This is a genomic window from Nocardia sp. NPDC050710, assembly GCF_040654375.1.
GTDB lineage: Bacteria > Actinomycetota > Actinomycetes > Mycobacteriales > Mycobacteriaceae > Nocardia.
On the sequence record NZ_JBFAHV010000016.1, the window covers coordinates 1 to 115,343 of the forward strand.

60 protein-coding genes and 1 pseudogene (1 of these 61 running past the window's edge) are annotated in these 115,343 nt (G+C 67.4%); 24 read left to right on the top strand and 37 right to left on the bottom strand.

The features are described 5' to 3' along the window. The 5 genes from AB0H61_RS24425 to AB0H61_RS24445 form a co-directional block, all read right to left on the bottom strand. Positions 1–8,310 (bottom strand): amino acid adenylation domain-containing protein (locus AB0H61_RS24425; RefSeq protein WP_357308363.1); only part of this gene is annotated, 8,310 nt, incomplete at its 3' end. Between the two features lie 511 nt (positions 8,311–8,821). Continuing rightward, entirely contained in the window at positions 8,822–9,919 is a 1,098-nt protein-coding gene (locus AB0H61_RS24430) for a hypothetical protein (RefSeq protein ID WP_357308366.1), read from the bottom strand. A 105-nt stretch (positions 9,920–10,024) separates the two neighbouring features. Beyond that, the gene (locus AB0H61_RS24435; protein WP_357308369.1) at positions 10,025–10,213 is read right to left on the bottom strand and encodes a hypothetical protein; all 189 of its coding nucleotides are present in this window, start codon (positions 10,211–10,213) and stop codon (positions 10,025–10,027) included. A 1,079-nt stretch (positions 10,214–11,292) separates the two neighbouring features. Next, positions 11,293–11,427 carry a hypothetical protein gene (locus AB0H61_RS24440; RefSeq protein ID WP_357308372.1) on the bottom strand — a complete coding sequence of 45 codons (135 nt, stop codon included), beginning with the start codon at positions 11,425–11,427 and terminating at the stop codon, positions 11,293–11,295. Between the two features lie 291 nt (positions 11,428–11,718). Further along, positions 11,719–12,171, bottom strand: coding sequence for a hypothetical protein (locus tag AB0H61_RS24445; RefSeq protein ID WP_357308375.1), 453 nt, complete (start codon positions 12,169–12,171; stop codon positions 11,719–11,721). 400 nt (positions 12,172–12,571) lie between these two features. On the opposite strand from AB0H61_RS24445, the gene AB0H61_RS24450 reads away from it, so the two are divergent. The 4 genes from AB0H61_RS24450 to AB0H61_RS24465 all read left to right on the top strand — a co-directional run bounded on the left by AB0H61_RS24450 (position 12,572) and on the right by AB0H61_RS24465 (position 19,118). Further along, positions 12,572–16,801, top strand: a complete 4,230-nt coding sequence (locus AB0H61_RS24450; RefSeq protein WP_357308378.1) for a toxin glutamine deamidase domain-containing protein — start codon at positions 12,572–12,574, stop codon at positions 16,799–16,801. A 19-nt stretch (positions 16,802–16,820) separates the two neighbouring features. Beyond that, complete coding sequence (locus AB0H61_RS24455; protein WP_357308381.1) at positions 16,821–17,720, top strand: immunity 49 family protein; 900 nt, start codon at positions 16,821–16,823, stop codon at positions 17,718–17,720. A 480-nt stretch (positions 17,721–18,200) separates the two neighbouring features. After that, on the top strand, positions 18,201–18,521 hold the full coding sequence (locus tag AB0H61_RS24460; RefSeq protein WP_357308384.1) for a hypothetical protein: 321 nt from the start codon (positions 18,201–18,203) through the stop codon (positions 18,519–18,521). Positions 18,522–18,731: 210 nt separating this feature from the next. Continuing rightward, positions 18,732–19,118, top strand: coding sequence for a hypothetical protein (locus AB0H61_RS24465; RefSeq protein WP_357308387.1), 387 nt, complete (start codon positions 18,732–18,734; stop codon positions 19,116–19,118). A 56-nt stretch (positions 19,119–19,174) separates the two neighbouring features. Here AB0H61_RS24465 and cobM read toward each other — a convergent pair whose 3' ends face one another. The 4 genes from cobM to AB0H61_RS24485 form a co-directional block, all read right to left on the bottom strand. Next, entirely contained in the window at positions 19,175–19,930 is a 756-nt protein-coding gene (gene cobM / locus AB0H61_RS24470; RefSeq protein WP_357308390.1) for a precorrin-4 C(11)-methyltransferase, read from the bottom strand. 33 nt (positions 19,931–19,963) lie between these two features. After that, positions 19,964–20,389: a PPOX class F420-dependent oxidoreductase gene (locus tag AB0H61_RS24475; RefSeq protein ID WP_357308392.1), complete on the bottom strand. Its 426-nt coding sequence runs from the start codon at positions 20,387–20,389 to the stop codon at positions 19,964–19,966. A 133-nt stretch (positions 20,390–20,522) separates the two neighbouring features. Next, positions 20,523–21,140, bottom strand: a complete 618-nt coding sequence (locus AB0H61_RS24480; protein WP_357308395.1) for a response regulator transcription factor — start codon at positions 21,138–21,140, stop codon at positions 20,523–20,525. Then, positions 21,137–22,477 carry a sensor histidine kinase gene (locus AB0H61_RS24485; RefSeq protein ID WP_357308398.1) on the bottom strand — a complete coding sequence of 447 codons (1,341 nt, stop codon included), beginning with the start codon at positions 22,475–22,477 and terminating at the stop codon, positions 21,137–21,139. Before AB0H61_RS24485 ends, AB0H61_RS24480 begins: the two co-directional genes overlap by 4 nt. Positions 22,478–22,607: 130 nt before the next feature. Between AB0H61_RS24485 and AB0H61_RS24490 the strand changes: the two genes are divergently transcribed. From AB0H61_RS24490 to AB0H61_RS24500, 3 genes are all read left to right on the top strand, one after another. Next, positions 22,608–23,666: an ABC transporter permease gene (locus tag AB0H61_RS24490; RefSeq protein ID WP_357308401.1), complete on the top strand. Its 1,059-nt coding sequence runs from the start codon at positions 22,608–22,610 to the stop codon at positions 23,664–23,666. Between the two features lie 14 nt (positions 23,667–23,680). After that, entirely contained in the window at positions 23,681–24,409 is a 729-nt protein-coding gene (locus AB0H61_RS24495) for an ABC transporter ATP-binding protein (protein WP_357308404.1), read from the top strand. Positions 24,410–24,474: 65 nt separating this feature from the next. Continuing rightward, a complete protein-coding gene (locus tag AB0H61_RS24500) occupies positions 24,475–25,356 on the top strand; it encodes a hypothetical protein (protein WP_357308407.1) in 882 nt (293 codons plus the stop codon). Between the two features lie 43 nt (positions 25,357–25,399). Here the strand turns inward: AB0H61_RS24500 and AB0H61_RS24505 are convergent, their stop codons facing one another. Continuing rightward, positions 25,400–26,314: a LysR family transcriptional regulator gene (locus AB0H61_RS24505; protein ID WP_357308410.1), complete on the bottom strand. Its 915-nt coding sequence runs from the start codon at positions 26,312–26,314 to the stop codon at positions 25,400–25,402. A gap of 143 nt (positions 26,315–26,457) precedes the next feature. Here AB0H61_RS24505 and AB0H61_RS24510 point away from each other — a divergent pair, with 143 nt between their 5' ends. Both AB0H61_RS24510 and AB0H61_RS24515 read left to right on the top strand, forming a co-directional pair. After that, positions 26,458–27,888, top strand: a complete 1,431-nt coding sequence (locus tag AB0H61_RS24510) for an MFS transporter (RefSeq protein ID WP_357308413.1) — start codon at positions 26,458–26,460, stop codon at positions 27,886–27,888. Continuing rightward, the gene (locus tag AB0H61_RS24515) at positions 27,885–28,631 is read left to right on the top strand and encodes a 3-hydroxybutyrate dehydrogenase (RefSeq protein WP_357308416.1); all 747 of its coding nucleotides are present in this window, start codon (positions 27,885–27,887) and stop codon (positions 28,629–28,631) included. The genes AB0H61_RS24510 and AB0H61_RS24515 overlap by 4 nt, the downstream gene beginning before the upstream one ends. 2 nt (positions 28,632–28,633) lie before the next feature. Here AB0H61_RS24515 and AB0H61_RS24520 read toward each other — a convergent pair whose 3' ends face one another. Beyond that, a complete protein-coding gene (locus AB0H61_RS24520; protein ID WP_357308419.1) occupies positions 28,634–29,227 on the bottom strand; it encodes a TetR/AcrR family transcriptional regulator in 594 nt (197 codons plus the stop codon). Positions 29,228–29,320: 93 nt separating this feature from the next. Between AB0H61_RS24520 and AB0H61_RS24525 the strand changes: the two genes are divergently transcribed. The 6 genes from AB0H61_RS24525 to AB0H61_RS24550 are packed head-to-tail and all read left to right on the top strand — an operon-like array spanning position 29,321 to position 37,484. Next, entirely contained in the window at positions 29,321–30,982 is a 1,662-nt protein-coding gene (locus AB0H61_RS24525; RefSeq protein ID WP_357308422.1) for a carboxyl transferase domain-containing protein, read from the top strand. A 7-nt stretch (positions 30,983–30,989) separates the two neighbouring features. Beyond that, a complete protein-coding gene (locus AB0H61_RS24530; protein ID WP_357308425.1) occupies positions 30,990–33,065 on the top strand; it encodes a biotin carboxylase N-terminal domain-containing protein in 2,076 nt (691 codons plus the stop codon). Next, entirely contained in the window at positions 33,062–34,222 is a 1,161-nt protein-coding gene (locus AB0H61_RS24535; protein WP_357308428.1) for an acyl-CoA dehydrogenase family protein, read from the top strand. The genes AB0H61_RS24530 and AB0H61_RS24535 overlap by 4 nt, the downstream gene beginning before the upstream one ends. Continuing rightward, the gene (locus tag AB0H61_RS24540) at positions 34,219–34,695 is read left to right on the top strand and encodes a MaoC family dehydratase (RefSeq protein ID WP_357308431.1); all 477 of its coding nucleotides are present in this window, start codon (positions 34,219–34,221) and stop codon (positions 34,693–34,695) included. Before AB0H61_RS24535 ends, AB0H61_RS24540 begins: the two co-directional genes overlap by 4 nt. After that, entirely contained in the window at positions 34,692–35,507 is an 816-nt protein-coding gene (locus AB0H61_RS24545) for a CoA ester lyase (RefSeq protein WP_357308434.1), read from the top strand. Before AB0H61_RS24540 ends, AB0H61_RS24545 begins: the two co-directional genes overlap by 4 nt. A gap of 27 nt (positions 35,508–35,534) precedes the next feature. Further along, on the top strand, positions 35,535–37,484 hold the full coding sequence (locus tag AB0H61_RS24550) for an acetoacetate--CoA ligase (RefSeq protein WP_357308437.1): 1,950 nt from the start codon (positions 35,535–35,537) through the stop codon (positions 37,482–37,484). Positions 37,485–37,488: 4 nt separating this feature from the next. On the opposite strand, the gene AB0H61_RS24555 is transcribed toward AB0H61_RS24550, so the two are convergent. After that, a complete protein-coding gene (locus tag AB0H61_RS24555; RefSeq protein ID WP_357308440.1) occupies positions 37,489–39,069 on the bottom strand; it encodes a hypothetical protein in 1,581 nt (526 codons plus the stop codon). A gap of 105 nt (positions 39,070–39,174) precedes the next feature. Then, positions 39,175–39,909 (bottom strand): DJ-1/PfpI family protein, encoded by a 735-nt coding sequence (locus AB0H61_RS24560; protein WP_357308443.1) that lies wholly within the window; start codon positions 39,907–39,909, stop codon positions 39,175–39,177. A 331-nt stretch (positions 39,910–40,240) separates the two neighbouring features. On the opposite strand from AB0H61_RS24560, the gene AB0H61_RS24565 reads away from it, so the two are divergent. The 4 genes from AB0H61_RS24565 (at position 40,241) to AB0H61_RS24580 (ending at position 45,944) form a co-directional block, all read left to right on the top strand. Next, complete coding sequence (locus tag AB0H61_RS24565) at positions 40,241–41,488, top strand: TetR/AcrR family transcriptional regulator (protein WP_357308446.1); 1,248 nt, start codon at positions 40,241–40,243, stop codon at positions 41,486–41,488. Positions 41,489–41,675: 187 nt separating this feature from the next. Beyond that, positions 41,676–42,923, top strand: coding sequence for a TetR/AcrR family transcriptional regulator (locus tag AB0H61_RS24570; RefSeq protein ID WP_357308449.1), 1,248 nt, complete (start codon positions 41,676–41,678; stop codon positions 42,921–42,923). Between the two features lie 422 nt (positions 42,924–43,345). Continuing rightward, a complete protein-coding gene (locus tag AB0H61_RS24575) occupies positions 43,346–44,344 on the top strand; it encodes an oxygenase MpaB family protein (protein ID WP_357308452.1) in 999 nt (332 codons plus the stop codon). Between the two features lie 175 nt (positions 44,345–44,519). Next, entirely contained in the window at positions 44,520–45,944 is a 1,425-nt protein-coding gene (locus AB0H61_RS24580; RefSeq protein WP_357308455.1) for a carotenoid oxygenase family protein, read from the top strand. On the opposite strand, the gene AB0H61_RS24585 is transcribed toward AB0H61_RS24580, so the two are convergent. Together AB0H61_RS24585 and AB0H61_RS24590 are read right to left on the bottom strand one after the other, a co-directional pair. Beyond that, positions 45,945–47,111 (bottom strand): calcium-binding protein, encoded by a 1,167-nt coding sequence (locus AB0H61_RS24585; RefSeq protein WP_357308458.1) that lies wholly within the window; start codon positions 47,109–47,111, stop codon positions 45,945–45,947. After that, a complete protein-coding gene (locus AB0H61_RS24590) occupies positions 47,108–48,910 on the bottom strand; it encodes an FAD-dependent oxidoreductase (protein ID WP_357308461.1) in 1,803 nt (600 codons plus the stop codon). Before AB0H61_RS24590 ends, AB0H61_RS24585 begins: the two co-directional genes overlap by 4 nt. Before the next feature lie 481 nt (positions 48,911–49,391). Between AB0H61_RS24590 and AB0H61_RS24595 the strand changes: the two genes are divergently transcribed. Then, positions 49,392–49,754, top strand: coding sequence for a hypothetical protein (locus AB0H61_RS24595; RefSeq protein ID WP_357308464.1), 363 nt, complete (start codon positions 49,392–49,394; stop codon positions 49,752–49,754). A gap of 49 nt (positions 49,755–49,803) precedes the next feature. On the opposite strand, the gene AB0H61_RS24600 is transcribed toward AB0H61_RS24595, so the two are convergent. The 11 genes from AB0H61_RS24600 to AB0H61_RS24650 form a co-directional block, all read right to left on the bottom strand. Continuing rightward, positions 49,804–50,397 carry a hypothetical protein gene (locus tag AB0H61_RS24600; RefSeq protein WP_357308467.1) on the bottom strand — a complete coding sequence of 198 codons (594 nt, stop codon included), beginning with the start codon at positions 50,395–50,397 and terminating at the stop codon, positions 49,804–49,806. Between the two features lie 11 nt (positions 50,398–50,408). Further along, positions 50,409–51,587, bottom strand: coding sequence for an MlaD family protein (locus AB0H61_RS24605; protein ID WP_357308470.1), 1,179 nt, complete (start codon positions 51,585–51,587; stop codon positions 50,409–50,411). Beyond that, entirely contained in the window at positions 51,584–52,663 is a 1,080-nt protein-coding gene (locus AB0H61_RS24610; RefSeq protein ID WP_357308740.1) for an MCE family protein, read from the bottom strand. Before AB0H61_RS24610 ends, AB0H61_RS24605 begins: the two co-directional genes overlap by 4 nt. Positions 52,664–52,695: 32 nt before the next feature. Then, positions 52,696–53,796, bottom strand: a complete 1,101-nt coding sequence (locus AB0H61_RS24615) for an MCE family protein (RefSeq protein WP_357308473.1) — start codon at positions 53,794–53,796, stop codon at positions 52,696–52,698. After that, positions 53,796–54,806 carry an MlaD family protein gene (locus AB0H61_RS24620; protein ID WP_357308476.1) on the bottom strand — a complete coding sequence of 337 codons (1,011 nt, stop codon included), beginning with the start codon at positions 54,804–54,806 and terminating at the stop codon, positions 53,796–53,798. The genes AB0H61_RS24615 and AB0H61_RS24620 overlap by 1 nt, the downstream gene beginning before the upstream one ends. Then, positions 54,806–55,828: an MlaD family protein gene (locus AB0H61_RS24625; protein WP_357308479.1), complete on the bottom strand. Its 1,023-nt coding sequence runs from the start codon at positions 55,826–55,828 to the stop codon at positions 54,806–54,808. The genes AB0H61_RS24620 and AB0H61_RS24625 overlap by 1 nt, the downstream gene beginning before the upstream one ends. Before the next feature lie 2 nt (positions 55,829–55,830). Next, positions 55,831–57,276: an MCE family protein gene (locus AB0H61_RS24630; RefSeq protein WP_357308482.1), complete on the bottom strand. Its 1,446-nt coding sequence runs from the start codon at positions 57,274–57,276 to the stop codon at positions 55,831–55,833. Between the two features lie 8 nt (positions 57,277–57,284). Next, positions 57,285–58,148 carry an ABC transporter permease gene (locus tag AB0H61_RS24635; protein ID WP_357308485.1) on the bottom strand — a complete coding sequence of 288 codons (864 nt, stop codon included), beginning with the start codon at positions 58,146–58,148 and terminating at the stop codon, positions 57,285–57,287. A 1-nt stretch (position 58,149) separates the two neighbouring features. Continuing rightward, positions 58,150–59,004, bottom strand: a complete 855-nt coding sequence (locus AB0H61_RS24640) for an ABC transporter permease (protein ID WP_357308488.1) — start codon at positions 59,002–59,004, stop codon at positions 58,150–58,152. A 305-nt stretch (positions 59,005–59,309) separates the two neighbouring features. Beyond that, positions 59,310–59,498 carry a hypothetical protein gene (locus AB0H61_RS24645; RefSeq protein ID WP_357308491.1) on the bottom strand — a complete coding sequence of 63 codons (189 nt, stop codon included), beginning with the start codon at positions 59,496–59,498 and terminating at the stop codon, positions 59,310–59,312. Then, positions 59,498–59,722 carry a hypothetical protein gene (locus AB0H61_RS24650; protein ID WP_357308743.1) on the bottom strand — a complete coding sequence of 75 codons (225 nt, stop codon included), beginning with the start codon at positions 59,720–59,722 and terminating at the stop codon, positions 59,498–59,500. Before AB0H61_RS24650 ends, AB0H61_RS24645 begins: the two co-directional genes overlap by 1 nt. A gap of 344 nt (positions 59,723–60,066) precedes the next feature. On the opposite strand from AB0H61_RS24650, the gene AB0H61_RS24655 reads away from it, so the two are divergent. After that, positions 60,067–60,405: a hypothetical protein gene (locus AB0H61_RS24655; RefSeq protein ID WP_357308494.1), complete on the top strand. Its 339-nt coding sequence runs from the start codon at positions 60,067–60,069 to the stop codon at positions 60,403–60,405. A 37-nt stretch (positions 60,406–60,442) separates the two neighbouring features. Here the strand turns inward: AB0H61_RS24655 and AB0H61_RS24660 are convergent, their stop codons facing one another. After that, positions 60,443–60,712 carry a hypothetical protein gene (locus tag AB0H61_RS24660; RefSeq protein WP_357308497.1) on the bottom strand — a complete coding sequence of 90 codons (270 nt, stop codon included), beginning with the start codon at positions 60,710–60,712 and terminating at the stop codon, positions 60,443–60,445. A gap of 586 nt (positions 60,713–61,298) precedes the next feature. On the opposite strand from AB0H61_RS24660, the gene AB0H61_RS24665 reads away from it, so the two are divergent. Further along, positions 61,299–62,537 carry a hypothetical protein gene (locus tag AB0H61_RS24665; RefSeq protein WP_357308500.1) on the top strand — a complete coding sequence of 413 codons (1,239 nt, stop codon included), beginning with the start codon at positions 61,299–61,301 and terminating at the stop codon, positions 62,535–62,537. 74 nt (positions 62,538–62,611) lie between these two features. Here AB0H61_RS24665 and AB0H61_RS24670 read toward each other — a convergent pair whose 3' ends face one another. The 9 genes and pseudogenes from AB0H61_RS24670 to mftA form a co-directional block, all read right to left on the bottom strand. Further along, the gene (locus tag AB0H61_RS24670; RefSeq protein WP_357308503.1) at positions 62,612–62,830 is read right to left on the bottom strand and encodes an MbtH family protein; all 219 of its coding nucleotides are present in this window, start codon (positions 62,828–62,830) and stop codon (positions 62,612–62,614) included. 36 nt (positions 62,831–62,866) lie between these two features. Next, complete coding sequence (locus AB0H61_RS24675; protein ID WP_357308506.1) at positions 62,867–88,240, bottom strand: non-ribosomal peptide synthase/polyketide synthase; 25,374 nt, start codon at positions 88,238–88,240, stop codon at positions 62,867–62,869. Continuing rightward, positions 88,240–106,050, bottom strand: coding sequence for a non-ribosomal peptide synthase/polyketide synthase (locus tag AB0H61_RS24680; RefSeq protein ID WP_357308509.1), 17,811 nt, complete (start codon positions 106,048–106,050; stop codon positions 88,240–88,242). The genes AB0H61_RS24675 and AB0H61_RS24680 overlap by 1 nt, the downstream gene beginning before the upstream one ends. 496 nt (positions 106,051–106,546) lie before the next feature. Beyond that, on the bottom strand, positions 106,547–107,875 hold the full coding sequence (locus tag AB0H61_RS24685; protein ID WP_357308512.1) for a GAF domain-containing protein: 1,329 nt from the start codon (positions 107,873–107,875) through the stop codon (positions 106,547–106,549). A 179-nt stretch (positions 107,876–108,054) separates the two neighbouring features. Beyond that, positions 108,055–109,533, bottom strand: coding sequence for a mycofactocin system GMC family oxidoreductase MftG (mftG, locus tag AB0H61_RS24690; protein ID WP_357308515.1), 1,479 nt, complete (start codon positions 109,531–109,533; stop codon positions 108,055–108,057). A 30-nt stretch (positions 109,534–109,563) separates the two neighbouring features. After that, positions 109,564–110,967: a mycofactocin biosynthesis glycosyltransferase MftF gene (gene mftF / locus AB0H61_RS24695; protein WP_357308518.1), complete on the bottom strand. Its 1,404-nt coding sequence runs from the start codon at positions 110,965–110,967 to the stop codon at positions 109,564–109,566. Positions 110,968–111,199: 232 nt separating this feature from the next. After that, complete coding sequence (gene mftC / locus AB0H61_RS24700; protein ID WP_357308746.1) at positions 111,200–112,450, bottom strand: mycofactocin radical SAM maturase; 1,251 nt, start codon at positions 112,448–112,450, stop codon at positions 111,200–111,202. A gap of 237 nt (positions 112,451–112,687) precedes the next feature. Continuing rightward, a pseudogene (mftB, locus tag AB0H61_RS24705) lies at positions 112,688–112,930 on the bottom strand (mycofactocin biosynthesis chaperone MftB); the annotation flags it as partial. Positions 112,931–112,946: 16 nt separating this feature from the next. Then, positions 112,947–113,051: a mycofactocin precursor MftA gene (gene mftA / locus AB0H61_RS24710; RefSeq protein WP_357308521.1), complete on the bottom strand. Its 105-nt coding sequence runs from the start codon at positions 113,049–113,051 to the stop codon at positions 112,947–112,949. 424 nt (positions 113,052–113,475) lie between these two features. Between mftA and mftR2 the strand changes: the two genes are divergently transcribed. Then, positions 113,476–114,114 carry a mycofactocin system transcriptional regulator MftR2 gene (gene mftR2 / locus AB0H61_RS24715; protein ID WP_357308524.1) on the top strand — a complete coding sequence of 213 codons (639 nt, stop codon included), beginning with the start codon at positions 113,476–113,478 and terminating at the stop codon, positions 114,112–114,114. A 61-nt stretch (positions 114,115–114,175) separates the two neighbouring features. Next, on the top strand, positions 114,176–115,231 hold the full coding sequence (locus AB0H61_RS24720) for a ferredoxin--NADP reductase (protein ID WP_357308527.1): 1,056 nt from the start codon (positions 114,176–114,178) through the stop codon (positions 115,229–115,231). A gap of 12 nt (positions 115,232–115,243) precedes the next feature. Here AB0H61_RS24720 and AB0H61_RS24725 read toward each other — a convergent pair whose 3' ends face one another. Next, on the bottom strand, positions 115,244–115,343 hold the final stretch of the coding sequence (locus tag AB0H61_RS24725) for a DNA alkylation repair protein (protein WP_357308530.1). It continues 641 nt past the right edge of the window; the window shows 100 of its 741 coding nt (coding positions 642–741); its start codon lies beyond the right edge, outside the window — the gene reads right to left on this strand; the stop codon is at positions 115,244–115,246.

The following is a 115,343-nucleotide window of genomic DNA, read 5'->3' on the forward strand; positions in this document are numbered from 1 at the left end:
AACCTGATTCACCACGCCCGAATGCGGCACCGCCACACCCTTCGGACGACCCGTCGAACCCGACGTGAAGATCACATACGCCGGATGCTCCGAACACAACGGAACAATCCGCTCCGCATCGGTGAGCGGTGCGGTCGAATACCCCGATAGTTCCAATTCATCGATCGACAGGGTGGTCACACCCGCCGCGGTGAAACCATCACGCGCGGTGGTCAATACACAGACCGGTGCCGCCGACTCGAGCACATACCCCACACGCTCGGCAGGCTGATCCAGATCCAACGGCACATAACCGCCACCGGCCTCCTGCACCGCATAGGCAGCCACCACCAAATCGACCGAACGACGCATACCCAGCGCCACCAGCGATTCCGGACCCACACCCGCCTCGACCAGACGACGCGCCAAACGATGCACACGCGCACCGAACTCCGCATACGTCAGCGTGATCCCGGCAGCCGGATCGATCACCGCGACCGCATCCGGCGTCGCCAGCTCCTGGCGGGCGAATTCGGCCACCAGGGTGCCCGCCGAATCCAGCTCCCGCGCGGTGTCATTCCACCCGCGCAACGCCGAATCCATTTCCCGCTCGTCCAGCAGGACGATATCGCCGACGGGCACATCCGGGTCGGCGATAATCGCAGCCAGGATCAGATCCAGGCGGCGCGCGAAGGCGGCCACCGTGTCCTCGTCGAAAAGGTCCAGCGCGTAGGAGAATTCGGCCGACATGCCGGTCGATTCGCCCTGCTCGTCCTGGATCTCCTGCAACGTCAGCTGCAGATCGAATTTGGCCAGGCCCGCGTCGTAGTCGATACCGTTGATGGACAGGCCGGGCAGTTCCAGGTTGGCCTGCTTGGTGTTCTGGAACGCCAGCATCACCTGGAACAGCGGATGCCGCGCCTGCGAACGCGCCGGGTTGAGCACCTCGACCAGGCGTTCGAACGGCACATCGGCATTGGCGAACGCGTGCAGGTCCTTCTCGCGCGCGGTGGCCAGCAGATCCGCGAAGCTCGCGGTGTCGTCGATCTCGGTGCGCAACACCAGCGTGTTGACGAACATGCCGATCAGATCGTCCAGCGCCGCCTCACCACGACCCGCGACGGGCGTGCCGATGGCGATATCACTGCTGCCGGAGAGCCGGGCGAGCAGCACCGCGAGCGCGCTGTGCATGACCATGAACGGCGAGGCGTTGTAGCGGCGGCCCAACTCGACCAGGGCCTGCTGGGTCTCGGCCGAGATCACGAACGGGTAGGTGCCGCCTCGGTAGCTCGCCACCGCGGGGCGCGGCCGGTCCGAGGGCAGCACCAATTCGTCGGGCAGGTCGGCGAGTTCCCGGGTCCAGTAGGTGATCTGGTTGGAGATCAACGACTTCGGATCCTCTTCGGAACCCAGCACCTCGCGCTGCCACAGCGAGTAGTCCGCGTACTGCACGGGCAGCGCGGACCAGGCGGGCGGCTCCCACAGCGTGCGAGCCGCGTACGCCACCATGACATCGCGGGCCAGCGGACCCATGGACCAACCGTCGGCGGAGATGTGGTGCATCACCATGCCGAGTACGTACTCGGACTCGCTGATCTCGAAAAGCCGGGCGTGCAACGGCACTTCGCTGGTGACGTCGAAGGCCATGGAGGCCAGGTCGATCAGATGCTCGAACAGCGTCGCCTCGGTGACCCGGTACGGGGTCAGGTCCGGAACGATCTGCGCCGCGTCCAGAACCACCTGTACGGGGCCGGTCGCGGTCTCCGGGAAGACGGTGCGCAGCGACTCGTGCCGATCGATCACGTCGATCACGGCGACCTGCAACGCGGCGACGTCCAGCTCACCGGAGAGCCGGATGGCGACCGGGATATTGTTCACCGCCGATTCGGTATCGAATCGGTTCAGGAACCACATGCGCTGCTGGGCCAGCGACAGCGGCACGTCCTCCGGCCGCTCGCGCGCCACCAGCGCCTTGCGCGCACCGTCACCGGCGCGCGACTCGACTCGGGCGGCCAGCGCGGCCACGGTCGAGGCGTCGAACAGCATGCGCACCGGCACCCGGGTGTCGAGTGCGATGCCGAGGCGGGAGGCGACCTGGGTGGCGATGAGCGAGTTGCCGCCGAGGTCGAAGAAGTCGTCGTCGACACCGATGCGGGTGATGCCGAGGACCTCGCCGAAGATCTGCGCGACGATCTCCTCGATCGGGGTCGAGGGTGCGCGGAAGACCTTCACTTCGAAGACCGGGGCGGGCAGCGCCTTGCGATCCAGCTTGCCCGAGGCGTTCAACGGGAACTCGTCGAGCACGACGAATGCCGACGGCACCATATACGCGGGCAGTTCACCACCGAGCTCGGCACGGATACCGTCGACATCGATCGAATGACCAGCAGCCGCAATCACATACGCCACCAGCTGATCACCGAGACGATCATCCGAACGCACCAACACAACCGCCTGCGCGACCGACGCCAGACCCGTCAGCGCCGCCTCGATCTCACCGAGCTCGATACGCAGACCACGCAACTTCACCTGGAAATCGGTACGACCCAGGTACTCCAACTCACCATCGGCAGTCCAGGTCACGAGGTCACCGGTGCGGTACATGCGCGCACCGGCCGGATCGAACGGGTTCGCGACGAAACGATCACTGGTCAGGTCGGGACGCGCGACATAGCCGCGTGCCAACTGCACGCCCGCGAGATAGAGCTCACCCGCGACACCCACCGGAACCGGGTGCAGGCGTGAATCCAGCACGTACACCTGGGTGTTGAACACCGGCGCACCGATCGGAACCGACGTGACATCCGCATCGACCACCTCATGGAAGGTGACATCGACCGCGGCCTCCGTCGGACCGTACAGATTGTGCAACGCCGCACCGGTCAACTCACGCAACCGCTGCGCGGTCGCCGGAGGCAACGCCTCACCCGAGGCGAACACATTACGCAGACTGCGGCACTCGTCCGCGCCGCCCTCGGCGACGAAGACCGACATCATCGACGGCACGAAATGCGCCGTGGTGACCTGCTCCTCGGTGATGATCTCCACCAGGTAGCCGGGATCACGATGACCATCCGGCCGCGCGACGACCAGGCGGGCGCCGATCTGCAACGGCCAGAAGAACTCCCACACCGACACGTCGAAGGTGGCGGGGGTCTTCTGCAACACCACATCATCGGCACGCAGGCCGTACTCGGACTGCATCCAGACGAGGCGGTTCACGATCGCCTGATGCGAGACCGCGACACCCTTCGGGCGACCGGTGGAGCCGGAGGTGAAGATCACGTACGCGGTATTCGACGGCCGCAGCCGGGCATTGCGTTCCGCATCGCGCACCGGGGATTCCGGATACGCCGACAGATCCAGTTCGTCGATCTCGACGGCCGTGATGTCACCGGCGTCGAACCCGTCGCGCGCGGTCGTCAACACACAGACCGGTGCCGCGGTTTCGAGTACGTAGCGGGTGCGATCGGCCGGATGATCGGGATCCAGCGGCACATAGGCGCCGCCCGCGACGCTCACCGCGTACATGCCGACCACCAGCTCGATGGAGCGGCTCATACCGAGCGCGACCATCGACTCCGGCCCAACGCCGAGCGAAATCAGATGCCGCGCAAGACGATTCACCCGAACCGCGAAATCGGCGTAGGACAGACTCGTCCCCTCGAACGTCAACGCGGTCGCGTCGGGCGTACGCGCGACCTGCGCCTCGAACATCGAGACCAGCGTCGCCGCGGGCACCTGGTGCGCGGTCCGGTTCCATCCGGTGAGGACCTGTGCACGCTCGGCGTCATCGAGGATGTCGATGTCGTGCACCTTGGATTCCGGTGCGGTGACCGCGGATTCGAGCACGCGCAGGAAACGGCGTCCGAACTCGGCGACGGTCTCGGCATCGAACAGGTCGGTGGCGAAGGAGACCACGGCCCCCATACCCGCGGGTTCGCCGTGCGAGCCGCGCTCCTCGGTGATCGTCCACTGCAGATCGAACTTGGCGATGTCGACATCGAGTTCGTCGGCGGTCACCGACAGACCCGGCAACTCCAGCGTCGCGTGCGACATCTCCTGGAACGACAGCATCACCTGGAACAGCGGATGCCTGGCCTGCGAGCGAGTCGGGTTGATCACCTCGACCAGCCGCTCGAACGGCACATCGGCGTAGGCGAAGGCGGCCAGATCGGTTTCCCGGGTACGGGCGAGCAGCTCGGTGAACGGCTGGCTGCCATCCACATCCGAGCGCAGTACCAGGGTGTTGACGAACATACCGATGAGGTCGTCGAGCGCCTGCTCGCCGCGGCCGGCGACGGGCGTGCCGATGGCGATATCGCTGGTGCCGGAGAGCCTGCCGAGCAGCACCGCCAGCGACGCGTGCATCACCATGAACAGGCTGACACCCTGCGCGCGCGCCAGCGCGGCCAGCCGGGTGTGCAGATCGACATCGATATCGAAGGTGACGCGGCTGCCGTGGAAGCTCTGCATCGGCGGACGCGGCCGGTCGGTCGGCAGATCGAGCTGATCCGGCAGTCCGGCCAATTGCCTACGCCAGTAGGCGATCTCGCGTGCGGCCATGGAGCCCGGATCCGCTTCGGAGCCGAGCAGTTCGCGCTGCCAGATGCTGAAATCCTGGTACTGCACCGGCAGCGGCGACCAGGCGGGCGCCTCGCCCGCGGCCCGCGCCAGATACGCGGTGGCGACATCGCGCGAGAGCGGACCGAACGAGAAGCCGTCCGCCGCGATGTGATGCACCACGAACGCGACCGCGTGATCCGGCGTGCCATTGGTCGAGCCGCCGGTCACCTGGTAGATGCGGACCCGGATGGGCAGTTCGCGCGAGACATCGAAGCCGGTGGAGGCGAATTCGGTGAGTGTGGCGGACAGTTCGGATTCGTCGATCGAGGCGACCGAGATGGCCAGGTTGATCTCGTCGTCGGGCACCACCTGCTGGTAGCCGCCGTCACCGGATTCGGGGAAGACGGTGCGCAGCGACTCCTGGCGCGCCATCACGTCGTTGAGCGCCGCCTTCAGCGCCGGGATGTCGACGTGGCCGCGCAAGCGCACCACGAACGGCAGGTTGTAGGTAGGCGCGGCGGGATCGAACTGGTTGATGAACCACATGCGCTGCTGTGCCAGCGACAGCGGCACCCGCGCGGGCAGCTGCTGGGCGACCAGCGGCGGCCTGGAACCGTCTGCGGGGGTGGCGTTTTCGGCACGCGAGGCGATCCCGGCCACGGTCGGGGTCTCGAACAGTGTCCGTACCCCGATCTGGGTGCCGAACGCCGCGCCGATCCGCGAGACCACCTGGGTGGCGACCAGCGAGTTGCCGCCCAGGTCGAAGAAGTTGTCGTCGATGCCGATGCGTTCCTGACTGAGCACGTCGGCGAAGATGCCCGCCACGATCTGCTCGGCCTGGGTGCGCGGGGCGCGGAAACCGGCGACGTCGGCGCTGAACACCGGCTCCGGCAACGCCTTACGGTCCAGCTTGCCGCTGGTGTTGAGCGGGAACGCCGCCAGCACCATCACCGAGGCGGGCACCATGTAGCTGGGCAGTTGTTCGGAGGCGAACCGGGTCAGCTCGACCGGATCGATCGACTGTCCCGGCGCCGCGACGACATACGCGACCAGCTGCTGACCGGTGGCGGTGTCGACCACCAGCACCGCGGACTGGCTGACCGCGGGATGGGCCAGGGTGACCGTCTCGATTTCACCGAGTTCGATGCGCTGACCGCGGAACTTGACCTGGAAGTCGGTGCGGCCGATGTATTCCAGCGTGCCCACGGCGTTCCAGCGCACCAGGTCACCGGTGCGGTACATGCGCTGTCCGTGCGTGCCGAACGGGTTGGCGACGAAGCGATCCGAGGTCAGATCCGGGCGGCCGCGGTAGCCGCGCGCGAGCTGACGCCCACCCAGGTACAGCTCACCCGGCGCGCCGATCGCGGCCGGACGCAGCCGCGAATCCAGGACGTAGACCTCGACATTCCACTCCGGGATGCCGATCGGCACGGTCACCGTATCGGCGGCGGTGGCCTCCCAATAGGTGACCGACACCGCGGCCTCGGTCGGACCGTAGAGGTTGTGCAGCCCGGCGGAGGAGATCGCGCGGAAACCGGTCGCGGTCTCCGGCGGCAACGCCTCACCGATCACATATACCGCGCGCAGCGTCGCGCACTGGGCCTCGGTGGCATGGGTGACGAATACCGTCAACATCGACGGCACGAAGTCGGTCACGGTCACGCCGTGCCGTTCGATCATGTCCGCGACGTAGAGCGGGTCACGATGCCCGTCCGGCGCGGCGATGACCAGCTTCGCGCCCACCATCAGCGGCAGGAAATAACCCCACAGCGACACGTCGAAGGTGGTCGCGGTCTTCTGCAGATACACGTCGTCCGCGGTGAGCCGGTACTCGTCGAGCATCCACAGCTCTTGGTTGACGATCGCGTGATGGGTCACCGCGACACCCTTCGGGCGTCCGGTGGAACCCGAGGTGTAGATGACGTAGGCGGTGTTATCCGGGCGCAGCGGGCCGAGTCGCTCCGAATCCGCCACCGGCGCATCGGAATACGCGGAGACATCCAGGGTGTCGATCTCCACCCGGCGCACCGTGTCGGGCAGCTCCAATTCGTCGTGCGACAGTGTCAGCACGCAGACCGGATCCGCGCTCTCCAGGATGTAGGCGGTGCGATCGGCCGGATGATCCGGATCGATCGGCACATACGCGCCACCGGCCTTGAGTACCGCGTGCATGCCGATGACCAGTTCCAGCGAACGCCGCATACCAAGTGCGACAAGCGATTCCGGGCCGACACCGTCGGCGATCAGGAATCGGGCCAACCGGTTGACCCGCGCGCCGAATTCGGCGTAGGTCAATGTCTCGCCCTCGAAGTCGAGGGCGATATTGTCCGGGGTCAACGGAATCTGCGCGTCCAGCAGGGCGGGCAGCGTGGTGTCGGGGACGTCCTGCTCGGAGTCGTTCCACTCCAGCAGCGTCTGGACCCGCTCGGTCTCGGTGGTGACCGGCAGATCCCACACCGCCGCATCCGCGTCGGCGGCCAGGAACCGGTCGAAGAACTCCAGGAACCGCGAATGATGGGTCCGCGCTTCTTCCTCGGTGTAGAGGTTCGGGTTCGTCTCGAAGTCGATATGCGAGCGCGTACCCGACTGATAGAAGTTGACGCCGAGATCCTCGATGCTGCCCGTGGACAGCACATTGAGCTGGCCCACCATCGGACCCAGGGTCACCTCGCTGTGGAACAGCATGATGTTCACCCACGGGCCGAAGAACTCGGTGGTGACCACACCATCGCCCGCGGCATCACGGCGGATGTCCTCGTGACGGTAGCGCTGATGGCGCAGCGCGCCGGACACCTCGACGGTCACCGACTTCAACAGATCCGCGACCGTCGTATCGTGGCCGACCCGCAAACGCAGCGGCACGATATTGGAGACCACACCACCCGAACGACGCATGGCCGCGGTGGTACGCGCGGTCACCGGCAGACTCAGGATCACATCCTGCGCACCGGTCAGCTGCGCCAGGTACGCGGCGAAACCGGCGATCAGCAGACCGGCCGGAGAATTGTCGTACCGCGCCACCGCGGCATTCAGCAGCTCATCCTGCGCGGCGGTCAGCGCCGCACTCGCGACCCCGTTCACCGGAGCCGGCGGCGCCGAACGACCCGCCAGACTCGAGCCCTCCTCCAGACCCGCGACCCGCTCGGCCCAATGCTCCTTATCCGACTGGAACCGCGTGCTGTCGCGGTAGGCGATCTCCTGCTCGTAGAGCGTGCGCAGATCGGTGGCCTTCGCGGGCTTCGGTTCCTCGCCGTTCACCGCCGCGGAGTACAGCTCCGCGATCCGGGACATGAAGGTCATGGCGCCGAAACCGTCGAGCACGATGTGATGCGCCCGGGAATACCAGAACCAGCGCGAATCGGCCAAGCGCAGCGCGGCCGCCCGGATCAGGCGGTCGCCGACGATATTCAGCGGACGGCTGTACTCGGCGCGCATCCACTCCGCGGCCGCGGCCTCCGGGTCCTCGGCATCGCGCAGATCGACGTACTCCAGCGTGGAGTCCTGCGACATGTCGATCGTCTGCAGGGGCTCACCGTCGCGCTCGATGATCCTCAGCCAGCCCGAGCCCTGCTCGACGGCAGCCGCGCGGCTCGCCTGCGCCAGCGCGTCGATATCGAGATCGCCGTGGAGATCGACGTACTGTGCGATATTGATCGGCACCTGCGGATCGACGTGCTGGGCATACCAGATGCCCAGCTGCGCCGGCGACAGCGGGAAGTACTCGCCACCAGCTTCGCCGTTCCCGCCGAAATCCAGCCGGTCCAACCGTAACCTCGCTTCCGGAACACCACGCAAGCGCTCCCCGACGACACCCGGACAGGACGCTCACCTATCCCAAGCGTGGCGTCCGCGTCTCCAGGTTCAGTTCTCGTATCAATCAGGCAAAAATGTTCATTGGCACTATCTGTCCAGGGCCGATCTCGTTACATGGGCCCGACCGTGCCCCATACCCACCGACCGGCTCTGCCGGGATGTCCATCGCTGATCACCGGGACAATCTACCGTTGCCCCCCTCGCCCGACCAACCAAGCTCCATAGCAGTAGTGCATCACACCTGGCAGCGGAATCGATACAGGTTTGCTGGATTCGATGTCGGGGTTCTCACAGCGGGATTCGCAGCACGAGATTCGTCGGCGGGTGTAGTGATCCAGGTCTCGCTCCGCCACCGGCCATACGCCGCACAACTCCGTGCGCCCGATGGCACCCTCGCCGGATTCCTCGCCTCGAGGTGGAACCGCATTCGGGTTGGCTGCGTCTATCGGGATGTAGGTATGTTCTAGCCCGGCGCGTCGGGTGGATTTGCGGAGGGGATCAGCCGGTGGGCATCGAGATTCCGGAGCCGCTGCAGTGGGCCGCGAAATATGTTGTGGGCGCGGGCGATTGGCCCGAGGGCGATGAGACGGCGATGCGGCGGGTGGAGGCTGCGTGGACGGAGCTCGCCGACACCCTGAACGAGTTGGACGGGGAGGCCACCTATTCGATCAAGCAGGCGTTGAGCCAGCTCGATGGCGCGACGGGGGAGGCGTTTTCCCAGCACTGGGACAAATTGGGTGGGGGTAAGGGGGCTTTCGATGGGTTGATCAAACACATCGAAACCCTCGCCGATCAGATCGGTGACGGTGCGGCGGATATCGAGCACACCAAGCTCGTCATCATCGCGTCGCTGGTGATCTTCGCGGTCGAGATGGCCATCGCGTTGGCCGCGATGGCGACGGGTGTGGGCGCGCCGGCGGGTGCGGCCGAGGCGGCGGCGGCCCAAGCCGCGACCAGGATCACCTTGAAGATCTTGATGAAGAAGCTGCTGCAGAAGATCCTGTCGAAGGCGGCATTGAAGGCGGCGGGGCGGGCGGCGGTGCGTGGGGCGTGGGAGGCGGTGCTCGAGGAGGGGGTCCTCGATATCGGGATCAAGTTGGCGCAGGTCGCGGCAGATCGGCGGGATCCACTGTCGAAGCAGGAGTGGATTGATTCGGCGAAGGGTTTGGCCTCGACCGCCGTCGCCGGCGCCACCGAAGGGTTGCTGGGTGGTGGAGACAGTCCGGGTGGCCGGCGCGGCAATCCGCTGACGAATGCGGTCAAGGATGGGGCACAGGAGGCGGCGGCGAGTCTCGCCAGCGAGGTATCGGCGGCGGCGACACAGGCGGCGTTGACCGATCAGCCGTTCAACCTGGGTGACGTGTTGTCGACCGAATCGTTCACTTCGGCAGCGGCTGCCGGGGTGCAGCGGGGGTTGGAGGGTGGTTCGGGGGATCACGGTGGTCAGGACCAGGGCAACCAGAACAACCAAAACCAGAACAACGAGCAGCAGAACCAGCAGAACAACAACCAGCAGCAGTCGAACCAGCAGAACAGCCAGCAGTCGCAGCAAAACCAGCAACAGCCCGGCCAGCAGGCACCGACCCAGCCGCAGAGCCAGCAGTCACCGACCCAGCCCTCAGGCGACCAGTCGCCCTCCCAGCAGGGCCAGCAGCAGCCCACGCAGTCACAAAGCCAGCAGTCGCCTGATACCCAGTCCACGGGCCAGCAGTCCCAGCAATCCCAGCAGTCGCCGACCCAGCCCTCGGGTGATCAGTCGCCCTCCCAGCAGGCCAACCAGCAGCAGCCGAGCCAGCAGTCGCCTGGCCAGCAGTCGTCCGATCAGCAGTCTTCTGCCCAGCAGCAGTCTCAGCAATCTCCGAGCCAGTCGCAGGGGCAGCAGTCGCCGTCGCAGCCCTCGGGCGACCAGCCATCCTCACAGCAACAGAGCCAGCAGTCACAAAGCCAACCGTCAGGCCAGCAGTCGCCCGATGCCCAGCCCACTGGCCAGCAACCCCAGCAGTCGCCGACCCAGCAAACACCGGACACCCAAACCCCAAGCCAGCAATCCCCCGCGCAGCAATCGGGCGACCAAACCCCTGCTCAGCAGGGACAGCAGACACCCTCCCAGCCCTCGGGCGACCAGCCATCCTCACAGCAACAGAGCCAGCAGACACCCTCGCAGGCACCGGACCAGCAGTCGCCCGATGCCCAGCTCACAGGCCAGCAACCCCAGCAGTCGCCGACCCAGCAAACACCGGACACCCAAACCCCAAGCCAGCAATCGGGCGCACCGCAATCGGGCGACCAAACCCCCGCTCAGCAGAGCCAGCAGACACCGTCCCAGCAAAGGCCCGACACACAAACCTCGGGCCAGCAGTCGCCGACACAGCAGTCGGGGGATCGATCACCCTCCCCGCAGGGCCAACAATCGCCGAGCCAGCAGTCACCCAACCAACAATCAGGCGAGCAGTCGCCCTCCCAGCAAGGCCAGCAGACACCCTCCCAACAGGGCCAGCAGACGCCGTCGCAACAGACGTCGGATACGGAGCAGAGCGCGGGGCGGCCCAGCGGCCAACCCACCCAGCAGGCTGCCGCCCCCGGTTCCGACCAACCGACCCGCTCGAACACACCCTCGAGCGACCAGCCCACTTCCTCGGACCCGGCTACCACGCAAACGCCGCAGCCCGGCACCACACCGACGCAACCGAGCCCATCGCCCCAGGACGCGCCGGTCGGACAGAACCCCTCACAACCGCAGTCCTCGGCTACTCCATCCACACCCAGCAACCCGACCAACACCGACGCCGCGTCTTCGACCGCGGCTCCATCCACGGGAACCCCGGCATCGGGCACACCCACCGGAACCCCGACGGGAACCGGCACGCCCACCGGAACCGGCACCCCACCATCTACTGGTAGCCCATCACCTGCGTCACCGAGCTCGACCCCACCTCAGTCGACACCGCCCGCACCGACGACTCCGACCACGCCGACGTCGCCCAACCCCACCCCGACGAACACCGACACCAGCACCGCCTCCACGGCAACCGCGACCCCACCGGTCACCGCCTCCCCCTCCCCGGGCACCCCCGACACCACCCCGCGCACCAACCCGACCCCAACATCCAGCGATCCGGGAACCTCCGCAGGAACTGGCGCATCACAGCCCGCGACCCAACGCCCGAACCCCCAAAGCCCTGCCACCCCGGGACGCCCCGACTCGACATCCTCCCGTCCCGGGCAGAGTGACTCCAGTCAACAGTCACGCCCGCAGCCCAGCACCCAAAATCCCACCGCACCAACACGATCCGATTCGACTCCCGCGAAACCGGAAAACCGGCAACCCTCGCCCACACCCGGCCAGCCCGCCCGCGCCGATCAACCGGGAAACAACCCGACCACCCCCGGCTCCGAGAACCAGAGCACACGACCGTCCGCGGCCGATCCCAACGCCGAACGGCCTACGCCACCGGACAACTCCAGTGCCCCGACCAAGTCACGCCCGGATGGCACAGCCACACCCTCCCGCAACGACACCACGAACACCCCGAACCGGCCGGAAAACCCCACCGCCACCACCCCGGGCAATTCCTCTCCCGACCGCACCAACTCCACGGCCACACACCCGGAGAACCCGCCCACACAGCAACCTTCCGCACCCGACTCCGGCACGCCGACCAACCCAGGTACCGGACGGCCCACACAGTCGGACCACCCGACCACCCCGTCACAGTCGCGACCGGACACCACCCCCACGCCCCCACGCAGCGACACCACGAACAGTCCCCGCAGGCAGGACAGCCCGACCACTCCCGCCGAGCCGGGCCGCACACAGACACCACCGCCGGATACAGGCGTACCGAATTCGACTCCACCGCAACGAGACCGGCCCGCCGACCGCACCACCGCACAGAACACCAACCCGCGCGACACACCCAACCGCACCACCGACCGGCCGACACCGGACCCCGGCCGAACCGCGCAGCCGAACCCGAATACACCGAACACCCCGCGGCCGACCCCCGCGACCCACCCTCGATCCGCCGACGCACCGCGCGACCGGCAGCAGCGCCAAATCGATCAGGCCCGCTCGGCACGCGAGTTCTACCGCAACCAGAATCCGATCGGCGGCACCACACCGGTCCAAGCGCACGGCATCCGTTCCGGGCTCGGCAGACCCGCCTACGAGGTACGCCGATTTCGACTCCCCTCCGGCGAGTACGTATCGGTCGTGACCGTCCGCGTCAGCGTCTCACCCAACTCGAACATCTCCCCGAACGACATCCGCCGCCTGATGGCCAACACCGAGCATGCCGCCGACGCCGCATTCAACTCGGCCCCGCGCCTGCTCAGTGGCGACCGCGTCCTCGTCGACGTCGTCTTCACCAACGACCCCGCCAACGCCCACCTGGACATCAACGCCACCCCGCGCGGCGACGGCCGCAACAACTGGTCACCGGCCGACACCCCCGCCACCCTCGCCGACAACCTGCGCATGCATCTCGGCCTGATGCCCAGCCCCACCGGCGGCGATCCCGGCTTCACCCCCGACGATCTCCGCCAACTCAGCAACGACATCGCCGCCGCCAACACCGACACCCGCTTCGACAACCCGTCGGACACGCGAATCGAGGGCCGCCGCCGACTCGCACCGGTCGAAAACCCGGCCTACCAGCACGATGTCGAGGACTCACTGCGCAATGGCAACGAATTCGAAGTCGGCGCCGACCCGCGCACTCACCCTTACGGGCAACTCGTCAACGACGGCGGACCCGAGTTCCGCGGCCGCAGCAACAACTGCCTCGACTGCTCACTCTCGGCGCTGTCGTCGTTCTACGGCGACCCGCAGGTCTCCGCGCCACGGCATCCGGATCGACTCCCGGACGGGAGTCTCGACAAGCGTGGCGGCGAGGTCGGCGGACCTGAGCGCGGGGCCGCCTGGCTCGGTAACGATTGGCACAACTTCGACAGCGGGAACCGCTCGGTTCCCGAACAGTTCTCCGCACTGCACGACTACATCTCGCAGCTCGGCCCCGGATCGTCGGCACTGGTCGCCAATTACTGGCACGCGCGCGATCCGGCCGGCAACCCAATGTACGACGCGAACGGGAATCCGATCATGGACGGTGGACACGCCACGGTCATCGTCTATCCGCCCGGGGCGAGTGGACCCGTGTGGTGGGACCCGCAAGCGGGCACAACCTCGGACACGCCGCCGGCGCGACTAACCCACGACTCCTGCGCCATGATGTTCATCCCCATCGACCCCAATGGAGGAACCAATAATGCCGGAGCCACTGGAAACTCGGCAGCAAGTGCGGGACCACCTGGCCAGAGCACTTCGAACGAACCGGGATTACACGATTCTGGAGGCCCGGCACGGATGGGTGTGTCGGGAGATCCTGACCGAGGAGGAGATGGCGAGCGGAGCGGGGCTGGGCCTGGGGAACTACGTGGTCAACAAGCAGACCGGAAGGATAACGGCACATCGGAGCCTGAGTCCGTTGGCGATCGGGGAGGAGTTCGACGAGGCGATCGAGGCGGGCCGCCCGGTGCAGGGCTACCAGGTGTGGCCTCCGACGTGGAGAGTCCACCTCGACCTGATCTGGGAACGCCCGGCCGAGATCATGTACCGAGTCCGAGCGGAATCACTGACCCAACCACCCCAACCCCCGGTCAACCACGAACTGACCATCAACAAGAACAATCACCGCTACTACACGGAAGTTCCGGTGACCCATCTGACCTGTCGCGAGGCAGCGGCATGGGCGGAGGCCATCAGCCAGAACGGGGCGTGGCCCCAGACGGGGACCTTCGAGTTCTGAACTCCCCGTCGGCAACCGAGCCGACGGCTACTCCGTCCACCACAGACAGCCCACAGCAACCCACCGCCGAGACCGCCCAAACCCAATCCCCCACAAGGGCATCGCAATCCGAGCCATCGGCCGCCCCCGCAGCGCAGCAACCCGACACCCCGTCCTACGGCCCCGACAACCGGCAACAGAAACCCGACAATCAGACGGCACCGGACACACGCGCTTCCGCGCCGGTCGGCCAGGACAATCGCGCGAACACTCCCGGTCACCCCACGCATCCGAATAACACTGCGGCGCCTGCCAACCCGCAAACGCAACCGGGAACCACACCGACTAGTTGGGCAACACCGACCCATCCGGGGAATACCGCATATCCGGCACAGCCGACCGGCCCGGCTAACACCGGCAACCCGACCAATACGGGCGACCCGCACAACCCGACGAACCCGAACACGCCCCAAAAGCCGTCCACCCCCAGCACTCCCACACACCCGGGCACAAACGCCTACCCAACCCAGCCCAACCGACCAGGTCGCCCCGACAACCCCTTCGCAGGTCTCCCCGACACCCGCGCACCCATGTCGGACAACCCCGGCCGCCCGCACAACACCAACCCCACCCGCCCCGAGCACCCCTCCCCCTCGGACAACACCGATCGCCGCCAGCAGCCCGATTACCGCTCCCCCCACCAGAACCCGGCCAACCCCACAAACCCGGGCCCAAACCCGTACCAACGCAGCAGCCAGGACTTCCAGAACTGGTTCAACCAGAAGCAACGCGAGTACGACCCCAACAACAGCCCCTGGGCCACCCAACCCACCTCGCCTAGCCAGGCCCCCGGCGACCGGCCCACCACCCAGCAGCCACCCCGCTCAGACCAACCCCACACCCAGCAGCCGAAGCTCGACCAGCCGACCACCCCTGTTCAACAACCCTCCCGAACCGACCACCCCACCACACCGCAGCAACCACGCCCGGACCTCACTCAACCGGCCAACACCAACCAGCCCACCACACCGACTCAGGCACCACACACCAACACCACGCCCTCGCATACCCCCGACACCCCCAAATCCACCGAGCCGAACACCAATCGCCCTGACGCGACCAAGCCCGACAACAACCGCCCGGCCGATCCCAGCACCCCGAACAACACAAAACCCGACACCACCACCCCCGACAACACCACCAAACCCGACACCGACCCCACCAAACCCACACCCCCACCCAACACCCACCACACCCCCACCAGCACGTCGATCGGCGACGACCCCACCACCCACCGCGTCCGCGAGAACCTCCGCAACGAAGGCGATTTCGACGTCATCTTCCACGCCGACACCAACGGCGCCCCCCTCAACAACCTCACCCCCCAACAAATCGCCGACGCCATCCGCAACAACCCCAACTACACCCCCGGCACCCCCATCCGTCTCATCGCCTGCAACACCGCCCACAACCCAGACCTAGCCCAACAACTAGCCAACGAACTAGGCGTCCCCGTCCACGCCCCCACCGACGCCGTAGGCATCCCCACCAAACCCAACTCCCCCGCCCACGTCCGAGACAACGGCACTTGGACCACCCACCACCCCACCAACCAAGACGGCACCACCCCCAGCTCCACCACGCGAGACACCTCGACCCGCCCCGACACCACAAACATCGACTCCGACCAATCCATCGACTACATGGGCGAAACCCCGCCGCCCCAGGATCCTCAACCTCGCCGAACAATGGACGAGAAGCTCCAGGATCCCGATTATCGCCGGAAATACTATCGTGAATATCCCGACGGTTCCGTGCGTGTAAAGAATGGAAAGACCCGTGATCCGGACGGCGATCTTACTCCACCGGTTACGGTCGACGACAGCGGCCGCTGGGTTGTGAGCGAGGGTTTGATATCACGTGTCGACTATGACACCGAGAACCAAAGGGATCACCCCTCACCAAACTCGCCCAAGTTCAACCAAACGCCCACGAACCCAACACCCGAAGATGTCCGCAAACTATTCGAGGTCGCACAGGAATACGCCGCCGCCCGAACGGCGGCATTAAGTCGCCTAGATAAAGCACTGAACGGCGATGATTTTGTCACCGCACGCGACACCCTTCTCGACCGAATAGAGAATGCCGAACAGGCGAACGACACCGCCGCAATGCGAGCTGCCGAAGCCGAGCTTGTCGAGCTACGACAGGCAGCCGTCGGGGTCCGCGACGAGGGAGAAAACCTCGGCGAAGCCGCAGCTCGTCACGCAATAGCAGCGGAATTCCCACCCTCCCAAGGATGGCAGATCATGCCACTCCATGAGCAACCCGGGATAAACGAAGGACCGAAACAAGGGCGGTTCGACCATATATACAGAGTCACAGACAAAGATGGCAACGAGCGATATGTGGTCTACGAAGCAAAGGGGCCACGCGCACAACTCGGCGCCAGGGGTGGTCACGAACAAGGCACCAGCAAGTATTTCGACTCGATCATCGAACAGATGCGCGCCGGAACCCAGGAAGAGAAGGACCTGGCCGAGAAGCTTGCTGATGAAAAAAAGAAGGGTAAGCTTACGTACGCTGCGGTTCAGGCACAGGTCAACCCTGATAATTCATACAAGGGCGCTCGAGTAAAACCATTCAAGCTGAGATAAACCAGAAAAGGACTGAGATATGCCGAAGACTCACGTCGCGCGAGTAATCCCGCCAAAAGCCAGTAGTCGAGAATATATTCTCGACCAAGTGGCGTCCGTGAACCGGCTGACGGAAACAGGACTGTCTGGCAACCTTCTTGCCGAGCGCCCCAACGAGATATTGAGCACTACTGCCTCGGAACAATTCCGCGCGGCAGGGTATCTGAGCCTACTCGACCCCGAGGGTCGGACGCCAGAATTCCAGCGTGCCGTAATCCTCGCTCTCCAGGCTCAGACCGGGTTGACTCGAATCGCAGATATTCCCGCTGAAGCAACCGTCGGACTCCGGCTGGGCGCAGGCGCCGTGGATCGCTGGGTGCCAGGACTTGGCGGAGACGCCCCCTCGAACACCATCGATTCTTATCTCGACGGATTGTGGGCAACGATCGTCGCCCGCAATTGGCAGATCATGGAGGAGGTGGCATGGTTCCCTATCGAACTTACCAGACAGCCCGGAACGCGATTCAATAAGTATATGTACATGTGGGCCGAGTGCTGGCAATCCATATTCCGCGAAGAAGCTATTGAGGTCAGCCGAATCGCCCAAACCCTCGAAGCCACCCTGCCTCGAAATCTTGAATTCCCAGACGAAGACTACAGCGTCCTGGTAGCATATCCCGCTATAAATCTCTTGCTGCATGTGATCACAAACAACTCGAATGAATTCAACACTGCACTCGAGCAAGCTCTCCGGGACCACTCCGCATACTATTCGCACCCCGACCGCGTACACACTGCGGCCGCCCTCATATCCTGGCCGATTCTTGCTACGGTTTGCCATGCCATGGATAACGACATCCCGATCGAAGTCGACTCCGAATACATCCCACAAGCGATGATCAACCAGAACTGGGCTTACGCCTACGAGCCGATCTACTGATCGCGCAGAGTTCAGTGGCAGACCGGGCAATCCTCGGGAGACCCAGAAACGGCTCGACATATCGTCACAGCCAGCAAGAATTCGGTATCCACGCAGCACCGAATTCATTCCCGACTGGATGGCGGCAAAACTTTCTGAACAGAAACAATAGAACCAGTACGGAGTACGCACATGCAGAGTGAACCACCCTGGATGGCTCCAGGATTCAGGCAACCGCCTGTCTTTCCCGAGAGAATCTCGCCGAAGGATGGGCATACAGTAGTGCCGGAACCGCTGGAAACACGACAGCAAGTGCGGGAACACCTGACCAGAGCACTTCGAACAAGCCGGGAGTACTCGATTCTGGAGTCCCGTCACGGTTGGGTGTGCCAGGAGGTCCTGACGGACGAGGAGATAGCAAGCGGTCAGGGACTGGGTCTGGGGAGCTACGTGGTCAACAAGCAGACCGGGGTCGTTACGGCGCATTCGAGTCTGCATCCGATGACGATCGGGGAGGACTACGACGCGGCGATACAGGCGGGCCGCCCGGTGCAGGGCTACCAGGTGTATCCCCCGACATGGCGAGTGCACATCAGTGTGATCTGGGAACGCCCAGCCGAGATCATGTACCGAGTCAGGGCGGAGTCACTGACCCAACCACCTCAACCGCCGGTCGACCACGAACTGACGATCAACAAGAACAATCACCGCTACTACACGGAGACTCCGGCAATCCACGTGACCTGCCGCGAAGCAGCGGGATGGGCACAAGCCCGCAGCCAGAACGGGACATGGCCCCAGACAGAGACCTTCGAGTTCTGAACTACTCGTCGGCTTCCGAGCCGACGGGCACATCGGCAGATTCGACTCCGACCGCGCCGCAGCAACCAGCCCTCACCGACGCCGTCGGTCAACAACTGCCACCCGAGGGACCAACCAATGCCGGATCCTTCGTCACGATAGCGTGTAGGGCGTGTTGAAGCCCGAAACCCAACCCGCTTCCACAAACCGTCCAAGGGGGATGCATTAGCGATGCCTATGTTGAACACCGTCGGGATCTATCGGGAGATGTACCGAAATCCGAAGGCGCATCTGCCATCACTGCGCGAAGCGCGGGCAACGCAACCGCTGACTGATCGGCAGGAGATCCTGCGGTACATGCGTTCCGCCACACCGGTTTTCGATGTGCTCGAGGATGTGGTGGATCTGGTGAACAACACGACGGTGATCCCGAGTGGACCGTCGCTGATCTCCGATGGGGTGTGGATCTGGCGGGTGGATTCGATCCACTATCTGGCGAACTACCACTTCGACTTTCCGGAGGCGTTCCTCTTCCATGTCCGGAATGTGGGCTATCGGCCGCCGACGAGTCTGCCATCGACCGATGAGTTCGATGCCGAGGTCATGTCGTACTTCTGAGCCATTGGCCGGAAAGTAGGCGGTTCTGCCGATTCAGAAGGTTGGACTGAAACACATCACGATGATGGGTGGCGGTCTCTGGATGGGTCGTAGAGGTGGGAGGTGGTGCAGGAGAGGGTGGGGGTGAGGGCCTTGCCTACCAGGATGACGGCGGCTTGGCGGAGGCCGGCCGCTTCGACTTGGTCGGCAATGTCGGTGAGGGTGCCGCGGAGGATCAGTTGGTCGGGTTGGCTGGCTCGGTAGACGACGGCCGCGGGGCAGTCGGAGCCGTAGTCGGCGATGAGTTCGGCCGCCAGGGGGCGGATTCGGGTGATGGCCAAGTGAAGGACGAGGGTGGCTCGGGTGTGGGCGAAGTTGGCCAGGGACTCGGATTCGGGCATGGCGGTGGAGCGGGCCTGAGTCCGGGTGAGAACTACCGATTGGACCAGTTCGGGGACGGTCAGTTCGGTGCCGAGGAGGGCCGCCGCGGCGGCGTAGGCGGGGACACCGGGGGTGATGTCCCAGGGGATGCCGTGGGTGTCGAGGCGGCGGGTTTGTTCGGTGAGGGCCGAGTAGATCGACGGGTCGCCGGAGCAGAGGCGGGCGACGTCCTTGCCGGATCGGTGGGCGCGGACCTGATGCTCGGTGATCTGGTCGATGTCCAGGTGCTGGGTGTCGATCAGTTCCGTATCCGGCGCGCAGTGCGCGAGCACCTCGGGGTCCAGATAGGTGCCCGCATAGAGACACACCGGGGAGGTGCGCAGGAGGGTGACCGCTCGCACGGTCAGCAGGTCCGCGGCGCCCGGCCCGGCCCCGATGAAGTGCACGGTCATGCGGGTGAGTGTATTCGGGAGTGTCGAAACAGCTCAGGCGGTGGCGTCGAAGGCGGCGATGACCTTCGTGGGCTGAATGCGGACGACGAGTTCCCCGGGAACTCCATTGCGCTTGCCGAATTCCTCGGCGCGGTCGGCACCCATATAGCGGCCGCCGATTTCGGTGGCGGTGCGCACGAGGTCGTCGAGGTCCTCGGAGAGGGTGACGGTGCCTTGGATCTGGACCGAGCCGTACGGGGCCTCCTCCTGATCGACGACGAGGGCGATGCGGTTGTCGCGGGCGAAGGCCTTGCCCTTGGCCGAGGTCTTGCCGGTATTGAAGACCACGGTGTCGTCCTCGAGAACGAACCAGACCGGGGTAACAAGCGGGCGGCCGTCGGCCGCGACGACGGCGACCTTGCCCGTCCGCGTGCCGAGACACAGGAATTCGCGCACCTGAGGATCCGACAGTGAGGCCATGACCTCACACCCTAAGCCACACCGAGTCCCCAACGGGGCAGTCACAGAGTTTCCATTCGCTCCACAGGGACTGCACGGTCTGTGAGGCGTGTGCGGACCCTGTGGAGGCGGATCACCCTGAGCGTCGGCGCGGTTAGATCGCGCCTTGTTCGCGGGCGCGGGCGACGGCTGAAGTGCGGGACCGCACACCGAGTTTCGCGTAGATGTGGACCAGGTGGGATTTGACGGTGGTCTCGCTGAGGAACAGTTCCTTGGCGATTTCCCTGTTCGAGCGGCCGTCGGCGACCAGCCGCAGCACCTCGATTTCGCGCGGGCTCAGCGTGGTGTCGGCGCGGCGCACCCGGGTCATCAGTTTCGATGCCACCGCGGGGGACAGCACACTCTCCCCCGCCGCCGCGGACCGCACCGCGGCCAGCAGCTCCGCGGGCGGAGTGTCCTTCAGGATGTATCCACAGGCGCCCGCCTCGATGGCGCCGAGAATGTCGGCGTCGGTGTCGTAGTTGGTGACCACCAGTACGTTCGGCGGTTGCGGCAGCGCGCGCAGTTCGGTGGTGGCATCGACCCCGGAGCGACCGGGGCCGAAACTCAAGTCCATCAGCACCAGGTCGACCGGCGTGGTGGCGCAGAAGGCGACCGCCTCCTCGGCGGTCTGCGCCTCGCCTGCCACGGTGATATCCCCGGCGCCCGCCAGCAGTGCTCGCAGACCGGCGCGGACGATGGCGTGGTCGTCGGCCAGGAGCAGGCGGATCATGCGCGGCCCTCCGGCTGATCAGTATCGGATGCAGACGAATTACCCTGGAAATCAACAGGTTCCGATGACATCGCGCGAGGCTCAGGCGCGCCGCGACCCGGCATGGATTCGTGATAGCCACCCCGCGATGTCGAACCGGATTCGGCGGATCCGATAACGGCTGCCGCATTGCCGGTTTCGGTACTCGCTTCGAGCGGGAACGACACGGTGACGGCGGTATGCCCCGGCTCGGATTCGACCATCATGCTGCCGCCCTGCTGCTCCACCCGCGATCGCATCGCCGCCAATCCGAAGGTGCCCGACGGAGCCCGATCCCATACGGCCGGTTCGATCCCGATGCCGTCGTCGACGACGTCGAGATAGACCTCGGAATCCGCGTAGGTCAGGGTGAGACGCATTCGGCTCGCCTCGGCATGGCGGACGACATTGGAGACCGCGCCCTGTGCGATGCGCACCAGCGCGGCTTCGATCGGCATCGGCAACCGCTCCGGAGCTCCCTCGACCACCAGCTGGGCGGTCAGCCCCGGCCCCTCGGCATGCAGGCAGATCCGCTCCAATGCCTGGGCCAGCGATTGTCCGTCCAGCGCGGCGGGCGCCAATTCGGCGATCAGCCTCCGGGTTTCGGCGAGGTTTTCCGCCGCGGTCGTCCTTGCCAGCCGAATCTGTTGCAGCGCGGGATGATCCGGTGCCGCCTGTTCGGCGGCGTGCAGCAGCAGCTGAATACTGCTCAACCCCTGCGCGACGGTGTCATGGATCTCCTGGGCCAGCCGTTCCCGCTCGGCGAGCTTGCCCGCGGTGCGTTCCCGCTCGGCGAGGGTCGCACGGGTGCTGAGTAATTCGTCGATCAGCCGTTGCCGTTCGGCGGATTCGCGGAACAACGCCTGATATCCGAGGCCGATTCCGACCGCCACGGCGGCGCCGAAGATCGGGCCGATCACGCCCGCCACCGACCAACCGCGGTGCACCCCGAATCCGACGACGGCGATAACCGTCGCGGCCGCCACGGCGAGCAGGCTCCACGGGCGCGGCAGCAGATGCAGGTAGAGGAAGAACAATCCGAAGGCGAGGTATCCGGCATCGGGGGCCAGCGCGACCAACCCGAGCCACAGCAGGGTCAGGGTGCCCAGCCAGACGGGGGTCGCGCCGGGCAGCCCGGAGATCAGCGCACCCGCGAAGTAGGTGACCAGGAATATCACGGTCAGCAACACCACCGGCAGCGGATGCGGCGCGCCCGGCAGCAGCGCACGGACGGCGACGACCACCGCCAGCGCCGTCACCAGCACGTGCAGCCCGAGCCGCAACGCGGTGAAAACAGGGGTGAGCGGCGACGAATGCACCTTGCCAGCTTATGTGCGGCTATCCGCGCGGCATCCATCGAAAGGTGTAATCCGACCGCCAACCTTCGATCGGCGCCGGATCGATCCCACGCGCGATGGCGGCGGAGGTCCGCGGCGCGAGAGTGGAGGCATGTTCGTCGCACTCCGGGATCTGCGGGCCGCACGCGGCCGTTTCCTGCTCATCACGCTGGTCGTCACGCTGGTGGCGGTACTGGTGAGCTTTCTCAGCGGCCTCACCGCCGGGCTCGCGCACCAGAACATCTCCGCGGTGGAATCGCTGCGCGCCGACGCCATCGTCTTCGCCGATACCGGCGCGCAGCCGTCGTTCGACGCCTCCGCGCTGAACCCGCAGCAGGTGGCCGCCTGGCAGGACGCGGCGGGTTCGACCGGCACCGCCGATCCGGTCGGCATCAGCCGCACCGAGGCCGATCACGCGGGCTCGCCCCCCGCCCAGGTCGCGCTGTTCGGCACCGGTCCGACAACTGCGGGCAACCGGGCCGCAACCGAGCCGGGAACCGTCGTGCTCAGCACCGGCGCGGCCGGGGAGCTGAACGCCGCCGCGGGTGACACTGTCGGCCTCGGCGGGCACACTTTCACCGTGTCCGCGGTGCGCGGCGACGACTGGTACAGCCACACCCCGGTGGTCTGGATGACGCCCGGCGACTGGCGGGCGGTGAGCCCGCGCGGCGGGGCCGCCACCGTTCTCGCGATATCCGATATCCCGAATCCGTCCGCGGTGAACGCGGCCGCGCACACCACGACGACCAGCGTCTCCGGATCGCTGTCGGCATTGGCCTCCTATCAGGCCGAAAACGGGTCTCTCACCTTGATGACGGTGTTGCTGTTCGTCATCTCGGCGCTGGTGATCGGGGCCTTCTTCACGGTGTGGACCGTCCAGCGCATGCCCGATATCGCCACGCTGAAGGCCTTGGGCGCCACCTCCGGCTCGCTGGTGCGCGACGCACTCGCCCAGGCCGCCCTCGTTCTGGCCGCCGGTGTCACCGTCGGCCTCGGAATCACCGTCGTGGCGGCGACTTTCCTCGGCGACGCGCTGCCATTCGTCCTCGGTCCGGCCACCACCGTGCTACCGGCCGTCGCACTCATCGCGCTCGGCCTGCTCGGCGCCGCCTTCGCCCTGCGCTTCCTGTTCACCACCGACCCGCTCACCGCGCTCGGTGCGGCCCGCTGATCCGGAGCTCCGATATGACCACCGCCCTCACCACCGAAGATGTCACCCTCACCTACCCCGACGGCGCGGGCAGGCTCACCGCATTGAATCGGGTGAACCTGCGCGTCACCGGCGGCAGCGTCGCCGCCATCACCGGCCCCTCGGGCTCGGGTAAGTCCAGTCTGCTCGCCGTGGCCTCGACCCTCACCCGACCGGATTCCGGTCGTGTGCTGCTCGAAACCATCAACGGCACAGTCGATCTCGCCACCGCGAGCCGCCACACGGCCGCCGCCTTGCGCCGCTCGTCCATCGGGATCGGCTTCCAGCAGTCGAATCTGGTCTCCGCGCTCACCGCGGTCGAACAACTCGAAGTCATGTCACACCTCGGTCAGCGCTTGCTCACATCGCCCGCCCGGCGTCGCGAAACCCGTTCGAAGGCAATGGAACTACTCGATGCCGTCGGCCTGGCCGACCATCACGCCAAACGTCCCACCCAACTCTCCGGCGGCCAGCGTCAGCGCGTCAATATCGCCCGCGCCCTGATGAACGATCCGTCCCTGCTGGTAATCGACGAACCCACCAGCGCCCTCGACACCGAACGTGGCGCCGCCGTCATCGATCTGATCCTCACGGTGGTGCGCGACCGCGGCGCCGCCACCCTCCTCGTCACCCACGACCGCACCCACCTGCACCGCATGGACGCGGTGTATCGGATGGTGGACGGCGACCTCGCACCAGACCACACCGCCCACCTCGCCGCATGAGTACTCCGGATCAACGCGATACCAAGATCATTCAGCTTGTCGGTGGTCGGCAATAGCATCCGCGCATGCCATCCGTCCTGCACGAAGTCGTGATCGACCTGTTCCGGCACCGCCCGCAACTGGCCGCCGAGCTACTCGCTCTCGTGCTGGACACTCCGCTACCCGAATTCGACCATGCGCGCCTGGAGTGCGGCGACTTTCCCGATATCGATCCGACGGAATACCGAGCGGACACCGTGGTGGTGCTCGCGACCGGGACGACTCCGGTGTTGGCTGTCATCGTCGAAGTCCAGCTACAGCCCGACCGCGACAAGCCGTGGAGTTGGCCCGTCTACGTCACCACACTGCGGGCGCGGCTGCGCTGCCCTACCGCCCTGCTGGTGCTGTGCCCGACCGAGCGCACCGCCGCACAGTGCCGCAAACCCATCAAGGTCGCCCCCGGTTTCATCCTCACACCAATGGTGTTGGGCCCGAACGACGTCCCCGTTATCACCGATCCGAATACCGCGACCGCGAACCCCGAACTGACGGTGTTGTCGGCCATCGCCCATCGCAACCATCCGGACCGCGACGCGATCCTGACCGCACTCACCGTACTCGACGTCCCCAACGGCGAAATGTACATTGACCTGGTAATGGCCATCCTTCCCAAGGCGGCCCGGCACTTCTTGGAGAGCCTCATGACGACCGGTACCCACAAGTACAAGAGCGAGTACGCCCGGCGTTACTACTCCGAGGGCGAAGCCATCGGCGAGGCCAAGGGCGAAGCGCGTGGTCAGGCACGTGGCGAGGCCAAGGCGCTGATGATGATCCTGCAAAAGCGCGGCTTCGTAGTTCCCCAGGACCTCGCCGACCGCATCGATGCCTGCACCGACCTCGACCAACTCGCCACCTGGATCGATCGCTCCCTGACCGCCGACAACCTCGACGATATCTTCGCCTCGTAGCCGTTCGACACCGCCCGGGATGCGCCGAGCCGCTCGCACAGCCCTAATCCCGCAACCCGAGCAGCACCCCACGCTGCTCGCGCACCCTGGCGCAGATCGCGTCGACGACGGCCGCCACTTCCGGTCGACGCAGCGTCTCGGCTCGGGCGACGAGCCAATAGGCGAGCCGGACGGAGACCGCGTCGCGGAGTACGCGGACGAGGTCGTCGTGGCGGTCGGCCATGAAGCAGGGCAGCAGGCCGAGTCCTGCGGCGGCGCGGGTGGCTTCCACGTGGACGAAGACATTGGTGGATGAGACCGATTCGCGCATGGCGGGGGCGAAGCTGGAGGCCAGGTCGAGGTCGTCGACCTGGAGCATGGAATCGATGAAGTAGACCAACGGATAGCGAGCGAGATCGTGGATGGTCGCCGGAATTCCGTTCTCCCGCAGATACTCTCGCGATCCGTACAGTCCGAGGCAGTATTCGCCGAGGCGAATCGCTTTGGCGCGCAACACCTGCGGCTCACCGACTACCACTTCGAGGTCGAGGCCCGAACGTTGCTGGGAGGCGCGGCGGGTCGCGGCCACGATTTCGACGGCAATCTTGGGGTGCCTGCGCTGCACCTCCGCGGCCGCGGGCGCGGCGAGATAGGCGCTGAAGCCGTCGGTGGCCGATATCCGGACCACACCTTCGAGTGTCTGGGTCCCGCCGACCTCCGCGGTGAGTGATTTGACCGCCGATTCGACGGCCTCCGCGGCCGCCAGCGCGGACCGGCCGAGGTCGGTGAGTTCCCATCCGCCGGTGACCCTGGTCAGCACCCGGCCGCCGAGGGTCTCCTCCAGCGCGGCGATCCGGCGCGAAATCGTGGTGTGGTTGATGCCGAGTTCGTCGGCGGCCGATACGAAGCGCCCGGAGCGGCCGACGGCGAGCAATACCAGCAGGTCATCGGCGCTGGGACGACGCGCCATCGCACTCATCTGTGCATCTTTGCAGATGCCGCGTGCACATGTGGCCATTGCGGCGCGGTGATATCTGCACGAATACTCGTTCTGCCCACGCATTGTGGGGGCGGTCACATTTGCTATCCGGATGTGATCGGTGATCCTGAAGGAGAAGTTCGATGAGCGTGCGCGATACCCAGCGGCCGCCGGACAGCGATTCCGGTGCGACACCCTCCGGCCTGAAACGGGTGGTCGCCGCGTCCATGGCGGGCACGGTCGTCGAATGGTACGAGTTCTTCCTCTACGGCACCGCCGCGACGCTGGTCTTCAGCAAGGTGTTCTTCGCCAAGGGCACCAGCGATCTCGACGCCATTCTCGCCGCCTTCATCACCTATGCGGTCGGCTTCGCCGCGCGTCCGCTCGGCGGCATCGTCTTCGGCCATTTCGGCGACAAGTACGGGCGCAAGAAGCTGCTGCAGTTCAGTCTGGTGCTGGTCGGCGCCGCCACCTTCCTGATGGGCTGCCTGCCGACCTTCGGCCAGATCGGATATTGGGCACCGGCACTTCTGGTAACGCTGCGCTTCATCCAGGGCTTCGCGGTGGGCGGCGAATGGGGCGGCGCGGTGCTACTGGTGGCCGAGCACAGTCCCGATCGCGGCCGGGGCTTCTGGGCGAGCTGGCCGCAAGCGGGCGTACCGGTCGGAAATCTGCTGGCCACCCTCGTCCTGCTGGCGCTGACCTCGACACTGTCCGAGGCCGCCTTCCTCAGCTGGGGCTGGCGCGTCGCGTTCTGGCTCTCCGCGGTTGTGGTGCTGGTCGGCTACTACATTCGCACCAAGGTCACCGACGCCCCGATTTTCGTCGAGGCCCAACAGCAGGTCGAGCGGATCAAGGCCACCTCGTTCAGCGTGGTGGAGGTGCTGAAGCGTTACCCGCGTGGCGTTTTCACCGCGATGGGGCTGCGCTTCGGCGAGAACATCCTGTACTACCTGGTGGTCACCTTCACGATCACGTATCTGAAGGTGCATGTCGGCGTCGATACGAAGGTGATCCTGTGGTGGCTGCTCGCGGCGCATGCCGTGCATTTCGTGGCGATCCCGCTGGCCGGGCGGCTCAGCGACCGATTCGGTAGGCGCCCCGTCTATCTCGTGGGCGCGGTCGCCGCGGGGACGTGGGGCTTCTTCGCCTTCCCGATGATGGACAGCGGGCATAACGCCGTCATTCTCGCGGCGATCATCATCGGCCTGCTGTTCCACTCGCTCATGTACGCCGCGCAGCCCGCCATCATGGCGGAGATGTTCCCGACTCGGATGCGGTATTCCGGTGTCTCCCTGGGCTATCAGGTCACCTCGATCGTGGCCGGATCGCTGGCGCCGATCATCGCCGTCCGGCTGCTCGATCGATTCGATTCCGCGGTCCCGATCGCCTGGTACCTCGCGGGCGCGGCGGCGGTCACCGCCGTCGCCGTCATCTTCGCCAGGGAGACCCGCGGCATCTCGCTGGAGAGCATCGATGTCGCCGACGCCGCGATCCTCGCCGAAACGACGTCGCCTGCCGTGACCAGCACCCGGACCGCTGCCGCGACGCCGGTGGCGGAGGCCGCCCAATGAGCGACCTGACCGGCCGTCACGCCCTGGTCACCGGCGGCGCCGGTGGTATCGGCGCCGCCTGCGCCAGGGAACTGGCGGCGCGCGGCGCCCTGGTCACCATTGCCGATATCGACGATGTGGGCGCGAAGACGCTCGCCCGCGACCTCGACGGGACGGTGTGGGCGATCGATCTGCTCGACACCGAGGCGCTGGAGAACCTGACACTCGAAGTGGACATCCTGGTGAATAACGCCGGCGTGCAACGGATCGCGCCGATCGAGGATTTCCCACCGGCGCAGTTCCGCGCTCTGCTCGCCCTCATGGTGGAGGCGCCGTTCCTGTTGATCCGGGCGGCACTGCCGCATATGTACCGCAACGGCTTCGGCCGCATCGTGAATCTGTCGTCGGTGCACGGGCTGCGCGCCTCGGCGTACAAGTCCGCCTATGTGACGGCCAAACACGCACTCGAGGGGCTCTCGAAGGTCACCGCATTGGAGGGCGGGCCGCACGGCGTGACCAGCAACTGCGTCAACCCCGGCTACGTCCGAACGCCGCTGGTGGATAAGCAGATCGCCGACCAGGCCCGCACCCACGGCATCCCCGAACAGGAGGTGATCGAGAAGATCATGCTCACCGAGAGCGCGATCAAACGCCTGGTCGAACCGGAAGAGGTTGCGGCTCTGGTCGGTTGGCTCGTCTCCGATGCGGCGGGCATGGTCACCGGCGCCTCCTACACCATGGACGGTGGCTGGAGCGCTCGGTGAGCTCAGCTCAGCGCGGCGATCGCCATCTGCCGCAGGATCGGACGGGCGCGGATCGCGGTGGCATCGGTCGCGCTGTGCGGGGTCGAGTTGATCAAGCCGAAGGCGGCGTGTGCTTGGACGCGCGCCGCCTCCTCGGGCAGCTCCGGGCGCAACTCGCGCAGCACCGTCACCCAGATCTCGACGTACTGCCGCTGCGTGCGCCGCAACTCGCGCCGCGCCGTCGGGGGCACATTGTCGAGGTCGCGGTCCTGGATCCGAATGAGCTCCGGCTCGCCGAGCGCGAAGTCCAGGTGGAAGTCCACCAGGCCGGCCAGCGCCGCCTCGGCCGACCGGGTGGTCGCCACCACCGTCTTCCCACCCGCGAGCAGCCGCTGGCTGACCCCGACCAGCAGCTCGACCAGCAGCGCCTCCTTGTTCGGGAAGTGCCGATAGACGGCGGGACCGCTGATTCCCACGGCCGCACCCAAGTCGTCGAGCCGCATGCCGAGGAAACCGCGGTCGGCGATCAGTCGCGCCCCCGCCTCGAGCAACTGCCTGCGACGTTCGGCTTTCAGCTGCTCACGGCGGGTGAGCGTGCCGGGTTCGATGCTGGTCACACGCGCTCCTTTCACCCCGCCTGGACATCTTGGTTAATCAAGATTAACCTGAATTCCAGTTATCGGCGACTAACTGGATGACGGGACGGCGTGATGGCGGTTACCCAAGGGGGATGGCAGTCGGCGGAGCCGACGGGGCGGGTAAGCACAGGGGGATGGCAGTCGGCGGAGCCGACGGGGCGGGTAAGCACTGACAATCGCGCCGCACACGCGGCGCTCGTCGGCGACCTGCGGGAACGGCTGGCGACAGCCGCACTCGGCGGACCCGCGAAGGCCAGGGAGCGCCACGTCGCGCGCGGCAAGCTCCTGCCCCGGCAACGGGTGGATCAGCTACTCGACCCGGGCAGCCCGTTCCTCGAGCTGTCACCGCTGGCGGCCACCGGGATGTACGACGACGAATGCCCCGGCGCGGGCGTCATCAGCGGCGTCGGGCGGGTCTCCGGGCGCGAATGCGTCATCGTCGCGAATGACGCGACGGTCAAGGGCGGCACCTATTACCCGATGTCGGTGAAGAAGCATCTGCGCGCCCAGGAGGTCGCGCTGCAGAATCGGCTGCCCTGCCTGTACCTGGTGGATTCCGGTGGCGCCTTCCTGCCGCGCCAGGACGAGGTATTCCCCGATCGGGAGCATTTCGGGCGCATCTTCTACAACCAGGCGACCATGAGCGCCCAGGGAATTCCGCAGATCGCCGCGGTCCTCGGCTCCTGCACCGCGGGTGGCGCGTACGTCCCCGCCATGAGCGACGAGGCCGTGATCGTGCGCAATCAGGGCACCATCTTCCTCGGCGGACCGCCGCTGGTGAAGGCCGCGACCGGTGAGGTGGTGACCGCGGAGGAACTCGGCGGCGGCGAATTGCACTCACGTACTTCCGGGGTAACCGACCACCTGGCCGAGGACGACCAGGACGCGCTGCGCATCGTGCGGCGCATCGTCGCCACCCTCGGCCCCCGCCCGGCGAGCCCGTGGGAGGTGCTGGCGAGTACGCCACCGGCAGCGCCGGAGTCGGAGCTCTACGACGTGGTGCCGGTGGATCTGCGCACCCCGTATGACGTGCGCGAGGTCATCACCCGAATCGTGGACGGCGGCCACGGATTCCACGAATTCAAGGCCGAGTACGGCAAAACCCTGGTGACCGGCTTCGCCCGCATTCACGGCCATCCGGTGGGCATCATCGCCAATAACGGCGTGCTGTTCAGCGAATCCGCCATGAAGGGTGCGCATTTCATCGAACTGTGCGACAAGCGCAAGATCCCGCTGCTGTTCCTGCAGAACATCACCGGCTTCATGGTCGGGCGCGACTACGAGGCGGGCGGCATCGCCAAGCACGGCGCCAAGATGGTGACCGCGGTGGCCTGTGCGCGGGTGCCGAAGCTGACCGTGGTGATCGGCGGCTCGTACGGCGCGGGCAACTACTCCATGTGCGGACGCGCGTATTCGCCGCGCTTCCTGTGGATGTGGCCGAACGCCCGCATCTCGGTGATGGGCGGCGAGCAGGCCGCGTCGGTGCTCTCGACGGTGCGCGGCGATCAGCTCGACAGCAGCGGGCAGCCGTGGTCGGCCGCCGACGAGGAGGCGTTCAAGGCGCCGATCCGGGAGCAGTACGAGCACCAGGGCAATCCCTACTACTCCACCGCACGACTCTGGGACGACGGGGTCATCGACCCGTCGGACACCAGAACCATACTCGGACTTGCCCTTTCGGTGTGCGCGCAGGCGCCGCTCGAACCCGTTTCCTACGGCGTATTCCGGATGTGAGCGCGTGATGCTGAACAAATCCCACCCCATTGATTTCGATACCGTGCTGGTCGCCAACCGCGGCGAGATCGCGGTGCGCGTCATTCGCACCCTGCGGGCCATGGGCATTCGCTCCGTCGCGGTCTACAGCGACGCCGATGCCGAGGCCAGGCATGTGCGCGAGGCCGATACCGCGGTGCGGCTCGGTCCCGCGCCCGCCCGCGAGAGCTATCTCGACATCGACAAGGTGGTCGACGCCGCGGTGCGCACCGGCGCCCGAGCGGTGCATCCCGGCTACGGATTCCTCTCCGAGAACGCCGCCTTCGCCTCCGCGCTGGCGGCGGCGGGCATCGTCTTCCTCGGCCCGCCCGCCCGGGCCATCGAGGTCATGGGCGACAAGATCACCGCGAAGAACACCGTCGCGGCCTTCGACGTCCCGGTGGTGCCCGGCATCGCCAAGCCGGGCCTGACCGACGCCGAACTGATCGCCGCGGCCACCGATATCGGCTACCCGGTGCTGGTCAAACCCTCGGCCGGTGGCGGAGGTAAGGGCATGCGGATGGTGGCGGATCCGGCACAGCTGCCCGACGCGCTGGCAGGCGCCCGCCGCGAGGCGGCCGCCGCCTTCGGCGACGACACGCTGTTCCTGGAGCGGTTCGTCACCCGGCCGCGCCATATCGAGGTGCAGATCCTGGCCGACCAATATGGCAATGTGCTGCATCTGGGTGAGCGCGAATGCAGCTTGCAACGCAGGCATCAGAAGGTGATCGAGGAGGCGCCCTCGCCACTGCTGGATGCCGCGACCCGCGCCCGGATCGGCGCCGCCGCCTGCAATACCGCCCGCAGCGTGAACTATGTCGGCGCTGGCACCGTGGAATTCATTGTCTCCGCCGACCGGCCGGACGAGTTCTTCTTCATGGAGATGAATACCCGCCTACAGGTGGAACATCCGGTCACCGAACTGGTCACCGGGGTCGATCTGGTGGAGTGCCAGGTGCGCGTCGCCGCGGGTCAGAAGATCGGGGTGGCACAGGACGACATCCGGCTGGTCGGGCATGCCGTCGAGGCCCGGGTCTATGCCGAGGATCCCGGGCGCGGCTTCCTGCCCACCGGCGGTACCGTGCTCGATCTGTCAGAGCCGGAAGGCGCTGGGGTGCGGGTGGATTCGGGGCTGCGGATCGGCACCGTGGTCGGCAGCGACTACGACCCGATGCTGTCCAAGGTCATCGCGCACGCCGCCGACCGGACCGCCGCGATCGCGAAACTCGATCGCGCACTGGCCGATACGGTGTTGCTCGGCGTCACCAGCAATATCGAATTCCTGCGCTTCCTGCTGGCCGATCCCGATGTCGCGGCGGGACGACTCGATACCGGTCTGCTCGATCGCCGGGTCGCCGACTTCGTTCCCGCCCCGGTCGGCGACACGGAATTCATCGCCGCCGCCGTGTACCACTGGCTGCGCCGCTGGCCCGTGGCCGCGGCCGATCCCTGGGATATACCGTCGGGCTGGCGGCTCGGGTCGCCCGCGCCGACCGTTATCCGCCTGGCAGGCGGCGAACGGATCCACCACGTCTACTTGACCGGATCACCGGAGGCCGCCAGGGTGCGGCTCGGCAATGGCGAATCCGACTCCGCCCCCGCCGATTTCACGCTCACCGCGACGTTCACCGCCGCGGATACGGCGGGCGCCGGGGTACTCGCCCTCACCCTCGATGGTGTGCGGCAGGACTACCGGGTGGCCGAATACGACGAACACCTCTGGGTCGCGGGCCCGTCCGGCGTCACCGTATTGCGCGAGGTCGCGGAGGTGAATGTACGCGGCGGCGCCGAGCATGTCGGTGACGCCGAGATCCGCAGCCCCATGCCGGGTTCGGTGATCGCGGTGCCCGTACCGTCGGGCGCCGTGGTCGCCGCGGGCGCACCGGTGGTCGTGGTGGAGGCGATGAAGATGGAGCACACGCTCACCGCGCCGGTGGCGGGCACCGTCGAAATTCTGGTCGAGCCGGGCGCCCAGGTGCGCCTGGATCAGCCGCTGGCCCGCATCGCCGCCGCATCCGACGCCGTCGAAACGAATACCTCCGAGCGAGAAGGAATTTCCGCATGACCGACTACCTGTCCACCGGCTCACTGCCCGAGGATTACCGGGACCTCGCCCTGACGGTGCGCGATTTCGCGCAGTCGGTGGTGGCTCCGGTGGCCGCGGAACACGATGCGAACCACACCTTCCCGTACAAGGTCATCGCGGGCATGGCCGAGATGGGCCTGTTCGGCCTGCCGTTCCCGGAGGAGTTCGGCGGGATGGGCGGTGACTACTTCGCGCTGTGCCTGGCGCTGGAGGAGCTCGGCAAGGTCGACCAGAGCGTGGCCATCACCCTGGAAGCGGGCGTCTCGCTGGGTGCCATGCCGGTCTACCGGTTCGGCAATGACAAGCAGAAGCAGCAGTGGCTGCCGCAGTTGACCAGTGGCCGGTCGCTGGCCGCCTTCGGTCTCACCGAACCGGATGCGGGCAGTGATGCGGGTGGCACCCGCACTACCGCGGTGGCCGACAGCGGTGAGTGGATCATCAACGGCCGCAAACAGTTCATCACCAACTCGGGCACCGATATCACCGCGCTGGTGACGGTGACCGCGGTGACCGGGCAGTCCGGTGGCAAGAAGGAGATCTCCACCATCCTGGTGCCCACCGACACCCCCGGATTCGTCGCCGAGCCCGCCTACAACAAGGTCGGCTGGAACGCCTCCGACACCCATCCGCTGAGCTTCACCGACGTCCGGGTCCCGGAGGAGAATCTGCTCGGCGAGCGGGGCCGGGGCTACGCGAACTTCCTGCGCATCCTGGACGAGGGCCGCATCGCCATCGCGGCGCTGTCCGTTGGCGCGGCCCAGGGCTGTGTGGATGAGAGCGTGCGCTACGCCAAGGAGCGGCTCGCCTTCGGCCAGCCCATCGGCCGCAACCAGGCCATCGCCTTCAAGATCGCCCGGATGGAGGCCCGCGCCCACGCCGCGCGCACCGCGTACTACGACGCGGCCGCACTCATGCTGGCGGGTAAGCCGTTCAAGAAGGAGGCCTCGATCGCCAAGCTGGTCGCCAGCGAGGCGGCGATGGATAACGCCCGCGACGCCACCCAGATCTTCGGCGGCAATGGGTTCATGAACGAATACGCTGTGGCCAGGCACTATCGCGACAGCAAGATTCTGGAGATCGGCGAGGGCACCACCGAGGTGCAGCTGATGCTGATCGGACGGGAGTTGGGCCTGTGAAACGGGTTGTGCAGCGCGGACTCTGGTTCGAGGAGTTCGAGACCGGCGTCGTCTACGAGCACCGCCCGGGCCGGACCATCACCGAGGCCGATAACGTCCTGTTCACCACGCTGACCATGAACACCCAGGCGCTGCATCTGGACGCGGCCTTCGCCGACCAGCAGCCGCCGTTCAATCAGCGCCTGGTGAACTCGATGTTCACCCTCTCGACCCTCGTCGGTCTCTCGGTCGCACAGCTGACCCAGGGCACACTCGTCGCCAACCTCGGCTTTTCCGATATCAGCTTTCCCAAGCCGCTGTTCCACGGCGACACCATGTACGCCGAGACGGTGGTGACCGAGAAGCGCGAATCGAAGTCGCGCCCCGGTGAAGGCATCGTGACCTTCGCCCACACCGCCCGCAACCAGCACGGCGACCTCGTCGCCACCGCGACCCGCAGCACACTGGTCCGCAAGGCCCCGGAGCCGTCATGACGTGGCAGATGGCGGGTCCCGGCTGGCTGTTCTGCCCGGCGGACCGACCGGAGCGTTTCGAAAAGGCCGCGGTGGCAGCCGATGTGGTGATCCTCGACCTCGAGGACGGTGTGGCCGCCGGTGACAAGGACAGCGCACGCATCGCATTGACCGAAACCCCGCTGGATCCGGAGACCACCGTCGTGCGGGTCAATGCCGTCGGCACCGCGGATCACGAAGCGGATCTGACCGCGCTGGCCCGCACCGGATACCGGCGCGTCATGCTGCCGAAAACCGAATCGGCCGAACAGATCACCTCGCTCGACGACTATGAGGTGATCGCGTTGATCGAATCGCCGCTCGGCGCTCTCGCGGTGGAGCGCGCGGTGCTGGCACGCAACGCGATCGGTGTCATGTGGGGCGCCGAGGATCTGGTGGCCGGTCTCGGCGGTAACTCCAGCAGGCAGCCCGACGGCGGATATCGCGATGTGGCGCGCCATGTCCGGTCGACGGCGCTGCTGGCCGCGAAGGCGTACGGCAAGTTCGCGTTGGATTCGGTGTATCTGAACATCCGCGATCTCGACGGGTTGCGGGCCGAGTCGCTGGATGCGGTGGCCGTCGGTTTCGACGCGAAGGTGGCGATCCACCCCGGCCAGGTGCCGGTCATCCGCACGGCCTACGCGCCGTCCGAGGACGAGATTTCCTGGGCCCGACGGGTACTCGACGAGGTACCGAAACATCGCGGTGTCTTCGCCTTCGAGGGTCGGATGGTCGACGCCCCCGTCTTGCGGCACGCCGAGCAGATCGTTCGGCGCGCGGAACGCCGACCCTAGAACCACGCCGAGCCAGGAGGAATTGCGGTGCAACCACAGTGGGTGCCTACCGAGCGGGATATCGCCGACGCCAGGATTACCGACTTCGCGCGCTTCGTCGAAGCGAGGACCGGAATCACCGCGCCGGACTACCACGCACTGTGGCAGTGGTCGGTCGATGATCTATCCGGCTTCTGGCACGCGCTGTGGGACTACTTCCAGCTCGGTGAGATCAGCGGTGAAGTGCTGGCGAGCACCGATATGCCGGGGGCGCGATGGTTCCCCGGCACCCGGCTGAACTATGTGGATCAGATCGTGCGCCAGGCCCACGCCGACCGGCCCGCCATCGTGCAGGTGCGTGAGGACGCCGAGCCACGCGAGGTGTCCTGGGCCGAGTTGATCGACAGCACCGCGGCATTCGCCCGCACCTTGCGTTCGCTCGGAGTGCGGCCCGGCGATCGCGTCGCCGGATACCTGCCGAATATCCCCGAGGCGGTGGTCGCTTTCCTGGCCACGGCCAGTATCGGCGCGGTGTGGAGCGCGTGCGGGCAGGACTATTCGCCCAAGGCCGCGCTGGACCGGCTCGGTCAGCTCGAACCCACCGTCCTGGTCACGGCGGACGGGTACCGGTTCGGTGGCAAGGCACACGACAAGCGCGACGATATCGCGGCCCTGCGGGCCGGGCTGGCGAGCCTGCGCGGCACCATCGCGGTCTCCCAGCTGGGGCTGTCGGTGCCGGAGGCGATGCCATGGACCGAGGCGGTCGGCAATCCCGACAATGCGGCCGCGCTGATCGAAACCGAGGCGGTCGAATTCGACCATCCGCTGTGGATCGTCTTCTCCTCCGGCACCACCGGTCTGCCGAAGGGTATCGTGCACGGCCACGGCGGCGTGGTGCTGGAGCATCTGAAAGCGGTTGCCCTGCAATCGGATATCGGTCCGGACGATACCTTCTTCTGGTACACCAGCCCGAGCTGGATGATGTGGAATTTCCAGATCGCGGGCCTGCTCGCCGGCGCCACCATCGTCTGCTACGACGGCAGCCCCACCTATCCGACCCCGGATGCGCTGTGGCATATGGCCGCCGAGGTCGACGCCACCGTACTCGGTACCAGCCCCGGCTATGTGCTCGCCTGCATCAAGGCGGGCGCGGTGCCGCGCACCGAACACGATCTGTCCGCGCTGCGCACGGTCGGCATCACCGGCTCCTCGCTGCCACCGTCGTCCGCGCTGTGGCTGGGCGAGAATGTCGGCGATCACATCCAGATCGCCTCGATCAGTGGCGGCACCGACGTGGTGTCCGCATTCATCGGCGGTGTCCGCACGGTGCCGGTGTGGCCCGGTGAGCTATCCGCGCCCTACCTCGGTGTCGCGCTGGACGCCTTCGACACCGAGGGCCACCCGGTCCGCGACGAGGTCGGCGAATTGGTGATCACGAAGCCGATGCCGTCCATGCCGGTCCGCTTCTGGCGCGACGAGGACGGAAAGCGCTACCACGACGCCTATTTCGACATGTTCCCCGGCATCTGGCGCCACGGCGACTGGATCACCGTCACCGACCACGGCAGTGTGGTGGTGCATGGGCGCTCGGACTCCACCCTGAACCGCCACGGCATCAGGATGGGCAGCTCCGACATCTACCAATCCGTCGAGCGCCTCCCCGAGATCACCGAGGCCCTGGTCATCGGCGCCGAACAACCCGACGGCGGCTACTGGATGCCGCTGTTCGTCGTACTCGCCCCCGGCATCGAACTCACCGACGAACTGAAGACCCGTATCAACAGCACGATCCGCACCGAGGTCTCACCGCGCCACGTGCCCGACGAAATCCTGCTCGCCCCCGGCATTCCGCACACCCGCACCGGCAAGAAGCTCGAGGTGCCGATCAAGAAGCTGTTCCAGGGCGCCGATCCGAGCCGCGTGGTCGAGCGCAGCGCCGTCGACAATCCGGACCTGCTCGACTGGTACGCCGCGGTCCGGCCACACGCCGCGAACTGACGGTTCAGGGCCGGGCGGAGCCGACCCCGGCGGCGGTCAACCAACCGAGGGGCAGCGCGAAGTCACGCACCAAGCGCACCCCCTGTGCGACACAGTCGCTCGCCGTCCTGGCGTCCGAATCCGCCGCGTCACGCCACTGGCGGCCCAGCGCGTCGATCGCGCGCTGGGCGGCCCGCCGCCACTGCTCGGGACACCAGGCGTCGGCCGAGCGCGCGTCGATCTTCTGCATCGCCGAGCGCACCGCCTCGGGCACCCGATACGGCCGGACTCCCGCCGGATCGGACTCGATGAAGGGCCGATCGATCAAACGCCGGGCGGCGTCCTCATCGGCGCCGCGGGCAATCGTGGCTACCAGGTCCAGTGAGAACGAATCGACCAGGCTCGCGGCGCGCAGCACCTGTCGTTCGTCCGGGGCGAGTTCCAGGAATGCCCGCGTCACCGAAGCGAGAAAATCCAGGTCGAATTCGGCCGCCGCCGGAACCGTGCCACGAAGTAGGGACAGCTCACGGAATCGCATGGCGGCGAATTCCAGATGTAGCGGCAGGCCCTCGGATCGCGCGGCGATCATGGCGCGTATCGGCGCCGGAACAAGGGGCAGGCCCCCGCGTGTGAAGGTGCGCGCCAGGTAGTCCTCGCTGTCGCTCGGGGAAAGGCGGCCGAACAGATGCTGCCGGGGTTCGCGATCGGCGTCCGCGCCGAGTAGCGGCCACCGCGTCGGCCCCGCGAAATCCAGTTCACCGGACCGGCGAATATCGTCCCAGCGCAGTCGATGACGGCCGACGATGACGAACAGCGCGTTGGGCAACAGCCAAGCCACCCGCTGCACGATCCGCTCCCGTGTTCGATCGGCCGGATCGTCGAAACCATCCAGCAGTATCACCGGCAGGACCCGATCCTCGGTGGGCAGTTGCGCCAGGTCCCAGGCGAGCAGATGCGGGTAGTAGCTCAGCGCCTCCGCATCCGGTTCGAGCTCGAGGAGATCAGGTAACCGACGACACCCGAATGCGGGCGACGGATTCCGGCGCAGCGCGCGCACGACCGCGGCGAGGGTCGGGCCGGCCAGGGCTCCCGGTGGTCGCGGCAGGCCGAGCGCCCGAACGGCGTCATCGATACCGGTGGACAGCGCGTCGCCGAGGTACTCCGCCGGTGGCTCATCGATACCGGCATAGTCGATATAGCGCCGAAATACCAGGTCGAAACAGGGCATTCGGCGGCCCGGATAGCCCACGGCCCGCCGGATGGCGAGCAGTATCGATGCGATATCTGCCCGTTCCGCGTCGATCCGGACCGGCACCGCGCGAGGCAGCGCCGAATCGGGCGACGCGGCCGCCGATTCCCGCGACGCGAGCAGTTCGGCGATTTCCCGGGCGACGGTATCGACGCCACCACCAACGCCGTGAAAGACCAGCACATTGCCGCGCGGTGCGACGAGGTCGGCACTGTCGAACGACGAATCGTCGCGGACCGCAAGGAGGTTTCGAATACTGTCCAGCACCGCGGCGCGCACCTCCGGCCGGATGGCGGTCACGGTCGAATACCCCTCATCGCCGACAGCGCCGAACTCTCGCGGACCCGACTCAGACATAACTCCTGCTTCCCCCGGACCGCAGTCTCTATGTCCGCGGATTCACTGCGTCTCGAATTCTCCGCTGCGCGCCACCCTATTCCCACCCACGGGGATAGCCGCAAATCAACGGCGAATACGTCGGATCATACTGCGCCACAGAGCCTTCTGCGCACCCGAAGCGGTGCCGATGAGCGTCCCACTGTGACGAAGGCCACCCAGGAGGCGCACCTGGTCGGCCAGGGCCATGCGCTGGACGGCGCCCGAAGCCTTGCTGGGATGGCCCGCGTCGAAAGGCGGTTGCGGATCGTATTCGATATCGAGCTGAATCGCCTGGGCGCGTTGCGGTCCGAAGGTTTCACCGACCAACCACAGCGCCAAATCGATACCGGCCGCGACCCCCGCCGCGGTGGCGACGCGGTCGCCGCGCACCACGCGCTGATCGCGCTGCGGCTCCGCGCCGAGCAGTGCGAGGGCGCCCTGGGCGGCCCAGTGCGTGGTGGCGGGCTTACCGTCCAGCAATCCGCCCGCCGCCAATACCAGCGCGCCGGTACAGACCGAGGTGGTCCAGGCACTGGTCCGGTGCGCGGATCGCAACCAGTTCAGTACCCGCCGGTCGGCGGCGACCGCCGTCGCGGCGGGACCGCCGGGGACCACGATGATCTGCGGCGCGGGCGTCTCGGCGAAGGTATGGGTGACGCCGAGCGCCAGCACCCCACTGTCGGTGAGCACGGGCCCGAGCTCATGCCCGACGAACCGCACCTCCACATCCGGCACCAGCCGCAGTACCTCGTACGGGCCGATCGCATCCAATGCCGTCATACCCGGATACAGGACTATCGCGACCTGACTGGTACCCACGTGCACCCACCCCCTGTAAAGCCGGATCAGACACGCAACGGTAACACTCCGAGCAGCAGTCGATGCCGACTATGTAAACAGTAATTCGTCATATCGAATAGAACTGTAATGCATATATATCGCATTAAGTTACTAGCTGTTCGAATGCAGAAGGGAGGACGGGCTCTGCTCCCACCCGCGTCATCCCGGACCCGGCGGCCGACACTCGGGCGCATCGGCGCGGTACAACCCCCCGCGTCACCAGGCCGATGCGCCCGGCCCAGCCGCACTGCCGGAGCACTCCCCGACCTGGGCAAATCACCCGCGGTGGCGGCTCGATACGATGTGGGACATGAGTGTCGACAATCGCCGCACGGCGCGCAAGGCGGTCACCGGCGAGGCGGCACCTCGGGAGATCCGACGTCGGCCGAAGAACCGGCGCGCCCAGATCGCCGCGGCATCCGCCGCCGCCTTCGGCTCACTGGGCTACCACGGCGTCAGCATGGAGGACATCGCCTCCGGGCTCGGCATCAGTTCCGCCGCGCTGTACCGCCACTACCCCAGCAAGTACTCGCTGTTCCGCGAGGAATTGATGCGGGTCGGCCGGGCCATGACCGAATCGGTCGAACTGCCGGAGCAGGCCGCGCAATGGTCGCCCGAGCAGCGGCTGCGGCATGTACTCGACGCCCTGATCGGCGCCACCATCGAGAACCGGTCCAGCGTCACCCTGGTGCGCTGGGAAGCCCGCTATCTGGAGCAGCCCGACCAAGAGATCCTGGCCGAGCAACAGCTGACCGTACTCGGCGCCCTCGGCGTTCAATTGAGCGAGCTGCGACCGGAACTCACCGAGAACGACCGCCGCGTACTGCGTGCCGCGATGCTCAGCGTGATCACCAGCATCGCCGACCATCACGCCACCCTGCCCGCGAAATCCCTCGTCCGGCTGCTCGGCGCGGCCTGCCGGTCGATTGCCGAGGCACCGCTGCCGCCGGCCGAGAAGACCGCCGAAACACCGGCCGCGGTGGAGATCCCGGATTCGTTCAAACACGAATTGTTGCTGCGCAAGGCCGTCGAACTCTTCCACGACCGCGGTTACCCGAATGTCAGCGTCGAGGAAATCGCCACCGCGGCCGGACTTTCCGCCGCCTCGGCGGTCTACCGCTTCTATCGTGGCAAGAGCGACCTACTGGCCGCGGCGTTCCGGCGGGCCGCCGAACGCGTCTCGGGTGCGATCGGCCCCGCGGTGGCCGCGGCGCCCGGACCGGAGGCCGCGCTCACCACGCTCATCACCCACTATGTCGAAGGCTCGTTCGCCGAGCGGGCCCTGACCTTCGTGTATTACACGGAGTTCCAGCATGTTCCGCAGGAGGAGCGCACGGTGCTGCGCAACATTCAGCGACTCAGCGTCGAGGAGTGGGCCCGGCTACTGCGCGAGGTCCGGCCGGAGCTCTCACCCGCCGAGGCCCGGTTCCTGATTCACGCCGCCTTCGCCGTCGTGGTCGACCTCGGGCGCGCATTCGACTCGGAACCGTTCGCCGCGCAGACGCGGGTCTGCCTACTGATGCAGCTGGTGCTCTTCGGTCGCCCGGCCCGGGTGTAGACCTGCTCGGCCCGGGCGATCACGGTATGCCGACAGCTCGAATATGTTAAGAGGTATTCTTCACCTCATTAGTATGATCGCGCATGTAGTGAGCATTGTTACCCCCTACTTGTGATCTACGGTTCAATTCGCATTCGGGCACGTTAACGCGGCTTTACCGAGCATCCGGTTGGGTTACCATCGCTGAATGGATGCCCAGAAACCCCGCGCTCCGCGCGAGGCGAAGGAGGACTCCGGGGCGCCACGAGTGATCCGGCGCCGCCCGCGCGACCGCCGGGCACAGATCGCGGCGGCCTCCGCCGAGGCGTTCGGCGCGCTGGGCTACTACGGCGTGAGCATGGAGGACATCGCCGCCCGGCTCGATATCAGCTCCACCGCGCTCTACCGTCACTACCCCAGCAAATACGCGCTCTTCCGCGAAGAGGCGTTACGGCTCAGCGCGCTGAGCGAGGAGGCGGTGCGGTTGCCCGCGGAAGTGGCGGATTCGCCTGCCACGCAACGGCTCGCACACATTCTGGACGCACTCATCGCGAAGTCCATCGCGAATCGCCGCAGCGCCGCCCTGCTGCGCTGGCAGAGCCGCTATCTCGAGCCCGACGACTACCAGGTCCTGATCAACCAGCTGATCCGGACCTATACGGTGCTGAGCGAACTGCTCGCCGAGACACGACCGGAACTGGACGGGGCCCAACGCGCGGTGCTCTCGACCGCAGCGCTCAGCATCGTGGGCAGCATCTCCGACCACCACGTCACGGTACCGGTGCGATCGCTGACGACCCTGCTGCGCTCGGCCTGCGAGACCGTGCTGCACAGTGATCTGCCACCGCTCGGCCGAGATACCGAATCCACCGGCGCCACCGAAGTTCCGCTGGCTTTCAAACACGAGCTGCTGCTGAAGCGGGCCATTGAACTGTTCCACGAACACGGGTATCCCAATGTGAGCGTGGAGGATATCGCCACCGCGGCCGGACTGCCCGCCTCCTCGGCGGTGTACCGGTTCTACCGCAGCAAGGGCGATATTCTCGCGGCCGCGTTCCGCCGTGCGGCGCAACGGGTTTCCGCCGCCATCGGGCCCGCCATCGCCGCCTCGGACGGCCCGGAGCAGGCGCTGACCACCCTGATCGAGCTCTACGTGCGGGGCTCCTTTTCCGAGCGGGAGCTCACCTTCGTCTATTACTCCGAGATCAGCAATGTGCCGCCGGAGGATCGCACGGTACTGCGGAACATTCAGCGGCTCAATGTCGAAGAGTGGGCCAAACTCGTCGCCCGGATGCGCCCGGAACTTTCCGCCGCCGAGGCCAGGGTACTGGTGCACGCCGCGATGGCCCTGGTCGTTGATCTCGGTCAGTGGCTCGGCCCGCAGAACCCGATCTGCTCACAGGCCAGGGTCATCCGGCTGATGCAGGTCATCCTGTGCACCCCTGACACTCCATAGACTTGCCCGCGGCGCGAGCCGATATCTCCGCCCAGACTCAAGGGCAACATATCACCATCTCACCCGGTGACTCACCACGCTGTTCTGAGCACTTCTCTGAAGAATTCCTCGGCTAGAGGAAGAATATCCAGTAACATAACAGTCAGCGCCAGGTAGTCCAGGCGCACCGACGGGGCGAGAAGGAGCTGTCGGATGACGGGTGGGGTGAGCGGTGGACGGCCGCGGCGTGACTCTCCGCACGCGCCGACCGCACGGGATACGTGGTCACCGGCCCGCGTATCCGGGCCCGGTGACAAGGGGGCACCGGGCCTCATCCCGGCGCGGAGCGGGAAGGTGCGCGCCACCGTTCAGACGCCGACCAAGCGAGCCGATCCCGCAGTGGCTCGACAGGATTCCACAAGAAGTATCGAGTAAGGATTCATATGACAACGGCAACGCAGCCATGGGAGCCGAACTACGATGATCCGCACGGTCATTCGTACGTGGAGGAGCTCGCCGCCCCCGTACGACACCGGCGGACGACGGTGGACCCACAACCGGATCGAGGCGAGCTACCACCGCTGACCACCGAGCAGACCCGCATCCACATCCCGGGTGTTCACCGGGAGACCAAGCGGCCACCGCGGCTGCAGGACGCACTCGATTTCTGGCAGTTCTCCGGCGCCGCGGCGAATGTGGCTATGCAGATGGGCAGCCCGCAGGTGGGTCGCGGCGTCGTCGAAAGCAAGGTGGAGTCCGGTGCGATCATGGTGCATCCGTGGAAGCGGTTACGGACCACCGCGTCCTATCTGGCCGTAGCCATCCTCGGTACCCCGGAGGAGAAGAAGATCTTCCGCGAGGCGGTCAATGTCGCGCATCGGCAGGTGAAGTCGGAGCCGGGCGCGAAGGTGAAATACAACGCCTTCGACCGGAATGTGCAGCTGTGGGTGGCGGCCTGCCTATTTATCGGCTTCGAGGATGCCTACCAGCTGCTCAACGGCAAGATGAGTCCGGAGCAGGCCGAGTCGTTCTACCAGACGTCATCGACCCTCGGTACCACCCTGCAGGTTCGCGAGGATATGTGGCCGGCGACGCGGGCCGACTTCGAGGCGTACTGGAACGAGGCATGTAGGCATATCAGCACAGACGAGGACGTTCGCGCCTTCGTCGACGACCTGGTACATCTGCGGATGATCCACTGGTACCTGCGACTGATCTTCGGCGGTTTGCTGCGCTTCCTGACCGCCGGATATCTGCCGCCGTACTTCCGCGAGCAGATGGGTGTGGAGTGGACGGCCGCCGACCAGCGCCGGTTCGAGCATCTGTTCCTGTTCGTGGGATTCGTCAATCGGTTCATTCCCAAATTCCTCCGGGTCGGCGGCAGCAAGACGTTGCTGCGGGACGTGCAGCGCCGGATCCGCAAGCAGCAGGCTCTCATCTGAAACTTCCTGCACCACAACAGAATCGGTGATCACCGGGCGCACGGCAAATATCCGATGGACGATCCGTGCGCCGGTCGCCGACGTGTTGGACTTCAATGCGGCTTTCCGACATCGCGACTGCCGCATCCACCGGCATCGGCCGAGTGGGAAGCAATTCGACTTGGAGGTGACCGAATTGACCGACCTGATCGAGCATTCGATACGTGAACCCGCTGTGGGTGAATACGACGACGTGGTGGTCGACGATGTCGTCGGCGTCATTCCGACGGAACTGTCGGGTACGTTATACCGCAACGGCCCCGTTCGCTGGGAAGCAGGTGGATTCTACGCCCAGCACCTGTTCGACGGCGATGGCATGATCGCCAAATTCGTGTTCGAGAACGGCGAATTGCGCTATCGGAATCGGTACGTCCGGACCCCGAAGTTCCGCGCCGAGGAGCGAGGCCGGGGTAAGCGGATCCGGGGTATGGGGACCAATGCGCCGGGTGGGGTGTTGGCGAACGCCGGTCGTCCACCGCGCGATCGGGCCAATACCCACGCGATCTATCACGCCGAAAAACTATTGGCGCTGACCGACGACGGTCGTCCATGGAAGATCGACCCCGACAGCTTGGCGACGTTGGGCCGAGCCCATTTCCGCGGTCGACTGCCACTGTGGAGCACATTCTCCCCGCACCCCAAACTGGACCCGCACACCGGTGAGATGTTCAATTTCGGGCTGACGATTCCACGCGTGCCACGGCCGGGCGCCATTGCCGCACTGCGCTGTTACCGGATCGATCGAAGCGGACGGCTGTCTACGATCAGGACGGTGCCGCTACCGCGGATCTTCATCAATCACGATTTCGGGTTGACTGAGAACTGCTTCGTTTTCCTCCTCGATCCATTGCATGTCAAGCATCCGATTCAGTTCGGACTGGGGCTGATCGACGCGAACGCCGCCACGGTTCACGAATCCGACTTGGGCACACTGGTCCTGCTGGTGCCACGTGACGGCGGCAAGCCGCGAATGTTCCCGGCCGATGTGATTGCGAAGGCACACGTCAACAATGCCTACGAAATCGGCGGTGAGGTAGTCATCGATCTGGTTCGCTACGACGACTGGACCGAGCTGTCGGCGATGCTGTGCGGATTCCGTGACCAGGAAAGGCTCGTCGGAGGTATTCCCAGCCGAGTGCGAATTACACCGTCGGACAGGGTGATCGTCGAAGACCGGACGGAGCTGCTGTCGGAATTCCCGATGCACGATTGGCGCCGCACCACGCGGGAGTACCGCTATTCGTACTTCGTGCACGGGGACGGCAGCACCGCTGGAATCATCAAGCTCGACAACCGAACCGGGCAGACGTGGTTGCATGAATTCGCGGATGGCGACTTTCCCGGTGAACCCGTCTTCGTTCCACGCACAGCCACGGCCGGCGAAGACGACGGTTGGCTGCTGGTCGTCAACTACGACCGCGCACGCCACCGGACGGCCGTGGTCATTCTCGATGCCCGCGATATCGAGGCCGCGCCGGTGGGGATCGCGACCTTGCCGCACCATTTCATGCCCGGCTTCCATGGCATGTTCACCGCCGATGTGCGGTTGGTCGGCGACTGATCAACGAACATCGGCAGCAATTCCACAATTCCGAACAGAGTTCCGGCCGGGGCCGCCGTCGCAGCGATCGATGCCGCCGCCACCGTCGATATCGTCATCTCCGGGGCCGCCGTCGATGGCGTCGTTGGACTGTCCGCCCGATATCCGATCGTCGCCGCTGCCCCGGGTGTATCCGAATATGCCCGGCCAGTGACCGGTGATGACGGATAGCGGGATCGGCATCCGGTCCACTCCCGGCATCCCGAGTAGACCCAACACCAGACCGTCGATGGTGACATCGACGGCGGCGACGATATTGTCGCCCTCGACCGGCGCCCCGAGCCCATTCGGGCCGTCACCGAGAATGATGGTGTCGTTGCCGCCGGTGGTGCCGCTGACCGTCGGGCCGAGGGCGGACTGATTGTCACCGATGACGAATCCGGACCCACCGGGCGGTCCGGCGAGAATATCGTTGCCCGCCGGGCCATTTGCTCCGTAGAAACTCGTATTGTCGCCGTTCATGGAGAACACCGTCCCCGAGGAATCGGTGATGGTGTCATCGCCACCGGGGCCGACGGCAGTGCCGGTGATCGCGCCGTTGTCGCCCACGAAGATCTCCAGCTCGCCCGACGAGTCGACCAGGTCATCGTTACCGCCCGGCCCCGAGGCGTTGCCACGAAATGACGCGTTGTCGCCGTGGTGGATATCCAGATTCCCCGGACCGCCGTCGACATGGTCGCTACCCGCGCGGCCCGAGGCATCACCGATGATGGCCGCGTTGTCACCGGCGATGATGTCCAGATCGCCGGGGCCACCGAGCACGATATCGTCACCACCGGGACCGTCGACGTTGCCCAGCAATGCGAATCGGTCGCCGAGAACGGCATCCGTTCCCGATTCGCCGTCGACGAGATCGTCACCGGGACCGCCGATGACGAAGTCGTTGCCGCCCAGTCCGCAGAGGGTGTCGTTGCCCGCGCCACCGTCGATCCAATCGATGCCATCGGACCCCACGATCACGTCGTCGCCCAGTGTGCCCTGGAGGTAACCGGCTCCCACGATGGTGGCGGGCAGGCCGTGACAGGTCGGCGCCGGCGGCGCGGCCGCCGCCGGACCGATCGACGCGGACACCGCCACGACCGATATGCCGAACAGGCCGAGCGAAATTCGAATCGGATGCCGCGTCATCCGATGTCCAAAATGTTGGGCTGCCCCGCCAGATACCGGGCCCGATCGACCGCCTTCAGCGGTTCCAGTTCGGGCGGGCGGTAACCGTCGAACAACGCCGCATGCGGCTCGCGCGACCCCGCCGTATCCAGCAGTGCGTTGACCGCGTGGCGGCCCGCCTCGTTCGCGGCCTCCATCGATGTGAAGTCGATGTTCTTGGGAGTCTGGACATAGTCCGCCGCCAGAAACAGATTCGGAACAGCGGTATGCGCCGTCGGGCGCAGATTCCATGATCCGACCGTGTTCAGGAAGTAGCGTTCGTCGTTGTACGGCTCATCGGTGCCCAGGCCCTGCGCCGCGGGGTCGATGAAGTACGACTCGATCATGTCGTCGGTCAAAACCTGCGTGCCCGAGTCGTTCACATGCCGCTTCATCTGTTCCCAGGCGTCTTCCGCGATCTGCTGCGGCGTGCATCGACTGGCCGGTTTGCCGTGCAATACCCCGGGCTCCTCCACCCAATCGGAGATGACCACCGACAGGCAGTCCTTCTCCCGCCCCGAACCCCAGGTCTGGCTGAAGTTCTCGCGCCAGATCTGCCCCTGTGGCAGCGACACCAGCTTCCACGGCGAGTCGATGTGCGCGACGTGGCCACGCAGCACCGCAGGTTCCCGGTTGAGGTAGTACTGAATACCGTTGGACCACGAGGTCTGTAGCTTCTTCAGGTTCTCGAATTGCGGATCACGCGCGGCCAGTTCGGATGTGGTGAGCAGTGGCGTGGCCCGCTCCAACGGAACGGCCAGCACGAACCAGTCCGCGTCCACTGACTCCGTACCCCCTGGTCCGCGAACTCGCGCACCGCCGATCCGATCACCGTCGAGATCCAGTCCGACAACCTCTGCGGGAAGCCGGAATTCGACACCGAGCGATTCGAGGTATCGAATCCACGGATCGATCCACGCCTCGTTCGTCGGCGCGTTCATCACCCGGTTGAGGGGCCCGGAGCTGCCCGGCAGCTGGAGGTAACCGGAAAACAGGATCGACTCGATGCCCTGTCCGGCCGTGCGAGCGCTGGCCGTTTGAGCCTTCAATGCCTGGATGATCTGGGCCGAACCACCGAATACACGCTGATAATCGATGGTTCTCGCGGACGCGCCGAGGTAATCCCACCAGGACAGGTACTCCCACTGCCCGTACCGCCGTTCATCACAACTGGTCAGGTACACGAGAATGCGATCGACGACATAGGCGGCCTCCCACGGCGGGATGAACACCGCGTGCACCAACGTACCGAGCAGCATCTGCCGAATGCTGTCGATAGTGATCAGATCCGGGGTGTGTATCGGGTCGGTCAGCACCCAGTCCGGAAGACGTCCCGCACGGGCGAGGCTGACATCGGCGAGGGTCTCCAGATTGCCCAGCACACCATTAGCGTTGCCCGGGAACGGAATTCGCCCCAAGGTGTCCGGCAGGTGGCGATAGAACCCGAAGTAGCCACGGTGGCCGTGTTCACCCGGTAGATCCCGGCGTCCACCGGACCCCGTACCCGGTACATACATACTTTTCGCTTTGCCGCCGAACGCTTTTCGCTCATACACGGTGACGGAGAAGCCTCGCTCGGCCAGTTCGTGCGCGGCCGTGAGCCCGGCGACGCCACCGCCGAGCACCGCCACCCGCGTGGCACCCGAACCCGGCGTCGCGCGTGCGGTGAATCTCCCGGCACCGGCGAGCGCCGTCCCGGCCGCGGCGACCCCGGCCGCTTTCAGCAGGGTCCGTCGGGAAACCGGCGAGATACCTGCTCCCGGACGCATCGAATCAACCATCTCGTCCTCCAACAACATGACGATGACGACCGCCGCGCACGAAATGCGTGACAGCCCTGAGAAATTCCCTGGCGACCGGAAGCCGGTCACGTGAAGGTGCGACTGCGCACCGAGGAAGCAACCGAACGGACCCGCACATCAGATCCAGAACCGGAAACGTAGCCCCTCAGTTAATCGCTGTTTCGCCTCATAGAATCACGATTCCTCCCCGTAGAACACCCTTTGGATACCATCTAAGTTATTGACGATTCTTCGACTTGGCAACCCGAAGCGGCCCGCGTCACACCATCAGCCAACCCGAATGACCGGACGGCGAGCTCAGGCGCAAGTAGCCGCTCATCGCCGCCAGGATGCGACGCGATACGACGAGTTGCGGACCGACCGGCTTGCCGATAACTTTTCGATTCGTTCACACCGACACGGTGGACAGCCGTGTGGTGTCGAGGCGATGTGCCGTTTGGCGCCTCGCCATAGCTTGTGGGTGGGGGAACACGTGGTCATCTGGAGTCGTTGGGGAATCGTGCTGTTCCTGGCCATCCCCGCGGTGGTCTTCCCGGCACTGGCGCTCGAGCATCGAATTCTCGGTGATCAGCATCCCAGCGAGCCGGTGAACGTGATCCTGTGGGGAATCAACGTACTGCTGCTGTCGCCGACGTTCTGGCTGCTGAACCTGCTGATGGAGCGGGTATTCGACCAGCCGGCGCGAGATCCCGCTACCGGGATCCTCTGGCGTCCGCGGCGCGCCACACTGTTCTACATTCCGACGGAATACTGGTTCATGATCGCCGGTTTCGCGGGTGCCGTCGCACTGATCATCGGGACCGTCCGCCTCGTAGTGGAGTAGCCGCCAGCCGGTGCACGCAACTCCACCAACCAGCGATGATCGTGGCGGACTACTGCTGTGGGGTCGGGGCGAGTGGCGAATTCACCTTGTTGACCAGCCATTTGCCGTCCACCTTCGCCATGCGCATCACCATCGACAGCTGGCCCGGCATGGGCTTGCCCTGGGTGCCGAGGCTGGTGATGGTCTGGCCGATCACCACGATCGCCTCGGCGGAGGTGTCGTCACCGGATTTGATCGCGCACTGGACGTCATTGGACTTCGACACCACTTCGCCTTGGGACAGCACCTCTTTCAGCTCCCTGCTGGTGTCGCCGAACTGCTTCTTCCAGTCTCCGGTCGCGCCGTCGAGCACCGCGGCGAAGTAGGTGTCGAGGTTCTTCGCGTCATATTCGGCGAGCACGGGGGCGTATGCGCAGGCGGCGGTACGAGCTTCCTCATGGGCCGCCAGCAGGCGGTCGCTCTCGCGGTCCTGCACGAAGAAGTAGACCGAGGAGGCGAGCGAGGCGCCGAGCAGCAGGGCCGCGGCGGCACGAATCGCGATGGCGCCCTTGGGGCCGGGCCGCAACCGCCCGAGCAGACCACCTGCGCCCGAGGCCGGTTCGGCGTCGACCGTCGTCTCGGTGTCGATATCCTTCTCGCTCACAGTGCTCGTTCCTATCTGCCGGGTACGGGTCGGGACAGTTCATTACCGGTCACTCCCGGCGGCGGGCCGGATCCGTTGTCCGGCACATTGGGCCGGGGCGCGTTCGCCGAACCGCGCACCTGCAGCGCCGGGTTATCGGTGACGCAGTAGTTGTAGAGCCGCACCCGGGTATCGGTCTGAATGTTCGTCGCGACCACCGGGATGGTGTCGTACTCGCACCACGGCCGCGGCCACGGATCGACCAGCGTGTGATACGAACCGTCCCAGGCCGGAACACCGATGGCCCGCGCCCCCTCCCGCAGGGCCGGAAACAGCGCGGCGATGGCCGGAGCACGGAGCTTCGCGGCCTTGGTGATCGCGACGAAATTCGTTACCAGGTTCGTCACCGGATCCTTGGTCTCCTCGACGAACCCGCCCAGCGTCGCCAATTGACCGGGCGCGAGATCTAGGAACCGGCGCACCTCCTGATCGGCGGCGGTGAGCTGCTCGAAGAGTGCACCCGCGCCGGTCGTCAGTGTCGTCAGATCCGGCTGTGCGTGCGAGGTGGTCTCGGAGATCACCTCGAGGTTCTCGATGAGCTGACGGGTCTGCGGCAGCAGATCGGTGAGCCCGGCCATCGCCCGGCTGATCCCGGAGATCATATTGCGCAGCCGATCCGGTCCACCGGCGAGCGCCTTATCGAGCTCATCGATGATCACGGTGAGGCGCTGCGGATTCATCCCGCCGATCAGCGCGCTCACATTGGTGAGCACCGACTGGATGGTGACCGGGGCCTTGGTCTGCGACATCTCGACCACCCCGCCATCGGTCAGATACGGACCGGTGTCGGAATCGGGCCGGAAGTCCAGATACTGCTCACCGGCCGCCGAGAGACGCCCGACGGCGACCGTGCCGCCGACGGGAATCTTTGCCGTGGAATCGATCTCGGCCACGGCGGCGACGCCGGTGCCGGAAACCCGGACCTCCTCGACCCGGCCGACCCGGATACCGCGGAAGGTGACGTCATTATTCGGCAGCAACCCGCCGGAGGTTTGCAGCTGCACGGTGACCCGGTAGGTACTCGGCAGCGGATTGAACCGCAGTACCGCGGCGCCCAGGTAGGAAGAGCCGAGGATGAGCACGATGATCGACCCGATATTGGCGACCGCGACACGGCGCCGAACCAGGTAGTTCCACAACGGAATATTCATCGTCCGCCTCCCGGCCGCGGTGCGCTGTTCAGGCGACCGATCACCTTCTCGATCACCTGGGTGAGGCTGCCGATGAAGGCGGTCACATCACCGAAGTCGGGCAGTCTGCTGCCGGTGGGATCGGTCAGCGCGCCGAGGCTCAGATACGAGACGTTGGCCTGCATAGCCAGCTGGGGGCCGTCGAAGTTGGCCATGATCGACGGGTAGAGCTGGTCGAAACGTTCCAGCGCCTGGCCCAATTCATCGGCCTCGGTGAAGCCGGACATCAGCTTCTGGATGCTGTCGAAGAGGCTGACGAATTCCGGCCCGGTGGTATCGGTGAAGTCGCCGAGCGCGGCCATGGTGGTCGACACCTTGCCGATGAGGGCCGACATATCCCGGTTGTTCTCGGCGAAGAGACCGAGCAGCGCCGGGAAGGTATCCGCGGCCTCGCCGAGTTGGGCCTTGCGTGTTGCCAATTCTCCGGTCAGCACGGAGACGCCGGAAAGCACACTATCGATATCGGCGGTGCGCTGATTCAGTGCATCGATCGCACTGCCGAGTTCGGTGAGCAGATGCGCCAGCTGCGGTGCCCGCCCGGCGAACATGGAGTTCATCTCGGAGGTGATCTTGGCGGCCTGGTTCAGGCCACCGCCGTTGAGCAGCATGGAGATCGAGACCATCAGTTGTTCGACCGAGGCGCCCGCCGAGGTGTGCTCGGTGCCGATGGTATCGCCGGATCGCAGCACCTCGGCGTCCGATGGTGCGGCAGGCAGCGTCATGGCGACGAAGATGTCACCGAGCGGGGTCGCTTGCCTCAGCTCGACGGTGGTGCCGCGCGGCAACCGGATGTCCTCGCGGATCAGCATTTCCACATCGGCGATGAAATTGATGGTGCTGATGCCGGTGACGACACCGATATCGGTGCCGCCGATCTTCACATGCGCCCGGTCCGGCAGATTCAGCGCATCCCGGAACGCGGCGTGGATGACGTAGCCCTCAGCGCCGATCCCCGGTTTGGGCAGTGGCACATTGTCAACGGTCACGGCGCATCCGGTGGCGCTGCCGATACCGGCCGCGACGAGCACGGCGGCCATGGCGCGGAGAACATAACTCCTTGCCCGCGTTCTCATTCGGTAATCCCCAACAGGGCTGCGGTGAGACCGAAATCCGGACCCATATCCTGAATCCTTCCCGTTCGGCAGCCATCCAGCCGCATCTGGACGCGCTCGCAGAACAGCGACAATGCCTCGCTGTCGAGCGTGATCTTGTCGAGCAAGCCGTGCAGGCGCAGCGCACGATGCTCATAGCTGATGGCATTGGCGTAGTTCTGCAAGAACAGCGGCGTCACGTCGACGATTTCGGTGAGCGCGCGCGCATTCGTTCGCATCTGCTCGGTGATCGTGACGAAGCGGTTCAACGCCCCCGCCAGCTGATCGTGATTCTGCCCCACCACGGTCGAGGTGTTGGCGACGAAATCGTTCAGCTGGGTGATCACGGCGTGCAAACCCGGCGCCTGTTCACCCATCAGCTGCACCAATTCGGTGAGCCTGCCGCTGAAGTCGCGCACCGTCTGGTCGTTCGACGCGATCACCTGGGTGATCTCATTCAGCTTGACGATGGTGTTGGCGATCTGGTCCTTATTGGCGAAGGTCACCTCGAAGGCCGAGGAGAGCGCGTCCAGCGTCACCCGGAGCCGATCGCCATTACCGTCCAACAGCGGGAACAGGACCCGGCTCGCCATCGGTCCGTTCTCGCTGTCACCCTTCAGCGCCGCGCCGAGCTGATCGAAGTTCTGCAGAATGCGATCCAGCTCGACGGGAGTTCGGGTGCGTGCCAACGGGATATGGTCGCCGTCGGCCAGCGTCGGGCCGTTGCCGGTGTAGGCGGGGGCGAGTTCGACGTGCCGGTTGGTGATCAGCTGCGGTGAGATCAGCGCCGCCATGGCATCCGCCGGGACCTTGATGTCTTTCTCGATCGACATCGTCACCTGGACATAGCTACCCTTCGCGGTGACCGTATCGACCCGGCCGACCGGCACCCCGAGAATCGCGACCTCATTGCCCGCGTACAAACCGGCGACATTCTCGAAATCCGCACTGATGCGCAGATGTTCGCCGAGGTACTGACCCGGCAGCGAGCTGATGCTCTCCGGCAGCAGCGAGCAGCCCGACGCGAATGCCGCGGCCGTGCACACCACCGCCAGTTTTATCAACGCACGAAACTTCATCAGTTGCACCCCGATATCGCTTGTGCGAAACACAGCCAGTTATCCGGGAAGAGCCACGGTGCGTAGATTTCACCGTACGGCCCGTTACCCATCGAATTGTTGAACTGCCGGAAGGCCACCGGCATAATTTCGTAGAGCCGATCCAGGTTCTCCCGATTCTTCTGCAGACCCTCGGTCATGGTGTTCAGATTCTCGATGAGCGGGCCCAGCTGACCGTTGTTCTCGATGCCCATCTGTTGCAGTAGTCCGGTCAGCGACGCGACATTGTCGAGCAACTGCCGCAGCAGATTTTGGCGCAGCGCCACCGCATTGCCGATCGCCTCACCGCGGGTCAGCAGCAGTAGCACGCTGTTCTGGTTGTCGGAGACCAACTGGGAGACCTGATCCATGCTCTTCAGCAGCAGGTCGATCTCGTCCCGGCGCTCGTTGATCACCTTCGCCAGCGCACCGATACTGTCCAGCGCCGCGACGGTCAGCTGCGGGGAATCGCCCATCTGCCGATCCAGCAGGTCGAGCGACTGCCGCAGCTGGAGCGGATCGATCCGTTCGATCCGCTCGAACGACGACTTGTACTGCGGATCCTGGATCACCTTGCCGAGGTTGTACGGCACGGCCGTGTTCGATAGCCGAATCGTGTTGTCGGGCAGTCCTTTACCATCTCCAGGGGTCAGCTCGATATGGAGCCTTCCCAGAATGGTCGACATCTTGATCGCGGCCCGGGCATTCGGGCCCAGTCGCAGATCGCGGCGGACGCGCAGATCGAGCACGACTTTGTCCCCGACCAGCCGGACCGCCCGGACCGCGCCGACCTCGATTCCGGAGATGTCGACGGTCGCCCCCACCCGCACCCCCGCCGCCTGCGCGAACTCGGCGTGGATCGTCTTGTCGGCCAGCCGCGCTTCGGAGATCGCGCTGGAACCGACCAGCAGCAGCGCCACGGCAGCCGCGGCCATGACACCGAGCCAGAGGTAGCGGTTCTTCGAATACCGGGGCAACCGAATTCGTGCCATCACCGGCACACCTCCGACTGAGAGTTGCCGCCGACCTGCGAGAAGAGTCCGGGTGGCAACAGCACACCCCACAGCGACACGTCGAGTCGGCAGATATAGGCGTTGGCGTAGGCGCCGTAGGAGGTGAATCGAGCCAGCGCATTCAGCATGGTCGGGAACTGCACCGCAGCTTTGTCCAGCGCCGCGCCGTTCAGCAGCAGGAGCGCGACACCGGTGGTCGCGTCATTCTGTGCCTCGGCCAGGTCGGGTTTGACCTGGGTGACCAGCCCGACCAGGGAATCGGTCGACGCGGCGATCTGATCGACGGAGTGCTTCAGCGATTCACCCTCGGCGTAGAGCGCCTCCACCAGGGCGCGCGACTGGGTGATCAAGGTTTCGAGCTCCTTGCTGCGATTGGCCAATCCGGACAGCACGCTGCTGAGATTGGTGATCACATCGCCGAGAATGCGATCGCGCTGCCCGAAGGTGCTCGCCAGTTCCGCCGCCTGGGTGATCAGCGTGCTCAGCGAGACACCGTCGCCCTGTAACGCCTGAATCAGCGTCTCCGACAGCGAATTCACCTGATCCGGTTGCAGCACGCTGAACAATGGCTCGAAACCGGAGAGCAGCGAGGAGACATCGAAGGAGTGTTCGGTGCGCTCCAGCGGAATGTGCGCGCCGGGCCGCAATGCCTCGCCCTCGTCCTTACCCGGAATCAGGGCGATATAGCGCTGGCCGATAAGATTCTGGTAGCGCACCAGCGCCTTGGTGGTACTGGTCAGCCGCTGCCGATCCTGGATACGAAAGCCGATGCGCGCCTTGTAATCATCATCGAAATCGATCGCATCGACCCGGCCGACCCGCACGCCCGCCATCCGGACATCGTCGCCCACCCGCACGCCCATGACATCGGAGAAGGTCGCCGAATAGGAATCGGTGCCGCCCGGAACGGAGCGCTGCAGGGTGGACCAGATCGTGTAGGTGAGCGCGATGGCGAGCACCGCGAAGAAGCTGAAACCGATGAGCGCCTTACCGGATTTCACGGTCAGTTACCTCCTTCGCCGGTGTCGTAAACGGTGACCGTGCCGCCTGCCAGCAGCGGCGTCAGCAGGAGCAGCTGCGCGGCATTCGGTTGGCCGCCGACAATCGCCGCCACACCCGCGTGCCCGCGTCCGGCGGCGATCGGACGGGCTCCGGGCACGGCGTTATTCGCGCCGGGGACGGCATAGTTCGCGGCGGGCGCGGTCAGGCCGGGGATGACCGGAAGTCCTGGAATCGCGGGCAGCCCCGGGATTGCAGGAAGTCCGGGAACCCCCACACCCGGCGCCCCCTGCACGCCGGGCGGGTTCACGGTCGGGGCGGGCCCCGCGGCATCCAGCCACCGCGGCGTCAGCTGTGGCGGAAATTCCTGCTCGGGTGCGACTTCCGGCACCGTGGGCCCGCCGCAACGCGGACCGGACATCGATCCGTAGCGCGGGCAGTCCTTCGCGGTGTACTGCTGGAAGGGTGTGAAGGTCACATCCATCGTCCACACCATCTGGCGGCTCGGGCCGAAGTGGAATACCTGGACCATCTTGGCCAGGGTGGCGTTGAGGTTACGTACGGTGTCGGGAATCGCATTCGAATCCTCGGCCAGATCGCCGAAGACCTGGTTCAGGCCCGGAATCAGGTCCTTCGCCGAGTTCGGATTGGCCGCGAAGAGACCATTCACCGACTCAATCGTGTTGCTCGCATTCGACAGCAGCGCAACCAGATTGGCCCGGCGCTCGGTCAATGTGCGAGCCGCCGTCACCGATTCGGAGAGCACGCCGACCAATTCGGGCGCCGAACGGCTCAGTTCGGTGGTGGCGCGGCCCAGATCGCCGAGCAGATTCCCGATGCCGGGAATCGAATGCACCTGCGTCAGCCAGTTGTCCAGCCGCTCCACGGTCGAACCCGGCACCCGCGCGCCGGGATCGAGGGCGGCGGCCAGCGTGGCGAGCACGCGGCCGAGCTTCTCCGGCTGGATATTGTCGAGCACATCGCGCAGCACGGTGAGGGTGGTCTGTAGTTGCGTCGTGCCCGCGCTGGTGTCCTCCGGAATCGTCGCACCCGCGGCCAGTTTCGCTCCGCCGGAGCCCTGGTCGAGCAGTTCGATCGCGGTGACACCGAAGATATTGTTCGGCACGACTCTCGCGGTGACGCCCGCCGGAATAGTCCCCGCGAAAGCGGGTTTCAGGTCGACGCTGGCACGCTGACGCGCACCCTTGCCGACCACCTCCACCGCGGCGACCGTGCCGACCACCATGCCGCGGAATTTCACATCCGCGCGGGTGGGCAGGCCGTCGCCGGTACTGGTCAGCTCGACCGTGACCGGGACTTTCTCCTGGAAGTATCCGTTGTAACGCAGCATCAGCAGCGCCAGCAGAACCGCGACGGCCGCCATCATGGCCAGACCGGACAGCGTGAGCTGACGGGCCGTCGGGCCGCGTCCACTGGGATCGAACAACATCGTGACCCCTATCCCGAGATCCGGAAGCCGGGATCGATACCCCAGATCGCCAGGGTCAGAAACAGATTGGCGAAAACCATGACAACGATGACCATCTTGATCGCGCGCCCCGCCGCCACCCCGACGCCCTCCGGACCACCGGTCGCGGTGTAGCCGTAGTAGCACTGGATGAAGGTCGCGAGCAGTACGAAGACCACGACCTTGAGCAGCGAGAAGAAAACATCGGGGCCGATGAGGAATTGGAAGAAATAGTGGTCGTAGGTCCCGGCCGAGGTGCCGCCCAGGAACAGCACCGACAGCTTGGTGGCCAGATAGGCGGTGGCCAGGCCGACGGTATACAGCGGAATTATGGTCAGGGTGGCGGCGATCATGCGAGCCGTGACCAGATAGGGCAGCGGCCGGATCGCCATGGATTCCAGCGCGTCGATCTCGTCGGAGATCCGCATCGATCCGAGTTGTGCGGTGAAACGACAACCCGCCTGGATCGCGAAGGCCAGCGTCGCCAGAATCGGGGCCAATTCCCTTGTCGTCGCGAATCCGGAGATCGCGCCGGTGAGCGGGCCCATCGTGAGCAGATTAAGTGCCGTGAAGGATTCCATGCCGACGGTGATGCCGCCGAACGCGCACAGGATGATCACCACGCCCACCGTGCCGCCGCCGACCACCAGGGAGCCGTTGCCCCAGCCGACATCGGCGGTGAGCCGCAGCACCTCTTTGCGATAGTGCCTGAGCACAAAGGGAATTGCCGCCACCGCCTGGAAGAAGGTGATGGCCTGGTGGCCCACGCGCTGATTCGCTCGAGAGGGCACCGTCGCTGCCATACCGACCGCCCGGAATGGTTTAAGGGCGGGCGGGGTGTACTTCGTGCCCACCTCAGATGACCCTCGTCGGAAACAGCGTGTTGTAGAGCTGGGTGAGGATGATGTTCGTCGCGAACAACATCAGCGCGGAGGTGACCACCGCCGAGTTGACCGCATCGGCGACGCCACCGGGACCGCCCTTGGCGTGTAACCCGATGTCGCAGGCGATGATCGCGGTCAGCGCGCCGAATATCGCGGCCTTGACCAGCGCGACGATCAGGTCGTTGGCCACCGCGAAGGAGGCGAACGAACCGATGAAGGAGCCCGGGGTTCCGGACTGGGCATAGACATTGAACATATAGGCGGTCGCGAACCCGACGAAAACGATGAATCCGCACAGCAGCATGCTGACCAGCACCGCGGCCACCAGTCGCGGAGCGACCAAGCGCCGCACCGGATTCACGCCCATCACCATCATGGCGTCGATCTCCTCGCGGATGGTCCGCGAGCCGAGATCGGCGCAGATGGCCGAGCCCACCGCGCCCGCGATCATCAGCGAGGTGACCAGCGGCGCACCCTGCCGGATGATTCCGAGGCCGGCCACCGCACCGATGAAGGTGGTCGCACCGACCTGATTCACCAGCGCGCCGACCTGAATCGAGACGACGACGGCGATGGGGATCGCGACGAACACCGTGGGCGCGGCCGAGACACTCGACATGAAGGCGCACTGCTTGATGAACTCGTGATAGGGGAACCGGCGCGCGAAGATCGCCCGGAACAGTTCGATGACCGCGTCCCGCCCCAGCATCACCTGACGGCCCAGCGTCTCCAGAGACCGTTGCGGATGCCGCTGCCACAGCCCGTGCAGGTCTTGGACCGCCAACTCCAAATCGGTCCGCCGCGGAGGTTGTTCGGTGATAGTCACTAGTGCCCCGAGTCCTTTCTCGGCTTCCGTCGCTCACTCGCCGACCGGTTAGCGGTCGCCCCTCCGAGGGCGCGGAGCGTGTGAAGTGTCGCACGAACCGGAAGTGCGACACAAGCCACATGTAAATTATGATTCTTATCCTCCAAGAGTCCATTGCGACAAAGAGATCGACATTGACCGAAGTCTGAAGTGTCATTTACCAGGCATTAGACGCCGGTGAAGGATCTCGAGCCCCTGATCATCCCGGTTGATGATCTGTACAAGTTGCCGCTCGCTATGGATCTTGGACAGTTGGTTGCCGCAGCCTAGGCCAACTCGGTGAGCTGATGTTGCAGCAACACCAGGAGGTAGCCGAGCACACCGATGCCCGCGACGACAGCACTCAGCACGGCGAGCCAGAGCCCGTAGCGCAGGATCGGGTTGACGTTCATGCGCCCACCGAGGATCTTGACGCCGATCACCAGAATGTCGATGAGCCAAACCAAGATCATCATCAGGTCATACACACATTCGAGAAGGTGAGCACCGGCCAGCAGACGATCGACCCGAGGAACGAGATGACCACGTCGATGCCGTGCATGTCCTTCAGGTGACTGGTGTGGGTCAGCGTCCAGATGAGACCGATGAGCCCGTAAGGGATCCCGAGGATGATCAGGGTTCCGACGAATTCGGAGACCTTCATCTCGTAGCTGAATAGTCGATCCAGCTTCTTGAGCATATCCGTTGCGTCCTTTCGTGCGCCGGGCCGTTCGCCGGCGAGCCAACCCGCCACGGCCCGAAGGGATCGCGACGCCGCGGGTGGACCCGCGCGCACGGCGATCGGTCCGGTATGCGCGCTCATGTTACGCACGATTCACATCGCGATGGAAGCTTTTCGGCCAAATGTCCAGCTGGATGTCCACTGAGAGGTTCTGGTGAATGCCTGGTGACAGACTCGTTTTGCCAGCTCTAAGTTAGTTCTGGTTCCCAAGTCTCAGACGGCGGTCAAGGCCTCCGATGGCGCAGAATATCCAGTAACATACCGACGGGGTCACCCAGCACACACGACCGCAGGAGGGTTCGATGACGATCAGCATGGCGTCCCGGACAGCCGATCTCGGCCCACACCGCGTCATCACCGGCCCGGGCCCGGCCGTCGACCCGCGCACCTTCCGCGGCGCCGGAGGCCGGAAGATGCGGGCCCTCAACAGGATTCTCAGCGTGGAGATGACGGTTTTCGAGTTTCTCGGCTGGCTCTTGCTCGCCAGAATCCTCTACGCCTCCGCACGAAGGGGCGCGGCGCTACTCGCCCGCGTCATCCTCAGCGTAAGCAGCGCACCGACAGGTTTCCGTGACCGCCGTCGATCTGAGATCCTTCGCCGCACCCTGCGCTTCGGATCATCCTGGGGCACACGGAGTTAGCGCGTTACTACCATGTCGACGTAGGCCACCTGTCCGTTCACCACAACCAGTAGCCATCGGCTCGGCTGTCGGGCACGATACGCCCCGCCGCCACCAGCGCGCGAAACGCCGCACCCTTACGCGGGCAGGCATCCGCTCGACAGCCACGATGATGCTGCATCACCCGGTGTGCCTGTTCGACAGTGAAAGGTATTGCGGGTTCGAGATGTTCGTGCCGATCGAGATTGCGGCCGAGCAGGGTGCCGATCGCACCGATGGTGGCCACCAGCAGGCCGCATCCGGTGAGGATCGACCACATCGAGCCCATGACTCACCGCTCGGCGGCTCGGCGGAAACAGTAGGCGGACGCGGCTAAGTACTGGTGGCACCGGGCGCCGTGGCCGGCGTGCACCGAGAGAATGAACCGGGCGCGGTCGTAGTCGAGAGCCAGGGGCTCCTGCCCGCAATCGCGGCTCTGTATCAGCCACAATTCCCTGATATCCGAATACAGCGCGTCCACGGTTCACCTCCGAAGTTCAGTGCATCCGGCACCGGAAGGCGCCACCGGAAACCGCGCTCGAAGCGGCTGGATCGGACCGCGTCGGGACCGTGCGCCGGGTTTTCCGGAGAGCGGGCGCCCTCGGAAGGTCTGGGCACAACCCCGGTGCCGGATGCGATTCCAGAGTGCGCGTTGCGATTCGGTAGATAACAGTCCCGAACGCGGTAATTGCGAGTAATTTCCGATTGAATCGGCCTGATGCGAGGAAGCGGGACCTATGGTTGAGGTCGACTGGACGGGCGAAGACGTATCAGCGCTTCGCACGGCAATGAGGCGAAGCCGCTATGAGTTCGCACGCTTGGTGGGCGTTACCCCGCGCACCGTGGTCTTGTGGGAGAACGGCCGGACAACCCGGATGCATGCCGCAAGCCGGCGCCTGCTCGACCGGGTGTTGTCCGAGGCCGATTCAGTCGTCGTCGCGCGATTCGAGCGGACGATCACGGCGGGCCACGACGCGGCCAGTGAAACCGGAGATACGAGCGCGGCGCTCGTTCCGAACACCAAGCTCGGTAGGGATAGGGCGCTGGGACACACGGGTATCCGTGCGGCGCCGATCGGGCTCGACAAGGAAGTCGAGGATGAGGACGTGAGAAGGCGAGAGCTACTGGCCTGCATCGGCGCGGGGCTCGCGGGCCAGGCGGCGGAACTGGTAGCGAACGAACCGGAGAAGATGCTGGCGACGCTGGATGCCGGGTCGATCAGCGAGCGCAGGCTCGGCTGGCTCGAGGAGGCCGCGGGCACGCTGGGACGACAGGTGGTACAGGTGCCGCCGCACGAATTGCTGCACACGACCCTGGAGCAATTCCGCACGGTCCGTGGCTGTCTCGCGAATCGACAGGCGACCCACCACCAGATCCGACTCGTCCGCACGGCGGGCAGGCTGGCCAACGTCGTCGGCGAAATACTCTTCAACGAGGGACATTTCGGCCAGGCGCGGCTGTGGTACACCACCGCCATTCACGCCGCCCAGGACATCGGTGACCGCTACTCGGAGGATATCGCCCTGGCCGGGCTGAGCTATCTGCCCACCTACAGCGATAAACCGCAGGACGTACTGCATCTGCTGTCGCCGCGGCTGTCCGAGGATCCGCGGACCGGCGCTGCGGCGGCCTGGCTGTGGGGTATGGCCGCGCGCGCCCACGCCGATCTCGGTGATGCGCGCCAATTCGCTTACTGCATCGACAAATCGGCGGCGGCCTTGGACGGTCAGTCGGATCTGCCGGTGGGCATCTTCTCCTTCCGGCCGGAAAAGCTGGCCTTCTATCAGGCCATCGGGTACGCCCGGCTCGGCCGTCCCGAGGAGACGGAGCAGGCGGCCGCCCGCGCCATGTCGCTGTACGACCCGAGGGAGACCATGGAGCCCGCGCTGGTCCGGTTCGAACACGCGACGGCGCTGCTCGGTTCCGGTGAGGTGGACGAAGCGTGCGCGGTGGCCACCGCGGCCATCACCGACGGGCACACCTATGTCGGGTTGACGGTGACCAAGCGGGCCAAGCAATTCGATTCCGCGCTCGCTCAGCTGCGCGGTCGCGCGATCTCCGACTGGCGCCAGCAGGCCAGGGTGATCATCGATGCGGCACATACGCGGGCCTAGCTGCGCCGGCCTCGCATGACGGGGGCGGGGCGCACCGGTCACAGGGGGGATGTCGGCCGGCGCGCCCCGCGTATTCAGTTGGCTTCCGGATTCATCGCGGCGATGAGCGAATTGGGACGCATATCCAGCCAATGGGATTCGACGTACTCCAGGCAGGCCGTGCGGGTGGCAGCGCCGTGCGCGATGCTCCAGCCGGTCGGCACGGCGGCGAAAATCGGCCAGAGCGAATGTTCACCCTCGTCATTGACGAGGACGTAGAACTGGGCCGAGTCGTCGTCGAACGGGTTGTGCATGGTGGATACCTTCCTCGAGGGACCGGAATTCGACCGTCAGGCGCGGTGGGTGGAGTCCCACAGTGTCGACAGGACGTGGCCGATGCGGGCCAGGGCGGAATCGGAGGTCATCCGCCAGTGGGTGGCCGATACGGCATGGTTGTGCACGGTGCCGTCCACCGCGTCGGACCAGCTCGCGGCGCCGGTAGCGCCGGTCGGATCATCCAGCGACGCAGTGAAATACACCAGATTGCCCTTATACGGCCGTGGGCGATAGCGACCGATCAGCGCCAATGACCGAGTGCCCGCGTCCAGCAGCCTGCCGAGCCGGTCGGCGCCGAAGGAGGCGAATGGTTCGGGCAGCTCACCGATGCGCCGGGCCAGCTGCGCGATATCGAGCTCGGTGTCGGTCACACCGGCCTGTTCACCCAGCATTCCGCCGAGCAGATCCGCCACCGGCACCGTCGCGGACTCGGCTACCGCGACCGTGCGCGAGCTGTCCATCATGGCGAGCATCGCGACATGCTGACCCTCGTCCTGCAACTGGATCGCTACCGCGTGTGCGAGCACACCACCCAACGACCAGCCGAGCAGATGGTACGGCCCCTCCGGCTGCACGGCGCGGATCTCGCGGATGTAGCGCCGGGCCCACTCCTCGATCGAATCCGGCAGCGGTTCCGCCGAATTCAGCGCCGGTGACTGGAGACCGTAGATGCCGCGTTCCGGATCGATATGCGCGGCCAGACCGGCGAACGACCAGGCGACGCCTCCGGCCGGATGGACGCAGAACAGCGGTTCCCGCGCTCCTCCCGGACGCAGCGGCAACAGCACGTCGAAGGCGACCTCGGTATCGACGCGGCCACGGCCGGATTGCGCCGTTGCCAGCTGTGCGACCAACCCGGCGGGGGTCGGCGTGGAGAACAGCCAGACCACCGGAACCTGCTCGGCCAGTTCGGCGCTCAGGCGGGTGGTCAGCCGGGTCGCCAGCAGTGAGTTGCCGCCGCGTTCGAAGAAGCTGTCGTCCAGTCCGATCCGTTCGACCGCGAGCGCCTCGGCGAAAACGGCACAGACTGTCTGCTCCAGTGCCGTTCGCGGGGCACGGTATTCGCGCGCCTCGACCTCCGGTCGCGGCAGCGCGGCGCGATCGATCTTGCCGTTCGCGGTGAGCGGCAGCGCATCCAGTGGCATCAGCACCGCCGGAACCATATAGCTCGGCAATGTTTCGGACAGCGCCGAACGCAGAGCCGCGAGATCCTGCGGTGTGACCGCCGTGAAATAGCCGACCAGCATCGCGTTCTCACCGTCGGCCCGGTGTGCCACCACGATCGCGTCGGTGATGGCGGGCCGGGAGCGCAGCACGTATTCGATCTCGGCGAGTTCGATGCGGTAGCCGCGCACCTTGACCTGGAAGTCGCGGCGCTCGACATACTCGAGATTGCCGTCGGCGGCCCACCGCACCATGTCACCGGTGCGGTAGAGCCGGGTTCCGGCGTCGCCGAACGGATTCGCCACGAAGCGTTCGGCGCTCAGATCCGGCCTGCCGTGATAGCCGCGGGCCAGCTGCGCGCCGCCCAGATACAGCTCACCGGTCACACCGGCCGGAACCGGATGCAACCGGTCGTCGAGTACATAGACCTGGTTGCCCGCCTCCACCCGGCCGATCGGCACCACGGACCGGGATAGGGCCGAGCCGAGGCCGGTGGTCCGGTAGCGCGTCACCGAGACGGCCGCTTCGGTCGGGCCGTAGAGATTGTCGATCCTGGCGGTGGTCAGCGCTCCGATGCGGGTCACCGTCGCGGCGGGCAGCGCCTCACCGATCGCCAGCAGCCTGCGCAGCGAACGCGGCAGCCGCCGGTCACCGGATACCTCGGCCAGCATCGCCAGCAGCGAGGGCACCAGCGTCACCGTGGTCACCGAGGCGCGCCGGATCAGATCGAGCACACCCTCCGGATCACGCTGCGCCCCCTGCGGTGCCAGCACCACCCTGGCCCCGGTGCGCGGCGCCCACCAGAACTCCCATACCGACAGGTCGAAGGCCGCCGAGGTCATCAGCAGCGTGGCATCGTCGGCATCGAGCGCATACTCCGCCTGCATCCAGTCCAACTGGTGGGCGACGGCGGCGTGCGATACCGCGACGCCCTTCGGCGCACCGGTGGATCCGGAGGTGAAGATGACGTAGGCGGTATTGGCCGGGGTCAGCGGAGCCAGACGTTCGTCGTTCCGGATCGGGCCGGCGTCGAGGGCCGGATCGAGGGCCGAGATATCGAGCAGCACCTCGTGATCGGCAACCTCAGCGGGCAGCATCGGCCGCCGGGAGGAGGTCAACACCAACGCCGGATCGGCTGCCGCGAGCACGCCGATGGTGCGGTCCAGCGGGTGGGCCGGGTCCAGCGGTACATACGCGCCGCCCGCGGCCACCACCGCGTACATGGCGACCAATAGGTCGATGCTACGCGGAACAGCCAGCGCCACCAGCGATTCCGGTCCGATGCCGCGCCCGATCAGCATTCGGGCGAGCCGGTTGACGCGCGCGCCGAACTCGGCATAGGTCAGCGTGGTCGCGTCCTCGACCACCGCCACCGCATCCGGCGTCCTGGCGAGCTGCGCCTGGAATCCGGAGATCAGGGTGCCGGGGTCGAATGCGCGGTCGGCCCGGTTCCACCCGACGAGCATGCGCTCGGACTCGGCGGCATCCAGCAGTGTCAGATCACCGACCGCGAGCTCCGGCCGCGCGCGGACCGCGGCCAGGATCCGCTGCAACCGTCCCGCGAAGCCCGCGACCGTGGATTCGTCGAACAGCGCGGTGGCATAGGTGATCGAGGCCGCCAACCCGGCCGGGCGACCGTCGGCGTCATAGCGGTCGGTGACCACCAGGTGCAGGTCGAACTGGGAGACCTCGGAGTCGAAATCGACCGCGTTGGCGGTCAATCCGTCCAGGGCGAAATCGGCTTCGGCCTGGTTGTGGAAGGAGAAGCCGACCTGGAACAGCGGATGCCGTGCGGTCGAGCGCTCCGGGTTGAGCACCTCCACCAGTCGTTCGAACGGCACATCCGCGTGTGAGAAGGCGGACAGGTCCGCGTCGCGTACCCGCTCGAGCAGCGCGGTGAAATCCTCGGCGGCCACCACATCGGTGCGCAGTACCAGGGTATTGACGAACATGCCGACCACCTCGTCGAGTTCGGCCGCTCCGCGGCCGGCGACCGGGGTGCCGACGGCGATATCCGAGGTTCCGGACAGCCTGGCCAGCAGCAGCGCGAAGGCGGCGTGTACGACCATGAACAGGGTCGCTCCCCTGCTACGGCCCAATTCGGCCAGTCCGGCGTGGAGTTCGGCATCGATGCCGAAGTCCACATGCCTGCCGCGAGTGGAGACGATGGCGGGCCTGGGGCGGTCGGCAGGCAGATTCAGCTGGGCGGGCAGCGCCGCGAGCGTCTCGGTCCAGAACCCGAGCTGGCGCGAGACCAGCGACGCCGGATCGTCCTCCGAGCCGAGCAGTTCCCGCTGCCACCGGCTGTAGTCCGCGTACTGCACCGGCAATGGCGTCCAGCCGGGTGCAACGCCCCGTCTGCGGGCGGCGTAGGCGAGCATCACATCCCTGGCAAGCGGCACCAGTGAGGAGCCGTCCGCGGCGATATGGTGCACCACCACGACCAGCACGTGTTCGTGCGTTGGCCCCGGCTCCTCCCCGACCGGTGCGAACAGCCGGGCCCGCAGCGGCACCGCGTCGGCGACGTCGAAGCCCGCGCCGACGAAATCGGCCACCGCCGTGGCCAGATCGTCCGTCGGCACCGAAATCGGGGACAGCACTGGGGTTCCGGCGTCGGCCAGCGGAAGTACCACCTGAACCGGTCCGGATTCGTGCTGCGGGTACACGGTGCGCAGCACCTCGTGCCGCCGCACCACATCCACGATCGCGGCATTGAGCGCGGCGATATCGAGTTCGCCGCGCAACCGGACGGCGAGCGGGATGTTGTAGGCGGTGGACTGCCGATCCAATCGATTCAGGAACCACATGCGTTGCTGGGCCAACGACAGCGGCACCGGATCGGAGTCGGTGCGCCCGGCCAGTATCGGCCGGGTCGGCGCGGCGGCCGGATCGCCCGCTTCGACGAGCGCCGCGGCCAAGCCCGCCACCGTCGAGTGCTCGAAGATCATCCGCACGCCGACCGAGGTCCCGACCCGGCTGGCCAGGCGGGCCGCCAATTGGGTTGCGGTGAGCGAATTCCCGCCGAGGGCGAAGAAGTCGTCGGCTCGGCCGATCCGCGCCGGATCGTCGAATCCGAGCACCTCGGCGATGGTCTGGGCCACGGCGTATTCGGTGGCCGTCTCGGGCGCCCGGAACTCCGCGGTCCGGAACCTGGGCTCCGGCAGCGCCTTCCGATCGAGCTTGCCGACCGGTGTCAGCGGGATCTCATCGAGCACCGTGATCGCCGCGGGCACCATATAGGCCGTCAGCGACCGGCCGGCGAAGTCGGTCAGTTCATCGGTGTCTACCGTCCGTCCTGGCGCGGCGACCACGTAGGCGACCAGGCTGACGACCCCGTTGGCGTCGGTATGGCCGACGGTGACCGCGAACTCGACCGACTCGTGCGCGGTGAGTACCGCGTCTATCTCGCCGAGTTCGATGCGCAGGCCGCGCACCTTCACCTGCTGATCCGAGCGCCCGACGTACTGGATGGCGCCGGATCCGGTCCAGCGCACCAGATCACCGGTGCGGTAGAGCCGTCCGCCCGCCGGACCGTAGGGGTCCGCGATGAAGCGATCCGCCGAAAGTCCCGGTCGCGCATGGTATCCACGTGCCAGTCCCGGTCCGCGCAGATACAGCTCACCGGTGACGCCCACCGGCACCGGCTGCAATCGAGCATCGAGCACCGCCGCGGACATGCCGTGGATCGGGGTGCCGATATCGAAGGCGTCCCCCGGCCGCAGCGGAGCGCTGATATTGGTGATGACGGTGGTCTCGGTCGGACCGTAGGTGTTGTAGAACACGCGGTCCGTGGCCCAGCGCTGTACCAGATCCGGGCCGTAGGCCTCGCCGCCCACGGTGACATGCTCGAGTTCGGGCAGCTGGGCCGGATCGAGGGTCTGGAGCACCGCCGGGGTGATGAAGGCGTGGCTCACCCGCCGATCCCGGATGAGTGCGGTCAACTCCGCCCCGCCGTAGACCCCGGCGGGCGCGATCACCAGGGCCGCGCCCGCCGCGAGCGCCATCAGGAATTCCAGCATGGAGGCGTCGAAACTGGGTGAGGCCACGTGCAGCACCCGTGCGGTCGTGGTGACCCGGTACCGATCCCGTTGGGCGCGCGCCACTCCGGCGATACCGGCATGTGGGGCCACCACACCTTTGGGGATTCCGGTGGACCCGGAGGTGTAGATCATCCATGCCGGATTGCCCGAACGCAGCGGGCGCACCAGCTCGTCGTCACCGATCGAGGCGGCACTGGTATGCCGGAGTCTGGCCGCGGTCGCCGGGGTGTCCAGCACCAGCCATTCGGCGAGGCCGGGCAGTGCCGCGCGGACCGCGGCGACCGTCAGGCCGATGGCGGCGCCGGAGTCGGTCAACATATGCGCGATCCGGTCCGCCGGGTAGGTCGGATCGACCGGGACGAATGCGGCACCGGTCTTGGCGACCGCCCACACGGCGAGCACGGATTCGGATGATCGGGGAATAGCCACAGCGACAACATCTTCCGGGCCTACGCCGTGCCCGATGAGCATGCGGGCCAGCCGGGAGGACTGCTCGTCCATCGCGCGATAGGACAGCGCGAGGTCACCGCAGACGACCGCCGTGCCCTCGGGGTTCATCGCGACCGCGACCGCGATCAATTCCGCGAGGGTCTGCTGCCGCACCGGCTCGGCGCCGCGCCGAGCGAGCAGGCCGGAACGCTCGGCCGGGGCCAGCAGGTCCACCGCGCCGATCGCCGCCTCGGGATCCGCGGTGAGCGCGCCGAGCAGACGGCCGAAGCGGCGCAACAGGCCCGCGGCGGTATCGGCGTCGAACAGGTCTGTCGCATAGTTCAATTCGACACCGAGGTGACCGTCGGCATCCGGATCGGCGGCGACGGTGAACTGCATATCGAATCGCGCCACCGGCTCGTCGAATTCGACCGCCGCCAACTCCAGACTGGGCAGCGTGAAGGATTCGGCCGCGGTATTCAGATAGCTCAGCGCCACCGTGAACAAGGGGTGTCTGGCCCGCGAGGACTCGATGCCCAATTCGTCGACCACCCGCTCGAACGGGACGGTCGCGTGGGCGAACGCCGCCAGATCGGCCGCCTTCGTCGCCGCGAGCAATTCGGCGAAGGACAGGTCCGGTTCCGGTCTGGTGCGCAGCACCAGCGTATTCACGAACATGCCGACCAGGTCGTCGAGCGCGGCCGCGCCGCGACCCGCCACCGGGGTCCCGATGGCGATATCGGTGGCCCCGGACAGCCGCGCCAGCAGCACCGACAGCGCCGCGTGCACGACCATGAACGGGGTCGCGCCGTGGCGTGCCGCGAGATCACGTACCCGATCGGCGACGCCGCCGCCGATTCTGGCGCGGATATTGCCGCCGCGCTTGGAGGCGATGGCGGGTCGTGGCCGGTCGGTGGGCAACGCCAGTTCGTCGGGCAGGTCGCGCAGCGCTTCGGTCCAGTACGACAGTTGTTCGGCGGCCACGGCTGCCACCGACTGCGCTTGCCACAGCGCATAATCCGCGTACTGGGCCGCCAACTCCGGCCAGACCGGCGCGGCGCCGAGTACCCGAGACAGGTACGCCGAGAGCAGGTCGCGCAGCAGCGGATATATCGAATACCCGTCGGCGGCGATGTGATGCAGCACGGCGACCAGTACGTGGCTGTCGGCCGTCTCGCGCAGCAGCACCGCACGCACCGGCACCTCGGTGGTGACATCGAAACCCGCGGCGAGGAATTCGGCGATCCGATCATCGAGCGCGCCGTCCGCCGATTCGACGGCCAGCCGCACCGTGGCCTGCTCCGCGGGCAGAACCATCTGGTGGCCGACACCGTCGGCATCGGCCGGGTAGACGGTGCGCAACGCCTCATGCCGAGCGACCACATCGGCGAAGGCGGCGGCCAGCCCGACCTCGTCCAGCTCGCCCCGGATCCGCATCGCGGCCGGAATATTGTGCGCCGCCGAAGCCGGGTCGAGCCGGTTCAGGAACCACATGCCCCGCTGTACCGGCGCCAGCGGCACGACCTCCGGCCGCGGGCCCGCGATCAGCGGCAGCACCTGCTCGGCGGCGTCGGCCTCGGCGGTGATGCGTGCCGCGAGGGCACGCACCGTCGGCGCCTCGAAGAGCAGCCGCACCGGAACCCGCCTGCCGAGCCGCTCGCTCAGCCGGGCCAGCACCCGGGTGGCGCTGAGCGAGTTCCCGCCCAGGTCGAAGAAGTTGTCGTCGGCGCCGACGCGGCCGCCGTTCAGCACCGTCTCGTAGGCCGCCGCGACCAGCCGTTCGGCCGGGGTGATCGGGGACCGATAGGCGATGCGGTCGAACTCCGGTTCCGGCAGCGCCGCGCGGTCCAGCTTGCCGGAGGCATTGAGCGGGAACGCTTCCAGCGTCACCAGCGCCGATGGCAGCATGTACGACGGCAGCGCGGCCGCGGCCGCGGACATCACCTCGGCCTCGGAGATCCGGACCCCGGGCCGCGAGGTGAGGTATCCGACCAGATGATCGCCGCTGACCCGGGCCGCGGCCTGGGCGACCCCGGGTACCGCCGCGAGTACGGCTTCGATCTCACCGAGTTCGATGCGCTGGCCACGGAACTTCACCTGGAAATCGGTGCGGCCGAGGTACACCAGCTCGGCCACCGGACCGCTGGTATCCCAGCGCACCAGATCACCGGTGCGGTACATGCGTTCGCCGGGCCGCCCGAAGGGGTTGGCCACGAACCGATCCACGGTGAGATCCGGCCGGCCCTGGTAGCCGCGGGCGAGCTGGGTGCCCGCCAGGTACAACTCCCCCGCAACCCCGGGCAGGGTGGGGCGCAGCCGCGCATCCAGCACGTACACCCGGCTGTTCCACACCGGGTTGCCGATCGGCACGACGGTCCGCTCGGTCTCGCCGGTCACATCGCGATAGGTGATGCTCACCGCGGCCTCGGTGGGGCCGTACAGATTGTGCAGGCGCGCGGAGCCGACCGCGCCGAAGGCCCGCACCGTCTCGGCGGGCAACGCCTCCCCGATCACGAACACCATCCGCAGTGTGGCGAGTGCATCGCGCAGCCCGGCGGTTTCGATATGCCCGGCGAAGACGCTCAGCATCGACGGCACGAAATCGGTGACGGTGACGCCGTATCCGCCGATCACCTCGGCGAGATATCCCGGGTCACGATGGCCGTCCGGGGTGGCCAGCACCAGTGTCGCGCCGACGCGCAGCGGGAGGAAGTAGCCCCAGAGCGATACGTCGAAAGTGGTGGCGGTCTTCTGCAGGTACACGTCGTCGGCGATGAGCTGGTACTGCGATTGCATCCAGGTCATCTGGTTGACGATCGCCGCGTGGGACACGCTGACGCCCTTGGGCTTCCCGGTCGAACCGGAGGTGAAGATCACGTACGCCGGATGTCCGGGGTGGACGGGGGCCGTGCGCTCGTTGACCGCGATCGGGTCATCGGCGTACCCGTCGAGCACGGCCGTATCGACACATACCGTCGGCCCGGTACCGCCGAAGTCGTCCACATCCGCGGCCGTGGTCAGCAGCACGGCCGGGCGTGCGGTCTCCAGGATGTGCGCGATGCGCCGGGCCGGGTGATCCGGATCGATCGGGACGTAGGCGCCGCCCGCCTTGAGCACCGCGTACATGGCCACGACCAGATCGGTGGACCGCCGAATGGCCAGCGCCACCAGCGATTCCGGGCCGACGCCCGCCTCGATGAGGTGTCGCGCCAGCTGATTGGTGCGCCGGTCGAGCTCACCGTAGGTCACCACGGTGGCATGCGCGCCGCCGTCGGGGACGTACACCAGTGCCGGATCATCCGGGGTGGCGGCGGCCTGCGCTTCGAACTCGTCGAGCAGCAGTTCCGCGACGAACGCGGTATGCGCGGAATCGTTCCACTCGGTCACCACCCGGTGCAGTTCGCCCGGACCGAAGAGATCGATATCGCCGACCACCCGGTTCGGATCCGCGGTCACGGCGGCGAGCAGGCGCAGGAATCCGGCGCCGAATCCGGCCACCGTGGATTCGTCGAAAAGATCGGTGGCGTAGCTGAATCGGAGCGCGTCATCGGTGACGGTGAGCTGCACATCGAATCGGGTGGTCTCGTAGTCGAGGCCGTATTCGGCGATCCCGACACCCGCCATCTCGATATCGACCGGCGCCAGGTTCTGGAAGAACAGCGCGACCTGGAACAGCGGATGCCGCGCCTCGGACCGCGGTGGGTCGAGCACCTCGACCAGACGCTCGAAGGGCACGTCGGCATGGGCGAACGCATCCAGATCGGCCTCGCGCACCCGGCGCAGTACTGCGGCGAACGGGTCCGAACCGGGGATCTCGGTGCGTAGTACCAGGGTGTTGACGAACATGCCGACCAGGTCGTCGAGCGCGGCGGAACCGCGACCCGCGATGGGTGCGCCGATGGCGATATCGGCCGTCCCGGAGAGCCGGGCCAGCAATACCGCGAGCGCGGCGTGCACGACCATGAACGGTGTCGCCTCGTAGCGCGCCGCCACGGCGGCGATGCCACCGCGCAGTGCGGGATCGAGCGGCAGCGTGGTAGCGGCCGCCGTATGGGTGGCCACGGCCGGGCGCGGGCGATCCGCGGGCAGGTCGAGCTGCGCGGGCAGGCCGCGCAGTGCCTGCTCCCAATACCGCAGTTGCTGGGCGGCGACCGATTCCGCGTCATCTTCGGCGCCGAGCAGCTCGCGCTGCCACAGTGCGTAGTCGGCGTACTGGACCGGGAGTTCCGACCACTCCGGCCGCGCACCGGTGGCGCGGGCCGCGTACGCGAGGGCGATATCGCGGGCCAGCGGGCCCATCGAGAAGCCGTCGGCGGCAATGTGATGTACCACGAGAGCGAGCAGATGCTCACCTTCCGCGAGCCGAGCCAGCCCGATCCGCAGTGGCACCTCGGCCGTCACGTCGAAGGGGGTCGCGACGAATTCGACCAATGCCTCGGCGACCCCGGCCGCATCCATCCGCACCAGCGGCGGCACCCGATCGGTACCGAGAATCCGCTGGTAGCCGATGCCGTCGACATCCGGGTAGACCGTGCGCAGGGTTTCGTGCCTACCGATCACATCCGCGATGGCGGCGGTCAGCGCCGCGGTGTCCAGCGTGCCGGTCAGCCGGATGACGACCGGGATATTGTTCACCGTCTCCGCCGGATCGAACCGGTTCAGGAACCACATGCGCTGCTGCGCGGGCGAGAGCGGAACCAGCTCAGGGCGCGGCCGCGCGGTCAGGGCAGGGCGATTGCCGGTGCCGCCGTGCCGGTCGACCTGTGCGGCGAGCCCCGCGACGGTGGGCGCCTCGAACAGCATGCGCACCGGGATCTCGGCGGCCAGTTCGGCGCCGAGCCGGGCCGCGACCCGGGTGGCGATCAGCGAATTGCCGCCGAGAGCGAAGAAGTCGTCATCGGCGCCGACTTCGGCGATACCGAGCAGCTCACCGAATACGCGCGCGACGGCCCGCTCGGCGTCGGTCTCGGGCGCGCGGTAGGTCGCGGTCTCGAAGACGGGTGCGGGCAGCGCCTGACGATCGAGCTTGCCGGAGGCGTTCACCGGGAACGCGTCGAGCAATACGAATGTCGAAGGCACCATATAGGCGGGCAGTTCGGCGCCGAGTCCGGCACGCACGACGGCGGTATCGACGGCACCCACCAGATAGGCCACCAGTTGATCACCGAGCCGCTCGTCGGCGTGCACGACCACCACGGCCTGTTCGACGGCGTCCATCGCGGTGAGCGCGGCCTCGATCTCACCGAGCTCGATGCGCAGGCCGCGCAACTTCACCTGGAAGTCGGTGCGGCCCAGGTACTCCAGCTCACCGTCGGCGGTCCAGGTGACCAGGTCACCGGTGCGGTACATGCGAGCGCCCGGCGCGCCGTAGGGGTCGGCGACGAAGCGGTCCGCGGTCAGATCCGGCCGCGCCACATAGCCGAGCGCCAATTGCGCGCCCGCCAGGTACAACTCGCCGGGTACCCCGATCGGCACCGGTCGCAGCCGCGAATCCAGTACCAGCAGACGGGTATTGAATACCGGCCTGCCGATCGGCACCGAGGCCGTATCGGCGTCGGTGACCTCATGGAAGGTGACGTCGACCGCCGCCTCGGTCGGACCGTACAGATTGTGGACGCGGGCGCCGGTGAGCTCCCGTGCCCGCTGCGCGGTGGCCGCGGGCAGCGCTTCGCCGGAGGCGAAGATCCGGCGCAGCGTGCGGCATTCCCCGGCCTTCGGCTCGGTCAGGAATACCGCGAGCAACGCGGGCACGAAATGCACGGTGGTGATCTGCTCGGCGACGATCAGCCGGGCCAGGTAGGCGGGATCGCGGTGGCCGTCGTGGCGCGCGATCACCAGCCGGGCGCCGACCTGCAACGGCCAGAAGAACTCCCATACGGACACGTCGAAGGTGGCGGGCGTCTTCTGCAACACCGTGTCGTACCCGCGCAGCCCGTACCGGTCCTGCATCCACAGCAGCCGGTTGACGATCGCGGCATGCGAGACCGCCACACCCTTGGGGCGTCCGGTGGAACCGGAGGTGAAGATCACGTAGGCGGGGTGACCGGGGGTCGGGGTGCCGAGCCGTTCCGCGGGGGTCAGCGGCTCGGCGGAGTAGCCGGTGAGATCCAGGTCGTCGATCCGGATCCGACGCGCCGCGACAGCTTCCGGGTCGACACCGGAGGTCAGTACGCAGACCGGTCGCGCCGTCCGCAGCACATAGTCGAGGCGCTCGGCCGGATGATCCGGATCGAGCGGCACGTACGCGCCGCCCGCCACGGTGACGGCGTACATCGACACCACCAGATCCAGCGACCGCCGCATGCCGAGTGCGACATACGAATCCGGGCCGACGCCCTGCGCGATCAGGAAGCGCGCCAGCCGGTGCACCCGGCCCGCGAACTCGGCATATGTCAGCATCGCGTTGCGATTCGATGAGGGGCGGTGGTCGGGCGACGGGTGGGCAAGACTTGCCCCCTCGAAGGTCACGGCGATCGCGTCGGGGGTTCGGCGCACCTGCTGCTCGAACAGCGAGATCAGCGTGTGCTCGGTGGGCGCGGGGCGCGCGGTGTCGTTCCAGCGCTCCAGGATCAGTGTGCGCTCGGCGGGGTCGAGCAATTCGATATTACCGACCGGTACGGTGGCGTCGCCCACGGCTGCTTCGAGCACCCGCACGAATCTGACCGCGTACGCCTCGACGGTTGCCCGGTCGAACAGATCCGTCGCGTATCGCAGCACGGCGCGCAGCGCGGTACCCTCGCCCGCCCGGTGCTCGGTCAACTCCAACGCCAGGTCGAACTGCGCGATCCGGTTGTCGATCGGATAAGCCGACACCTCGAGACCGGGCAGCCGCAAGACCGAATCGTCACGGTGTTCGAAGGTCAGCAGGGTCTGCACGATCGGCGAGTGTGCTTGCGAGCGGACCGGATTCAGCTCGTCGACCAGTCGCTCGAACGGCAGGTCGGCGTGGGCGAAGGCGCGCACATCGGTATCGCGGACCCGGCCGAGCAATTCAGCGAAGGATGCCTCGGCGGGGACCGTGGTGCGCAGTACCAGGGTATTGACGAACATGCCGACCAGCTCGTCCAGGGCTTCCTCGGCCCGGCCCGCGACCGGGGTGCCGATGGCGATATCCGCCGTGCGCGCCATCCGGGACAGCAGGGTGGCGTAGGCGGCGTGCACCACCATGAACAGCGAAACACCGTGCAGGCGTGCCAGATTCGCGGCGGCGGCGGTGAGCTCCGCAGAGACGGCGAATTCGACGGCGGCGCCGCGGCCGGTGGCCACCGGCGGCCGCGGCCGATCGGCGGGCAGTTCCAGAACCGGCGCGAGACCGGCGAGTTCCGAACTCCAGTAGGCGATCTGGCGCGCCAGTAGCGATTCGGGATCATCGGCGGATCCGAGCACCTCGTGCTGCCACACCGTGAAGTCGGCGTACTGGACCGGCAGTGGTGTCCATCGCGGTGCCGCGCCGTCGACGCGGGCACCGTAGGCCACCATCAGATCGCGGGCCAGTGGCGCGGTGGAGACACCGTCGGCGGCGATATGGTGCACGACCACGACCAGGACGTGGTCGGCCGGGCCGACGCGGAACAGCTTGGCACGCACCGGCATCCGAGTGCGCAGATCGAAGCCGACCGCGGCGGCCGCGAGGACGGCGTCGAGCAATTCCGCCTCGGCGACCTCGACCAGAGGAAGCACCATCTCCGGCAACGCGGCGCCGGAGAGCACGACCTGCGTGGGACCGGCATCGTCGGCGGGGAATACGGTGCGCAGCGACTCGTGCCGTTCGATCACATCCCGCAGCGCGGCGCGCAGCGCCGATTCGTCCAGTGCTCCGGTCAACCGGATGGTGATCGGGATGTTGTAGACGGCGGACTCCGGTTCCAACCGGTTGAGCAGCCACATCCGGGTCTGCGCGGGCGACAGCGGCAGTCGCGCGGACCGCTCGCGAGCCACCAGCGCGGGGCGGTCGGCGCGCGAGTCCAGCCGGGCCGAATATGTCACGCGGACCGCCAATTCCGCGACGGTGGGGGCCTCGAACACCTCCCGTACGGTCAGCGCCGCGCCGAAGGCGGCATTGGCCCGCGCGACCAGGCGCATGGCCAAGAGCGAATTGCCGCCCCTGGCGAAGAAGTCGTCGTCGGCGCCGATGCGGGCTCGCGCCCCGACCAGGTCGGTGATCAGTGCGGCGAGTACGGATTCGACGCCCTCCCGTGGCGCCCGGAATTCGACCGCGGTACCGGTGAATTCGACCGCGGGCAGCGCCGCGCGGTCCAGCTTGCCGACCGAGGTGAGCGGCATCTGCGCCAGCACCGCCAGATGCGCGGGCACCATATAGCCGGGCAGTCGGTCGCGCACCGCGTCCAAGACCGAATCCGCGCTGAGATCGGCCCCGCTGACATAGCCGACCAGGCATTCGTAACCGGCGGTGTCCTTCGCGAGCACCACCGCGGCATTCGTCACCCCGTCGACCGCGGCCAGTGCGGACTCGATCTCGCCGAGCTCGATCCGCTGACCGCGCAGCTTCACCTGGAAATCGTTGCGGCCCAGATAGACCAGGTCACCCTCGCGATTCCACTTCACCAGATCGCCGGTCCGGTACATCGACCGGCCCGGTACGCCGAAGGGGTCGGCGACGAACCGCTCCGCGGTCAGACCCGCGCGGCCGTGGTAGCCCCTGGCCAGCTGGTCCCCCGCGAGGTAGAGCTCACCGGTGACACCGGCCGGTACCGGCCGCAGCCGCGCGTCCAGCACGTAGGCGCGGGTATTCCAGCAGGGACGTCCGATGGCGACATCGCGGTCCGACGCCCCATCCGCATCGGTGAATTCGTGATAGACGGCGGAGATCGCGGCCTCGGTCGGGCCGTACGCATTGTGCACGGCCCCGTCGAAGGACTCCCGGATGGCGGCGAGCAGATCCGGGGTCAGCGCCTCGCCACCGCAGTGCAAATGGCGGAAGGACCGCAACGCGTCGCCCATACCCTCGCCGATCAGGGCGGCGAGCACCGACGGCACGTATTCGGCGATGGTGATGCCGTGTTCGCGCAGCAGCCCCGCGAAGTAGGCCAGATCGAGATGTCCGCTGGAGCGGGCGATCACCAGCGGCGCGCCCACCGCGACGGGCAGGAAGCACTCCCACACCGATACGTCGAAGGTCAGCGGGGCACGTTGCAGAATCCGGTCGTCGGCCGTCACGCCGTACCGGAATTCGAGCCAGCGCAACTGATTCATGATGGCGCGGTGGCTGACCGCGACGCCCTTGGGACGACCGGTCGACCCGGAGGTGAAGAGCACGTAGGCGATATTGTCCTGTCGCAATGCCGCGGTCCGTTCCGCGTCGGTGACCGGCGCGGCGTCGAAGCCGCTCAGGTCCAGCGCGGCGAGCTCGATCACCCTGACACCGGGCAGTTCCGGCAGTTCCGCGCCGCCGACCGCGAGCACCAGCGCGGATTCGGCGCTCTCGACGACCTGTGCGATGCGGTCGGCGGGATGGGCCGGATCGATCGGCAGGTAGGCGCCGCCCGCCCGCACGATGGCGTACATGGCCACCAGCATCTCCAGTGAGCGCTGCGCCGCGAGTCCGACTATGGTCTCCGGTCCGACACCCGCCGCGATCAGCCAGCGGGCCAGGCGGTTCACCCGCGCGGCCAGCTCGCCGTAACTGAGCTCGGCTCCCTCGTATCGGGCCGCGATGCCGTCGGGTTCGGCGGCGGCGCGCGCGGTGAGCAGATCGTCCAGGGTTTCGTCCGGCAGTGCGCGGGCGGTGGCGTTGCGGTCCGAGAGCAGCAGGCCGCGTTCGGCCACCGACATGAGCTCGACCGCGCCGACCGTGGTCCGGATGTCACGGGTCATGGCGCGCAATACGCGTTCGAAGCCCGCCAGGAATTCGGCGATGGTCTCCGCATCGAACAGGTCGAGCGCGTAGTGCAGGTGCATATCGATGCCGTCGGGGTTGCCGTCGGCGTCGTAGCGATCGGTCAACGTCCAGTCCAGATCCAGCTGGATGGGCGCGGGGCCGACCTCGAGCGCGGCGAAGGCCAGCCGGTGCAGCTGGAAGTCGGGCTTGGCCTGGTTCTGGAGGGTCAGCGCGACCTGGTAGAGCGGCGCATGGGCCTGCGAGCGCACCGGATTGACCACGTCGACGAGTTGCTCGAACGGCACCGCGGCATGGTCGAAGGCGGCCAGATCGGCGGCGCGCACGGTCGCCAGCAGCTCGGCGAGGCGGGCGTCGGGGCGTACCTCGGTGCGCAATACCAGGGTGTTGACGAACATGCCGACGAGTTCGTCGAGCGACTGATCGCCGCGACCGGCCACCGGGGTGCCGATCACCACGTCGGTGGTCGAACCCAGGCGGCTCAGCAGCACGGCGAGCGCGGTGTGCAGCACCATGAACGGGGTGACCCGGTGGGTCGCGGCCAGATCCTGGATCTCGCGGTGCAGTGCCGCGTCCAGCTGCCCGGTTTGAGCGCCGCCCCGGTTGGTGGCGATGGCGGGCCGGGGCTGGTCGGTCGGGAGCGTCGATACCTCGGGCAGGTCGGCGAGCCGGTCGGTCCAGTAGGCCGATTGCCGGGCCAGTACGGACTTGTCGTCGTCCATCCGGCCGAGCGCGGCGCGCTGCCAGATCGCGAAATCGGCGTACTGCACCGGCAGCGGACCCCAGTTCGGGGTGGTGTTCGCGCAGCGCGCGACGTACGCGGCGGCCAGATCGCGGGTCAGCGGCGCGAAGGACCAACCGTCGGCGGCGATGTGGTGGACCACGAACAGCAGGACGTGCACCTGCCGCGCGGGTCCGGTCGCCGTATCGTCGTCCACCCGGAGCAGGCGAACGCGCAGCGGGACCTCGCTGGTTACGTCGAAGCCCGCTCCGGCGGCGGCGGCGATCAATTCGGGCAGCTCCGCGGCCCGCACCGTGCGGTCCGTCAGTTCGACCAGGCGGGTGCCCGCGGGCAGCACCACCTGCGTGGCGGCGCCGTCGCGTTCGGGATAGATGGTGCGCAGCGTTTCATGCCTGCCGATCACATCGGCGATGGCCGCCGCCAGCGCGGGCACATTCAGCGTGCCGGTGAGCCGGAGCGCGAACGGAATGTTGTATCCGCCGCTCGCGGTGTCGAATCGGTTCAGGAACCACATGCGCTGCTGGGCGATCGACAGCGGGATCGCGCCGTCGCGGTTCTGCGCCGTCAATGGTGGCAGCACCGCCAGTGCGGTATCGGCCCGCACCGGTGCGAGGGTGAGCAGCTGTGCCAGTTCGCGCACGGCGGGCGCGTCGAAGATGGTGCGCACCGGGACATCCGAGCCGGTCGCCCTGGTCAGTCGTGCGGCGAGCTGGGTGGCGATGAGCGAATTGCCGCCGAGTGCGAAGAAGTCGTCGTCGGCGCCGACCCGGTCGGCGCCGAGTAGCGCACGGAAGGTGTCGGCGACCAGGGCTTCCGCCGGACCGGACGGTGCACGGAATTCGGTGGATGCGGCGGTGGGGGCGGGCAGTGCGGTGCGGTCCAGCTTGCCGGAGGCATTGACCGGGAACTCGTCGAGGACCACGTAGGCGGAGGGCACCATATATCCCGGTAGTCGCCGGGTGAGTTCGGCACGCACGATGTCGATATCGAGGGAGCCGTCCGGCACCAGGTAGCCGACCAGCTGATCACCGGTGCCGTGGTCGTCGCGCACCAGCACCACCGCCTGTGCGACGCCCGGCCCCGACAGCAGCGCCGCCTCGATATCGCCGAGTTCGATGCGCAGACCGCGCACCTTCACCTGGAAGTCGGTGCGGCCGAGGAACTCCAGCTCACCGGTATCACCGCGCTGCCAGGCCACCAGGTCACCGGTGCGGTACAGGCGGGCGCCGGGCGGGCCGAAGGGGTTGGCCACGAAGCGGTCCGCGGTCAGATCGGCACGGCCGAGGTACCCGGTCGCCAGTTGGTCACCGGCCAGATACAACTCGCCCGGTACACCCGCGGGCACCGGGCGCAGTCGCGCATCCAGCACATAGACCCGGGTATTCCAGACCGGCGCGCCCATCGGCACGCCGCGTGTATCGGCGTCGGTCACCTCGTGATAGGTGACCTCGACCGCGGCCTCGGTCGGGCCGTAGAGGTTGTGCACCCTGGCCCCGGTGAGTACCCGCATTCGCTGCGCGGTGGCGGCGGGCAGCGCCTCACCGGAGCAGAAGACATGCCGCAACGACGGCACATCGACCTCATCGGCCACGAATACAGCGAGCATGGACGGCACGAAGTGGGCCGCCGTAATCGCCTCGCGCCGCATGAGTTCCGCGAGATAGGCGGGATCGCGGTGGCCGTCCGGACGCGCCAGCACCAGGCGCGCGCCGACCTGCAACGGCCAGAAGAACTCCGGCACCGAAACGTCGAAGGTCACCGGTGTCTTCTGGAGCAGCGCATCCGAGCCGTCCAGCGCGACGTGCGCGGACTGCATCCACCGCAGCCGGTTCACGATCGCGGCGTGACTCACCGCGACACCCTTGGGTCGCCCGGTGGACCCGGAGGTGAAGATCACGTACGCGGTATTCGCGGGCCGCAGCGGCGCGCGCCGGTCGGCGTCGGTCACCGGGGCGGCGGAGAACCCGGACAGCTCGAGCCGATCGATACGCACCTGCGTACCCGGCAGATCCAGGTCCGCACCGGAGGTCAGCACCGTGACCGGGATGGCCGTATCGAGGATGTGGCCGGTGCGCTCGGCCGGGTGATCCGGGTCGAGCGGCACATATCCGCCGCCCGCGACGGTGACCGCGTACATGCCGACGACCAGGTCCACCGAGCGCCGCATACCGAGCGCTACCAGCGAATCCGGCCCGACACCCTGGGCGATGAGCCAGCGCGCCAGCTGGTGCACGCGGTCCGCCAGCTCGGCGTAGGACAGGGTTGTCCCCTCGAAGCTCAGTGCGGGTGCGTTCGGGGTGCGGGCGACCTGGGCGGCGAACAGCGCTGGGAGCGTGTGGGTCCGGTCGGATCGATGCTCGGTGTGGTTCCAGCGCCGCAACACCTGGGCGCGCTCGGTCGCGTCGAGCAGTTCGATATCGCCGACGCGCACCCGCGGATCTGCGGCGACGGTGGTGAGCACCCGCCGCATGCGGGTGAGGAAGGTCGCGATGGTGGCCGCGTCGAACAGGTCGGTGGCGTAGCGCAGGCTGCCCGTCAGTCCGCGGGATTCGGCGGTCTCGCCGAGTACGAGGTGCAGATCGAATTTTGCTCCGTCATCGGCGATCTCGACCGGTTCCACGGTCAGCCACGGCCCCGCCGCGGCGGGGCTGCCCGGGGTGAGCCGTGCGGCTTCGCCGAAGCTCAGCAGCACCTGGAACAGCGGATGCGCGCCGGTATTGCGGTCGACCGCCATGGCGTCGACCAGCCGCTCGAAGGGCAGTTCGGCATGCGCGAAGGCGGCGAGATCGGTGTCGCGGACCTGTGCGAGGAAATCGGTGAAGCGCGCGTCCGCGGCGACCCGGGTGCGCAGCACGAGCGAATTGACGAACATACCGATCAGCGCGTCGAGTTCGCGTTCCCCTCGTCCGCCGACGGGTGCTCCGACGACGATGTCATCGGTGCCGCTCAACCGCGCGAGGGTGGCCGCGAATGCCGCGTGCACGACCATGAACAGGGTGGCGCCACCGCGCTCGGCCAGCGCGCGCAGTCTTCCGGTCAGTTCGGCGTCGATCACGAAATCCACCGCCGCCCCGCAATGGGTCGGCAACGCGGGCCGGGGACGATCGGTCGGCAGCGCGAGATCGGCGGGCAGCCCCGCCAGCGTCTCACGCCAGTACCGCAGTTGCTGGTGCGCGAGATCGCCCGGGTGGTCCTCGGAGCCGAGCAGCCGGTGCTGCCACAGGCTGTAATCGGCGTACTGCACCGGCAATTCGGCCCAGTCCGGGCGCTGGCTGATCAGCCGGGCCTGGTAGGCCCGGGTCAGATCGGCGACCAGCGGCGTCATCGACAGCGCGTCGGCCGCGATGTGGTGTACGACGAAGATCAGCACGTATTCGTCAACGGACGCTCCCCGGCCGTCCTCGATGCGGCCGACGGTCAACAGCGCTACCCGGGACGGTATTTCGGCGGTCACGTCGAATCCGGCGCGGACGATCGCGGAGATCGCCTCGGTCAGCTGGGCGGGCTCGACGGGTACCGGGTTCAGGGTGAGCCCGATCTCGCCGCCGTCCAGGATCGACTGATATGGGCCGTCCTCGTCCGCCGGGTAGTAGGTCCGCAGTGATTCGTGTCTGGCCAGCACATCCAGTACCGCGCGTTCCAGCGCGACCACATCCAACCGGCCCTGCAGCCGCAGCACCACCGGCAGGTTGTACACGCTGTCGGCGCCGTCCTGGCTCTCGATCCGATTCAGGAACCACAGCCGCTGTTGTGCGGGTGAAAGTGGCACCCGGTCCGGGCGCTGCTGCCGGACCAGCGGCAGCCGCGGCGCACCCGCCCGGCTCAGCTCGTCGACCGCGGCGGCGAAGGACTCCACGGTCGACGCCTCGAACAGGGCGCGCACCGGAATCCGAACGCCGATGGCCGCACCGGTTCGCGCGGTGACCTGGGTGGCGTCGAGCGAGCTGCCGCCGAGTGCGAAGAAGTCGTCGTCCAACCCGACCCGCCGCACCCGGAGCACTTCGGCGAAAACCGACGCCACCACCTGTTGGGCGGTATCGATCGGCGCGCGAAACCGCTTGGCCCGCAGCACCGGAAGCGGCAGCGCGTTGCGGTCCAGTTTGCCGCTGGTATTCAACGGGAATTCGGCAAGCTCCACCAGCGCGGTGGGCACCATATAGGCGGGCAGGCGGCGCGCGAGTCCGTCCTTCACCGCGTCCGGGTCCAATTCCGAACCGGGTGTGCGGATCACATAACCCGCCAGATACTCGCCGGTATCGGCGGTGATCAGGCGTACCGCGGCCTGACCCACCTCCGGCGCGGCGAGCAGCGCGGTCTCGATCTCGGCGAGTTCGATGCGCTGGCCGCGAAACTTGACCTGGAAATCCACCCGGCCCAGATACACCAGCTCGCCGTCCCGGCTCCAGCGCACCAGATCGCCGGTGCGATACATGCGTTCACCGCCGGCCCCGAAAGGGTTGGCGACGAACCGATCCGCGGTCAGATCCACCCGACCGTGGTAGCCGCGCGCCAGCTGATCACCGGCCAGATACAGCTCCCCCGGCACTCCGATCGGGACCGGATGCAGCCGCGAATCCAGCACATACAGCTGCGAATTCCACTCCGGCTCACCGATCGGCACGAGCGGGTTGTCCTCGGTGGTGACCTCGCGATAGGTGATCGAGACGGCGGCTTCGGTCGGGCCGTACAGATTGTGCAGTCCGGCCGCGCAGACCGCGCGGAAGGCGGCCACCGTTTCGGGCGGCAGCGCCTCGCCGATGACGAAAACATCGCGCAGCGAATCCAGTTCGCCCGGTTCGGCGTGCGCGGCGAAGACGGCGAGCATGGCGGGCACGAAATCGGTCAGCGTGACATTATGACGGGCAATGGTTTCCGCGATGTAGCGCGGATCCCGATGCCCGTCCGGAGTGGCCAGTACGAGGGTCGCGCCGGCGCGCAGCGGCAGGAAGTAACCCCATAGCGACACGTCGAAAGTGGTCGCGGTCTTCTGCAGATAGACATCCCCGGTGCGCGGACGGTATTCGTCGTGCATCCAGGCCAGCTGGTTGGCGATGGCGCGGTGGGTGACCGCGACGCCCTTCGGTGTGCCGGTCGAGCCGGAGGTGAAGATGACGTAGGCCGGATGTTCGGGGTGCAGTACACCGCGACGTTCGCGCTCGCCGATCTTGCCCGCCGCGAACTCCGTGAGGTCGAGTTCCTCGACGTAGCGCACCGCGATCGAATCCGGTGCGGTGAATCCGGCCGCGCGCGTGGTCAGTACGGAATGTGGGCGCGCGGTATCGAGAATGTGGCCGATGCGTTCGGCCGGGTGCGCCGGATCCACCGGCACGTAGGCGCCGCCCGCGCGCAGCACCGCGTACATCGCGACGACCAGTTCGATCGAGCGCGGCATCGCAAGCACGACCAGCGATTCCGGCCCGACCCCGGCATCGATGAGCAGCCGGGCCAGCCGGTTGGCCCGCTCCGACAGCTCGGTATAGGTCAGGGCGGGCGCGGCCGCGCCGTCGCCGATCAGCGCGATCGCCCCGGGGGCGCGGCGGACCTGGTTGTCGAAGCCCTCGTGGAGATAGCGATCGGCGACCCGGTGCCCGCTGGCATTCCAACTCGACGTGACGTAGTCCAGTTCGCCCGCGTCCAGCAATTCGATATCGCCGACCGCGCGGTCCGGGTCGGCGACCGCCGCGCGCAACAGCCGGACGAATTTGATGCCGAATTCCCGCACCGTCGCCGCGTCGAACAGATCTGTCGCGTAGGTGAATTCGGCACGATAGCCCGAATCCGACGCCGCGGGCTCCGACAGTGTGAGCTGGAGATCGAATTTGGCGAAGCCGGGATCGAAGTCGAGCAGCCGCGCGGCGAGGCCGGGCAGATCGAGCGCGATCGACGCCATATTCTGCATGAAGAGCGCTACCTGGAACAGCGGGTGCCTGGCCTGCGAACGGGCGGGGTCGAGCACCTCCACCAGCTGTTCGAACGGGACCTCCGCATGGGCGAAGGCGCGCAGGTCGCGCTCCCTGGCGTGCGCGATGAGTTCGGCGAATGTCTCGGCGGCGGGCACCGCGGTGCGCAGCACCAGGGTGTTGACGAACATGCCGGCCAGCTCGTCCAACGCCCGATCACCGCGACCGGCGACCGGGGTGCCGATCGCGATATCGGTGGTTCCGGAGAGCCGGGCGAGCAGGGCGGCCAGTGCGGCGTGCAGCACCATGAACGGTGTCGCGCCGCAGTGCGCGGCAAGGCCGTCGACGGCGGTCCGCAGATCGGCGTCGACGACGAATTCGTGGGTGGCGCCGCGGTAGGAGGAGATCGCCGGGCGCGGCCGGTCCGCGGGCAGATCCAGTTGTGCGGTCAGCTCCGCCAGTTCGGACTTCCAGAAGGCGAGCTGACGGGCCGCGGCCGATTCGGGGTCCTCCGGCTCGCCGAGCACCTCCCGCTGCCACAGCGCGTAATCCGCGTACTGCACGGCCAGCGGCTGCCAGGCGGGCAGCCGACCGTCCCGGCGCGCGTCGTAGGCGGTGATCAGATCGCGCATCAGCGGTTCCATCGATACGCCGTCGGCGGCGATGTGATGGACCACCAGCACCAGCGTGTGGTCCTCTGGTCCGCTGCGCAGCAGCCGCACCCGCACCGGGATCTCCTCGGCGACATCGAATCCCTGTGCCGCGACATCCACCACGGCCGCGGTGAGCGCGGATTCGGGCACCCGGGTCGGCGACAGGTCGAATACCGCGTGCACCGAGCGGATCGACTGCACCGGACCCGCCTCGGTCTGCGGGTAGACGGTGCGCAGGATCTCGTGCCTGGCCACCAGATCGGTAATGGCCGCCGAGAGCGCGGACAGGTCGAGCGGACCGCGCAGTCGCAGCGCCACCGGAATGTTGTCCACCGCGGCGGTATCGAAATCGCGCCCGGTTTCACCCGCGCCGAAGCGGTTCAGGAACCACATCCGGCGCTGGGCGGGTGAAAGCGGAAGGCGATCCGGCCGTGGCCCCGCCACCAGCGGCGGCCGCCGCGGCGCGGAATCGGCCAGGGCGGCCACCGCGCTCACCGTGGGATTGTCGAAGAAGTCACGCACATCGATGGAGATGCCCAGCGCCGCACCGACCCGCGCGATCGCCCGGGTCGCGATCAGCGAATTGCCGCCCAGCTCGAAGAAACCGTCGTCCGCGCCGATCCGTTCCGCGCCGAGCAACTCGCCGAAAATCGCCGCCACCGCCCGTTCCGCCTCGGTGGCGGGTTCGCGGAACGCGCCGGCGCCGGCGCCGAATTCCGGATCGGGCAGGGCGCGGCGGTCCAACTTGCCATTGGCGCTGAGCGGCATTTCGTCGAGCACCCGCAGCAGCGACGGCACCATGTACTCGGGCAGGTGCCGACGCGCATCATCCAGCACCGCCGCGGTATCGATCGGTACGCCCGCCGCACCGACCAGATAGCCGACCAGGTGATCACCGCTCGCGTGCCGGTGCAGCACCACCGCGGCCTGGGCCACCTGTTTGCCGCGCAGCAACGCCGCCTCGACCTCGCCCAGTTCGATACGCAGACCGCGCAGCTTGACCTGGAAGTCGGTGCGGCCCAGATATTCCAGTCCGGCGGGGCCGCCGTCGATATCGGTCACCCAGCGGACCAGGTCGCCGGTGCGGTACATCCGATCGCCGGGAGCGCCCTCCGGATTGGCCACGAACCGGTCCGCGGTCAGCCCGGAACGCGCCACATAGCCGCGCGCCAGTTGCACACCCGCGAGATACAGCTCGCCGACCACGCCGCTGGGCACCGGACGCAGATTGTCGTCCAGCACCAGAAGGTCGGTGTCGTCGGCCGGTGCGCCGATCGGCACCGTGGTGCTGTCGGCGGCGGTCACCTCGTGCGCGGTCACGTCGACCGCGGCCTCGGTGGGGCCGTACAGATTGTGCAGGGTGGCGCCGCTGACATCGCGGAAGGCCGCCGCGGTCGCGGCGGGCAGTGCCTCACCGGAGGCGAAGACCAGCCGCAACGTTCGCGCCGCCGCCTCGACCTCCGGCTCCGCCACGAATACCGCCAGCATGGACGGCACGAAATGGGCGACCGTGATCGCGTTTCCGGCGATCGTGCGAGCCAGATAGGCCGGGTCCCGGTGGCCCTCCGGCGCGGCGATCACCAGCCGGGCGCCGACCTGCAACGGCCAGAAGAACTCCCACACCGACACATCGAAGGTGAACGGCGTCTTCTGTAGCACCACATCGTCGGCGCGCATCCGGTACAGCCGCTGCCGCCAGCGCAGGTTCGCCATGATCGATCGGTGCGAGACCGCGACACCCTTCGGGCGTCCGGTCGAACCGGAGGTGAAGATGACGTAAGCGGTGTTGTCGGCGGCCGCACGCCGCCCGATCTCGGCCGCATCGGCCGGATCCGCGGCGCGGGACTCGAATTCGTCGATGCGCAGTACTCGGATATCCGCCCCCAGTTCCGGCTCGTCGCCGGAGGTGGTGAGGACCAGCACCGGGGACGCGACCTCCAGCGCATACGCGATGCGCTCGGCCGGATGCTCCGGATCGACCGGGACGTACCCGCCTCCGGCCTTGAGAATGGCGTACATGCCGATGAGCAGTTCGAACGAGCGTCGAACGGCCAACCCCACCAGCGCATCCGGACCGACACCCGACTCGACGAGGTGCCGGGCCAGCGCCTCGGCGCGGGCATCGAATTCGGCGTAGGTGAGCGTGGCGCCCGCGTACTCCAGGGCGACCGCGTCCGGTGTCCGCCGCACCTGCGCCTCGAATTCGGTGACCAGCGTTTCGACCGGGGCGAATTCGGTTGGCAGCAAGGCACTCGCCGCCACCAGCGCGTCGTCGAGCAGCTGCTCGAGCACCGCGCCCAGTGCGCCGTCACCGGCGTCGAGCAGGGCGGGCAGCTGTCCGGAGATCACCACCGGCACCAGCGCCTCGGGGCCGAGGCCGCCGCCCATCGCCTCGGCGAGCATGGTGATCTCGGCGGCCAGTGCCGCATAGCTGATGGTGGTGCCGTCGTGGCGCAGCGCGACCCGGTCGGGCGTCAACTCGGCGACGGTCTCGATGAGCCCGGGTAGATCGTCGATTCCGTAGGCCCGTCGCAGAGCCGGATGGTTGTACATCTCGGTGCGACGGCCGAGCCCGCTGGATGTGACCGATTCTGCTGGGGACATCAGCTAATTCCTTCCGAATCGACTTCCGGGTGGCCGAGCGCGGCAACCGACCGCGCGTCATCGAGCAGGGTGCGCAGGGCCTCGGCGAGACCACCACCGCCCAGCGCGGCCAGAACACCGGGCACCAGCCCGGCCAGGGAGACGTTGATCAGGGCTTCCGGTTTCGCCGCGGCGCCCATGGCCTTTGCCACCGTCGTCAGCTTCGCGTCCAGCTCGCGGTAGGTGATCGCGCTGGCGCCGTGCCGGAAAGCGATGGCCTCCGGCGCGATCCGCGCCGCGGCCGCGAGGAGTTCCGGCAGGTCGGCGCTGGTCGCCGCCGGTGCGGTGACCGGTTCGGGAGCCGTGGCGGGCGGGGTTCGTTCGGCCTCGGTGCGGATGTCGATGGCGCGCAGGGCAATCGACGGCTTTTCCACGACGGTCGCGAAGATGCCCAGTAGTCGTTCGGCGCAGCGCTCGATGGTGGTGGCGTCGAATATGTCGATGGCATAGCCGAACCGCAGGTCGAGTCCGGACAGTACGCCCTCGGCGTCGAACCGCTCGATGCCGGTGAGTTGCAGGTCGAATTTGGACTCGCCCAGATCCGGGTCGAGCACCTCGACTTCGAGGCCGGGCAGCGTGATACGGCCGGTCGACAGATTCTGGAAGGTGAACATCACCTGGAACAGCGGCGTGTACGCGCTGGACCTGGTCCGTCCCATGGCCTCGACGACCTGCTCGAACGGCACCTCCGCGTGCGATATGGCCGCCAGATCCCGCTCCTTGGCCTGCCGGAGCAGATCCGCGAAGCTCGCCCGCGGATCGACTTCGGTGCGCAGTACGACGGTGTTGACGAACATGCCGATCAGATCATCGAGTTCGCGGGCGCCGCGGCCCGCCACCGGCGCGCCGATGGCGATATCGGTACTGCCCGAGAGCTTGGCCAGCAGCACCGCGAAAGCGCCGTGGATCAGCGTGAACAGCGTTGTGCCGTATTCCCTGGCGAGCCGGTCGAGTCGTCCGGCCAGTTCTCCGTCTACCTCGAAATCGACTGTCGCGCCGCACATTTCGCGGCGTGCGGGCCTGGGCCGATCGGTCGGCAGCGCCAGCAGCTCCGGCAGACCGGCCAATTCGCCGGTCCAGTAACCCAGTTGGCGGGCGAGCAAGCTGTCCGGATCGCCGTGCGAGCCGAGCAAGGCGCGCTGCCACTCGCTGTAATCGGAGTACTGGATATCGAGCGGCGCCCAGCCGGGTGCCCGACCCTCGGACCGATCGACGTAGGCGCGCATCAGGTCCCGCGTCATCGGCGCGATGGAATAGCCGTCGGCGCCGATGTGGTGCAGCACCACCACCAGCACCCACTCGGCGACGCCGATCTCGAACAGCGCCGCCCGAACCGGGGGCGCGGCCGTGATGTCGAATCCGAGGGCGACGAACTCGCTGATCCGAGTGTGGATATCACCGTCACGCACCGGAATCGGCCGCAGATCCGGCCTCGGCGCCACGGCTGGCAGGACTTCCTGCACCGGCCCGTGCGCGGTATCGGGGTAGCGGGTGCGCAGGGTCTCGTGCCGCGCGACGATATCCGCGACGGCGGCGGCCAGCGCCGCATGATCCAGTGCGCCGGTGAGCCGGATGGCGGCGGGGATGTTGTAGGCGGCCGACTCCGGCGCGAGCCGATTCACCACCCACATCCGCTGCTGCGCGGGCGACAGCGGGACGGGTGCGCTACCGGTGCGCCGGACCAGCGCGGGTCTCGCGTCCGTGCCGTCCATGGCCGCGATGCCCGCGGCCAAGGCCGCCACCGTCGGCGCCTCGAACACCGTGACCACCGGGAGATGGATGCCGAGCGCGGCGCCGAGCCGGGCGACCAGTTTGGTGGCCAGCAGGGAGTTACCGCCGAGCGCGAAGAATTCGTCGTCGAGCCCGGCCGCCGCGATGCCGATCACCTCGGCGAAGGTGGCCGCCACCAGCTTTTCCAGTTCGGTGGCCGGTGCGCGGAAGGCGGCCTCGACGAAGACCGGCTCGGGCAGCCGCGCCCGATCCACCTTGCCGTTGGCATTGAGGGGCAACGCCGTCAGCGTCACGATGGCGGTGGGCACCATATACGTCGGCAGTTCGGCGGCCACCGCGGTGCGCAGTCGCGCCGCGAGTTCGGGATCCTCGGACCGATCTTCGACCGCCACATAGGCGATGAGGCGCGCGCCCGCCCGCTCGTCCCGGTGCGCCACGGCGACCGCGGCCCGTACCTCCGGCCGACGGCGCAGTGCCGTCTCGACCTCGCCGAGTTCGATGCGGAAACCGCCGATCTGTACCTGGAAATCGGCGCGCTCCAGGTATTCCAGCGTGCCGTCCGGCCGCCAGCGCGCGATATCGCCGGTCCGGTACATCCGATCCGCGCCCGACACGAACGGATCCGCGACGAACCGGTCCGCCGTCAGCCCCGGCCGCCGCTGGTAGCCGCGGGCCAATTGCCGCCCGGCCAGGTACAACTCGCCCGCCACCCCGACCGGCACCGGCCGCAGCCTGCCGTCCAGCACGTACACCCGGCTGTTCCAGGCGGGTGCGCCGATGGGCACGGTGTGCCGGGGTTCGTCGCGGACTTCGTAGGCCGTGATGGATACCGCGGCCTCGGTCGGGCCGTACAGGTTCCACAGCCGAGCCCGGCCGTCTGCGGCACGCAGGAATTCGGTCGTGGTGGCGGGCGGGAGCGCCTCGCCGATGGCAAGCACATGCCGCAACGCGGCGGGCGGCGCGGCCTCCGGTGCGGCCGCGAGCAACATGCCGACCAGCGACGGTACGGCGTGCAGCACGGTCACGGCGTACCGGTTCATCAAGGTGCGCAGGCGATCCGGTGCGCGCTCGGCCCCGGGCTCGGTGATGATCAACCGGCCGCCGGTCGTCAGCGGTGACCAGAACTCCCACACCGACAGATCGAAGGTCGCCGGGGTCTTCAGCAAGACGGTGTCGTCCGCGCCGAGCGCGAAATGTTCGCGCAGCCAGCTCAGTTGGTTGACGATCGCCGCATGCGCGACGGTGACGCCCTTGGGTAGGCCGGTCGAACCGGAGGTGAAGATCACGTACGCTGGATGGCTCGGAGTCAGCGGGCTGATCCGCTCGGCATCGGTGACCGGGCTCACCGGATACGCCGCGAGGTCCAGTCGGTCGATCTCGAGCGTGGGCTGCCCGGTCTCGATCGGCACGCCGTCCGCGGCCGTGGTGAGAATGCAGGCGGGTGCGGCGGTTTCGATGATGTAGGCGATGCGGTCGACCGGATGGTCGGGATCGATCGGCACATACGCGCCACCGGCGCGCACCACCGCGTACATGGCGACGACCAGCTCGATCGAACGGCGCATCGCGAGCACCACGGTCGCCTCGGGACCGACGCCCTCGGCAATCAGTGTGCGCGCCAACCGGTTCACGGTTGCCTCGAAATCGCCGTAGCCGAGGGTCCGCCCGGTCACCGCGTCGATCAGGGCGACCGCCTCCGGCGTCCGTGCGGCCTGCGCGGCGGCGAGGTCGGCGAGCGTCACCGACGGCACCGGATGGGTCGTGCGATTCCAGTCGTCGAGCAGCCGAGCCCGTCCCGCCGCACCCAGCAGATCGAGGTCGCCGACGGGCGTCTCCGGCGCCCGCGCCACCGCGTCGAGCATCCGGCGCAGCTGCTCGGCGACGCGGTGCGCGGTCGCCGACTCGAACAGGTCGGTGGCATAACCGAGGGTCAGTTCGATGCCCGCCGGTGCGCCATCGGCCTCGTAGCGGTCGACGGCGAACAGGTGTAGGTCGAATTGCGCGATACCGCTGTCGAATTCGATCTCGCGAACCTCCAGTCCCGGCAACCGCAGCGTGCCGCGCTCGTGGTTCTGGAAGGAATAGCCGACCTGGAACAGTGGATGCCGAGCCGTCGAGCGCTCCGGATTCAGCACCTCGACGAGTCGCTCGAACGGCACATCAGCGTGGGAGAACGCCGCGACGTCGGCCGCACGCACTCGCGCGAGCAGCTCCGCGAACGACTCCGCGCCATCGACCAGGGTGCGCAGCACCAGGGTGTTGACGAACATGCCGATTACGTCGTCGAGCGCGGCCTCGCCGCGGCCGGCGATCGGCGTGCCGACGGCAATATCGGCGGTGCCGGACAGCCGCCCCAGCAGTGCCGCGAAGGCGGCCTGCACCACCATGAACAGCGTCGCGCCACGGCGTCGGCCGAGCGCCACCAGCGCCGCGTGCAGTTCCGCGTCGACCATCCAGGTGACCTTCGCGCCGCGCAGGCTCTGCCGGGCCGGACGCGGATGATCGGTGGGCAGCGTCAGCTGGTCGGGCAGCCCGGCCAGCGTCTCGGTCCAGTACCCGATCTGCCGGGCCGACATCGATTCCGGATCATCCTCGGCGCCGAGTAGTTCCCGCTGCCACAGCGCGTAATCGGCGTACTGCACCGCGAGCGGGGCCCAGCCGGGCGTCCGATCGTCGAGCCGGGCGCCGTAGGCGAGCATCAGGTCACGCACGAACGGCGCGATGGAGGAGCCGTCCGCGGCGATATGGTGCAGTACCGCGGCCAGAACGTACTCGGTGCTCTCCGGGCCGCCGACCTGCCACAGCCGCAGCCGAACCGGCACCTCCGACGTCACATCGAAGCCGGTCTCGGCCAGCTCCCTGATCCGTCCCGGCAGCCGCGCCTCGCTCACCTGCACCGGGTACAGCGCCGGAATCGCCTGCGCGACCGGCACGATCTGCTGTATCGGAGTGCCGTCCAGCTCCGGGTACCTGGTCCGTAGCGATTCGTGCCTGGTGAGCACATCGCCGAGCGCGGCATGGAGCGCGGCGACCCGCACCGTGCCGGACAGCCGCAGCGCCAGCGGGATGTTGTAGGCGGTCGACGCGCGATCGAACCGGTTCAGGAACCACATCCGCTGCTGCGCGGGCGAGAGCGGAATCCGGCCGGGGCGCGCACCGGCCACCAGGGCCGGTCGGGTCGGGCCCGCCTCCAGCGCGATCACGGCCGCGGCCAGGTCGGCGACCCGCGGCGCGTCGAAGAGCGCGCGCACCCCGACCGTTCGCCCCAGCCCCGCACCGATCCGCGCCACCGCCTTGGCGGCCAGCAGTGAACTGCCGCCGAGCGCGAAGAAGTCATCGTCCGCGCCGACCTGCCGCTCCTCCGCGGACAACCCCAGCACCTCGGCGAAGGCCCCCGCGACGATCTCCTCGGCCAGACCGGTGGGCTTGCGGTAGGTGGTGGCCTCGAAGACCGGGGCGGGCAGCGCGGCACGATCGAGTTTTCCATTGACCGTCAACGGGATTCGATCGATCACCACGATCGCCGCGGGCACCATGTGCTCGGGCAGCCCGCGACCGAGCACTTGGCGCAGCGCCGCGGTGTCGATGGGCCCGGTACTCACGACGTAGGCGACGATGCGCGCCTCGTCCACCAGATCGGTGCGGACCACCGCCGCCGCCTCGCGAATCCGCGGCGCTCCCGAATCCAGCAGTGCGGCCTCGATCTCGCCCAATTCGATCCGGAATCCGCGCAGATTCACCTGCTGATCGGCGCGGCCCAGATACTCCAGATCACCGTCGGCGGTCCAGCGCGCGAGATCGCCCGAACGGTAGGCGAGCGAACCGTCGGCGCCGTACGGATCGGCCACGAACCGGCTCGCGGTCAGCGCCGGCCGCCCCAGGTAGCCGCGCGCCAATTGCCCGCCGGAAACATAGATTTCGCCGGGAACCCCGACCGGGACCGGACGCAGCCGGGTATCGAGCACCCGAACCACCAGACCCGGAACGGGACCGCCGATCACGCTGGCCGCACCCGTGCCCGGCTCGATCGGCCGGTAGGAGACGTGCACCGTGGTCTCGGTGATGCCGTACATATTCACCAGCCGCGGTGTCCCCGGGTACCGGGCGAACCAGCCCTCCAGGCGCTGCGGCTCCAGCGCCTCCCCGCCGAAAATGATGGCGCGCAGCGCGAATTCGGCCGGTTCCCGCGCCGCGTCGGCCGCGATGAGCTGATAGAACGCCGACGGCGTCTGGTTCAGCACCGTCACCCGCTCGGCCACCAGGAGTTCCCGGAATTGTTCGGGCGAACGCGAGGTGAAGTAGTCGACGACCACGAGCCTGCCGCCGTGCAGCAGCGCACCCCACAGCTCCCAGACCGAGAAATCGAAGGCATAGGAGTGGAACATGGTCCACACATCCGATGGCCCGAAGTCGAAGTCGCGACGCGTATTGTCCAGCAGCCGCGCCACATTGCGGTGCGCGATGACAACGCCCTTCGGCTTGCCGGTGGATCCCGAGGTGTAGATGACGTACGCGGTATGCGCCGGGTGCAGCGGCGCGCGGCGGTCCGCATCCGACAGCGGCGCCGGATCCAGTTCGCCGAGATTCGCGGCATCGACGTCGAGTACCGGGCCGCCGAACCAGTCGCGCGGCAACTCGGTGGCGGCACTGCCGATCGCGCAGATCGGCCGGGCGTCGTCGAGCATGTATTCGATCCGGTCCGCCGGATAGTTCGGATCGATCGGCAGGTAGCCGCCACCCGCCTTCACCACCGCGAGGAGCGCCACGATCAGCTCCACCGAACGCGGCAGCGCCACCGCCACCAGGGATTCCGGACCGACCCCCGCGGCGATGAGCCTGCGGGCCAGCCGGTTGGACCATGCGTCGAGCTCGGCGTAGGTCAGCGACCGATCGCCCGCCCGCACCGCGACGGCGGCCGGGTCGATCGTCGCGGCCGAGGCGAACCGGTCGGCGAGTGTTCCGGTCGTCGCGGCCGCATCGGCACCGCTGCGTGACCACTCGTACAGTGCCCGCTGCTGCTCTTCGCCGCTCAGCAGCTGGATATCGCCGACCACCACGGTGGCGTCGGCGGCGATCGCGGCAAGTACCTGGGTGAAGCGCCGGGCCAGCACGGCGACGGTGCCCGCGTCGAACAGGTCGGTCGCATAGCCGATCTCGATCGCCATACCGTCGGCGCGGCCGTCGGCGTCGTCGGCCTCGAGTACGGTGAATAGCAGATCGAATTCGGCCGCGGCGGTATCGAAGTCGACATGGGCGACCCGCAGTTCCGCCAATTCCAGATCGGGCAGCGTGAAGTTCTGCAAGGTCAGCGCGACCTGGAACAGGGGATGACGGTTCTGTGCCCTCGTAGGTGCGACGAGATCGACGACTTGCTCGAACGGAATCTCCGCGTGCGACAGCGCATCCAGATCCTGGCCGCGCACCGTGTCGAGCACCGTCTCGAAGCGGGCCCTCGGATCGATCCTGGTGCGCAGCACCAGGGTGTTCACGAACATGCCGACCACCCCGTCGAGCTCGGCGGCACCGCGACCCGACACGGGGGTGCCGATCGCGATATCCGAGCCACCGGAGAGCCGGGCCAGCAGCACCGCGAGCGCGGCGTGCAGGGTGCTGAACAGCGTGGTCTCCCGCTTACGCGCCAATTCGCGCAGTTCGCCGTGCAGGTCGGAGTCGATGCGGAGGCGGTGGACGCCGCCGCGAAGGCTGGAGACGGCCGGGCGCGGCCGATCCGCGGGTAGCTCCAGTTGGTCGGGAAGCCCGGCCAGGGTGCGCCGCCAATACTCCAGCTGGCGGTGTGCCATGGAGTCGATATCCGTTGCCGCACCAAGTGTTTCGGCGTACCACAGCGTGTAGTCGGCGTATTGCACGGGCAATGGCGCCCAGTCCGGCGCCTGCCCGCGGTGGCGAGCCGCGTAGGCGGTCATGAGGTCGCCCGCCAGCGGGCCGAGGGAGAACCCGTCCGCCGAGATATGGTGCAGCACCAGGACGAGCACGTGATCCGCCGGGGTGATGGTGAACAGATGTGCCCGCATCGGCAGGTCGTGCGTCAGATCGAAAATCGCGGCGGCGCACTCGGCCAATCGCGCGGTCAGTTCGGATTCATCGATCGATTCCGGCCGCAGCGCCGGAATTGACTGCGCCACCGGCAGAATCAGTTGCTCCGCGCCATCCGGTTCGTCGGGGTAGCGGGTGCGCAATGACTCGTGTCGTGCGATCACGTCGGCCAGCGCGGCCGCCAGCGCCGGTGCGTCCAGCGCCCCGGTCAGGCGGAGTGCGACGGGAATATTGTCGACCGCGTCGCCCGGACCGGCCTCGGTGTCGGCCAGGAAGCGGTTCATGAACCACATGCGCTGCTGCGCGGGCGAGAGCGGAATCCGCTGCGGCCGTGGTCGTGCCGTCAGGGCGATGCGGCCGCCCTGTCCGCGCAACCGTTCCGCACGATCGGCCAGTTCCGCCACGGTCGGCGCGTCGAACAGCATTCGGACCGGCACCCGCGCGTCGACGGCGGCCCCGAGCCGGGCGACCACCCGGGTGGCATTCAGCGAGTTGCCGCCGAGTGCGAAGAAGTCGTCGTCCAGTCCGATGCGAACGGCATCGTCACCGGCCGCGATGCCGAGCACTTCGGCGAAGATCCGCGCGACCGTCTCCTGCACCGCGGTGACCGGCGGGCGGAACGCGATGGGTTCGACGACCGGTGCGGGCAATGCCTTGCGGTCCAGCTTGCCCGAGGCATTGAGCGGGAATTCCGGCAGCAGTACATAGGCGGTGGGCACCATATAGGCCGGAAGTCGGTGCGCCAGTGCGGCTTTAACCTTCTCCACCTCGAGCGCCGGATCGGCGGCTACGAGATAGGCGACCAGCTGGGACCCGTCGCGCACCAGCACGGCGGCCTGAGCTACCGCCTCCAGCGCCGTGAGCGCCGCCTCGATATCGCCCAGCTCGATCCGCAGACCGCGGACCTTCACCTGGAAGTCGGTGCGGCCCAAGTACTCCAGCTCACCGGCGCGGTTCCACGCCACCAGGTCGCCGGTGCGGTACATCCGTGCGCCATCGATACCGAACGGATTCGCCACGAACCGATCACTCGTCAGATCCGGCCGCCCGGCATAGCCGCGCGCCAGCTGCGCACCGGCCAGGTACAGTTCGCCCGGCACGCCGACCGGCACCGGCCGCAGCCGCGAATCCAGCACGTACACCCGGGTATTGGCGACCGGCACACCGATCGGCACCGTCAGCGTATCGGCATCGGTCACCTCGTGATAGGTGACATCCACGGCCGCTTCGGTCGGACCGTACAGATTGTGCACCCGGGCACCGGTGAGCTGCCGCAGCCGCTGCGCGGGTCCGGGGGGCAGCGCCTCCCCCGAGGCGAAGACCAACCGCAGCGCAGCGCACCGCACCGCTGCCGGATCCGCGACGAACACGGCGAGCATCGACGGCACGAAATGTGCCACCGTGATCCGTTCCCGCTCGATCACCTCGGCGAGATAGCCTGGATCGCGATGTCCGTCGGGTGCGGCCACTACCAGCCGCGCGCCGATCTGCAACGGCCAGAAGAACTCCCACACCGACACGTCGAAGGTCGCGGGGGTCTTCTGCAACACCGCGTCGTGCGGGGTGAGCTCGTAGGCGTTCTGCATCCACACCAGCCGGTTCACGATCGCCGCATGCGACACCGTGACACCCTTCGGGCGACCGGTGGAGCCGGAGGTGAACAAGACATAGGCGGCATGTCCCGGCCGCATCGCGGCGAGCCGATCCGCATCGGTGAGCGGCGCGTCCGAATAGTCGTCGGTCTCGAACTGATCCACATCGAGCACCGCCCACGGCCTGCCGTCGACCGGCAGCTCCAACCCGTCCCCGGTGCGGCTCAGCACGCATACCGGGCGGGCGCCGCGCAGCACGTAGCCGATCCGCTCGGCCGGATGCTCCGGATCCACCGGCACGTAGGCGCCGCCCGCGGTCAGCACCGCGTACATGGCGACGACCAGATCCAGCGACCGGTGCATGGCCAGGACCACGGTGCGATCCGGCCGGACCCCGATCGACACCAGCAGCCGCGCCAGCCGATTCACCCGGCTCGCGAATTCGGCGTAGGTCAGCGACTCGCCCTCGAAGGTGAGCGCGACCGCATCCGGTGTGCGGGCCAGTCGCGCCTCGAACAGCGATACCAGTGTCGCACCGGCACCGATCGGGCGGGTGGTGGCGTTCCAGGTGTCGAGCAGCAGCGTGCGCTCCGCGGCGGAGAGCGGATCGATATCACCGACCGGCAGCAGCGGATCGGCCGCGACCGCGTCGAGCACCCGCTGCCATCGGGCCGCGAAGGACGCGATGGTCTCGGCGTCGAAGAGATCCGTGGCGTACTCGAAGACCGCGGCGAGACCGGCGTCGGCATTCTCGCGCAATGTCAGCTGCATATCGAATTTCGCGGTCCCGGTGTCGATATCGAGCTCCGAGACGGCGAGGCCGTCCAGTTCCAGGCTGGTCCGCGCGGTGTTCTGGAAGTCGAGCATCACCTGGAACAGCGGGTGCCGCGCCGCGGACCGCTGCGGGTCGAGCACCTCCACCAGCCGCTCGAACGGCACTTCGGCATGGCCGAAGGCCCGCAGATCGGCATCGCGCACCGCGGCCACCAATTCGGTGAAGCTCAGCTCCGGGCGCACCTCGGTGCGCAGAACCAGCGTGTTGACGAACATTCCGACCACGTCGTCGAGCGCCCGATCACCGCGCCCGGCGACCGGCGTGCCGACCGAAATATTCTGCTGTCCGGAGAGTTTCGCCAGCAGGATGACGAAGGCCGCGTGATACACCATGAACAACGAGGCGTTGGCCCGCGCCGCGAGCACCCGCAGCCGCCGATGGGTCTCGGCGCCGATGGTGCAGGCGTAGCGTGCGCCGCGACCGGAGGCCGCGGCGGGGCGCGGCCGATCCGCGGGCAGCTCCAGCACCTGGGGCAGCTCGGCGAGTTCGGCGCCCCAGAACCGGATCTGTGCCGCGATCAGCGAATCCGGATCGTCCTCGGCACCGAGCGTCTCCCGCTGCCACACCGCGAAATCGGCGTACTGCACCGGCAACGGATCCCAGTCCGGTGCCGCCGCGCCGCGACGAGAGCCGTAGGCGCGCAGGAGATCCCGGGTGAGCGGTGCGATGGACCAGCCATCCGCCGCGATGTGATGTATCGAGACGACAAGGACATGCTCGTCGTCGCCGGTCCGCAGCAGAACCAGCCGGACCGGCGGCGCCTCATCGACGGCGAAGGGTACGGCCGCCACGGCCCTGATCCGCTCGGGCAGGTCGGCCGGTGCCACGCATTCGACCTCGAGGGCGACCGTGGACTGCTCGACAGGCAGCACTTCCTGTCTCGGAATACCCTCCACCGCAGGATATCTGGTGCGCAACGCCTCATGCCGGATGATCAGATCGGTGACCGCCGCGGCCAGCGCCGCCACATCGAGCGCGCCGCGCAACCGCACGGCGGCGATCAGATTGTTCGCGACGGAGTCGCCGTCGAGCTGATTGAGGAACCACATCCGCTGCTGCGCGTAGGAGAGCGGAACAATCGCGGGCCGGATCTCGGCGACCAGTGGCCGCCGCGACGTCGCGGCGGAGGTGGTCGGTAGGTGCGCGGCCAGCGCACCGACCGTCGGGTGTTCGAACAGCATGCGAACCGGAACCTCGCCGCCGATCTCGGCGCCGAGGCGCGCCGCGATCTGAGTGGCCACCAGCGAATTGCCGCCCAGTGCGAAGAAATCGTCGTCCAGCCCGACCCGTTCCCGGCAGAGCACCTGCGCGAACTCCGTTGCCACCAGGCACTCGAACGGGGTCTCGGGGGCACGGTAGGACGCCGCCGCCAGCACCGGCTCCGGTAGCGCCTTGCGATCCAGCTTGCCGGAACCGGTCACCGGCATCGCGGCCAGCCGAATGTAGGCGCCGGGCAGCATGTACGACGGCAACACCGCCCGCAACCGCTGTCCGAGCACCGCGTCGACCTGTGCGTCGCCGAGGTCGGTGACCACGTAGGCGACGAGCAGTTCACCGGTCGCGTGGGTATACACCCCTACCGCGGCCGCCCGCACCTCCGCGCACGCGAGCAGGGCCGCCTCGATTTCCCCCAGCTCGATCCGCTGCCCACGCAACTTCACCTGGAAATCACTGCGCCCCAGATACTCCAGCGCGCCCGAGCGGTTGCGGCGTACCAGATCACCGGTCCGGTACATGCGGGCGCCCACCGGGCCGTACGGGTCGGCGACGAACCGCTCGGCGGTCAGTTCGGCCCGCCCGTGATATCCGCGGGCCACCTGCGCACCGGCGAGATAGAGCTCGCCGACCACCGACTCCGGCACCGGCCGCAGCCGGGAATCCAACACCAGCACCCGGCTGTCGGCCACCGGCTCCCCGATCGGCACCGGACCCGCCGCGGCGGGATCGACCGGGGCGTGGGTGGCATGCACCGTGAATTCCGTCGGCCCGTAGAGATTGTGCAGTTCGGCGGAGCAGACCGCGGCGAAGGCGGCGGCGGCCGCGCTGGTCATCGCCTCACCCGCGACGAAGACCGTCCGCAGCGACGCGATCGACGCCGGGTTCACCACCTCGGCGAAGACGGTCAGCATCGACGGGACGAACGAAGTCATCGTCACCCCGCATGCCGCGATGGTCGCCGCGAGGTATCCGCTGTCGCGGTGACCCTCGTGCGCGGCAACCACCAATCGCGCGCCCCGGGTCAGCGGGGCGAACAATTCCCAGACCGATACGTCGAAGGTCGCGGGTGTTTTGAACAGCACCACATCCTCGGCCCCGATGCCGTACTCGTCGGCGATCCACCGCACCTGGTTCGCCATCGAGGAGTGCTGGACCGCAACGCCTTTCGGTGTTCCGGTGGATCCCGACGTGAAGATCAGGTACGCCGTATTCGCCGGGCGCAACGGCCGCGCGAGCTCAGCGGGGGTGCCGTCGGCGGATCCCACGGCGTCGACCACGATTACCGGCACCGCATCCGCATCCGGTTCGGCCGCCCAGCCGTCGGCCGATCGAGTCAGCACGCAGACGGGATCCGCCGCGGCGACAACATAGGCGAGTCGCGCGCTCGGCTGATCCGGGTCGACGGGTACATACGCCCCACCCGCAGTGAGCACCGCGTATGCGGCGACGACGAATTCCGCCGATCGCCGCATCCCGAGCACCACCCTGGCCTCGGGGCCGACGCCCGCCGCGATCAGTACCCGCGCCAGCCGATCCACCTCGGTCGCGAACTCCGCGTAGGTGAAAGTACGGTCACCGTCGAGGACCGCGACGGCATCCGGGGTGCGCCGCACCTGCGCCGCGAAGGCGTCGAGCACGGTGTCGCCGGGATCGGCGACACGCGCGGGGCGGTATCCGAGCTCGACCGCCGCGCGCTGCCGGGTGTCGTCGAGCAAGGGCAGGTCGCCGACCGCGGTATCGGCGTCGGCGACGACCGCCCGCAGCAGACGGATCAACCACTGCGCGAACTCCGCGATCGTGGCTTCCTCGAAAAGATCGGTGGCATAGGTGAATTCCGCCGGAACCGGATCGATCGCCCGATCCACGGCGGAGAAACTACCTGTCACCGTGAGCTGGAGGTCGAACTTGGTCACCCCGGTATCCAGGATGTCGGTGGACACCGCGAGGCCGGGCAGTTCGAACTCGATCGCCGGGGCATTGTCGAAGGCCAGCATGACCTGGAACAGCGGATGCCTGGCCTGCGAACGCACCGGGTTGACGACCTCGACCAACTGCTCGAACGGCAGTTCCGCGTGCCCGAAGGCGGCGAGGTCGATCTCGCGCACCCGGTGCAGCAGCGCCGAGAACGGCGCGGCCGGATCGATCGGGGTACGCAGCACCAGGGTGTTCACGAACATTCCGATGAGTTCGTCCAATGCCCGGTCGCCGCGACCCGCGACCGGTGTGCCGATGACGATGTCATCGCTGCCCGATACCCGGGCCAGCACGACCGCGAAGGCGGCGTGCAGCATCATGAAGGCCGAAACGCCCTGTGCCCGAGCGGTATCGGCAATGCCGTCGGCCACCTCGGCGGGCAGCTCGAACCGGAGCACCGCACCACGTCCGGATGCGACCGCGGGCCGCACCCGGTCGATCGGCAGCTCGAGCTGTTCCGGCGCGCCGTCCAATGTCCGAGTCCAGTACGCCAGCTGCCGCGCCAGCGGCGCGTCCGCGTCGGCTGCCGACCCGAGCGACTCGCGCTGCCACAGGCTGTAATCCGCGTACTGCACCGGCAGCGGCGCCAGTTCCGGCTCCGCACCGGAGCGCCGAGCCGCGTAGGCGCCCATCACATCCCGGGCCAAGACCCGCAGCGAGAGACCGTCGGCGGCGATGTGGTGCAGTACCAGCGCCAGCGCACAGCTGCCGTCGTCCACCGCGCAGATCCGAACCCGGAAGGGGATCTCGCGCTCCAGATCGAAGCCGGTGGCCGCGAACGCCGCCAGCTCGCGATCGAGCGCGTCGGCGGCGATCGACTCCGGCTCCCCCGCCACCACCACCGCGGGCACGATCTGCTGGGCGGCTACGCCGTCGGCGTGCCCGACCGGGAGCGCGGGGAACAGGGTGCGCAGCACCTCGTGCCGTTCCACGACATCACCGATCGCCCGCCGCAGCGCGACCACATCGACATCCCCGCGAATCCGCACCACGAAGGGCATGTTGTAACCGGCGCCCGCCCGCTCGAATCGGTTCAGGAACCAGATCCGCTGCTGCGCGGGAGACAGTGGGACCAGCGGCGGCCGCGGCCGTGCGCGCAAGGGCAGGATCGTCGCATCACCATCGCTTCCACCCGCCCCCTCGATCAGTTCGGCGAGTTCGGACACCGTAGTGGCGGTGAACAATTCACGAACGCCGAGCGCGCACCCCAGTTCCGCGCCCAAACGCGCGGCGACCTGGGTGGCTACCAGGCTGTTTCCACCCAACGCGAAGAAATCGTCGGCCCGGCCGACCCGCTCGCGCCCGAGTACTTCGCCGAACACCCTGGCCACCGCCCGTTCCACCGGGGTCTCGGGGGCGGAGTACTCGGCCGAGATCCGGCCGGGCGCGGGCAGCGCGGCCCGATCCAGCTTTCCGGACGCGTTCACCGGCAGCGCGTCGAGCACCACATAGGCGGCGGGCACCATATACGCGGGCAGCGCCCGGACCGCCGCGGCCCGCAGCTGCGCGGGCAGCACGGTCCCCGGCTCCGATTCCACGACGTAGGCGACCAGCTGCTCACCCACCCCGGCGTCGTCACGCACCACGACCACCGCCCGGACGACCGAATCGACGGTGCCGAGTACTGCCTCGATCTCGCCGAGCTCGATCCGCAGTCCACGCACCTTCACCTGGAAGTCGGTGCGGCCCAGGTACTCCAGCTCACCGGTGGCGGTCCAGCGCACCAGATCACCGGTGCGGTACATCCGGGTGTCATCGGCCGAGGGCCCGTCCGGCCCGCCGAACGGATCCGCGACGAAACGCGCGGCCGTCAACCCGGGACGGGCCACATAACCCCGGGCGAGCTGTACCCCCGACAGATACAGCTCACCCGGAGCCCCGACCGGTACCGGCCGCAGCCGTGAATCGAGCACGTAGAGCCGGGTGTTGAACACCGGCGCGCCGATCGGCACCGAGAGGGTATCGGTGTCGGTCACTTCGTGGAAGGTGACGTCGACCGCCGCCTCCGTCGGACCGTACAGGTTGTGCAGTCGCGCACCGGTCAACACCCGCAGCCGCTGCGCCAGCGCCGCGGGCAGCGCCTCCCCGGAGGCGAAAACCCTTCGCAGCGTGGTGCGTAGCGCGATGTCCTGGTGCGCGAGAAAGACTTCCAGCATAGAGGGCACGAAATGCGCCGTCGTCACGCCGTATGCGGAGATCACCGACCGCAGATACGCGGGGTCGCGATGGCCGTCCGGCTCGGCGAGTACCAGGGTCGCGCCGACCTGCAACGGCCAGAAGAACTCCCACACCGAGACGTCGAAGGTCGCGGGCGTCTTCTGGAGCACCACATCGTCGACGCCGAGCCGGTATGCCTGCTGCATCCACACCAGCCGGTTCACGATCGCCTCGTGGGTGACCGCGACACCCTTCGGCAGCCCGGTGGACCCGGAGGTGAAGATGACGTAGGCCGGATGCGCGGGCCGCAGTGCGCCGGTACGTTCCCGCTCCCACACCGGGGCGTCGGAATAGTCCGACAGCTCCAGCCGATCCAGGTCGAGTACCGGAACACCGGGGATCTCCGGCGTGGCGTCGGCGGCTGTGCCGAGCACGCAGGCGGGCCGGGCGGTGGCCAGGATGTGCGCGATACGTTCGGCGGGATGATCCGGGTCCAGCGGAACATAGGCGCCCCCGGCCGCGAGGATCGCGTACATGGCGATCACCAGCTCCGGCGAGCGGCGAATGTGCAACGCCACCAATGTCTCCGGGCCGACGCCGAACTCGATCAGACGGCGGGCCAGTCGGTGCGTGCGAGCCGCCAGCTCACGATAGGTCAGGCTCTGTTCCGGTAGACCCGCGAACCGCAGCGCGACGGCTTCGGGCGTGCGGGCGACCTGTGCCTCGAACATCGACACCAGTGTCGCGGCGGGCGCCGCGCCCGTACGCCGTGGCGCCAGAACCGCGGCCACGTCGAAGCCGGTGGCATTCCAGATCCGGGTGCTCACCTCGACCTCCAGCTCGGTCGCGACGTCCACCGCCGCGACCGGCGTGCCGAGATCGGTGCGGGCCAGTCGGTCCAGGTATCGCAGGAAACGCGCGTGGTGGCGGGCCAGATCGTCGCTGTCGTAGAGGTTCGGGTTCGCTTCGAAATCGACGTGTACGCTGTCGCGCTCGCCGTAGTAGACGTTGAGGCTGAGGTCCTCCACCGGCCCGGTGGACAGCACGTGGTACCGGCCGACGGTGGTGCCGAGGGCGAGATCGCTGCGGAACAGCATGATGTTGGCCAGCGGCCCGAACAGCGCGCGCCGCGCCGGCCTGCCGTCGTGTTCGGCGTCGCGCCGGATGTCCTCGTGCCGATACCGCTGGTGGCGCAGCGCACCTGCCACCTCGACCCGGGTCGCGCGGAGCAGCTCACCCCAGCTCACCTCGGCGCCGACGCCGACGCGCAGCGGCACGATATTGGAGAGCATGCCCGCCGAGCGGCGCATCACGGCGGTGGTGCGCGCGGTCACCGGCAGGCTCAGCACCACGTCGTCGCGATCGGTGAGCCGGCCGAGATAGCCGGCGAAGGCCGCGAGCAGCACCACCGCAATGGTCGAATCCTGCTCGGCGGCGAGAACATTCATGCGCTCGACGAGATGCTCCGGCAGCGGTCTGCCGACGATCAGATTGGTCGCCGAGCGCGCCGCGGTACGGCCATCGAGGCTGGTCGGAGCGTCCAGTCCGGCCACCCGCTCGGCCCAGTGCGCCCGGTCCGCCGCGAAACGACCGCTCTCCCGATAGGAGAGCTCACCGTCGACGAGCGCGGCCAGCGTGCCCGGCCGCGCCGATTCGGGCTCGGTGCCGAGTATCCGCGCGGTATACCGCTCGGCCACCCGCATGGTGTTGGTCAGCGCGCCGAATCCGTCCAGCACGATGTGATGCGCTCGCAGATACCAGAAGTAGCGCCGCTCGGCGACCCGGAGTACGGCGCCCGCGAAGAGCCGATCCCGCACCAGGTCGACCGGTGCGCTCGCGTCCGCGCGCATCCATTCGTGCGCGGCCGCAACCGGATCGGCATGGCCGCGGAAATCGATGAGGGGCAGCTCGGTCGTCAGCTCCGGATCGACGCACTGGAAGGGCGCGCCGTCGGCCTCGCCGAATCGCACCAGCGTCGACCCGTAGTCGAGCGCCGCATCTCTCGTAGTCTGTTGCAGCAGCGCCACATCGAGTTCGCCCTCGACATCCACGTATTGCGCGACATTGATCGGTACCTCGGGGTCGAGCAGCTGTGCGTACCAGAGACCGAGTTGCGCGGGCGCCAGCGGAAACGGCGTCGGTTCGGGTGTCGCGCCATGCGCGGCTTCATCCGGCCGTACGCTGAACCCACCCAACTCCGTACCGTGCACCAGAGCCTCCTCGTTTGGCGAAACAACAGCTGACCGAACGCTTTTGGGCAGCACAAAATAGAGCCGACGAGCCCGGGTCGACAGACCCGAACGCGTGGCCTCGACGCCACCACAGATGATTCGGTGAGAGCGCGGGACGTGACCACGTCACCTGCGCGAGATCCGACAGATTGCATGAAACGAGATCGGTGACCGTTTGCGGTCACCGCCGCGGCGAACTCCTGTGTCGCCGGCGGTTGTGCCTAGCCGTTGATCGTCCCTCCAACTTCGCCGCCGCGGCCCGGTCCTGCGTCGCGGCCATGTTCTCTACGTCACACGGATGTGAGCCGTGCATTGCGAACACTAAGCCCAAAGTTAATAAAAAGGAACAAGTTCCACTAAAAACTTCTGGACGCTTGTTCAGAAGCACTCACGGGGGTGAAACCTGAGGACAGGACTGTGCGCGCGGCCACATGTACGCCGCATATGTGAGCTATCGCACTTTCGGATGTGAAGACTATGAGCCCGAACGTTGCATCCGCGTTGCATCGGCGCCCAAGCGTCGATCGAGCACTCGAATTTTGGCTTCGATCTGCGCATATAGTGGCGAGTCCCGATCCACCGTCGCGCGGTAGGCGGCCCATGCCGCGGCATCGTCACGCCCCTCGGCCCCCGCGGTCCACCGGCGCAGTACGGCGGAATCGCCGGAACTGAGCACCGCGGTGCGTAGCCGCACCCGGAGCTCGTCGCGGATGTCGATAATCCCCGGGGCGGCCGATCTCGGCAGCACCGGTCCGGCATAAAGGCGTAATGCGGAATCGACATCACCGGAGTCGAGTGCGGCGCGCAGCGCCTCCACATCGGTTGCGACATGCACCCGCAACCGGTAAGGGCGCGAACCGAAGACGGTCGGCCCCACCACCGAGCGCAGTCGCGACATCGCGGCGCGGATCGTGCCGTTGTCCAAGTCCGTATCGTCGAGCAGCAGCGCAAGATGGTCGGCGCCGAGTCCCTCGGGGTGCTCGGCGAGCAGCAGCAAGATCTCGGCGTGCCGCTGCGACAAGGGAACTCGATCACCGGCGATGGTCAGCTGCGGCTGACCGAGCCCGAGGACGTCGAGGCCGAGCCTGCCCGCATCGGTCACCGCGGGTTCGCGCTGAGATCGCCCCGCGCCGTGCTGCTCCGCACGCATCGCGGCGAGCAGCAGATCCATTTCGGCCGCGGTCGCCGTGGCCTTCACCAGCGCCAGGATCTCCGGTTTGGCCACCCGCACCCCGCCGGCGATCATCAGCACGCCGACCAGCCTGCCGTCCGGATCATGTACCGGCGCAGCGGCACCGGTGATCTGGTGCATGCGATGCAGAAAGTGCTCGGGTCCGTGGATCCAGGTGGCCCGGCCTGTGCGCACCACCAGACCCACCGCATTCGTCCCGACGCGGCGCTCGCTCAGATCGTCACCGGCGCGCAGACCGATCTCGGCCGCCGCCGTGACGTGTTCGGGATTGCCGTGGATGGACAGCACGCGACCGAACTGATCCGCGACCGCGACGATCAAACCCGTTCGGGCCGTGTCCTGTACGAGCAGTTTGTCGATGAGCGGCATCAGGCCCGCGATCGGGTGCGCGTCCCGGTAGCGCTGTAGATCCGCGCCGCGCAGTCCGCGCCCGCTCAGCACGTCCATGGGCTCGATGCCGCCCCGGACGCTGCGCAGCCAGGATTCGAGCACCAGGGGACGCAGCAGACCGGCTAGCTGCGACAGCTGTTCACCGCCCGCGCTAAGATATCCATGTGCCTGTGCGGCATAGGCTTCGAGTGCGCCGAGTTGCGTGCCCGGTTCGACATTCACTCGATCGCCACTCCGCCGTGGGGGCCGCCCACCTGCAAGATTGCTGACCATTTGCCTTTCTTTCCGCCCCAAACTGTACCGGCGCATATTCCGAGGCAAGGGCGGATGCTCTCGTTTGTCCGCCAGGTCACACCCGGTTCAGATCTGCCACGATTGTGACCTACACGTCTTTCACTTCATTATGTGAAGTGGTCCGCAACGTGTTCGGCAATCATCATGACAGTCGCCTGCGGTCCCCTACTCAGTGGGACCGGGACAACCGACAGGTCGACCACCGACAATCCACTCACTCCGTGCACCCGGCACCGCTCGTCCACCACCGCGCGCTCATCACCCGCGGCGCCCATTCGGCAGGTGCCCGACAAATGTTGCGAGGTCGCGAGATTCGCGCGCAGCCAGGCCACGCCCACACCGGCGGGCGGACGGTGCGGTTGCCGGACGCCGGGGATGCGGTGCAGCAGGTCGGCGGCGAGCGACACCGCCGCGCTCAGCCGCTCCCGATCGTGCGCCGCAGACAGATACCGATACTCGAGCCGCGGCGCGATATCCGGATCGGCGCAATGGAGACGCAGCACGCCAGCGGACCGAGGGCGCATCAGCGCGACACCGAGCCTGCGCGCCTGCGTATCCGGGGTGAATGGCAGTGCGTACGGCCGGATTTCGATATCGTCGAGTTCCAGCACGTACTCCAGCGGGACGCTGCCCGATCCGGAGGCTGCGGACCCGATGCGGTACCCGAGACCGATCTCGGGGTGATCGCAGAACCAGTCGCCGACGGGCGCCGGGTGGACGACCGGAATATCCAGCGCCCGTAGGTGCTCGGGGTCGCCCACACCGGAACGCAGCAGCAGCGCCGCCGATTCCACCGCACCCGCGCAGACCACGATGCGGTCGGCCGGGATGGTGCCGGTGGCGGATCCGGCGCGATAGTCCACGCCGACGGCCACGGTGCCGTCGAATCGAATGCGTGTCACGGTAATTCCGCCGGAAACGGTGAGATTGGGCCGCGCGAGCGCGGGCAGCAGACAGGCCGTCGCGGTACCGATCCGCAAACCCCGTTCGACATTGCATGGCACCGGCCCGAAACCGTTCGTGATCACCGGTCCGGGCAGCGCATTCAGGTCGGGTATTTCGGGATAACCCGCCGCCGCGGCGACCGCCGCGAATTCGACACTGACCGGAGTCGGATCGATGATGCGGCGCACGGGTATCGGACCGCTACCGCCGTGCCCCGGATCGTCGCCGTAATCGTGATCGCGCTCGATTTGCCGGTAGGCGGGTAATACGGCGTCTAGCGACCATTCCGCGGAGCCACCGAGTTCGCGGCACCATGCCGTGAAATCGGCCGCGAGCGCACGAACGAAATAGCCGCCGTTGATCGCTCCGGATCCGCCGAGCACGCGGCCGCGTACGAGTTCGGTCGAAACACCGTGGCCCGCATCGTCGGCCGTCAGCAGGGCCGGATAACGCCACAGCCACGGCGATTCGGGACCCACCGGCATACGATCGGCGCGCAGCAGCTCCGCCGGTATCTCGTCCGCGGTGGACCATGCCGGGCCCGCCTCCACCAACCGCACCTTGTGGTTCGGGTCCTCGCTCAACCGGGCCGCGAGCAGACAGCCCGCGGTCCCCGCACCGACGATCAACGTATCGGTCACGGACTTCGGTTCATTCGGTGCGCCGACATCTCAGCGCGGTGGCGGCGTCGGTTTGAGCGCGTCGACGCTGCGCGCACGGAAAGCGCCGAGCCACAACCCCGTGCCGTAGGCGATATCGTCCATGCGCTTGTAGGCCAGGTACCGGAACGGATCCAGCCCGCCCGCGTCGCGGTGGGTGAACCAGTCGGCGAGGCCGTCGGCCACCGCCATGGTCACCGCGATCCGCCGAATTCGCCGCGAGGCCACCATCGCCACCAGCGTCACCGGCCAGTAGTGCCTGCACATCGCGGATGCCAGTCGCCACAGCCCGGCGAAGAAGCCGCGCGCGAGATAGATGGCGGCGATCCGGGTCGGATTGTCCAATTCGGCGAATACCCGGCGTAGTCGGACCAGGGCGGTCGCGAGGGTGATCAGTCCACCCAGCAGGCCCCACTTCGACAGCGTGGCGAAGAGGAAGGCGGCGAGCACCGTCCAGGACGGCACCGATAGCGGCGACACCATGCCCGCGTCGTGACGTTCTCCCAGTGGTGCGGCCCCGGTGCCGTAGAACATCTTTCGGCTGAACCAGGACCGGAAGGAGACGCGGTGGTCGTGCGCGACATGGGCGGCGGGCTCATAGCGCAGCCGCCAGCCCGCCTGTTCCAGCCGCCAGCACAGATCGACATCCTCGGCCACCTGCATGGACTCGTCGAAGCCGCCCTCGGCCAGCAGCGCGTGGCGACGCACCAGCAATGCCGCACTCGGCACATAGGTCACCAGTCCGCGCGACTGCACCGCCGCCTCGCGTCTGCCGAGATCCAGTGAGGACCGGGTGTGCTCGTAGCGGGCCAGTGCGTTCGACTCCGGATCCAGCGCGACGATGCGGGGCGCCACCAGCGCCACCTCGGGGTCGCTGAAATGCCCGAGCATGACCTCCAGCCAGCCGCTGCGCGGCACGACGTCGGAGTCGAGGAAGGCCACGAATTCGGTTGTCGAGGCCCGCAGTCCGGCATTGCGCGCGGCCGCCGGGCCCTGCTTGCGGTCGTGCCGGAGCACCGTCACGCGGCAGCGGGTGCCGCGATTGCGCGGAATTTGCACAGGTTGGTCCGAGCCGTCGTCGACGACGATCACGTTGTGCCCGCGCAAGGTCGTGAGCAATCGAGCGAGGCCGTCCGCGTTGTTGTGCAGCGGCACGATGACGGTCACGTCGTCCGGCGACGGCAATAGCCGGGGACGCGGGTTGCCGACCCCGGAATCGAGCAGTCGTCTGGCAACGACGGCGGATTTCGGGCCGGTGACCTCGAGGTACCCGTCGCCGATCATCTCGGCGGCCTCCGGGGCAAGTCGCAGCAACCGGGCGGGCGAACCCCCGATCAAGATGCGCCCTCCGGAGTATGCGCGTACCCGTGGATCGATCCGCACCCCGAATCCGTCGGGCAGGCGATCATGGCGCATTCCTGGCATGCTAGGCGGAGATTCGCGCGCAGGCATCATCGGTCCGGAAAAAAGGACGGAATTCCGTGTGAATCCGTCGGCGGGCATCGGTGGTATCCGCGAATCAGCGTTTGCGGCAAGGTTGCGGCCACTCGGATTCTCTCCTCTGGCAACGCGGGGGCAATCTCGGGATAGTCCTTCGGCGGCGGCCGCTGTTCCGATTGCCAGCGCACCACTGGCAATCGGAACGACATCAGCCCAGTGGATTCTCGTCACAGGCGCGGGACGGACGTCGTGCGGGCGTGGGCACAGTAGCGGCGGCCGCACCCGACAGCGCCGCGGGCCGGGACACCGACAGCGTCAGCGGGATAGGACCGGACTTGCGCTTGCGCGGGGCGGATGTGCGGGAGTGGTCGACCGTCGAGCGCGGGATCATCCGACCGGTATCGGCCAATGCCGCCTCACCGTAGCCCTGTACGCACTCCGGGTCCGGACCGTCCGATGGCAGCCCGGTGAAGAACTTCGCCGCCATGCAGCCGCCCCGGCAGGAGTCGTAGTGCGCGCAGCTGGAGCAGGCGCCGCCACCGCTGGGCTCACGCAACTCGGCGAAGAGCTCCGAATCGCGCCAGACGCTGTCGAAACCGCCGTCCGACACCACGTTCCCGGCCAGGAACCGGTCGTGGATAGCGAACGGGCAGGCGTAGACATCGCCCACCGGGTCGACCAGGCAGACCACCCGGCCCGCACCGCACATGTTCAGCCCGGGCAGCGCCGCACCGAAGGCCGACAGATGGAAGAACGAGTCGCCGGTGAGCACGCCGTCGCCGTTGCGCACCAGCCAGTCGTAGAGCACCCGCTGCTGGTCCGGGGTCGGGTGCAGTTCATCCCATACGTCCGCGCCGCGGCCCGACGGCCGCAGCCGGGTCAACCGCAGTGTGGCGCCGTACTTTTCCGCGATCGCCTTGAACTCGTCGAGCTGCGGGATGTTGTGCCGGGTGGCGACCACCGACAACTTGGCGTCCCGGAAGCCCGCCGCGGCCAGATTCTCCAGCGCCCGGATCGCCATATCGTAGGAGCCCGGGCCGCGCACCGCGTCGTTGACCTCGGCATCGGCGCCATCCAGCGAAATCTGAACGTCCACATAGTCACTGGCGGCGAGACGCGCCGCGATCTCGGGGGTGATCCGAACACCGTTGGTGGAGAACTTGACTCCGACATGGTGCGCGGTCGCGTAGTCCACCAGCTCCCAGAAGTCCGGGCGCACAGTGGGTTCGCCACCGCCGATATTGACGTAGAAGATCTGCATGCGCTCGAACTCGTCGATCAGCGCCTTGCACTGCTCGGTACTCAGCTCGCGCGGGTCGCGCCGGCCCGAGGAGGACAGGCAGTGCACACACGACAGGTTGCAGGCGTAGGTGAGTTCCCAGGTCAGGCAGATCGGCGCGGCCAGACCGGTCTCGAACCGATCTATCAGGCGCACGGCCTTATCGGGGTGGGTGAGCACAGGGGGACGGCAGTCGGCGAAGCCGGCGGGGTGGGTGAGCACAGGGGGACGGCAGTCGGCGAAGCCGGCGGGGTGGGTGAGCACAGGGGGACGGCAGTCGGCGGAGCCGGCGGGGTGGGCAAGCACAGCACCGTCCGACCGCGGGACCACCCCCGCATCGGGCCGGACGGCCTGCGCCACCGCGGGCGCGGTACCCGCGGCGCCGGGCAGGTGCTCCGGCGCGCCGACGATCATCTCACCATCGGCCAGTTGCGCAAGCGCCCGGATGTACGGCGTGGCGCGGTCATCGGGGATGCCCGCCGCGCGCAGGGCCGAACGCGCCGTCGCGTGCTCCGGCAACGACCGCACGATCTCGACGATCCGCGGACTCTTCAGGAAGGAGAGTTTGCGGGTGCCGAAGTGGTACAGCAGCGCACCGAAGGATTCCGGGCGCAGGGCGACCCGCGGGTGCAGTTGCCATCGGGTATCGAGATCGAGCATGGTCGTCACCCGGGCGTCAGTAGACGCCGCACATGCCGTCGATGGACACCTCTTCGATGAGCGTCTCGTCGACGAGCTCGGTTTCATCGGTGTCGTTCGGTGCGGTGAACGTGTGCGGCATGACAACCTCCGAGTCGATAACGGGTCGTGGCTACCTGTGTAGTCCCAGTCACACACGATAACCACAATGAGAACGGAAGTGAAACACGTTCCAATCGATGGGACGGGGCTTGCGCCCCCGCGTGGCCATCGGGACCATCGGGCGGCGCGGCCACCCGGACACCCGGCCCCCGCAGCCGAACCGGCCCGGGTCGACGCACTCTAGACTTCCGGTGGAAAGCAGCTGAACAGAACGTGTCGGGCGGAACCCACGCCCGCGGCGGTAGAGGTGGCATGGGAGTCGGACGTATGCAGGCCAGCGGGGGCGGCAATACACAGCGGTGTGAGCGCAAGACCCGGAGGCGGAAGCTTGCGTAACCACGGAGGGGCCGGGAACGCCGCCAATCAGACACAGCGGTGTGAGCGTCAGACCCGGAGGCGGAAGCTTGCGTAACCACGGAGGGACCGGGAACACCGCCAATCAGACACTCTCGGAGTCCGAGATCGTCGAGGCCGCACTGCGCGTGGTTCGCGAAGACGGTGTGGAAAAACTGTCCATGCGGCGACTTTCCCGCGAACTCGGCGTCTCCCCCATGGCGCCGTACTACTACGTCGCCGACAAGCGAGAGCTACTCGACCTGGTCGCCACCGCCGCGCTGACCGGGGTTCGCAAGCCACCGCCGGAATCCGGACCGTGGCAGCACAGGCTGCGCGAGCTCATCGACCAGATCGATGAGAAGCTACGCAAGCATCCCGGACTCGGCGATGTCCTGATCGAGCAGATGCTCGGCAAGCAGCTGGACCTGATCGCCTCGATTATGGAGATCCTGGTCGAGGCGGGTTTCACCGACCGCAATGTGCTGGCCGCCTACGCGACCATTCACACCTACCTGTTCGGCCGCCGCCGGGTGAATCCGCGCGACCGCGCGCCGCTGTCGGATGTGGCACTGCCGGATGTGGTGGAACGGGCCACCAAGTACATGGCGGACCTGCGCGGCAGGTACGCCTACGACTTCGGCATGGAGGTGCTGATCGCCGGGCTGGAGGCCCAGCTTGTCCACCAGCCGGAGTCCGACGTACGATGAAACTGAAACACGTTCTAGTTTTGTCTGCTGCGGCCGACAGTGCCAGGTTCGAGAGGACGAGATGACTACCGTCGAGGTTCCACACGGTTCGCGTTCGGTCGTGCTGCGGGTCGCCGCGGTCATCACCGAGACGGCCGACACCCGTTCGCTGGTCTTCGACGTACCCGAGGAAGCGCGCGAGAAGTTCGCGTACAAGCCAGGGCAGTTCCTCACGCTGCGCATCCCCAGCGACCTCACCGGCTCGGTGGCCCGCTGCTATTCGCTGGCCAGCTCGCCCTACACCGATGACAAGCCGAAGGTCACCGTCAAGCGCACGCTGGGCGGCTACGGCTCGAACTGGGTGTGCGACAACGTCAAGGCCGGCGATCAGATCGAAGTGCTGCCGCCCTCCGGCGTTTTCACACCCAAGGATCTGGACGATGACCTGCTGCTCTTCGGCGCGGGCAGCGGCATCACGCCCGTAATGTCCATCCTGAAGTCGGCGCTGGCGCGCGGCAACGGCCGGATCGTGCTGGTGTACGCCAACCGTGACCCCGAGGGCGTCATCTTCGCCGCCGAGCTGCGCGAGCTCGCCGACAAGCATCCGCAGCGGCTCATCGTGATCCACTGGCTGGAGTACCTCCAGGGACTGCCGACGGTCGACGGCCTCGCCGGTCTGGTGGCGCCGTACGCGGACTACAACGCCTTCATGTGCGGGCCGAAGCCGTTCATGGACCGGGTGCACGACGCACTGGCCCAGCTCGACGTGCCGCGCTCACGCACGCACGCCGAGGTGTTCAATTCCCTTGCCGGAGACCCGTTCGCGGATCAGGCGCCGGTCGCGATCAGCGACGAGGAGGTCGCCGACGCCGCCACCGTCGAGGTCGAGTTGGACGGCGAGGTGCACGAGCTGGCGTGGCCGCGCAAGCAGACGCTGGTGGACATCATGCTGGCCAAGGGCCTCGACGTGCCGTACTCCTGTCAGGAAGGCGAATGCGGTTCCTGCGCCTGCACGGTGCTGGAGGGCAAGGTCGAGATGGCGAATGCGGAGATCCTCGACCCCGAGGATATCGAGAACGGCTATATCCTCGGCTGCCAGGCGCGGCCGGTCACCGACCACCTCAAGATCCAGTTCTGAAGCCACGGCGGCCTATCGAGCGCGGTAGGCCGCCCGCTCGGCCGGTTCGAGGTGCTCGGTGGCATAACTCAGTGCCGTGCGGCCCATCGCGGCGGCATGGTCATCCAGGAAG

Coding starts and splice junctions, on each gene's coding strand:
- AB0H61_RS24455 (WP_357308381.1), top strand. CDS start 16,821: ATGCCGAAGACTCACGTCGCGCGAGTAATCCCGCCAAAAGCCAGTAGT.
- AB0H61_RS24460 (WP_357308384.1), top strand. CDS start 18,201: ATGACGATCGGGGAGGACTACGACGCGGCGATACAGGCGGGCCGCCCG.
- AB0H61_RS24465 (WP_357308387.1), top strand. CDS start 18,732: ATGCCTATGTTGAACACCGTCGGGATCTATCGGGAGATGTACCGAAAT.
- cobM (WP_357308390.1), bottom strand. CDS start 19,930: ATGACCGTGCACTTCATCGGGGCCGGGCCGGGCGCCGCGGACCTGCTG.
- AB0H61_RS24475 (WP_357308392.1), bottom strand. CDS start 20,389: ATGGCCTCACTGTCGGATCCTCAGGTGCGCGAATTCCTGTGTCTCGGC.
- AB0H61_RS24480 (WP_357308395.1), bottom strand. CDS start 21,140: ATGATCCGCCTGCTCCTGGCCGACGACCACGCCATCGTCCGCGCCGGT.
- AB0H61_RS24490 (WP_357308401.1), top strand. CDS start 22,608: ATGTTCGTCGCACTCCGGGATCTGCGGGCCGCACGCGGCCGTTTCCTG.
- AB0H61_RS24495 (WP_357308404.1), top strand. CDS start 23,681: ATGACCACCGCCCTCACCACCGAAGATGTCACCCTCACCTACCCCGAC.
- AB0H61_RS24500 (WP_357308407.1), top strand. CDS start 24,475: ATGCCATCCGTCCTGCACGAAGTCGTGATCGACCTGTTCCGGCACCGC.
- AB0H61_RS24505 (WP_357308410.1), bottom strand. CDS start 26,314: ATGAGTGCGATGGCGCGTCGTCCCAGCGCCGATGACCTGCTGGTATTG.
- AB0H61_RS24510 (WP_357308413.1), top strand. CDS start 26,458: ATGAGCGTGCGCGATACCCAGCGGCCGCCGGACAGCGATTCCGGTGCG.
- AB0H61_RS24515 (WP_357308416.1), top strand. CDS start 27,885: ATGAGCGACCTGACCGGCCGTCACGCCCTGGTCACCGGCGGCGCCGGT.
- AB0H61_RS24525 (WP_357308422.1), top strand. CDS start 29,321: ATGGCGGTTACCCAAGGGGGATGGCAGTCGGCGGAGCCGACGGGGCGG.
- AB0H61_RS24530 (WP_357308425.1), top strand. CDS start 30,990: ATGCTGAACAAATCCCACCCCATTGATTTCGATACCGTGCTGGTCGCC.
- AB0H61_RS24535 (WP_357308428.1), top strand. CDS start 33,062: ATGACCGACTACCTGTCCACCGGCTCACTGCCCGAGGATTACCGGGAC.
- AB0H61_RS24545 (WP_357308434.1), top strand. CDS start 34,692: ATGACGTGGCAGATGGCGGGTCCCGGCTGGCTGTTCTGCCCGGCGGAC.
- AB0H61_RS24555 (WP_357308440.1), bottom strand. CDS start 39,069: ATGTCTGAGTCGGGTCCGCGAGAGTTCGGCGCTGTCGGCGATGAGGGG.
- AB0H61_RS24565 (WP_357308446.1), top strand. CDS start 40,241: ATGAGTGTCGACAATCGCCGCACGGCGCGCAAGGCGGTCACCGGCGAG.
- AB0H61_RS24570 (WP_357308449.1), top strand. CDS start 41,676: ATGGATGCCCAGAAACCCCGCGCTCCGCGCGAGGCGAAGGAGGACTCC.
- AB0H61_RS24575 (WP_357308452.1), top strand. CDS start 43,346: ATGACAACGGCAACGCAGCCATGGGAGCCGAACTACGATGATCCGCAC.
- AB0H61_RS24585 (WP_357308458.1), bottom strand. CDS start 47,111: ATGACGCGGCATCCGATTCGAATTTCGCTCGGCCTGTTCGGCATATCG.
- AB0H61_RS24590 (WP_357308461.1), bottom strand. CDS start 48,910: ATGGTTGATTCGATGCGTCCGGGAGCAGGTATCTCGCCGGTTTCCCGA.
- AB0H61_RS24605 (WP_357308470.1), bottom strand. CDS start 51,587: ATGAATATTCCGTTGTGGAACTACCTGGTTCGGCGCCGTGTCGCGGTC.
- AB0H61_RS24610 (WP_357308740.1), bottom strand. CDS start 52,663: ATGGCCGCCGTGCTCGTCGCGGCCGGTATCGGCAGCGCCACCGGATGC.
- AB0H61_RS24615 (WP_357308473.1), bottom strand. CDS start 53,796: ATGAAGTTTCGTGCGTTGATAAAACTGGCGGTGGTGTGCACGGCCGCG.
- AB0H61_RS24620 (WP_357308476.1), bottom strand. CDS start 54,806: ATGGCACGAATTCGGTTGCCCCGGTATTCGAAGAACCGCTACCTCTGG.
- AB0H61_RS24630 (WP_357308482.1), bottom strand. CDS start 57,276: ATGTTGTTCGATCCCAGTGGACGCGGCCCGACGGCCCGTCAGCTCACG.
- AB0H61_RS24645 (WP_357308491.1), bottom strand. CDS start 59,498: ATGATGATCTTGGTTTGGCTCATCGACATTCTGGTGATCGGCGTCAAG.
- AB0H61_RS24650 (WP_357308743.1), bottom strand. CDS start 59,722: ATGCTCAAGAAGCTGGATCGACTATTCAGCTACGAGATGAAGGTCTCC.
- AB0H61_RS24655 (WP_357308494.1), top strand. CDS start 60,067: ATGACGATCAGCATGGCGTCCCGGACAGCCGATCTCGGCCCACACCGC.
- AB0H61_RS24660 (WP_357308497.1), bottom strand. CDS start 60,712: ATGGGCTCGATGTGGTCGATCCTCACCGGATGCGGCCTGCTGGTGGCC.
- AB0H61_RS24665 (WP_357308500.1), top strand. CDS start 61,299: ATGCATGCCGCAAGCCGGCGCCTGCTCGACCGGGTGTTGTCCGAGGCC.
- AB0H61_RS24670 (WP_357308503.1), bottom strand. CDS start 62,830: ATGCACAACCCGTTCGACGACGACTCGGCCCAGTTCTACGTCCTCGTC.
- AB0H61_RS24675 (WP_357308506.1), bottom strand. CDS start 88,240: ATGTCCCCAGCAGAATCGGTCACATCCAGCGGGCTCGGCCGTCGCACC.
- mftF (WP_357308518.1), bottom strand. CDS start 110,967: ATGCGCCATGATCGCCTGCCCGACGGATTCGGGGTGCGGATCGATCCA.
- mftA (WP_357308521.1), bottom strand. CDS start 113,051: ATGCCGCACACGTTCACCGCACCGAACGACACCGATGAAACCGAGCTC.
- AB0H61_RS24720 (WP_357308527.1), top strand. CDS start 114,176: ATGACTACCGTCGAGGTTCCACACGGTTCGCGTTCGGTCGTGCTGCGG.